Below are 113,094 nucleotides of genomic sequence, written 5' to 3' on the forward strand. Positions count from 1 at the left end.
CCACACGTGCTTCAAGCACCGCGGACTCACAGCTTGCCATCCACCCCTCTCACCCCAGAGCTTATTCCTAGATCTAGACACAAGCGGGCTTGCTCGCGAAAGCGGTGTGTCATTCAACATTAAGTTGTCTGATACACCGCTTTCGCGAGCAAGCCCGCTCCCACATTTGTTTTGTGTCGCTAGTGAGGGAGGATGTACCGCTCGATCGCCTGCGCCGCGCCATCCTCGGTGTTGGCCCCCGTCACCACGTCGGCCTGACGCTTCACCGCTTCTTCCGCCTGCCCCATGGCGATCGACAAGCCGGCGCGGTGAAACATGGCGGGGTCATTGCCGCCATCGCCCAAGGCCGCCGTCTGCTCCAGCGGCACGCCGAGGAACGCGGCCAGTGTCGCCAACGCGTCGCCCTTGTTGGCTTGCATCGCGGTCACGTCGAGGTACACCGGTTGCGATCGCGACACCTGCGCCTGGCCCTCGACCTTGGGCAGCAATTGCGCCTCCAGCTCTATCAACAGCTGCGTGTTGTTGCTCGCCGCAACGATCTTGTCGATGTGTTCCAGATAGGGCTCAAAACTTTCCACCACCACGGGCGGATACCCCAGGCCATGCTGCTCTCGAGGCACCATAGGCCCGGTCGGGTCTTTCACCAGCCAGTCCCCGCCGCTGAACACCCACACCTCGATGTCCGGCAGATCGGCAAACAGCGTCAGTGCGGTCAGCGCCGCCGTAGCCGGCAAGTAATGCGCGACCAGCAAGCTGCCATCGGGATGGACGATCGTGCCGCCATTGAAGGCCGCCGTCGGCAGATCGACGCCCAAGGCCTCGATCTGCTGCAACATGGCTTTGGGTGGCCGGCCAGTGGCGAGGCTGAACAACACGCCCGCCTCGCGCAACGAACGGACGGCTTCGATGGTGCGCTGGCTGAGGCTGTGGTCCGGCAGCAACAATGTGCCGTCCATGTCACTGAGCAGAAAACGGATGGCGTGTTGCGTGACTTCACTCATCCGAGGTCATGCCAGACGCGACCATCGCGAGTCAGCAGGTCTTCTGCCGTCGCCGGTCCATCTTCACCGGCTGCGTAAGTCTGCACGCTCGCGTCCTGCTGCCAGGCGTCGAGGAATGGTTGCACGGCGCGCCAGCCATTTTCGATGTTGTCGGCGCGCTGGAACAGCGTCTGATCGCCAGTCAGGCAATCGTAGATCAGGGTTTCGTAGCCGGTGGACGGCTGCATTTCAAAGAAATCCTTGTAGGCAAAACCCAGTTCGATATTGGCCATTTTCAACGCCGGGCCAGGCCGTTTGGCCAACAGGTCGAACCACATGCCTTCGTTGGGCTGAATCTGGATCCGCAGATAGGTCGGTTGCAGCTCATCGACCTCGGTATCACGGAACTGCGCATAAGGCGCCGGTTTGAAACAGATGACGATCTCAGTGTCGCGCACGCTCATGCGCTTGCCGGTGCGCAGGTAGAACGGCACGCCGACCCAGCGCCAGTTGTCGATCATCACTTTGAGCGCGACATAGGTTTCGGTCGTGCTGTGGGGCGATACGTTGGTTTCCTGGCGATAACCCGGCAACGGCTGGCCGTTGATTTCGCCGGCGGTGTATTGGCCGCGCACCGAATTGGCCCGCGCCTCTTCGGTGGACCAGGGACGGATCGCCCCCACCACTTTGGCTTTCTCGCCGCGAACCGCATCGGCGCCAAAGGCGGCCGGCGGTTCCATGGCCACCATCGCCAACAGCTGGAACAGGTGATTGGGCACCATGTCCCGCAGGGCGCCGGTGTGTTCATAAAAACTGCCACGGGTTTCCACGCCGACGGTTTCTGCGGCGGTGATCTGTACGTGGTCGATGTAATGGTTGTTCCAGAAGGCTTCGAACAGGCTGTTGGAAAACCGGCTGATCAGAATGTTCTGCACGGTTTCCTTGCCCAGATAGTGATCGATCCGGTAGATCTGGTTTTCCGTCATCACCTTGAGCAAGCACGCGTTCAAGGCTTCGGCGGTGTGCAGATCGGAACCGAACGGTTTTTCGATCACCACCCTTCGGAAGGCTTCCGGCGTCTCTTGCAGCAAACCGGCGGCGCCGAGACGACGCACCACTTCGCTGAAGAAACGTGGCGCCGTGGCCAGATAGAACACCGCGTTGCCGGTGCCGCTGGCGGCAATTTTCGCCGCCAGCGCCTGATACGTGCTGTCGTCCAGGAAGTCGCCCTGGACGTAGCTGATGCCTTTGGCCAGTTTGGCCCACAACTGCGGGTCAAGGACTTGATCGCCCTTGCCGACCTTGCTCGCCACTTCGGCGCGAATGAAGTCTTCGAGCTTCTGCGCAAAGGCTTCATCGGTGATGGCATTGTGGTCAACGCCGATGATCCGCAGTCCATCGCCAAGCAGGCCGTCGCGACTCAGGTTGTACAGCGCCGGCATCAGCAAGCGCTTGACCAGGTCACCGTGGGCACCGAACAGGAACAGCGTGGTCGGTGGTGCGGGGTCTGCCTTGGATTTATTGCGGATCAGCCGGGTCATTTTTTCGCAGTCTCCACATGGCCGCCGAAGCCGAAACGCTGGGCCGAGAGAATCTTGTCGCCAAAGGTGCCTTGGCCGCGCGAACGGTAGCGCGAGAACAGCGAGTTCGACAGCACCGGCACGGGCACCGATTGCTCCATCGCGGCTTCGATGGTCCAGCGACCTTCACCGCTGTCAGCCACCGAGCCGGAATAACCGTCGAGCTTCGGATCGCTGGCGAGGGCGTCAGCCGTCAGGTCGAGCAGCCAGGACGACACAACACTGCCGCGACGCCAGACTTCGGCAATGTCGGCGACGTTGAGGTCGAAGCGCTGATCTTCCGGCAGGTTGGTGCTGGCCTTGGTCTTGAGGATGTCGAAGCCTTCGGCGAAGGCCTGCATCATTCCGTATTCAATGCCGTTGTGGATCATCTTCACGAAATGGCCAGAGCCCGCGGGGCCGGCGTGGATGTAACCGCGTTCGGCGCGATCGTCGTCCGACTTGCGGTCCTTGGTGCGGGGGATATCACCCAGGCCTGGCGCCAGGCTGTCGAACAGCGGATCGAGGCGTTTAACCACCTCGGCTTCGCCGCCGATCATCATGCAGTAGCCGCGTTCCAGGCCCCAGACGCCGCCGGAGGTGCCGACGTCGACGTAGTGCAGGCCTTTTTCCGACAGGGTTTTCGCCCGGCGGATGTCGTCCTTATAAAAGGTGTTGCCGCCGTCGATGATGGTATCGCCGGGTTCGAGCAAGGTGCTCAGGGTGTCGATGGTGTCTTCGGTCGGTGCGCCGGCCGGCAGCATGACCCAGACCGCTCGTGGCTTGGCCAGGCCGGTGACCAGGGCTGGCAGGTCGATGACGCCTTTGGCGCCTTCGGCGGCCAGGGTATCGACGAAGGCGGTATTGCGGTCGTAAACAACGGTGGTGTGCCCGTTGAGCATCAGGCGCCGCGCAATATTGCCGCCCATGCGGCCCAGTCCAATAATCCCGAGTTGCATGTGCTGATGCTCCCTACTACAAATAAATGTGTGTCAAAGGTTATAGCCCAACGCGACTAATGAGGGTTAGTCCAGAGCGCTGGCGTGAAGTTTCCGGGCATTGTGCCCGATCCAGACTGATAACGTCTGGAATCGTGCCAAAGACACAACGACCTTGAAAAATAAAAAAGTTCCCTTACAGGGCAAAAGAAATCAAAATCGCTGCCGATAGTAAATAAGCACCGATGTCGGGGCGGATTTACAGTTGAGACAGCCATTTGCGAGGTGAGCAATGGGCACAGTACAAGCAGCACGGCCAGCACAAACCCTTTACGTCACGATCCGTCGCGATGAATTGCGCCAGTTGAAAGACGAGCGCGACCAGCTGAAGCAGGAAGTCGAGCAATTGCGCCTGCTGACGCAAGGCATCCAGGCTCAGCCCAAGCCCGTCACTCTGCGTGCTCCCCACGCCTGACCTCCTCGCCTGACTCGGAAGCAGCCCTGCGCTGTTTCCGTTGCGTCGTCCCGATTCGCCAGCGTTCACAGCTCACAAAACTTTCACACGCCCTTGTTGATACTCCGGCCCGATATGGCCGCCCGGTATTCGCGCGGCGCCCGTTCGTCGGCGACTGTCCAGTCCCGACGGTGGAAAGTGATTCTGGCTGGAGCGCGCAATGGCTTTGTTTCAACGCAGCAGCAATTCGTCTGCGAAGGGTTTTGATTGGGCAGGGTTTCTCTGGCTGTTCCTGTTCTTCTGGTATTTTTCCGGCATCACCCAACTACTGATCCAGTTGACCGGTACCTCCGGGTTCACCGGATTCCGCCAGGCCTTTGTGATGAGTGCCGTCTGGCTGGCGCCAATGCTGCTGTTCCCCCGGCAAACCCGAGTATTGGCCGCACTGATCGGCGTGGTGCTGTGGGCCTGCTCAATGGCGAGCCTGGGTTATTTCTTCATCTATCAGCAGGAATTTTCCCAGAGCGTCATCTTCATCATGTTCGAGTCGAACATCTCTGAAGCCGGCGAGTACATGACCCAGTATTTCGCTTGGTGGATGGTGCCGGCGTTCCTTGCCCACACCCTGTTCGCGTATTTCCTGTGGACGCGTTTGCGCCCGGTGTACATGCCCCGCGGTCGCGCGCTGGTGGCGGCGACGGCCATTCTGGTGGCCGTGGTCGGCTACCCGATGATCAAACAGACCGTGCGCACCGGCAGCTTCGCCGAAGGTTTCGAAAAACTCGAAACCCGCATCGAACCGGCAGTGCCATGGCAGATGGCCGTGGCTTATCACCGTTACCTCGACACCCTCGCCGGCATGCAGGACATGCTCGACAGTGCGAGCAAGATTCCTCCGCTGCACAACCTCAAGGATGCCATGGCCAACCAGCCGGCCACCCTGGTGCTGGTGATCGGTGAATCCACCAACCGTCAGCGCATGAGCCTCTACGGTTACCCGCGTGAAACCACGCCGGAACTGGACAAGCTCAAGGATCAACTGGCGGTTTTCGATAACGTCATCACCCCGCGCCCCTACACCATCGAGGCGCTGCAACAGGTGCTGACCTTCGCCGACGAAGAAAACCCGGACCTGTACCTGTCGACCCCGTCGCTGGTCAGCGTGATGAAACAGGCCGGCTACAAAACCTTCTGGATCACCAACCAGCAGACCATGACCAAGCGCAACACCATGCTCACGACCTTCTCCGAACAGGCCGACGAGCAGGTGTACCTGAACAACAACCGTAACCAGAACGCCGCCCAGTACGACGGCGATGTGATCGCACCGTTCAACAAGGCCCTGGCCGACGCGGCGCCACGCAAGTTGATCGTCGTGCATCTGCTCGGCACGCACATGAGCTACCAGTACCGCTATCCATCGACGTTCGACAAGTTCAAGGACCGCAACGGCGTTCCCGCCGGCGTGCGTGACGATCAACTGCCGACCTACAACAGCTATGACAACGCGGTGCTGTACAACGACTTCGTGGTCTCGAGCCTGATCAAGGACTACGCCAAGTCCGATCCGAACGGTTTCCTGCTGTACCTCTCCGACCACGGTGAAGACGTATTCGACTCTGTCGGCCACAACACACTGGGTCGCAACGAGGCCAAGCCGACGGCGCCGATGTACACCATTCCGTTTATGGCCTGGGCTTCGCCGAAGTGGCGCGAAAGCCATGACTGGAGCTTCGCCCAAGACCTCGGGCGGCCGTACAGCAGCTCGCACCTGATCCATACCTGGGCCGATCTGGCGGGTTTGAGTTTTGATGAGCTCGATCGCAGCAAGAGCCTGGTCAGCGATAGCTTCAAGCCTCGCCCACTGATGATCGGCAATCCGTATGAGCGCGCGCAGAAGGCGTTGATCGACTTCAGCCTGATCAAACCGAAGGTGAAGCCGGGGCCTGCAGACGTCGTTTTGAAGTAAACCTTTCAGGGGCCGGTTCCGGCCTCTTTTTCTTGCTCGTCCCAAGCCGCGACGCGAGGCCCCGTACGCCGTTAATTACCAATTAACGGAATCGGCAGATAATGGTCGCTCGACATTGCTTCATGGAAGAAAGGCACCCGATATCCATTGTGGGAGGCGAACCATGAAACCTACACCCTTGATCGTTGCCGGCCTGATGACGTTCGTTTCGGTCAGCGCATTTGCCGAAGGCGGCGCGGAACGTATGCGTTATTACTACGAGAGCCTGCGGCTGAGCCAACAGGAGAATCAGAGTCAGCAAACCGCTGAAGTCCGGGTTCCGGACGATCAAACGGCGCAAGTAACGGAGCACTACAAGCCTTGAACCGAGCAAGCCGGCGCCTACGAAAAACAGCGCGCGGTGCTACAGCGCCTTGGTCCAGAACAGCATCCGGCCGTGCGCCGGATCGAACATGCCGGCGCTAAAGCCGAATTTGGCGTAGGACGACTGGGCAACGGCATTGCCTTCCAACACTTCCAGGGTGATTTTGCAGCAGCCACGCTGGCGGGCGATTTCCTCGACCTTTTGCAGCATCTTCTGGCTCAGGCCCAATCCACGAAATGCCTTCATCACCGCGACGTCGTGCACGTTGACCAATGGCCGACAAGCGAACGTCGAGAAACCTTCGAAACAATTGACCAGCCCTGCCGGTTCGCCACCGACGAACGCCAGCACACTGAATGCATGGGGACGCTTGGCCAGTTCTTCCGGCAGGTGCTCCAGCACCTCGGCGGGCAAGGAATGACCGCCACCCATCGGATCTTCAGCATAATGATTCAACACAAGGCGCACAGCCTCGGCATGCACCGGGTTGGTGTAGCTGGCCTGAAGCACAAGAATTTCTGCGGATTCCATTTCCATCCTCGATCACACGTGAAATAGCACGGCGACCCTATCGCGAACACTGCGGATGGCGCAACGCGGGATCAATCGAAGGCTGCGATCTTTCGATCTCAATACCCCCAAATCAACGCCTCGGTCCACCCAAGTTCGGCAAAATCCGCAGCCCGCAGACCCGCCTCACCGGCACAGAAGAACTCGTCCAGTTGTGGCGGTGCGATCGACGTGCCGCTGAGCATTGCATGAACCTGCCCACGGTGATGAATCTGATGCTCGAACAAGTGCGACAGCAGGCGCAACCGACTCTCGTGTTGCGGCGTATCACGGGCGATGGTCACGATCTTGCCCAGGTCCGCGTCGCGCATCTGCTCGCAGTAAGCGATCAACCGGCGATCCACATGGGCCTGTTCACGCTTGAGGTCCACAGCAGCGGTGAACGGCTCGTCGTCAGTGAAAAACACGTAGCAATCCGGGTGTGGTGCATCCCCGCGCAACTCCCGTTCCAGCGCATCCACGTAAAACCAGTCGCAGGTCAGGATGTGATTGAGGGTCGCCCGCAGGCTGGGGAAGAAACTGACTCGCGGCGCCGCCAGCTCCTGCGGACTCAACTGCCCCCAGGCCTTGGCCAGTCGATGATTGGCCCAGGCGTTCTGATAGGCCATGGTCAGCAAATGATGGGACAAGGGCTGATTCATGTTCTCGGCTCCTTGGGTTCAAGCGTCGGCGAAACGCTGCAGCTGCATTTCCTGTAATCGGCTGAGAGTGCGACGGAACGGGAATTCCAGATAGCCTTCGGTATAGAGCGATTCCATCGGCACCTGCGCCTCAAGGTACAACGGTACTTTTCGGTCGTAGCATTCATCCACCAACGCGATGAAACGCCGCACACCGTCATCGTGTACCGACAATTGCGGCAATTGGCGATCGCCCGCCACCACCCGCTCGACACCGTCTTCGGTGCCTCGAGCGATGCGCCCTTCGCGCTTTTGCGCGCTGAGGTTAGGCACTTCACTCAACAGAATAGCCTTGTAGGTGTCGCACAGGGCCATGAAATCCATGGCAGCAAAGGGTTGTTCGCAGAGGTCGGCGTAACGGCTCCAGAGCACGGTTTCGCTGGCCTGCACTACATTCAGCGATCGGTAGCCGACCTTGATCGGCTCGCGGGAAACCGACTGGCCGGCGGTCAAGGCCTTGAACACATCACCCAGCGCGCCGGGCTCGCCGGGCGCGGCGACCCAATAGCGTTGCAAACCGGCGCCGGGATGCAGGCGATGGTCTTCGCCGCCATCCACCGCAATGACCTGCATATGGCACTTGATCGCCTCGATGGCCGGCACGAAGCGGTCACGGTTGAAGCCATCGGCGTACAGCTGATCTGGTGGCTGATTGGAGGTGCAGACCACCACCACGCCCTGGTCGAACATCACCTGGAACAAGCGCCCGAGGATGATTGCATCGCCGATATCGTTGACGAACAGTTCATCGAAACACAGCACGCGCACTTCTTCGCTCAATTCCCGGGCCAGCGCCTTCAGCGGGTCGGCAGTGCCGGTCAGCTGAAACGAGCGCTGATGCACCCAGCCCATGAAGTGATGAAAGTGCTGGCGTCGGGCCGGGACCTGCAAGCTTTGGTAGAACTGGTCCATCAACCAGGTCTTGCCACGCCCGACCGGGCCCCACAGGTAAACGCCCTTCACTGGCGTGCGACCTTCATGCAGCGCTTCGTAGCATTTTTGCAGCGCCCAGACAGCATGTTCCTGGGCTTCGTCCTGGACGAAGCCCTTTTGTTCGATGGCGTGTTGCCAGGCGCTTAACGGGGAGTCGACATTCATGCGCGGCAGTATGCCACCGCGGCGCGGCCTCTACACTGAAATGTCCAGTCGAGCGATCTTGCCCTGCTCGTTCAGACGAAACATGTAGCGCAATTCCAGCGGGCTGCCGGGAAACGTGCCGGACACCCGGTTATGGACCAATACCTTGCCGGTGCGCAGTTGTACGTCGAGCACCTCGACTTTTGGCTGATAACGCCGAGCGGTATCTTGCATCCATTGGGCGATGGCCTGGGCGCCGATCTGATGCCGGCCTTCATCGAACACATTGGCATCCTCAGCGAAGAAACTGGCGACCTTCGAAGTATCGCGGGCATTGGCGGCAGCCAGGTACGCGGCGATGGCAGGTGCCAGCGAAGAGGCGGGACTGGACATGTTTATAACTCCTTATTGGTTGATTCTGGAGCCATGCTAAAACATGCCTGTGTCAGTTCTTGTCAGGAGTGAAACGCCCCGCTTCATCGAGTTGCATCTGCTTGCGCCAGGTACGCAGCAGGTCACCCCGCCGCCCCGGATAACGCTCCCCCTGCTCGTTCGCCGCCGAAATCCGGTCGGTGCGAAACGTCCGATAGGCGCCGCGCAGTTCACACCAGGCGACGATGATTCGCACCTCGTTGAGAAACCCCAGCGCCAGCGGCCAGATCAGCCGCTGACTGGGCACTTGTTGGGCGTCTGCATAGTCGATGTGCAACTTGGCCTGGTTGCGGATCGCCTGACGGAACACATTCAGCGCCACGGCGTTGGGCGCAAAGCCATAACCGGGAGGGCCCGGCAATACCGTCGGATTGCGCAACGCGTCCAGCGCCTCGGGCGCGAGCACCGCAGCAATCTTGGCCAGCGCATCCGCCGCCGCCTTGCTCAACACCTCATCACCGCGCTGATCCACGTAGCGCAGCCCCAGCACGATGGCTTCGGTTTCGTCGGCGTTGAGCATCAACGGCGGCAGGAACAAACCGCTACGCAACACGTAACCGATGCCCGCCTCACCGTAGATCGGTGCGCCAAGTGCGGTGAGTTCCGCAATATCGCGGTAGAGCGTACGCTCGGAAATCTCCAGTTCGCCGGCAAGGGTCGCTGCCGTAACCGGGCGACTCTTGCCCCGCAGCACTTGCAACAGGGTCAATAAACGCGTTGTGCGAGACACGATCGGCGGGCTCTGTCCGGAAAAGAGATCGTAGCTTAGCAGAGTGCCCTGTCAGAAAATGGCAGTAGCGATGCGCCCGCTGATCAGCCCTTTTCTCACGGTTGAAAAAGCGCCTTGACGGAATACATGACAGTAATCATCTTTAATACATGTCTAGCGACATCTATGCTCGGTCACTGCGCCTTTCCTTCAGGAGTCATCCCATGCATTACAAAGTCTTCGGCCGAAAAACCGGCTTGCGTGTCTCGGAACTGGCGCTGGGCGCCGGTAACTTTGGTACGGGCTGGGGCCATGGCGCCGAGCGCGATGAAGCCAAACGCATATTTGACGGTTACCTGGAGGCCGGCGGCAATTTCATCGACACCGCCAACGGTTATCAGGGTGGGCAGTCGGAAGCCATGCTCAGCGACTTCATCGCCCCGGAACGCGATCGCCTGGTCATCGCCACCAAATACACCTTGGGGACTACGCCCGCTGCGGGCATTTCCCACACCGGCAACAACCGCAAGAACATGGTTCGCGCCGTGGAAGAAAGCCTGACACGGCTCAAGACCGATCACATCGACCTTTTCTGGGCGTACATGAGCGACGGTGTCACGCCCATGGAAGAGATCTTGCGCGGTTTCGATGATCTGGTGCGCGCCGGCAAGATTCATTACGCCGGACTGTCGAACTTCCCGGCATGGCGAATCGCCCGGGCCGACCTGCTGGCCGAAGTGCGCGGTTTTGCGCCGATTGCCGCCATTCAGGTCGAGTACAGCCTCGCCGAACGCACGGCCGAACGTGAGCAACTGCCGATGGCCGAAGCGTTGGGTCTGGCTGCGACCTTATGGTCGCCGTTGGGTGGCGGGTTCCTGACTGGCAAATACCGTTCCAGCGACGAGAACAACCGTGCCGCCAAACTGGGCATGCTGGTGCACGCCGAGAAAAGCGCCCGCGAAACCGCTCTGCTCGACACCTTGATCGCTGTCGCAACGGAGCTGGGCGCCAGCCCGACGCATGTGGCCATTGCCTGGTTGCGGGAAAAAGCCCAACGCTCGACGACCGCGCTGATTCCGATTCTGGGTTCGCGTACGCGTGAGCAGCTGGATGCGACGTTGGGGGCGTTGAATGTGCAGGTGAGTGCAGAACAGTTGGCGCGGCTGGATGGAATCAGTGACGTGCCGAAGGGTGTGCCGCATGAATCCATTGCCGGTTCTGTATCACGGTTTGGCGGCGGCGGAACCCTGGATCTGCCAATCATCCCGGTCGCCTGAAAAAGCATCGCCAGCAAGCCGGCTCCTACAGTTTTGTGGCGGTCACACCTGTTGTGTTCGGCCACACTCTGTAGGAGCCGACTTGCTGGCGATGGCGTCGGAAGCCCTACCGATCGACCTTATGTTTGGCCGCATACAAACACAGCATCTCCATCGCCAATGTCGCCGCCGCCAGTGAGGTAATGTCCGCACTGTCGTAGGCTGGCGCCACCTCCACCACGTCCATCCCCACCAGATTGATCCCGCGCAACCCGCCAAGGATCTCCAGCGCCTGTACCGTGCTCAAACCGCCGCACACCGGCGTTCCGGTGCCGGGGGCGAAGGCCGGGTCGAGGCAGTCGATGTCGAACGTCAGGTACACCGGGTTGTCGCCGACCCGTGCCCGAATGGCTTCGACAATCGCATCCACCCCACGGCGATGCACATGCCGCGCATCCAGTACCTGAAAACCTTGATGATCATCATTGGTGGTGCGCAAGCCGATCTGCACCGAGCGCGACGGGTCCACCAAACCTTCCTTGGCCGCGTGCCAGAACATCGTGCCGTGATCGACGCGCTTGCCCTCTTCGTCCGGCCAGGTGTCGCTGTGGGCGTCGAAATGGATCAGCGACAGCGCCCCGTGTTTACGGGCGTGGGCCTTGAGCAGCGGGTAGCTGATGAAATGATCGCCGCCAAACGTCAGCATCGCGCAACCGGCATTCAGAATGTGCTCGGCATGGGCTTCAATGCTTTCCGGCACCGACTGCGGCGAGCCGTAATCGAAGTCACAGTCGCCGTAGTCGATCACGGCGAGGTGATCAAACGGATCGAACGCCCACGGCCAGTGGCGTTCCCAGGCAATCCCGGTGGACGCCGCACGAATGCCACGGGGTCCGAAACGCGCGCCGGGGCGGTTGCTGGTGGCGGTATCGAACGGCACGCCGCTGACGGCCACATCAACACCACGCAAGTCGCGGCTGTAGCGCCGGCGCATGAAACTGGTGATGCCGGCGTAGGTACTTTCGGCGGCAGTCCCGTAGAGGCTGTCGCGGGTCATGGCCTGATCGTTTTGTACTGGGACGTCCATCAGTATCTCCTTGTTTTAGTTATTGGCGGCTACGGAAAGTGGTCCACAAACGGGTGCGCTGACGCATGTCCTTGAGGCTCATGCTGCGATCGGCGTACAGCCGTTCGCGCACATCGGCGAGCGGGTAAATATCCGGATCGGTGCGCACCGCCTCATCCACCAGCGGTGTGGCGGCCTGGTTGGCCGTGGCGAAGAACAACGTATTGGTCAGCGCCGCCACGGATGCGGGACGCAACATGAATTCGATGAAGGCGCGGGCCGCTTCAGGGTGCGGTGCATCCTTGGGAATCGCCAGGTAGTCCTGCCAGACCAGCGTGCCTTCCTTCGGAATCCGGTACGCCACTTCGTAGGGTTTGTTGGCCTTGCGCGCCTGATCGGCGGCCATGCTGGCGTCACCGTTGTAGGTCAACGCCAGGCAAACACTGCCATTGGCCAGGTCGTTGATTTGCCGACCGCTGGCGACGTACAGCACATTCGGCTGAAGCTGATGCAACAGCGCCTCGGCGGCTGACAGATCAGACTTGTCGGTGCTGTAGGGATCTTTACCGAGATAGTGCAGCGCCAGGCCGATCACTTCCTGCGGCGAATCAATGATCGCCACACCGCAATCTTTCAGCTTGCTGGCGTATTCGGGTTTGAACAGCAGGTCGAGGCTGTTGAGCGGCACATCCGGCAAACGCTTTTTCACCGCTTCGACATTCATCCCGAGCCCCAAAGTGCCCCAGGTATAGGGCACGCCATAGCGATTGCCGGGATCGACCGTGGCGAGTTTTTCCAGCATGTCCGGATCGAGGTTGGCGTAGCCCTTGAGGCCTTCGTGGGGAATCGCCTTCAGCGCACCGGCCGCCAACCCGCGCGCCAGCACGCTGGACGACGGCACCACCACGTCGTAACCACTGCCGCCTGTGAGCAGCTTGGTTTCCAGGACTTCCGAGGAGTCGAAGGTGTCGTAGCGCACGTGAATGCCGGTTTCGCGCTCGAAGCGCTGCAAGGTTTCCGGCGCCACGTAATCGGCCCAGCTGTAGAGATTGACGACGTTCTCCTCGGCCTGGGCCGAAACCGCCATGGAAAGGAACAGCGCGGGTAAACACAGCTTGAATGAAGGACCCATGACGAACACCTGACCAGAGGAAGTGGCTGCAGCATGCGTCGTCGGATACATTGGAAAAATACCAAGTCAATTATCCTGACTTTATTGCGGAGTAATGTTTGATGCTCGGCCAGCTTCACGATGTGGATCTGCATTTGCTGCGTCTGTTCGTCAGCGTGGTGGATTGCGGCGGTTTCAGCGCGGCCCAGGGTGAGCTGGGGCTGAGCCAATCGAGCATCAGCCAGCAAATGGCCAGGCTCGAAACCCGGCTCGGTTATCGACTGTGCAGTCGCGGCAAGGGCGGATTCAGGATCACTCCCAAAGGCGAACAACTGCTGATCGCGACGCGGGGACTGTTCGAGTCCATCGAAGCGTTCCGCCATCAATCCAATGGCGTGGCCGGCCGCTTGATCGGCGAGGTGCGTCTTGGGTTGTCCGAAGCCGTTGATCAATCGGTGATGCAACGAGTGGCCGAAGCGATCCGCCGCTTTCGCGAACGCGATGAGTCGGTGCGCATCGAGCTGATCAGCGCCATGCCCGGTGAAATGGAACGCTTGCTGCTGCAACAACGGCTGGACCTGGCCATCGGTTATTTCTCACAGGTGCAGAGCGCGTTTGACTACCGCGAACTGTTCAGCGAAACCCAACACTTGTACTGCGCCCCCGGCCATCCGCTGTTCACCAACGATGCGCCGGACGATCACGCGTTGCAGGCCTGCGACCGGGTGGATCACCCTTACCGCTTTCTGCGCAGCGATGAACCCTTCCAGGGCAAGCGGTGCTCGGCGCGCTCGGAACAGGTCGAAGGCACCCTCGCCTTCATTTTGTCCGGCAAGCATGTCGGTTATCTGCCTAGCCACTTTGCCCGCAGCTGGGAGGACAAAGGGTTGCTTCGGGCCGTGCGCCGCGGCGACATGAGTTTCGACGTGGCTTTCCATCTGGCTCGCCATCGTGCGCAGGTGCCGGGGGATGCGCAGAAAGCGTTTGAAGAGGATCTATTGAAGGCGTTTGCCTGAGGAACACCGCGACCCCTTGTGGGAGCGGGCGTGCTCGCGAATGCGGTGTGTCAGTCAACATCTCATACTGAATGACACAGCGCATTCGCGAGCAAGCCCGCTCCCACAGGGTTTTGTGTACATCGACAGATTTTCTGGCATCCTGCGCGTCCATTTTCTGACCCGGCCCGCCTTTCGGCACGCAGACCACCATGACCGCCTCTGAAAAATCCCCTGCCCCGCGCCACAGCGACTTGATTTACGGCCTCGACGACCGCCCGCATTTGACCGCCACCGTCTTCGCCGCCCTGCAACACGTACTCGCCAGTTTCGTCGGCATCATCACCCCGACCCTGATCATGGGCAGCGCCCTCGGCCTGCAAAGCGAAATCCCCTACCTGATCAGTATGGCGCTGTTCGTCTCGGGCCTGGGCACCTTCGTCCAGGCACGCCGGTTCGGCCCGATCGGCTCCGGTTTACTGTGCCTGCAAGGCACCAGTTTTTCGTTCATCAGCGTGATCCTCAGCGCCGGCTTCATGGTCAAGGCTCGCGGCGGCGGCACCGATGAAATTCTTTCGACGATCTTTGGCGTGTGTTTTTTCGCCGCGTTCATTGAAGTGGTGTTGAGCCAGTTCATCGGCAAGCTGCGGATGCTGATCACACCCGTGGTGACCGGGACGATCATCACGCTGATGGGGCTGTCGCTGATCAAAGTCGCCATGACCGATATCGCCGGCGGCTTCGGCGCGACGGATCTCGGCGCGGCCAGTCATCTGGCGTTGGCGGCATTGGTGCTGGGCACCATCGTGATATTGAACCGGGTCGACGTGCCATTCCTGCGCCTCGGGGCGATCGTGATCGGCCTGACTTTCGGTTATGTCGTCGCCTGGCTCATGGGCCACGTGGATTTCGGCAGCATGCCCGACGTGCCGCTGATGAGCGTGCCGGTGCCGTTCAAATACGGGTTCAACTTCGACTGGGTGGCGTTCGTGCCGGTGGCAGTGATTTTCCTGGTATCGCCGCTGGAGGCTGCCGGTGATCTGACCGCCAACTCGATGATTTCCCGGCAACCGGTCAAAGGTCCGATCTACATCCGCCGGATCAAGTCCGGTCTGCTCGCCGACGGTCTCAACTCGGCCATGGCAGCCGTGTTCAACAGCATGCCGATGGTGACTTTCGCGCAGAACAACGGCGTGATCCAACTGACCGGCGTGGCCAGCCGCTACGTGGCGTTTTTCATTGCCGGCCTGCTGGTGGTACTGGGGTTGTTCCCGATGATCGGCGCGGTGCTGCAACTGATGCCCAAACCGGTGCTCGGTGGCGCCGAACTGGTGATGTTCGGCACCGTGGCGGTGGCCGGCATCAAGATTCTCGCCGAAGCCGGCCTGCATCGGCGCAACATGCTGATCGTGGCGATTTCCCTCGGCATGGGCCTGGGTGTGGCGGCCGTGCCGGAGGTGCTGCGCGAGTTGCCGAAAGCGCTGCACAACATCTTCGAATCGCCGATCACCGTGGGCGCGTTGTGCGCTATCGTGCTGAATATCTTCCTGCCCGAGGAATTCATCGAGTTGGAAGAAGACGATTTCGATCCGGAAGCCTCGATACTCCAGGTCATGGAAAACCCGGACGTGCCGGCCAAAGGTGAACCCGCTACGCCTGCGGTTGTCGCACAGCTGAACCGCTAGACTCGCTCAAGGCCGAGCCACGAGGGGTTCGGCCTTTTCTTCAAGAGAGCATGTCCATGCGCAGTGTCCACGCCGTTGTCCTTTCCCTTCTTTTATTGTCCCTGAGCGCCTGCGCCCTGTTGCCCAATCGCGACCCGCTGAACATCAACGTGGTCGGTTTCGAACCGCTACAGAGTCAGGACATGGAAGTGCGTTTCGCGGTGAAAATCCGCGTACAGAATCCCAATGAAACCGCGATCCACTACAACGGCGTGGCGGTGGACCTGTCAGTCAACGGCCAGCCCCTCGCCTCCGGGGTCAGTGATCAGTCGGGCTCGATCGGGCGCTTTTCCGAGACAGTACTGACCGTGCCGGTGAGCGTTTCGGCGTTCTCGGTGCTGCGCCAGACACTGGGCCTGAGCCAGACCCAAACGCTGAACAACCTGCCTTATGTCTTGCGCGGCAAACTGGCCGGCGGCTTGTTTGGCACGATGCGGTTTACCGACAGTGGCAAGCTCAGTTTGCCGGGAGCGACGACCGGCACCTGGTAAATTCGAATCAAGGAGTTGCGCAACACATGGACGCCATCCCCACGCTGTACACCGAACGCTTGATTTTACGCCCGTTGGAATTGGCCGATGCCGACGGCATTCAACAGCAGTTCGCACACTGGAAAGTGGTGCAGTACCTGAACGCGCTCGTGCCTTGGCCCTATCCCGCTGACGGTGCCTTGACCTATTTACGCGATATTGCGTTGCCGGCGATGGCTGCGGGCAAAGAGTGGCACTGGTCGATGCGGTTGAAGTCCGCGCCGGAACAACTGATCGGCAATGTCAGCCTCATGGATGAACAGGACAACCACCGCGGATTCTGGCTGGGTCCGCCATGGCAAGGCCAGGGTCTGATGACTGAAGCCAGTGCCGCCGTGACCGAATACTGGTTCGAAACGCTCGGCCGGACGGTCCTGCGGGTGCCGAAAGCAGCGCCCAATATCGGCTCGCGCAAACTCTCGGAACGCACCGGCATGCGCTTGATCCGCACTGATGAGGGCGATTTTGTCGGCGGGCGGTTCCCCAGGGAAATCTGGGAAATCACCCGGGAAGAGTGGCTTCAGCAGCGCTGAAGATCCAGTGTGGGAGCGGCTTGCTCGCGAAGGCGGTGTGTCAGCCAACATCTTTGCTAACTGACACACCGTTTCGCGAGCAAGCCCGCTCCCACATACGTCAAGTGTTGAACCGGACACCGGGTTTGGCGCGCTCATCCACCGTCAACTCGAACACATCCGGGCGCGCATAGTGGCCGACGACGTCGAAGTCGTAACGCGCGCGGACCAGGTCGTCTGTGTCGATTTCAGCGGTGAGCAATCCGCGCGTTCCCCGCAACGGCCCGGCCAGAATATCGCCCATCGGCCCGACGATGACGCTGCCACCGGCAATCAACGGCCGGTCCGCCGGCCAGTTGGCAATCTCCACCCCGAGCGCTTGCGGCGAGTCCTGAACCTGGCAGGCGCTGACCACAAAGCAGCGGCCTTCATGGGCGATGTGGCGCATGCTGACCTGCCACATCTCCCGCTCGTCCACCGTTGGCGCGCACCACACCTCCACGCCTTTGGCGTACATCGCGGTACGCAGCAGCGGCATCATGTTTTCCCAGCACACCACCGCACCGATCCGCCCGACCTGACTGTCGATCACCGGTAACGTCGAGCCATCGCCCTTGCCCCAGATCAGCCGCTCAGTGCCGGTTGGCATCAGCTTGCGGTGCTTTGCCACCAGCCCGGCCTGCGGATCGAAATACAGCGCGGTGCAATACAACGTGTTGCCAGCGCGCTCGATCACTCCGATCACCAGTTTGGCGCCCGTACGCGCCGACAGCCCGGCCAGCGCTTCGGTTTCCGCCCCAGGCACATCGATGGCGTTGGCGAAATAACGGGCAAAGGCTTCACGCCCTTCCGGCAGGCGATACCCCAGTTGGGTGCCAAACCCCTCACCTTTCGGGTATCCGCCCAGCAACGCTTCGGGCATCACCACCAGCGCCGCGCCGGACTCAGCAATGGCGTTTTCATACGAGAGGATCTGTTCCAGCGTCTCGGCCTTACCGCCGGGCAAGGCGCCTATTTGCAGTGCAGCAACGATTGACTTGGGCATCGCGGTCACTCCGTTCATATCAGGTGTTGCTCATTCTCAGGCGCCACGGGATCATGAATAAAGACCAACCTGCTTATGAATGATATGAATCAAATGAATATCGCCACCATCGATCTCAATCTGCTCAAAGTCTTCGAAGCCTTGCATGAAGAGTCCAGCGCCAGCCGTGCGGCGTTGCGTCTGGGCGTGACGCAATCGGCGGTCAGCGCGGCATTGCGCCGGCTGCGCGAGGTGTACGGCGATCAATTGTTCGTACGCACAGGACGAGGCCTTGCGCCGACGCTCAAGGCCAATCAGTTGAAACCGGTGATCAGCGATGCCCTGAACAAATGCCGACAGAGCCTGGCGATGGTCGATCCGACCACCGATCACTACGACGGCCGCTCGGTCACGGTCGGTTTGTCAGATGATTTCGAAATCGCCTACGGGCGTCGCTTGATCGAGGAAATCGCCCGCTGCGCGCCGAAGCTACGGCTGATCTTCCGTCAGACTCACAGTCAGATCGTCGCGCAGGCGCTAATGGAACGCAGCATCGATCTGGCCATCACGGCCGGCGGATTTGCCGAACGGTTGCTCAGTCGTCAGGTGCTGGGTGAAGGCGATTATCTGTGTCTGGTCGACCCGATCAGTCTGGTCGAGGGACAGCACACCCTAGACCTTGAGGCGTTCGTCACCCGTGAACATATTCTGGTGTCATCGGGTGGCTTTATCGGGATCACCGACGAAGGGCTGGCCGCGTTGGGCCTGAGCCGGCGGGTCTGCGCTTCGACCACGCATTTCGCAGCGTTGCCGCATTTGCTCAAGGGCAGTCAGGCGGTGGCGACCATTCCGGCGCATGCCGCTCGAAGCCTTGCAGCACTCACCGGGCTGGCGCTGCTGCCCTGCCCTTTGGCGTTGCCGCGCTACCCGATCGAACTGGGCTGGCGCACCAGCACTCAGCTCGATCCGGTGGTGTTGAAAGTGCGGGAGGCGATTGTCGCGATTTTTGCGTGAGGTTCGGCCTTACTTGGCCGCCATCAACCGATTGACTTCACTGCGCACCATGTTCGCGAATTCCGGGGGCGACATGCCGTCGAGTTCGGAACGGACCCATTCGGCCCATTTGCCTTTGCGCTTGGCGCGCTCGCCGAACAACCGCGCAGCCTCGCCCTTGGCTTTGCCCAGGTTGTTTTGCCAGAGTTCGAACAGACGGGATTTCTCGTCTTCAAGCGCTGCGCGCTCGGCAAGGGGTTTGTCGGCCAGATTGAAGCTCATGGGGAATTACCTGCTGCGTAAATAGGCGACATCTTACACTGTAGGAAGAAATGTCCTGCGCTGGATTTTTCTACAGGATGGCGTTCGGGCGCAAAATCACTGCAACTTTTACCGTTGCGGCGAACTCCATTGTTCACTGCTTATTCACTTGCAAGGAGTACCTCATGGCCCGGAAAACTGCCGCACAAGTCGCCGAAGACCAAATCAAGGACCAGGCTTTCAGCGAACTTCAGTCGCTGATTGAAGAGTCGGAAAAGCTGCTCAAGAGCAGCGCGTCACTGGTCGGCGAAGAAGCCGACACGCTTCGCGGACAAATCGCCCAGAAACTCCAGCAGGCACGGGACTCGGTCACCCGCGTTCGAGACCGGACCCTTCCGGCGGTCGAAGCCACTGAAACCTACATTGGCGGGCATCCATGGCAGACCGTGGCCATTTCCGCCGGGTTTGGTCTGGTCGTCGGGTTGTTGCTGGGCCGGCGTTAAGCCCGCGATATCAAGTATTGAAATACGGTCCCTGTAGGAGCCGGCTTGCTGGCGATAGCGGACAATCAGCCGACACCTGCATCGACTGATCCGCGGCCATCGCCAGCAAGCCGGCTCCTACAGAGTCAGTGCCTCGACGCTACATTCCGGCCAACTCCCGCAAATTCGCCAGCGTCTCCGCGTCCAGCTGAATACCATTCACGCCGGACTTCGCCCGCTGATGATGGCGTCGATCACCCGGCAACCGCTTAAGTCCCACACCGTGCATCTGCCGCACCAGCTCCTGACTGCGCTCGGCAAAGTTCTGCCCGGCGGCCTTGCTCGGATCGATCACGATCAACAGTTGGCCGGTCCATGGTGTTTTCGCACCCGGGTGGTTCTTCCAGTCGAACTCGAACGAGAAGTTGCCGCCGGTCAACGCCGCCGCCAACAGCTCCACCATCATCGACAGCGCCGAACCTTTATGCCCGCCAAACGGCAGCAACGCTCCGCCTTCAAGAATCGCTTTCGGGTCCTGAGTCGGCTGACCGAGGCCATCCACGCCCATGCCCGCCGGCAAACGCTCACCCTTGCGTGCGGCGATCTGCACATCGCCGTGGGCAATGGCACTGGTGGCCAGATCGAAGACGATCGGCTCACCGTCCGCTCGCGGGGCGGCGAAGGCGATCGGGTTGGTGCCGAACAGCGGACGATCGGCGCCGTGCGGCACCACGCAGGTCATGCTATTGACCACGCTCAACGCCACCAGCCCTTCATAGGCGAACGGTTCGACATCCGGCCACAACGCCGCGAAGTGATGGGAATTACGAATCGCCAACACCGCAATCCCTGCGCTTCGAGCCTTTTCCACCAACAAGGCGCGGGCAGCGGCGAGCGCCGGTTGAGCGAAACCGTTGCCGGCGTCGACCCGGACAAAACCCGACGCCACGTCCTCGATCACCGGCACGGCCTTACCATTGACCCAGCCGCTTTTCAGCGTCGACACATAACCGGGAATACGGAACACGCCATGGCTGTGGGCACCATCGCGTTCGGCGCCGGCACAGTTGAGGGCCAGCGTCCTGGCGACATCGGCAGAGGTGCCGTGACGCAAAAAAATCTGTTCAAGCAAAACAACGAGCGCGTCGAAATCGAGAGTGTTGGCGGCCATTTCGGGTGTAGCGGTCATCTGAAGCTCCAGTTTTATTTTTGAGTACGGGCAACAGGGTGAAACGAGGTTGCAACGCAACCGAAAACAGTCGTCGATTAAGCGCTGTTTTACCGGCGTGCTGTCAAGTCTTGACCGCCTGTTCGACACAAGCAATATGTACCGCACCGAAGCCTTTCAACGACCGTACTGTTTTTCCTCAATCCAATCGCTCGCGATTCACAGCCGATCGCAGCACATCGAGGAAAAACATGAACGAACCCTCATTGCCCTATTTTTTCGACGAGGCAGAACGCGCCTCCAATGCCAGGCAGCCCGGTGATCGCGAAAAAGCGTTGACCTTCACGATGGACGACCTGAAGTGGCTGAAAAACGTGTACCTGGCCACCCACGCTGCCCGTATCGCGCAAAAAAAAGATGCCATGCACGTCTACCAGTTACTGCTGAGCGTAACGGGCAAGACGGATATCCCACTGGCCGGGGCTTTCGCCATGAGCCGCCCCGACGGCGCAGAGGTAACGCTCTATACACCGTGGAAAGGCCTGATCAAATTCGCAGACATGGCTGATCTCAAAAGCAAACTCAAGCAGTGGCTGGCGCAGGCCACTGGAAAGCGAGAACTGCTGCGCTTCCTGTCCATCGATCAACGCTGCGCTTTACCGGATCCTCTTGCGCTGGATATCTCCACCAAAGAGATTGAAGGAGCCGTGTTTCCGAATCAGGAGCAAATCCTCGGACACAACCAGGAGCAAAACATCAAGACGATGCTGAGCGAGCTGGTCAAGACGCCGACATTGCAATCGATGCTTGATCAGACGCTCCAGAACGCGTTACGCCAAGTGTTTCCCAAACTGGACCAACGACTGACTCAACTGAAGAGCTTTATCAACACGGTTTCTGCCTTCGATGACGACGATTATCTCCATACGATTTCCTCGTCATCACTGAGCGATGCGCTTATGCATTTCTACCTGACCAATCAGTGGCCCGCGGGTGTTTCCAGGGTCTTCGCCCATCCCGAACACGGCGTGAGCAGCGACGCCGACAACCATGCCTGGGAAAGCACGGTCAAAGAGGTCGCGCAGAGCTTTACGCCCCATTTGCACAGCCTGCTCGACTCATTCTGGAACACGCCCATGAGCAATGGGCTTTCACCTTTCGCGTATTTCAGCGAGAGCATGCGCGATACCTTTCACTACAAACTGTTGCTCCTGCGTCAGCAAGGCACTTTAACGACGCAGGAATACCTGCCATTGATGAGCGCCAGCTTCGCGTCTGCCGCGGCCAATCCTTTACGCATCGAAAAAGTGCGGGTTACCGCGCCCTTCAAGCATTTTGTCGAGTTGGCTTCGACCTTGATGATCGGGAGCACCGACACCCTGGGTTTCCTGTACACCCAGTCCAGAGGCATCGAGGCGACGAGCAATCTGCCCACAGTCAAAAACATCGTGCTGCAAATGATGAAAAGCGAGGGGCATGAAGACACGCTGCTCAATTTCATGTCACTGGACGAACGCGCCACCTTTCTTGCGCTGGCACCGGATGATCGCGTCATCGAGGGTCAACCGATCATCGGCTCGGTGTTTGAACAACTCATGACCGACATCCTTGGCAAGCAACGGGATAACCTTGGCCATGCCTTGAGCCGCTTCCGCGACAGCGAAGGCACACTGGACCCTCATGCGTTGATCGACAAGGCACTGGATGTCCGCGGATTGATCGATGATCGACTGCTGAGCACCGATGCCTCAGGACGCTGGAGTACACGAGTGGACCAGCGCTGGAGCGCGCAGCCGGCTACCGTGCGCGCCGAGTCGGCCAAAGCGGAGTTGGCACTGCTCGACTCTGTTGAGAAGGCTCTCGATCAAGTCCTCGAAAACCACCCCGCGATTCCCGCCACAACCGAATCTGTAGCCGATGCACAAAACCTTGTCGCGTCTTCCCTGGCGAGTCTGCAATCGAGTTTTACTCATACCTTGTCGACGGCATTACGCAGTGAACTGAAGCTGCGGGCTGTTACGCGAACCCTCGGTGCGACGGAACAAGCGATCATCAAAACCGTACTCGACTCTCCGGTGCACTTGCAGCGCGCAGCATTGAGCGGTTTTTTGCCGGACGTATTTTCCCTGGCGCTGAAGGCAAGCGACGCCACGGACCCGTTGAAGCTGGCCAGTTGTTTTGTCCTGACTGAACGAGGAGGCCTGGACCCATTGAACTCCGGCAAGGCGATTTTATGGACGCCTGCGTTGGGGTTTGAAGCCTTCAACTCGTTGAAACCGCTGCAAAGCGAACTCGATCGACGCCTCAAGGACGACAATCATCGCTCAATTCTTCTCGAGAATCTGGGGCGTAGCGAGCGCTTGGCCGGCAGGACTTACACCCTGGCACCGCTGCAACGGGTGTTCGGGTATTTTTTCGATCACTTGCAAAAACCCTTTGTCCATCTGGATCAGCCAAACGTCGCCAGCGCACTGGCGACGCCGCTCTCTGCCGGGCCGCTCGCATGGCTTTTGGACCTGGTGGCGCTACGTTCACCGTTGACGGGTCTGCGCGGCGCGAACGACATTGCCCGCTCCCTGACCACTCAGCAAAAACTGCCCGCATGGCTGGCCAGAGCGTCCATCAAAGATCTGATGCTGCATGGCGAACTGCTCCAGCAATACCTTGATAACGTCAAGGACGACCAGGACTACCTGACAGGCCTGCGCTCGTTACAGCGCACGACTCATCAGGCACTTGAAGACAAACTCAAGGCAGACGACTTCAACATCGATCCGGACAACGTCCAGGTCCAGATCAGCGCACGCCCCACCACTGCAGCCAGCACCCAGACCCTGACTGAATTTGCACTGTCGCCGATCAAGGAGGTGGATCAGAGTCTTTTCAAACTGATTTCGCTTGATACGACTGTGATTCCCGAGGGGATGGACGAGCGCTACATTAAGGACCTGATACGAGATCTCAAACCGAGCGAGCAACAACAGAAAATACTGAGCGAAGCCCTTGCAGACACGCCGGCAAACGCGGATCGCCGAAAGCGGTTTTACACGCAGTTACCCTGGCAATTGATGCACTACGCCCACACGGAAAAACTGCAGGAACGCCTGAGCGAAACCGGCTTCGATCTGGTATGCCAAGTCATGGACATGCCCGACGCCATCGCCCGTGCGGCAGTCGACGGTGCCCGCGCGATCATCCGTCCCCTTGAATTCCTGGGTGTCAGGAAGGGACAGACAGTCAAAGTCCCAGGCATCTATCTGATTGGCTCATCGGCCGAGAACACAACGCGGCAGGTGCTGGTCGCACCTCACAGTCCTCGGCACGGGATAAAAGAATACGAAAACGAAACACAGCTGCTGACAGAACTGAAGACGCACGGTGGACTGCTCGACTGGGTCCTCATGAACCTGGAGAATCCTGACCGGATAATGCTGGAGACCCGGATGGCGACGCGCACGAACCGGGTTGCGAGAGCCACGCAGGAGACCACTGACACCCCCGTGACGAAAGTTACACTGGCGTCCCATCCCATCAAGGGGCACCTGTTCGGGCAGCTTCTCAATGACAACGTCGCGTTGTTGGGCCGATTGCTCGGTTGTCAGTCCGATGACAGAAAGCAGAGCGAGTGGGCAACCATCAAGCACGTGCTGGGCGAAGACCTGCACGAGGCGTATTCGTTTTTCATGGGCAAACTCGCCTACCCCGTCACGGTATGGCGCAGTTATCGTGACATCAAGCAATCAGCCGAGGACCTGCAAACCCACAAATGGGCGGCGGCCATCAGGGAATTCATCAGCGGTATCGCACAACTTGCCTCACTGCGCGGATCGCTGGAAACACAGGCACAGCCGTCTATCGCGCCTGCTGCACCGGTACCACACACGCCTGTCGCACGCGGCAAATGGAAGGACATCGACATCACCGCGCCCGAACGTACCCGCTTGAAACGTCATGAAAATATCAATGTCGACCTGAGTTCGCTGAAACACGACTCAACAACCGGGCTCTACACGCATCCGACAACAAAACAACTCTACGGGCCGGTTGAAGGCAAAGTGTATCCAGTCGCCAGACACGGCACGCACTGGCGCATCAGCGATGAAAAAACCCGTGGTCCTCATCTGATTCTAAACACCTCGAAGCAATGGGAACTGAACAGGGAAGCATCAGCGCCCCGCTTCGGCCTCGCCAACCGTTTGCAGACCAGGCTCTCGGTCTGGGAAAGCATGAATGTCGACGCCCGTGGAATGCCGCAGATCCGTCGAGTGTTTCCGCAAAGGGCCCGACAGATAGACGAAGCGCTGGACCTGGCAACCACTTATGCCTGGAACAGTTTTCGTAACCTGCAATTGTTGAAAACTCCTGGCGGCACGGTCACTCCAGCGCATCAACTCATCATGGACTTTATCCATGTGCCTACCGTATTGCCCGAACATGTGGAAAAGCTCGAAAAAGTGGTAGGCGATATATTTGCAGCCCTGCTGGACCCTACGCTCAGAAAGCAGGACTCCAGTCGCTTGGCGATCGGCAGGGTGGTTGAGGACGAGGACAATATTTTCGCCTTCACCGTTGCAACAGACATAAAGAATAAAATCTATCTGGCAGAAAAATTCTTCTCCCCCAAGTTCGATTACTACCGTGAGCATCTTTCCGACGGGGCCTTCCCTGTTGACACCCATTCACGAGCAGCGACTCTTATTCATGAGCTGTCGCATATCTCCTGCCAGACTGCCGACATCGCCTATCTCGATTCCGGCAGGCCCTTCGTCGATCTGATAGGTACGGGCAGCCCTCGCGCCCGTGAGCTGAAAGAGGCATTGGCCGAACTTCAAGGCACCGCTCTGTCAGTCAAGACGCCCTACACTCAGCTGTTTATGAACCGGGATACCGATACAGGCGTATGGGAAGAGCTGGGGAGCACTTCTTATGAAGAAACCGACCATATCAAGGAGCGTGTCCTTGCCTTGACCGGTGCAGACAACCTCAGCGGTGCCCGTACTGTTTTCAAGAATAACTCACTGATCCGACTCGATGTGCTGCTCGCCAATGCCGACAGCGTGGCCTGGTTGATCAGTCATCTCGGACGTCAGTTACACGTCGATACCCCTTGATTACAGAAAATAAACAGGCGTTTGATGGGTAAATGCCATGACGGCTGTTCTCGCAGACTGCCCTCAAGGTTAGAATGCAGGAAATCAGGATGAGTCAATGACCGACAGCCCTTTCTCACAAGCCGACTATGACGCCGTCACCGATGCCGCTGCGCACTGGTGCATGCGTCTTCATGCCAGCGATTGCACTGCGCAAGAGCGCCAAGCCTTCGAGCAGTGGCGGGACGCGCATCCGCTGCATGCGTTCGAGTACGAGGCGATGCTGGAGATCTGGGAAGTCGCCGAAGATTTGCCGCGTCTTGAGACCGTCGTGCCCATCACTCGCGCCAAGCCTGCAACGCCTTGGCGCACCGTTGGCATTGCCGCCGCCGTTTGCGCCCTGGCGTTGCCACTGGCGGCGTACAGTGGCTGGAACCTGGGTTTGCTGCCCAATTCGTACCAGCATTTCGAGGCCGGCAACGCAATCCGCCAGATCACCCTGAGCGATGGCAGTCAGGTCGAGTTGAACCTGGGCACCGAACTGACCTTCAGCAATTACAAGGATCAGCGCCGGGTTACGCTGGAGAAGGGCGAAGCGTTTTTCAGTGTCAGCCACGACGCCACCCACCCTTTTATCGTCAAGGCGGCGGACGGCAGGATTCGGGTCACCGGGACCAAATTCAACGTCTGGATGTATGAGGATCAGGTGCGCGTGAACCTGATTGAAGGTTCGGTGCTGGTCAGCAGCAACGATGACTTGCCGGGCGATGGTTTGCGTCTGGAGCCATCCATGCAGGCGCGTTATAAACACGGCGACTTCACGCCGCAAATCAGCCAGACCTACGCCAATGACACATCGCTGGCCTGGCGCCACGGCAAACTGGTGCTCGATGACCTGGCGTTATCCGAAGCCCTGCCCCTGATCAATCGCTATCTGGAAAACCCCGTGATGGTGGCCGACAACAGCACCGGCGCGATCCGCCTCGGCGGCATCTACAACATCAAGGAACTTCACAGCCTGGTGGCGACGCTGCCCAGGGTGTTGCCGGTCTACCTGACTCGCAACAAGGACGGCAATCCGGTTCTCAACTCCATTCCGCAACAAACCCCGAAAAGCTGAAAAGGCCGCCACCCTTGCGGGGTGCGGCCTTTTTTCATCGTTCTAGCACCGTTTTACTTTTTGGCCACCTTCCCGGCTTTTTCATCCTGTTCACGGATCGTCTGCACCTGATAGTGCGGGTCCGACGTGATCTGCTGCTCGGTGAACGGCAACACGCTCAACTGTTTCTTCGAGAAAGCCAGCGTCTGGTCATTGGCATGTTTCGACGCCGGGTCGCTGGACAGCGAAAACGCCAGTAGCCCCTTGGCCTGCGGCCCCTTGTCGTCGAAGGTCACCACCTGCAAGTAGCTGGTGCCGCTGACCACCTCGCGTTTGCCATCGGTTCTCGGCACGCTCTGAATGGCGTTGTAAACGCCCAGTGTGCCTGGCCCGCCATGAATCGGCGTCTGCTGGCCGCCGCTGCTCACCACCTGGATATCGCCCCACCGACTGTCGGGCTTGAGCCCCGACTTGCTGACCCGTTCTACCGACGCCAGCATCGCCTCACGCAAGGCCTTCGCAACCTCCGGACGATCGACCGCCAGGCCCCGCGGTGTGTATTGCGGATCTTTCGGATCGAACGCGACCCGCCAGACATCCGGCGTTTCCTGCAATGATTCCATGACGTTCTGGAAATGGACAAAACCAAGGCCGCTGTCCAGATTTGCACTGCGATCCCAGGCCTTCAGGCTGGCACACAGCGGTGTGAGCGTCGGCGCATCGGCGCCCAGGTCCGCCGCGCAGAATTGCAGCAGGTCCGGCATGACTTGCGCCGCCTGATACACCTGATCGTCCATCACCATCCGTTGCAGATCCGCCGCCCCGATCGGGCCGGCCTTGTTCAACGTGCCGAGGCGATCCAGGGCAAAGCGTGAACGCAGCCCCAACGGCTGACCGTCCTGGCTGATCAACGGCGAGAAGCCGGTGAGCGGCTGCGCCGGGTTGGCCATCCATGCCGAATCGTTGGAGTGCTGCACGAAGTCCTTGCGCAGCAGTTGTGGCAATTTGTCCGATGCATAGATGCCTTTTTGCGCCGCCGCCGGGTCGATGTCCCAGGCACAGGCGCTGCTGGAACCGTCGAGCACGATCAGTTCCAGTCCGGCCCGTGGATCGCTGCATTGGGCCAGTTTGTCGGCATTGACGTTCGGCACCACCGACAGGTTCATGTACAGCGTCTGGCCCTGATCGTCCGCCGCCAGGGTGTTGACCCACGGGATGCCCTGGATTTTGTGGACCGAGGCCTGCAATTCCTTGAGGCTGACCGCGCGGTTCATCGCATACCACTGCTGCAGCACCCGGTCGTTATCGAGGTTGGCGTCGCGCAGGCTGTAGGCGAACTGGTTATCCCAATCCAGTTTTCCAGGCCATTGCACAATCGGGCCGAACTGCGAGCTGTAGACCACGTGCGAAACCGCACGGGTCTGCCCGTCAGGCTGTTTCACGTTCATGGTCACGGTCTGCTGCTTCATCGGCAACGACTTGCCGTCGAGCAGGTAGCGGGTCGGATCCTTCGGATCGAGTTGCAGGCGATACAGGGTGAAATGCTTGGACGAATCCACGGTGTGGGTCCAGGCCAGGTGTTGATTGAAGCCGATGTTGATCATCGGCAGGCCGGGTAACGCAGCGCCCATCACGTCCAGCTTGCCGGGAATGGTCAGGTGCATCTGATAGAAACGCATCCCGCCGACCCAAGGGAAATGCGGGTTGGCCAGCAACATGCCACGGCCATTGAACGAGCGCTCGCTGCCCACCGCGACGGCGTTGCTACCGCGATCGAGGGCGAAGCGCTGCCTGCGCACATCGGCGACCTGGAAAGACGCTGACCCGCCTGAGTTTCCAGCGACGGCTTTGGGCGGCGTGGCGCCGGCCAGTGCTTCGGCAAACTGCCCGACGCCGCCTTCGACCAGCAGGCGACGGGTCAACTTGACCAGGTCCTGGGCGGTGATGTCCCGCACCCACTCGCCCTGGCATTGCTGCGGCAAACCTTGTGCGCGACGTTCCGTCAGCGAACGGTTGTAACCCGCCACATACCCTTCAATGAGGTCGCGGACTTCCGGCGTTTGTGCCTGCCAAAACGCAGAGACGGCTTGCGGTGTATTCAGCCAGTTGAAGAAGACATCGCTGACCTGGTTTTCGCGTTCTTCGACCGTGAACTGCTCCGGGCCGAAGTACCGTGAACGTTCGCCGTTCACCGTGGTGATTTCGTTGGCCAACAGGCACAAATTGTCCTGAGCGTAGGCGTAGCCGATGCCATAGCCCAGACCACGCTCGTTTTCAGCGCGAATGTGCGGCACGCCGAAGCTGGTCCGGCGGATATCGGCCGTCGCCGGGTCCGGCTGGCTGCGCGCGTTTGCCGCAAGACTCAAGCCCACCAACACAGCGGCAAGGCTCAATCGGGTTAATTGCCTGGTAATAATCACACTCGCTCCTGATGCCATATGCCTATGTAGGAGCGAGCTTGCTCGCGATGGACGTAGGGGCAACGCGTTCACCCAGGCATTACGCGTCATCGTGAACGTCCATCGCGAGCAAGCTCGCTCCTACAAGGGAACGAAATTCAGGAAAAAAATTTAGGGCGCTAAAGGGCGTTTCTGCGCGGGTTTACAAGCTTCTGACGTGATGGCGACAAAATTTCTACATCTGAGCCTTCATGATTTGAGTAGCTCGTACGTCTTATTGGTAAGAGCACCCAACACATCTTTCCGGTTCAGGCTCTGAAAAGGAGTTTTTGCATGTACAACTCGCAACTGCCAACGGACGGTAGTACTGCGCCAATGGGCACTTCCCTGAGCTCGGGCCTGTTCACTCAGCGCACCGAACGTCACGGCAACGAACGGATCCGGATTCTGCTCAAGAGCTTTGGCCTGCGCACCAGCCTGATCCGCCTGAAAGTCATCGATGCCTTGCTGACCGCCGCCGACAGCGACCGCAGCCTGGGGGTGCGCGGTGTGCACAGCCACCTGCTGGAGCTGGATATTCCCCTGTCCTTTCTCAGTGTGCGCGAAGTGTTGAAGCGTTTGTGCAGCGAAGGCGTGATTACGCTGAACGCGGACAAGAGCTACAGCCTGCATCCGCAGGCTGCCGCCGTTCTACACGGCGAGTAATGGTACCGGCGGGCGTCGTTCAGGGTTTGACCTTGCGGCGCATCACGCCATTGATCACCACCACGATCACCGCCACGCCAATGGCGATGTACTGAAACAGCTTTTCGCTGATGACCCCGGCATTCTGCAAATACGAAAGGCCAAACATGATCCCCAGCACCACCAGGGAGATCAGAATCGAGTATTTCAAACGTTGCGACTGGGTCATTGCCCTTTTCCTTAAACAAAAAGCTTAAACATAAGCCTGAACGTGAACCTGGAAAATGTATCCGGTTTGTATCCGGATGCATGCCAAGCCCCTACCGTTTTTCGGGGATGCGGCGCTGCAAACGGGGTCTCATGTTACAGCCGATGAAGCCTTTTGGCTTCATAGCGGCGATAACCATGAGGATTTTGAAATGTTCCGTCGAATCACACTGCTGATTCCCCTGCTTGCCCTGCTTTCCCTGAGCGGCTGCATTATTTTTCCCCACGGCGGCTGGCACGGCGGCCACCATTACGACGGCCGTGGCGGACCCGGTTACTACCAGCATCGCTGAGGTTTTTCAGCGCGCTGACTGATCCCTGAAAAAGTCATTTCCCGGCTGCGCGCAAAGCTCGATCATCCAGTCAACGAACACCCGTACCCGCCGCGACAACTGACGGTGAGGAGGATAAAGCGCCGTCAACGGCATCCCCGGTGGCGGCAAGTCCCTCAGCACTTCGATCAAATCCCCCTCCCTGATACGCCGGGCCACGTGATAGTACGGCGCCTGCACCAACCCATATCCGGCCTCGCACGCCGCCAGATACCCATCGGCACTGTTGACCGAGACATGCCTGGGCAAATTGACCGGTTGTTGCTGGCCATCGACGACAAATTCCAGCCCGTAGCGTTTGCCGTTGCTGGCGACGTACTCCACCATTTGATGCCCCGCCAGATCGGCCAAACCGTGTGGCGTGCCGTGACGCTGCAAATAGTCGGGGCTGGCGCAGGTCACCTGGTCCAGCATCACCAGCGGCCGCGCCACCAGTGAGTCATCGAGCGCCGCGCCGCCGCGCAACACGCAATCGACACCTTCGCGAATCAGGTCGACAGGCCGGTCATTCAAACCGATTTCCACTTCGATCAAGGGATAGCGGGCGGTGAATTGCGGCAATGCCGGAATCACCACCAAACGCCCTATGCCCGCGGGCATGTCCACGCGTAACAGACCTTTGGGGTTGTGCCGCGCCGCAGAGAACACGGCTTCGGTTTCCTCAAGGTCCGCCAGCAACCGCACGCAGCGAGGGTAATAGGCAGCGCCGTCGAGGGTCAGGCTGATCTGCCGCGTGGTGCGCTGCAGCAGTTGCACCCCCAGGTGGCTTTCCAGTTGCTTGATCAGAATGGTCACCGAGGCGCGGGGAATCTGCAGGCTGTCCGCCGCTTTGGCAAAGCCGCCCAGCTCGACGATTCGGGTGAACACGCGCATGGCGTTGAAACGATCCATTGTGGTCTGCCCCGGCTAATTATTTAGAAATCATGAATAGTGATAGCAGTTTTAGCCGGTTTATCTCATTTCTGTCGAGACCGACAATGGGCTTCACATTCACAGGGAGCTGATTTCATGCAAACACGTCAACTGGGCAAGAACGGTCCACAGGTCAGTGCAATCGGTCTGGGCTGCATGGGCATGACCGATTTCTACACGACAGGCGTCGACACCCGCGAGGCCACGGCCACCCTGCACCGGGCGCTGGAACTGGGCATCAATCTGCTCGACACCGCCGACATGTACGGCCCGCATACCAATGAAGAGCTGATCGGCAAGGCCATCGTCGGCAAGCGCGATCAAGTGTTTCTGGCGAGCAAGTTCGGCATCGTGCGCGACCCGCAAGATTCAACGGCCCGCGGGGTCAACGGCCGACCGGACTACATTCGCACCTCCATCGACGGCACCCTCAAGCGCCTCGGCGTCGAGACACTGGATTTGTATTACCAGCACCGTATCGACCCGCAAGTGGCCATCGAGGAAACCATCGGCGCCATGGCCGAACTGGTAAAGGCCGGCAAGGTGCGTTACCTGGGATTGAGCGAGGCATCGGCGGCGACGCTGGAACGGGCGAACAAGGTCCATCCGATCAGCGCGCTGCAAAGCGAGTACTCGTTGTGGAGCCGTGACCAGGAAGAAAACGGCTGTCTGGCCACGTGTCAGCGGCTGGGTATCGCCTTTGTGCCTTACAGCCCGTTGGGCCGGGGGTTTCTGACCGGCGCACTGAAAAGCGCCGATGATTTTGCGGCAGATGACTACCGCCGTTTCAGCCCCCGTTTTCAGGGCGATAACTTCGCGAAAAACCTGATGCTGGTGCAGCAGGTTCAGGACCTGGCGGCAGAAAAAGGCGTGACGGCGGGCCAACTTGCGCTGGCGTGGGTCCTGGCTCAGGGTGATTACCTGATCCCGATTCCGGGGACCAAACAGCGCCGGTATCTGGAAGAGAACGTGGCGGCGCTCGAGGTCAAACTCAGCCGCGAAGAGTTGCACGCGCTGGAAGCCATCTTCCCGGCGAACGCCACCGCCGGTTTGCGTTACCCGGAAGAAGTCATGAAGTTGCTTGACCGTTGATCTGCAACTGGCCCGTTCGGTGATCTGAACGGGCCAGCCCCCTCTACCGCTCGTCACCCCGCCCCAATCTTGCACGTTCGTACCTAAAGCTCGACATCTGCAGGCCGATAGCCCTTTGAAGCGCCGAAATATTCCAATAAGAACGCTGCTAAAAAGGACCCGGCTCCATGCCCGTATTCCGCACCATTCAGGCCCGCTACACACTGTTTCTGGTCCTGTTCATTCTGCTGCTTTCCATTCTCACTGTGGTCGGGATCAGCCAGTTGGTCGCGCCGAAACTGCGCCACACCGAAGAACAAGTGGCCCTCAATCGCATCGCTGAAGTCGCCGAGCAGATCCAGGGCGAACTGAACAAGGTTCAGGCACAACAACGCAGCATCACCCAGACCATTCCTCTGCTCGACAGCGCCGCCATCGACACCGTTCTGCCGGGGCTGGTCGATCAGTACGGCGAACTGAAAGTCTTCGGCGGCGGCATCTGGCCCCTGCCCGGCCAGCGTGAAGCCGGGCGCAACAAATTCAGCACCTTCTGGCACCGCGATGCCTCGGGCAAGCTGGCGGTGAATACGTTCTGGAACAGCGACGCCGCGCCCAACTATTACGACCAGACCTGGTACAAGGGCGGCATGCAAACCCCGCGCGGACAATGCGCCTGGGCGGCGGCTTATAAAGATGACGCCAGCGCCGAGCCACGTACCAACTGCGCCATGGCCATTCAGAAAAACGGCGCAGCGTATGGCGTGTCGACCATCGACGTGACCCTGGGCTTCTTCAACGATCTGGTGGCACGCAAGGAAAAAGACCTCGGCGCCGAAATGCTGATCGTCGAAGCCGACGGCAAGATCATCAGCAACAGCTCGCGCATCAGCGGGCCGATCGTGCTGAAGAACATCAGTGAACTGGCCGGCAATTCGCCGTTCGCCGGTCAAGTGAAGGCTGGCCTGCAAAACCGCGATCAGGCTCAGCGCGTCGAATTCGACAACAACGGCGAAGGCAGCACCTTTTTCATGCGCCCGATCGAAGGTACGCCGTGGTTCCTTGCCACCGCCCTGCCGACCAGGCTGATCACCGCCCAGCGTGACGATGTGCTCAGTACCCTGAGCCTGCTGCAGATCCCGATGGTGATCCTGCTGGTGTTGCTGCAAATCTACGCGATCCGCCAGTTGGTCCAGCGCATGAAAGCCCTGAAGGCCAATATCGACGCGCTGTCTGCCGGTGACGCCGACCTGACCAAACGCATCACCATCCGCGCCGAAGATGAACTGGGTGCCATCGGCCACTCGGTCAACGCCTTCATCGCGTACCTGCAAAACATGATCGGTGAAGTCACCCAGGCCACCGGCGCCATGGCGTCCAGCCTCGACAACCTGCAACGCACGTCGGCGCACACCAGTCAGATTCTGGTACGTCACGCCTCGGAAACCGACCAGACCGTCACCGCCATCACTGAGATGAGTTCCACCGCCGAAAGCGTGGCGCAGAATGCAGCCGAAACCGCAGCTTTCACCCAACGCGCCAACGCAAACGCCGACCGTTCGCGGGTGGTCGTGGGCGAAGCCTCCAGCAGTGTGATAGCCCTGATCGACGAAGTGGCCAGCGCCACGCACAAAGTCGAAAGCATGCAGCAGGACGCGCAACGCATCACCGAGATTCTCGGGGTGATCGGTGCCATCGCCGGGCAAACCAACCTGCTGGCGCTGAACGCCGCCATCGAAGCCGCTCGCGCCGGTGAACAAGGTCGCGGTTTCGCGGTGGTGGCCGATGAGGTCCGCGCCCTCGCCGCCCGCACCCAGGCCAGCACCTCGGAAATCAACGAGATGCTCACGCGCCTGACCCAAGGCGTCAGTTCGTCGGTCAGCGCAATGGAAAACACCCAGGCCAGCTGCCAGTCGGCGGCCGATGCCACGGCGCGGGTCAACACCGGGCTGGATGAAATGGCCGGCTCCGTCAGCCACATCAACAGCCTCAGCACCCAGATCGCCACCGCCGCCGAACAGCAAAGCGCGGTGACGGAGGAGATCAACCGCAGCATGGTGCAAATCCGCCACATGGTGGATGAACTGGTGAAAAGCGGTCAGGCGAGCGAGCTCAATACCCGGCAGTTGCTTGAGGCCAACACACGCGTCAGCGCGATCATGGGACGCTTCAAAGTCCGCTGATTAGCTGAGGGCGAGCGCAAGACTTTTGTGTACACATCCATTGTTGTGGTGATGACGGCGAGTCACTGTAGGCGCCGGCTTGCTGGCGATGGCGACCGTTCAGTCGCTAGACATATCGACTGACCCGCCGCCATCGCCAGCAAGCCGGCTCCTACAGAGGGCGCGTATGCTGTTGATTTTCTCCACCCGCCAAAGCCTGTGCAACATAGAATCAGCCACAAGCTCAGCATTAATTCGAAACAATCTCGCCGCTCTTTACCGGCTAAAATAGTCAGAATGCCTCTTTTTTTGACCGCCATCCGAGTCGAGATCCCTCCATGCGAACCCATCTGCGTCTGGTCGCCCTGAGCGCCCTGTTCATTTCTTCCCTGGCCCAGGCCGCCGACCTGATCCCGATTGAAGTCCACCGTGACGCCAACTGCGGCTGCTGCAAAAAATGGATCAGCCACCTGGAGGCCAACGGTTTCAAGGTCGAGGATCACGTTGAAACCAACATGAGCGAATTCAAGCAACAGCACGGCGTGCCACCACGCCTGGCGTCCTGCCACACCGGTTTGATCAATGGCAAGTTCGTCGAAGGCCATGTCCCGGCCGATCAGGTGCTGGCCCTGAGCAAGCGCAATGATCTGTTGGGTGTGGCGGCCCCCGGCATGCCGATGGGTTCACCGGGCATGGAAATGGACGGCATGAGCGATGCTTATCAGGTCATCGGCCTGAAAAAGGACGGCACTGATGTGGTGGTGGCGGACTACCCAGCCCATTGATGTTCGGTGCGTACATCGGCCTGTTCTTCGCCGCGTTCGGTGCGGCGACCCTGTTGCCATTGCAATCCGAAGCACTGCTGGTGGGGTTGTTGCTCAGCGAGCAGTATTGGCTCTGGTCGCTGCTGGCGGTCGCGACCTTGGGCAATGTCCTCGGTTCGCTATTCAACTGGTGGCTGGGGCGCGGTATCGAGCGGTTTCGCGACCGGCGCTGGTTTCCGGTCAGCCCGCAGCATCTCGAAAAGGCCAGGGTTCATTATCAGCGCTACGGCCATTGGTCATTGTTGCTGAGTTGGGTGCCCGTTATCGGTGATCCGCTGACCCTGGTCGCCGGGGTGATGCGCGAGCCGCTCGGGCGCTTCCTTGTGATCGTGACCCTCGCCAAAGGCGCTCGCTATGGCGTACTGGCCCTGGCGACGCTGGGCTGGATGAGTTGAACGATCATTCGCCGTGATTGCCTGTGTTTAATGTCGCCCTAATCATGTCGATCCAGCATCGGCCGATTTCCTGTGGAGTTTACCCATGCCCCTCGCCCGCTCCCGTTGGCTTCCCAGCCTGCTGCTGACCGCCGCACTGCCCGTCATCGCTGCCGAAGGCCCGGAATACGGACCGGAGCTGCAAGGCTTCGAGTATCCCTACACAGTCAAGCATTTCGCCTTTGAGTCCCAGGGCAAATCCCTGCAAATGGGCTACATGGACGTCGCCGCCCATGGCAAGGCCAACGGACACAGCATTGTGCTCATGCACGGCAAGAATTTCTGCGGTGCCACCTGGGACACGTCGATCAAGGCCTTGAGCGACGCTGGTTACCGGGTCATCGCCCCCGACCAGATCGGCTTCTGCACCTCCAGCAAACCGGACAACTACCAGTACAGTTTCCAGCAACTGGCGACCAACACCCAACAACTGCTCAAAGCCCTCGGCATCCAGAAAGCGACCCTGCTCGGCCATTCCACCGGCGGCATGCTCGCGACCCGTTATGCACTGCAATATCCCGAGCAGGTTGAACAACTGGCCTTGGTCAACCCTATCGGCCTGGAAGACTGGAAAGCCCTGGGCGTGCCCTATCGCACGGTGGATCAATGGCATGAACGTGAGCTGAAACTGACCGCCGATGGCATCCGTACCTATGAACGCAACACTTACTACGGCGGTCGCTGGAAACCCGAATTCGATCGCTGGGTGGACATGCTCGCCGGCCTGAACAAAGGACCCGGACACAAGCAAGTGGCGTGGAACTCGGCGCTGATCTACGACATGATCTTCACCCAGCCGGTGTACTACGAGTTCAAGGACCTGAAGATGCCGACGCTGTTGCTGATCGGCACGTCCGATACCACGGCCATCGGCAGCGACATCGCTTCGCCCGAGGTCAAGGCGAAAATCGGTCACTACGGCGTGCTCGGCAAACAAGTCGCGAAGCTGATCCCCCGGTCGACGCTGGTCGAGTTCCCCGGCATGGGCCATGCGCCGCAAATGGAAGAACCCGAGAAATTCCACCAGGCCCTCCTCGCCTGGCTGAACAAAACCAACCCCGTTCGTTGATGAGGTAAGGCTGATGGCAGTGCAGATCGCGGTAATCGATGACTGGCAGGATGTGGCACGCAATGTCGTGGACTGGTCGGCGCTGGACGCCATTGGTCAGGTTGATTTTATCCACGATTACCCGGCTGACAACGAGACGCTGGCCGTACGCCTGGGCGAGTTCGAAGTGATCTGCGTGATGCGCGAACGCACCCGGTTCGACGAGGATTTGCTGCGCCGGCTACCGAAACTCAAACTGCTGGTCACCGGTGGCATGCGCAACGCTGCGCTCGACCTCAAAGCCGCTGCAGCCCTCGGCATTCAGGTCAGTGGCACCGACAGCTACAAACACGCCGCGCCGGAACTGACCTGGGCGTTGATCATGGCCGCGACCCGCAACCTCGTGGTGGAAGCCAATGCCCTGCGCGCAGGACTTTGGCAACAAGGTCTGGGAGGCGACCTGCACGGCAAGACCCTGGCGATTCTCGGTTTGGGCAGCATCGGCCAGCGGGTCGCGCAGTTCGGTCAGGCGTTCGGTATGCGGGTAATTGCCTGGAGTGAGAACCTGACCGCCGAACGCGCTGCCGCAGCCGGCGTGACCTATGTGAGCAAACAGGAACTGTTCGAACAGGCCGACGTGCTGTCCGTGCATCTGGTGCTCAGCGACCGCAGCCGCGGATTGGTCGACGCGCAGGCGCTGGACTGGATGAAGCCAACAGCACTGCTGGTCAACACCGCACGCGGGCCGATTGTCGATGAAGCGGCGCTGATCAAGGCACTGCAGAAAAAGCGCCTCGCCGGGGCGGCGCTGGATGTGTTCGAGCAGGAACCCTTACCGGCTCATCACCCGTTCAGAACGTTGGAAAATGTGTTGGCGACGCCGCATGTCGGGTATGTCAGCCAGCAGAATTACCATCAGTTCTTTTCGCAGATGATCGAGGATATTCAGGCCTGGTCTGCCGACAAACCGATTCGGTTGTTGGGTTGACACATCCCCCCTGTGGGAGCGGGCGTGCTCGCGAAAGCAGTGTGTCATTCAACAATGATGTTGGCTGATCCACCGCTTTCGCGAGCAAGCCCGCTCCCACACTGTTCTCCACCGATCTAACTGACTTTCACCGCCACAAACGCCGCCGTCACATACGGCACCGTCACCACATCCTTGCCCCGCAGCTCAGGCACGGCATCAATCAACGCCCGCATCTGCTCATCCACCTTCGCCCGCTCGACTGCCGGCAATGCCGAGACGAAGCTGGTGGAGCGCACGCGGTTGAAAATCACGTCTTCCGGCGAGCCCGTATGCTCATGGCTGAACTGCTGCTCCTGCAGCGGCCCGAACGCGGCATGCGGAAAAGCCCGACGCCAGGCTCCGGTGTAGAAACGCGGCGTATCGCCCTCCAGTGCATTGACGATCGCATCCAGTTTGGGCACCCAGCTCACGCGAGTGTCGCGCAGGTTCCACACCAGCCCCAGCTTGCCGCCAGGTTTGAGCACCCGGGCAATTTCAGTCAGGGCTTCGTCGCTGGCAAACCAGTGGAAGGCCTGGGCGCAGATCACCACATCCACCGACGCATCCGGCAGCGGCAGGTCCGTGGCCGTGCCGCTTACCGCCAATACATCAGGCCAGGCGTCCAATAATTTTTCGAGCATCTGCGGCACCGGTTCCACGGCAATCACCTGCGCCCCGGTCGCCACCAGCCGACCGGTGAACTTGCCAGTCCCGGCGCCCAGATCGACCACGGATTTATCCGCGTTCAAACCCAATGCGCCTGTCAGCCAGCCGGCCACTTGCGGCGGATAATCCGGACGACCACGAACGTAAGTGTCGGCAGCCGTTTTGTAACCGGCGGCCGCTGAGTGATGGACCTGTTTCATGACAGAACTCCAGAACGACTTCGAACGCTGTCGAGCATAGCGCCTCGATTTGCGCTTTCCTTGAAAAGACCGCCAGAAAGAAATGAATAATTGTTCACTCTGCGGTGTTCACCTGCCATCGCATATGAGGATTGCCCGTGAACAACCTGAACCCGGATTCGCCGAGACGTTACGACCGCCTGACCATGACCCTGCACTGGCTGACCGCCGTGCTGGTGATCGGCCTGTTCGCCAGTGCCCAGGTCTGGGAACAACTGGCCAAGGGCACGCCGCTGCGCAAGGAGTTGCAAGCGTTGCACATTTCCTGCGGCATCCTGCTCGCGGTGATCGTCATCACCCGACTGCTCTGGCGTCTGTCCCGAGGCCGGCGCTTGCCGACCGCCAATCAGGGCGTCATGAACATGACGGCCAAGACCGCGCACCTGGCGCTCTATGCATTGTTGCTGAGCCAGATCGTGCTGGGTTTCCTGTTTCGCTGGGCCCAGGCAGAACCGTTCAACTTTTTTGGCTTGTTCGACGTCCCGACCTTGATCAGCATTGATAGAAGCATGAAACCGGTGTTCGGCGGCCTGCACGAACAGGTAGCGTGGGTCATCGTGGTTCTGGCCGGACTGCATGCGCTGATGGCGTTGGTTCACCATTACGGCTTGCGTGATAACACGTTGCGCCGCATGTTGCCGGGGCGTGGTTTGAAATGAAACGAATAACCCTGTGGAGCTTCGCCATGAATAGTCGTTTTGCTGTTTTTACCGCCCCGCTGCTGCTCGCCGCTACGTTGTCCAGCGCCCTGGCATTGGCCAACGGCGATGACGAAGAACCCGCCAAGCCCAACTGCCCCAAAGGCCAGGTCTGGGACAGAAAATCGCAGAAATGCGTGATGCAGACCAGCAGCCTCGTACCGGACGCCGACCGCACCGACTACGCCTACCGCCTGGCCAGGGACGGGCGTTATGAAGAAGCCCTGGCCTTGCTCGATACGCTGAAAAACCCGAACACCGCCAAGGCGCTCAACTATCGCGGCTACGCCACGCGTAAACTGGGGCGCACCGACGAGGGCATCGGTTATTACCTGCAATCGGTCAAACTCGATCCGCAGTACGCGCAAGTCCGCGAATACCTGGGCGAAGCTTATGTGATCAAGGGTCGCCTGGACCTCGCGCAAGAGCAGTTGCAGCAGATCAAATCGATCTGCGGCAACACCTGCGAGGAATACCAGGACCTGGCCGAAGCCATCCACGATTCATTGAAAACCTGACAGGACGGAGGTCGCCATCGCCAGCGATCAGACAATACGGGCAGAGCTGGGCCAGCACCTGGCGCGTTTATGGCGCTACGGCCTGCTGCTGTCCCGGCAACGGCATGTCGCCGAAGACCTGGTGCAGGCCACCTGCGTTCGGGCGCTTGAGCGTGCTGGGCAATTTGTCCCCGGCACCCGCATGGACCGCTGGCTGCTGAGCATCCTGCATTCGATCTGGCTCAACGAAGTGCGCGCGCGGCGGGTGCGTCAGGGCCAGGGGCAGGTGGATGCCGATAGCGCCCTGTCGTTCGATGGTGAACACGCCGCACAAACCCACGTGCTCGCGACGCAGGTGATCCGGCGCGTCGATGCACTGCCCGAAGCCCAGCGCGAAACCGTGTTTCTGGCCTACGTCGAAGGTTTGTCCTATCGCGAAGTCGCCGATGTGCTGGACGTGCCCATCGGCACGGTCATGAGTCGACTGGCCGCCGCACGAGCGAAACTGGCCGAGTATCCGCCGTTGCTGCACGCCGTGCCAAACCCTACCACCGGAGAACGTCGATGAACGATCACGCAAAACCATCGGACGAGCAACTGGTGGCCTACCTGGATGACCAACTCGATGCTGATCAGCGCAGCCGCATCGACGCGGCCATCGCCGAAGATTCGGTACTCAATTTGCGTCTGCAATGGCTGGCCCGCAGCAATCTGCCATTCCGCGAGGCCTACGATGAAGTGACACAACAGGCACCGATGGACCGCTTGCACGCCATGCTCGAGACCTTGCCCTCGCCTGCCCGCCCCGCGATGAGTCGACGCTGGTTTCTTGCCGCGGCGGCCGGCCTGGTGGTGAGCGGTGTGGTAGCAGATCGCTTGTTTCTCGGCTGGCAGTCGAGTCAGCCAAAAAATAGCTGGCGCGGGCTGGTGGCGGACTATATGGCGCTGTACGTGCCACAAACCCTGGAACACCTGCCCAGTGACGAAGCCACGCAACGCGCGCAACTGCGCACCATCGACGCACGCCTGGGGTTGAGTCTGTTGCCTGCACAATTGTCCCTGCCACGCCTCGAACTCAAACGCGCGCAAATCCTCGAATACGACGGCATGCCCATCGCCCAGATAACCTATCTGGACCCCGCGCATGGTCCCGTGGCGTTATGTATCACCCGCTCCAACAGCGGCAGCCGGCACTTCGCCCACGAACGTCGACACGGGATGAACGTGGTGTACTGGGCGGACATGGAACATGCATGGATGCTGATCGGGCATAACCCGGCGGCGGAACTGGAGCAGATGGCGAAGCTGATCAAAAGCCGGCTCAGCGCGTGACCTGTAGGAGCCGGCTTACTAGCGATGGCGCCATCAGACATTGCGGTGGGTTCAACAACGCCATCGCCAGCAAGCCGGCTCCTACACGGGTTGGTGCGGTAGTCGCAGCGATCATGAGGCCGAAGTCGGTAGCCACAACCGAAACCGCGCACCGCCCAGCGGCGATGTGACCTGTAGGAGCCGGCTTGCTAGCGATGGCGCCATCAGACATTGCGGTGACTTCAACAACGCCATCGCCAGCAAGCCAGCTCCTACACGGGTGGTGCGGTAGTCGCAGCGATCATGAGGCCGAAGTCGGTAGCCACAACCGAAACCGCGCACCGCCCAGCGGTGAAGGTTCGACCGTGAGGGTACCGCCCTGCGCTTCCAGCGCCCGACGGCTGATCGCCAGTCCCAGACCAAACCCGCCTGTCGCTCGATCCCGACTGCGATCCAGCCGATAAAACGGTTCGAAAATCCGCTCACGCTCATCATCGGGAATGCCGATCCCATCGTCATCGACCCAGATCTCACACCCCTTTGCACAGACCTGCACACCAATCTGAATGCGCTTCTCGCAATACCGCATCGCGTTGCGCAGCAAGTTCTGAATCGCGCGGGCGGTCAGGCGCGGGTCGAGGCTGAAGCGTTCGAGTTGGCCGTGAAGCAGCACATCAATCACGATGTCAGGAGACTCCAACTCTTCATCGACACTGCCCAGAATGCTGTCGATGAATTCATCCAGCGACACTTCAACCTGCTCCGGTAAACGCGCGGGGTTTTGCAGGCGGCTGTAGGACAGCAGCTCCAGCACCAGCTCGTCGAGTTCACGGATGTGCGCAACCAGGCCTTGCAAACGTTCGCGGCTGGCGACCGGCAAGTCGTCGGACAGCGCCAGGGCCAGGCCAAAGTCCAGGCGCGTCAGCGGCGTGCGCAGTTCGTGGGAGACTGCGTTAAGCAAATCCCGCTGCTGGTTGAGCAGGTTTTCAATATCGCCGGCCATGGTGTCGAACACGTTGGCCAGGCTACCGATATTGGAGTTGGCGGAAATCTTCGTGCGCTCGCTCAAGTGGCCTTTACCGAAGCGTTCAGCGGTGCCTTTAAGGCGTTCCAGATCGCGCCAGTGCGGGCGCAGCCACAGCAGCAAACACGCCAGCATCGTCGCGCCGATCAGCACGTTGATGCTCCAGTACAACAAATTGACGTCCAGCGGGTCCGGCGGCACAACCATTTGCACCACCGTTTGTTGGTTCAACGGTGTCACCGCCAAGGTGCGCCAGCCCCAGTCGCCGATGCGCACCACGCTCTCGCCACGCTGCAAACGCTTCTGCTCTGCCAGGGTCAAGCCAGGATCGTCATTGCCGGTCAGAACGATGTGCAGCGGGTCGAATTCCTTATCCATCTCGCTCGCCAACGCCGGCCATTGCGCCTCGGGCACGGCATGGAACTGCTTGACGATGAGGGTTTGCAGCCCGCGGGAATAATCGAGGTTGTAGGTGACGAATCGCTCCTGGAAGACCTTGATCACCACGTCCGGCACCAGATAGATCGCCGCGCTGTAGGAGACGATGGTTACCAGATACAGGCGAAAGAGGAGTCTGAACATCGCTTCAGCATTCCCACTCGGAGCGGCTGAACAAATAACCCTTGCCCCACACGGTCTTGATCTTTCGCGCTTCGCCAGCGTGGTCGTCGAATTTGCGCCGCAACTTGGAGATCGCCACGTCCACCGAGCGGTCTGTGCCATTGAATTCGATACCGCGCAGGCGTTGCAGGATCTGGTCGCGGCTAAGCACTTCGCCAGCATGCCGGGCCAGCACCACCAGCAGGTTGTATTCGCCGCTGGACAGTTCGACCAGTTGTTCGCGCCAGGTCACGGTGCGCTCGGACAGGTCGATGCACAGATTGCCCATGAGAATGCGGTCGTTGGCGGTCTGCGGCTCACTGAGGCTGCTGCGGCGCAACAGCGTACGGACGCGGGCCAGCAACACTCGCGGTTCGCAGGGTTTGGTGACGTAGTCATCGGCGCCCATTTCCAGGCCCAGCACCTGGTCGTGGCTGTCATCGCGGGCGGTGAGCATCAGGATCGGCAGCGTCGCCGAATCCGCGCGCAGCAAGCGACAGACTTGCAGGCCGTCGAGGCCCGGCAACATCAGGTCGAGGATCACCAGGTCCGGCGGATTGACCCGCGCACGCTCGCGCACGTGGTCACCACGGCTGATCACGCTGACGGAATAGCCGTTGCGTTCCAGGTAGCTGGCAATCAGCTCGGAGAGTGCGGTGTCGTCTTCGACCAGGAGGATGTTGGGCATGGGTGTTTCCAGGGAGTTCTGTGGCGATCACGTGGGCCCCTTCGCGAGCAAGCCCGCTCCCACATTTGATTGCTGTCGAGCACAAAATTCGTGTGCACAGAAATCCAATGGGGGAGCGGGCTTGCTCGCGATGGCGGCCTCGAAGTCGCAAAAGGAATCAAGCCGTGAAGGATATACGCCCTCACCCGCCCCTGAGTAAAACCCTTACACAATTTCACACAGCACCAACAAAGCTTCACCGCTACCCTCGTCGGCTCCCCGTAGGATACGGGAGTTCATTATTGGGGTATTTACATGTCAAAGAACCTGCTTGCCAAGCTCAGCCTGCTGGCACTGGCGTTGATGCTGAGCGCTTGTGACAAGTCCTCTATCGCCGAAGAACAGGCGCCATTGGCCACCGTGCGCATCGAAACCCTCGACGCCCGGCCTCTGTCGATCACCAGCGAACTGAGCGGGCGGATAGCCGCGCCCCGGATCGCCGAAGTTCGCGCCCGTGTCGCCGGCGTCGTGTTGCAACGGGTCTTCCACGAAGGCAGCGATGTGAAAAAAGGCGACGTGCTGTTTCGCATCGACCCCGCGCCGTTCAAGGCTGATCTGGACAGCGCCGAAGCGGAACTGCGAAAAGCCGAGGCCAATGCGTTTCAGGCACGCCTGCAAGAGCAGCGTTATGCCCAGTTGATCGAAGGCAACGCCATCAGCGGTCAGGACTACGACAACGCCCGAGCCAACGTGCGGCAAACCGCCGCCCAGGTCGCCGCCAACAAGGCCGCCGTGGAGCGGGCGAAACTCAATCTCGGCTACGCCACCGTCACCGCGCCGATTTCCGGGCGTATCGGCCGTGCACTGGTCACCGAAGGTGCGCTGGTCGGGCAGAACGAAACCACACCACTGGCATTGATTCAGCAACTGAACCCGATCCATGCCGACCTCACCCAGTCGACCCGCGAACTCAACGATCTACGCCGTGCCTTCCGCTCCGGTCAGTTGAAGGAAGTCGGCCAGGGCCAGGCCAAAGCCACCCTGATCCAGGACGACGGCAGTCTCTATCCGCTGCCGGGCAAGCTGCTGTTCACCGACATCACCGTCGACCCGGGCACCGGCCAGATCATCCTGCGCAGCGAGTTCCCCAACCCGGACCTCGACTTGCTGCCCGGCAGCTTTGTGCGAGTACGCCTGGAGCAAGCTGTGAATCAGCAAGGCATCAGCGTGCCGCAACGGGCCATCCAGCGTGACAGCGCCGGTATTGCTCAGGTGCTGCTGCTCGACGCAGATCAGCGGGTCGGCCAGCAGCCGGTTGAGCTGGGCGCCGTGCAGAACAATCGCTGGATCGTCACCGCAGGTCTCAAGCCCGGCGACCGCATCGTCATCGAAGGCCTGCAACACGCCAAGCCCGGCGAGAAAGTGCAGATCGACGATTCCCCTCTTCCACTTGCCCAGGCCACTGGTCAGTAAGCAGGACGCTTTTTTATGCCGCAGTTCTTTATCGATCGCCCGGTGTTTGCCTGGGTGGTGGCCCTGTTCATCCTGCTGGCCGGCGCCCTGGCCATTCCACAGTTGCCGGTGGCGCAGTACCCCGATGTCGCGCCGCCGCAGATCGAAATCTATGCCGTGTACCCGGGCGCCTCGGCGCAAACCGTGGACGAAAGCGTGGTCAGCCTGATCGAGGAAGAGCTCAACGGCGCCGATCATCTGCTGTATTTCGAATCCCAGAGCAGCCTGGGCAGCGCCACGATCAAGGCGACTTTCCAACCGGGCACCAACCCGGAAATGGCCCAGGTGGATGTGCAGAACCGCCTGAAAGTCGTGGAGTCGCGCTTGCCGCAAGCGGTCAATCAGCAAGGCTTGCAGGTGGAGAAAGTCTCTGCCGGTTTCCTGCTGCTGATCACCCTGACCTCCACTGACGGCAAGCTCGGCGACGTGGCGCTCAGCGATTACCTGGCGCGCAACGTGATGAACGAGATCAAGCGTCTGGACGGTGTCGGCAAGGCCCAGTTGTATGGCGCCGAACGGGCGATGCGGATCTGGATCGACCCGCAGAAGCTGATCGGTTTCAACCTGACACCGGCCGACGTCAACGCGGCCATCGTCGCGCAGAACGCTCAGGTCTCGGCCGGCAGCATCGGCGATCTGCCGACCCGCACCACCCAGGAAATCACCGCGACCATTCTGGTCAAAGGCCAGCTGTCGACGCCGGAAGAATTTGCCGACATCGTGCTCAAGGCCAATCCCGACGGTTCCACGGTGCGCATCGGCGATGTGGCGCGGGTCGAGATCGGCAGCCAGGAATATCAGTTCGGCACGCGCCTGAACGGCAAGCCGTCCACCGCCGTCGGCGTGCAGTTGTCGCCCGGCGCCAACGCCCTGAGCACCGCCACGCTGGTGCGGGCAAAGATGGATGAACTGGCGCGCTACTTCCCCGCCAACGTCGAATACAAGATCCCGTACGACACGTCGCCCTTCGTCAAAGTGTCGATCACCAAAGTGGTTTACACCCTGATCGAGGCAATGGTGCTGGTGTTCGCGGTGATGTTCCTGTTCCTGCAGAACATCCGCTACACGCTGATTCCGACCCTCGTTGTACCGGTGGCGCTGATGGGCACTTTTGCGACCATGCTTGCGCTGGGGTTCTCGATCAACGTGCTGACCATGTTCGGCATGGTGCTGGCCATCGGCATTCTGGTGGACGACGCCATCGTCGTGGTGGAGAACGTCGAGCGGATCATGGTCACCGAAGGCCTGTCGCCGAAAGAGGCAACTCGCAAGGCGATGAAGCAGATCACCGGCGCCATCATCGGCATCACCCTGGTGCTGGTGGCGGTGTTCATTCCGATGGCGTTCATGCAGGGTTCGGTCGGGGTGATTTACCGGCAGTTTTCGCTGTCGATGGCCACCTCGATTCTGTTCTCGGCCTTCCTTGCGCTGACCTTGACCCCGGCGCTCTGCGCGACCTTGCTCAAGCCGATTGCCAAGGGCGACCATCACGCCAAGGGCGGTTTCTTCGGCTGGTTCAACAAGCGTTTCGAGCAACTGACCGAGCGCTATCAGGGCTGGGTCGCCTATGCACTGAAACGCAGCGGTCGTTACCTGTTGATCTATGGCGTGCTGCTGATCGGCCTGGGCCTGTGCTTCAGTCGCCTGCCCTCCTCGTTCCTGCCGGTGGAGGATCAGGGCTACACCATCACTGACATTCAGTTGCCGCCCGGCGCGAGCAAGAATCGCACGGTGCAGGTGGTCGAACAGATCGAAGCCCACAACGCCACGGAACCTGGCGTCGGCGACAGCACGGTGATCCTCGGCTTCAGCTTCTCCGGCAGCGGGCAGAACGCGGCGCTGGCGTTCACCACCTTGAAAGACTGGTCGGACCGCGGCAGCGACGACTCGGCGAGTTCGATCGCAGACCGCGCCAACATCGCGCTGAGCCAGATCAAGGACGCCATGGCGTTCTCGGTCCTGCCGCCGCCGGTGGACGGCCTCGGCACCTCCAGCGGTTTCGAGTTCCGTTTGCAGGACCGTGGTGGCCTCGGCCATGCCACGCTGATGCAGGCGCGCACCGAGTTGCTGGCAGCTGCCGAGAAAAGCCCGATCCTGATGAACGTGCGCGAAAGCGCGCTGGCCGAAGCGCCGCAGGTGCAACTGATCGTGGACCGCAAACAGGCGAATGCGCTGGGTGTTTCCTTCGCCGACATCGGCAGTGTGCTGTCCACCGCCGTCGGTTCAGCCTACATCAACGACTTCCCCAATCAGGGGCGGATGCAGCGGGTGGTGGTCCAGGCTGAGGGCGATCAACGCAGTCAGGTCGCCGATCTGCTGAAGATCCATGTGCGTAACAGCAACGGGAAAATGGTGCCGCTCTCCGCCTTTGTCCAGGCCAAATGGACCCAGGGACCAGCGCAGTTGACCCGTTACAACGGCTACCCGGCGATCAGTATTTCCGGTGAACCGACGCCGGGTCACAGCACCGGTGAAGCCATGGCGGAAATCGAGCGACTGGTCGCGCAAGGGCCGGCGGGGTTGGGTCAGGAATGGACGGGGCTGTCGTTGCAGGAACGACTGTCCGGCAGTCAGGCGCCGATTTTGCTCGGTTTGTCGCTGCTGATCGTGTTCCTGTGCCTGGCGGCGTTGTATGAGAGCTGGTCGATTCCGACTTCGGTGCTGCTGGTGGTGCCGCTCGGCGTGCTCGGCGCGGTACTGGCCGTGACGCTGCGCGGGATGCCCAACGACGTGTTCTTCAAGGTCGGGCTGATCACCATCATCGGCCTGTCGGCGAAGAACGCGATCCTGATCATCGAGTTCGCCAAGAGCCTGTACGACGAAGGCCACGACCTGATCGACGCCACGCTGCAAGCCGCGCGCCTGCGTCTGCGGCCGATCGTCATGACGTCCCTGGCGTTCATCCTCGGCGTCGTGCCGCTGGCTATCGCCACCGGGGCGAGTTCCGCGAGCCAGCAAGCCATCGGCACCGGGGTGATTGGCGGGATGATCACCGCGACCTTGGCGGTGGTATTTGTGCCGGTGTTTTTTGTGGTGGTGATGAAACTCATCCACAAGCGCCACAAAACGACCTGACCGCACATTCCCTTTGTAGGAGCCGGCTTGCTGGCGATAGCGGTGGGTCAGTCAACCGGTTGACCGACTCGATGGACGCCATCGCCAGCAAGCCGGCTCCTACAGGGATCTCGCGTTGTGCCACTGGCGTCAACCGGAATGATCACCGCGACACTGGCCGTGGTGTGGGTGCCGGTGTTTTTTGTGGTGGCGATGAAGCTCGTCCACAAGCGCCACAAAACGACCTGACCGCACATTCCCCTTGTAGGAGCCGGCTTGCTGGCGATAGCGGTGGGTCAGCCAACCGGTTGACCGACTCGATGGACGCCATCGCCAGCAAGCCGGCTCCTACAGGGATCTCGCGTTGTGCCACTGGCGTCAACCGGAATGATCAGCGCGACACTGGCCGTGGTGTGGGTGCCGGTGTTTTTTGTGGTGGTGATGAAACTCGTCCGCAAGCGCCACAAAACGACCTGACCGCACATTCCCCTTGTAGGAGCCGGCTTGCTGGCGATAGCGGTGGGTCAGTCAACCGGTTGACCGACTCGATGGACGCCATCGCCAGCAAGCCAGATCCTGCAGGGATCGTCGTTGGTCAGAAGGGGGCGCGCTGGGCTATGGTGTTTGCATACCCTGGCCCATCGAGCTCACATGCCCTTCCTCGCCCGCACACACCCTCGCCTGTCCGCCGCTGCCACGCTCGGCGTTGCGGTGGCTATTCTGGCTCCGGCCGATTCGATCATCAGCAAAATCCTCTTCGGCTGGAACGCCGGGGTATGGGCTTACCTCATCCTGATGCTCTGGCTCACCGCACGCGCCAAGGCGCCGGACGTGAAGCGCATCGCCGAAGTCGAAGACGAAAACGCCGGGCTGGTGCTGTTCGTGGTGTGCATCGCCGCCATTGCGAGCCTGGCGACCATCGGCTTTGAACTCGCCGGCAGCCGGGAGCTGGAAACCACCCGCAAGCTGCTGCACTACGGTTTCACCGCGCTGACCGTGATCGGTTCATGGCTGCTGATCGGGGTGATTTTCAGCGTGCATTACGCTCGTCTGTTCTACACCTGGGACGGCAAAGACCCGGCGCTGCGTTTCGCCGAAGGCCTGACCACTCCCAATTACTGGGACTTCCTGTATTTCTCGTTCACCATCAGCGCTGCGGTACAGACTTCCGATGTCGGCGTGGCGACCCGGGATTTGCGCAAGATCGTGCTGGCGCAATCGCTGATCGGTTTTCTGTTCAACACAGCGATCCTCGGGTTTTCGATCAACATTGCCGCCAGCCTGTTCAACTGAGCCGTGCACAAACGTTCTAGGCATCGCCCTCGCCACGGGCGTTAAATAACCCGGCAATCCGTCTCACAGGTGCAGCATGACAAGCCACAACTGGATCGATCTGGCCCAGGACGCCGACACCGGCATCGAGACGCTGCGCGCGCATTTCGAGGGCCACGCCTACGACCCGCACTGGCATGACAGCTATCTGGTGGGCGTCACCGAGCAAGGGGTGCAGCAATTCAACTGCAGGCGGGCCCGGCACCAGAGCACGCCGGGCAAGGTGTTTTTGCTCGAACCGGGTGACATTCACGACGGCGAAGCACCGACGGTCGACGGTTTTACCTACCGCATGCTGTACCTCGATCCGCAGTGGTTGAAGCGCGAACTCAGTGCCGTGTTCGACAACGCGCCGGACAACAGTCAACTGAGCTTCGCCAATACCTTGGCCACCGACGTGCGCCTGGCCCACGCCACCAGCCTGGCGTTTCAGGCGCTGCACAACGGCGAGCTGAAAATCGTCCGCCAGACGGCCCTCGACGGTTTGCTCGAACGCCTCACCACTCACCTGCACTGGCGCGCCCGTTATGGCGAAGACCCGCGATTGCCGTTGGTGGCGCAGAAGGCTCGGGAGTATCTGCATGCCCATGCCCACGAGGACATCGGCCTCGACCAACTCGCAGCCGCAACGGGCGTCGATCGCTTTCGCCTGACCCGTGCGTTCAAGGCTGCTTACGGCATCGCCCCGCACGCCTATCTGGTGCAATTGCGCCTGGCCACGGCCCGCAGAATGCTGGCCCGAGGTGAACAACCGGCCACGGTGGCCATGACGTTGGGGTTCGCCGACCAGAGTCATCTGGGCCGCTGGTTCGTGCGGGCCTACGGCCTGACGCCCGCGCTGTATCGCAAGCGCTGCTCAAATCTTCCAGACAGTTGACCGTGGGATTGTGAAGATCGACTTCAAAGATCTTCACCGGAGTTTGCCCGCGATGCTATCCACTTTCCCGACGTTACTGCCCTTCCTGTTGTTTGCGTTCGTGGCGTCGATCACGCCCGGCCCGACCAACATTCTGGTGTTGAGCAACAGTGCCCGATACGGCTTGGTGGGCGCCGTGCCGATCATCTTCGGCGCCTGTGCCAGCGCCGCGACAATTGTGTTGTTGGTCGGCAGCGGTGCAGGAGCGTCGTTGACCGCTTGGCCCGGCGTGCAAACCGCGATGCAGTGGATCGGCGTGGCGTGGCTGAGTTACCTGTCCTGGCAGATCTTCAGCGCCCCGGCCGAAGCCGTCACCGCGCGGGACGCCGATGCCCGACTCGGGTTGGTGGGCGCCGCCGGCCTGCAATTGATCAACCCGAAAACCTGGATGATGGCGCTGGCTGTGGTCGGTGTCTTTGCCGGGGGCGGCGAACAGCGTCTGGTTCACGTGATGTATTTGTCGCTGGCGTTTTTCCTGATATCCCTGCCGTGCCTGGGGGTCTGGGCATTGCTCGGCGCAGGGTCGACGCGGTGGTTGCGCTCGCCCCGGGCCATGCAACGCTTCAATCGCTGCATGGCCCTGTTGCTGTTGGGTTCGGCCTGGTTGAGTCTTTGGGCCTGAATCCCGTTCGTCGGCCATTGTCGGACAATCGACGCTGCGGGACTTGACAGCGAATTGGATTTTGCGGTCTTCTGAAACCGGTTTCAGTGCTATCCCAAACGCATGAACCTTATAAATCCAATAAGAAGGTTTCAGCCCGTGAATGATTTCTCCGCCGCCCAGCGCAGCCGCGTCACCATGCTTGATGTCGCCGAACACGCCAAAGTCTCCAAGGCCAGTGTGTCGCGTTTCATCGGCGATGATCGCGCCTTGCTGTCCGATGCGACGGCCCTGCGCATCGAGCAGGCGATTGCCGAACTGGGCTATCGGCCAAACCAGATGGCACGCGGTCTGAAACGCGGGAAAACCCGCCTGATCGGTATGCTGGTCGCCGACATCCGCAACCCTTATTCAATTGCCGTGATGCACGGGGTGGAAACCGCCTGCCGTCAGCACGGTTACAGCCTGGTGGTGTGCAACACCGACCGCGATGACGAGCAGGAATGCCAGCACCTCGCCCTGCTGCGCTCCTACAACATCGAAGGGCTGATCGTGAACACCCTCGGCCACCACCGCGACGCCTTGCGGGAACTGCATCGGGAAATGCCCCTGGTGCTGGTGGACCGCAAGGTCGAGCACCTTGAAAGCGACATGGTGGGGCTGGACAACCCGCAAGCGGTCGAGATCGCCATCGCTCACCTTGAAGATCGCGGTTATCGCGATGTGCTGATGGTGACCGAACCGTATGACGGCACCAGTTCGCGAATCGAGCGCACCAGCAGCTTCAAGGCGCAGATCGCTCAGCGTTCGACGCTGCGCGGGACGCTGATTGAAACCGGCAGTGAGCTCACGGCACACCTCAGAACTTTTATCGACACACCCGGCCCCGGCCCGAAGGCGCTGTTCTGCGCGAACGGGATTGCGGCGCTGGCCGCTACCCATGCGTTGCGTGAGTTGAAATGCAACCTGTTTGAAGGGATCGGTCTGATAGCCCTCGATGACCTGGATTGGTATCCGCTGGTGGGCAGTGGCATTACCGCCCTCGCTCAACCGACAGCCGAGATTGGCGCGAGCGCGTTTGAATGCTTGCTCAAGCGCTTGCGAGGGGATGACGGGCCGGTGCGGACCCTGGATTTTTCGGCGCGGTTGATTGTGCGGGGGTCGACGCTTGGAAACTTTCGGTGAATGTTATGGCCCCTTCGCGGGCGAGCCTCGCTCCTGCGGGTTATGCGATCACCTGTAGGAGCGAGGCTTGCCCGCGTAGAGGCCCGACAGATCACCACGACTCTTCATGCCATTTTTTTTGAACAAAAATGAAACCGGTTTCAGAGGTGCAGAATAATGCATAAACCACCTGTATCCATCAGCCTCTCCAGCTACGGCGCCGACCTTGTACGCCAACGCGGACAAGGCAGTTTCGTCGATATCCTTCACGCCGCCGGTGCCCATTGCATCGAATGGCGCGAAGAGTTGCTGACGATCGAAGACCCCGCCCAATTGGCCGATGCCACCCAGGCCAAGGGCCTCGAAAGCGTGTATTCCTCGCCGATCGAACTGTGGTTGGCCGGGCAGTCCAAACCCAATCCCGAACTGATCACCGTCCTGCAACGCGCCCAGGCTTTCGGTGCCAAATGGCTGAAGGTGCCCCTTGGATACTTCACCGACACCAGCGACCTGCAGACCCTCGCCCGGACCCTGGGCAAAAGCGCCGTGCAGTTGCTGGTGGAAAACGATCAGACCTTGCACGGCGGACGCATCGAACCGTTCCAGCGCTTTTTCGCTGCGGTCGAGCAGCACGATCTGCCGATCAAAATGACCTTCGACATCGGCAACTGGCACTGGCAAGACCAGTCCGCCAGCAGCGCCGCCCGCCTGCTCGGTCGCCATGTCGGCTACGTGCACTGCAAGGCCGTCTCACGGCGGGCCGACGGCAAACTGATTGCCATACCGCCTGCCGCCAGTGACTTGCATCTGTGGGAACAACTGCTGCGGCACATGGCCCAAGGCGTCATGCGGGCCGCGGAATATCCGCTGCAAGGCGACGATCTGGTACAGCTCACCACCGAGCATGTCGCCGCCCTCGCACGCCTCGGCAACACACGCCTGGAGAGCGCTCATGTCTGAGATCGATATTCTGTCGTTCGGCGAAACCATGGCGATGTTCGTGGCCGATCACAATGGTGACCTGGCCAACGTCGACCACTTCCACAAGCGCATTGCCGGCGCCGACAGCAACGTCGCCATCGGGTTGTCGCGACTGGGATTCAACGTGGCGTGGCTGAGTCGGGTGGGTGACGATTCGCTGGGGCGGTTCGTGATCGACACCCTGAAAAAGGAAGGCATCGATTGCCGTAACGTTGCCATCGACGCCGCCCACCCGACCGGGTTTCAACTCAAGTCGCGCACCGATGATGGTGACGATCCCATGGTCGAGTACTTCCGGCGCGGATCGGCGGCGAGTCATTTATCGCCGCAATCGATCGTCCCCGAGCTGCTCAGGGCGCGGCACTTGCACGCCACCGGCATTCCTGCGGCGCTATCGGAAACGGCGCGGCAGATGTCGTTGGAACTGATGACACGCATGCGCGAGGCCGGGCGCAGTGTGTCCTTCGATCCGAACCTGCGCCCGAGCCTGTGGGCCAACACGCAACAGATGATTACCGAAATCAACCGCCTCGCCGCCCTCGCCGACTGGGTGCTGCCGGGTTTGAGCGAAGGTCGCTTGCTGACCGGCTTCGAAGACCCCGCTGATATCGCGGCGTTTTACCTCGACCAGGGCGCCGAAGCCGTGGCGATCAAGCTCGGCCCCCACGGCGCGTATTACCGCACGCATCTGGATGAAGGTTTTGTGGCGGGCGTGCCCGTGGAAACCGTGATCGACACCGTCGGTGCCGGCGATGGTTTTGCTGTCGGCGTGATCAGCGCGCTGCTGGAAAACCTTAGCGTTGCCGACGCCGTAAAACGCGCCAACTGGATTGGTAGCCGGGCGGTGCAGAGTCGAGGGGATATGGAGGGGTTGCCGACCCGTTCCGAAATGTCCGCCGAATTCGAGACCGCCTTTCGCGAGCAAGCCCGCGCCCACATTCGACCGGGTTCGTCCCCGCATTTTGTGTCCGACACAGATCCAAATGTGGGAGCGGGCTTGCTCGCGAAGGGGCCCGCACAATCACTAAACATCTAAACCCGTTACCTGCTGCGACAAAAACAACAAGCTCAGGAGCACCATCATGAAAACCGCAACGCTCGCCGCCCGCCGCTGGTGGTACATCATGCCCATCGTATTCATCACCTACAGCCTGGCGTACCTGGACCGCGCCAACTATGGCTTCGCCGCCGCCTCCGGGATGGCCGCCGACCTGATGATCACGCCCGGCCTGTCGTCGATGCTCGGCGCGCTGTTCTTCCTCGGCTACTTTTTCTTCCAGGTGCCGGGGGCGATCTACGCACAAAAGCACAGCGTGAAGAAGCTGATCTTCGTCAGCCTGATCCTCTGGGGCAGCCTGGCCACCTTGACCGGGATCGTCTCCAACGCCTACTGGCTGATCGTTATTCGCTTCATGCTCGGCGTGGTCGAAGCCGCCGTGATGCCGGCGATGCTGATTTACCTGTGCCACTGGTTCACCCGCGCCGAACGCTCCCGGGCCAACACCTTCCTGATCCTCGGCAACCCGGTGACCATGCTCTGGATGTCGGTGGTGTCGGGTTATCTGGTGCAGCATTACAGCTGGCGCTGGATGTTCATCATCGAAGGCTTGCCGGCAGTGCTTTGGGCGTTTATCTGGTGGCGTCTGGCGGATGATCGTCCGGCCCAGGCCAAGTGGCTCAGCGACCAGGAAAAGCACGATCTGGAAAGCGCCCTCGCCGCCGAACAGGTCGGCATCAAAGCCGTGAAGAACTATGCCGAAGCCTTTCGCTCGCCGAAAGTGATCATCCTGGCCCTGCAGTTTTTCTGCTGGAGCATCGGCGTCTATGGTTTTGTGCTGTGGCTGCCGTCGATCCTCAAGGCCGGCGCGCAAATGGACATGGTCGAAGCCGGCTGGCTCTCCGCGCTGCCGTATCTGGCGGCAGTGATCGGCATGCTGTTGGTGTCCTGGGGTTCGGACAAACTGCAAAAACGTAAACGCTTTGTCTGGCCGCCGCTGTTGATCGCTTCGATTGCGTTCTACGGCTCATACGCGCTGGGCGCCGAACATTTCTGGTGGTCGTACACCCTGCTGGTGATTGCCGGCGCCTGCATGTACGCACCCTACGGACCGTTCTTCGCGATCATTCCGGAAATTCTTCCGGCCAACGTCGCCGGTGGCGCCATGGCGTTGATCAACAGCATGGGCGCACTGGGATCGTTTGGCGGTTCCTATCTGGTCGGCTATCTGAACAGTTCGACCGGTTCGCCCGGCGCGTCATACCTGCTGATGAGCGGTGCGCTGATGCTGTCGGTGGTGCTGACGATTTTCCTCAAGCCCGGCGCAAGTGACCGGGAGCGTCCTTCGGTTGCGGTAACGCGCCCAACCGCCGCCCATCCTTGAATTGATGCAGAGATGAATACGATGAAAAAGCAGGTTGTACTGTACAAGAAACTCTCGCCGCTGCTGATGGCCCGTCTGCATGAGCAGACCGAGGTGACGCTGATCGACAGCCTCGACGCCGACGGGCTCGCGCAGTTGCGTAAAGCCCTGCCCTGCGCCCAGGGCCTGCTCGGCGCCAGCCTGAAACTGGACGCTGGGTTGCTCGACCTCGCGCCCAATCTGCAAGCCATTGCCAGCGTGTCCGTGGGCGTCGACAACTACGACATCGACTACCTGACCGAGCGGCGCATCCTGCTCAGCAACACCCCGGACGTGCTCACCGAAACCACCGCCGACACCGGTTTTGCGCTGATCCTGGCGACGGCCCGGCGCGTGGTGGAACTGGCGAACATGGTTTGCACCGGTCAGTGGAAACGCAACATCGGCCCTGCGCAGTTTGGCACTGATGTGCACGGTAAAACCCTGGGCATCATCGGCATGGGGCGGATTGGCGAAGCGCTGGCCCAGCGTGGGCATTTCGGTTTCGGCATGCCGGTGATCTACCACAGTCACTCGCCGAAACCGGCGGTGGAGCAGCGCTTCGATGCGCAATACCGCAGCTTGCCAGAGCTGTTGCAACAGGCTGATTTCGTTTGCCTGACGTTGCCACTGACCGCTGAAACCGAAGGATTGATCGGCGCAGAGCAATTTGCGCTGATGGGTCCGCAAACCATCTTCATCAATATTTCACGGGGCAAAGTCGTGGACGAAGCAGCGCTGATCGAGGCCTTGCGTTCGGGGCAGATTCGCGCGGCGGGGCTGGATGTGTTCGAGCGTGAACCGTTGAATCCAGACTCACCGCTGTTGCAGTTGAACAATGTGGTGGCAACGCCGCACATTGGCTCGGCGACCCATGAGACGCGGGAAGCGATGGCCACCTGTGCAGTGGACAATCTGCTGGCGGCGCTGGCGGGAGAGCGGCCGAAGAATCTGGTGAATGTGCGGGCGTGGAAGGCCTGAGAAATTTGGCGCCTGAAAGTCCGTCTTCGCGAGCAAGCCCGCTCCCACATTGGTTTTGTGAACGCCACAGATCTAATGTGGGAGCGGGCTTGCTCGCGATGAGGCCGGCACAGACAACGCAAAGCCCTCAGGCCCGCCGAGCCTCAAGAAGATCACCCGCACACAACGCAATCCGCCGACACGCATCCGCCAGTTTCTGTCGGTCGACCACCAGCCCGATCCGGATATGCCCCGCCGCGCTGGGCCCGAACGCTTCGCCGGCCAATACCGACACGCCATAGCCCTCCAGCAATCGCTCGGCGAAGTGCTGGGCCGAGAGCCCGGTCTGACGTACATCGACCATCACGAACATCCCGCCATCCGGCCGCACCGCCCGCAATCCCGGACATGCGTTCAGGCTCGCACACACCAGGTCGCGACGCTGACGATATTCCTCGCGCATCATCGCCACTTCCGGCAGATTCCCGTCCAGCGCAACTTGCGCCGCGTTCTGCACAAAATCCGGAATGCCGAACAGCATGCACAGCGACAGATGTTCCAGATGATCGATCAAGGTTTTCGGCCCGATCACCCAGCCCACTCGCCAGCCGCTCATGGCGTGGGATTTGGACAGGCTGTCGATCGTCGCGGTGCGCTCGGCCATGCCCGGCAGGCTGGCCGGACTGATGTGCTCGCCTTCGTACAACAAATCGCTGTAAACCTCGTCACTGATCAGCCACAGGTTGTGCCGGACACAGAGCGACGCCAGTTCCTGCCAGATCATCAGCGGCAAACTGACGCCGGAAGGATTGTTGGGACTGTTGAGCAAAATGGCGCGGGTTTTCGGCGTAATCAGCGCCGCGACGTCCGCCGGATCGACCCGAAAGCCGTTCTCCGAGCGCACCGCCACCGGCACCACCCTGGCGCCGCAAGCGCCAAACACGCCTTCATAGGTCACGTACATGGGTTCGGCGACGATCACTTCATCGCCAGGATCGAGCAGGCATTGCACGACCGAGTACACCCCGCATTGCGCACCGGGCATCACGATCACTTCATCGACACCCACCGTCTGCCCGCTGCGCCGCCGATGACGACTGGCGATGCTGTCGCGCAGCCCACGACTGCCGCGCACTTCTGCGTAATGGGTATCGCCGGCCAACAGGCTGTCGATGCACGCCTGAACGATGGGCCGCGGCGTATCAAAGTCCGGATCGCCCACTGACAGCAGCAACACATCGACGCCTTGCTCTCGTAATTCCAATGCTCGGTAATGAATTTGCCAGGCCGCAGCGCCGTCGCCGGCGATTCGTTGGGTCAAGGCTGAATAGCGCATGTATTTCTCCAGTCGCGCGTGTTCCTAGCCTCAACCCTATCTCAAATCACGAAACGCGCCACCATCGCATTCAAATCAACGGCCAGGCGCGACAGTTCATGACTGGCGGCGCTGGTCTGATTGGCACCCGCGGCGGACTGGGTGGCCAGGTCGCGAATGTTCACCAGGTTGCGGTCGACTTCACGGGACACCTGCGCCTGTTCTTCGGACGCGCTGGCAATGACCAGGTTGCGTTCGTTGATCAGATGGATCGACTGGGTGATCTGCTCCAGCGCAATGCCAGCGGCACGGGCCATTTCGAGGGTACTTTGGGTGCGCTGATTGCTTTGCTGCATCGATGACACCGCCTCGCCCGTGCCGTTCTGAATGCCGGCAACCATCTTCTCGATTTCCTGAGTCGATTGCGCAGTGCGATGCGCCAACGCCCGCACCTCGTCCGCCACCACCGCAAAACCACGCCCTGCTTCACCGGCGCGAGCCGCTTCGATCGCCGCGTTCAGGGCCAGCAGGTTGGTCTGTTCGGCGATGGCACGGATCACGTCCAGTACCTTGCCGATGTCGCGCCCCTGAGTTGCCAGGCCTTCGATCATCAGCGAGGTGTTTTGCACGTCATGGGTCATGGTCTGGATCGCGTCGACGGTTTCCACCACGCGGTCGCGACCTTCTCGAGCGGCCTGGGTCGACTGGTTCGAAGCTTCTGAAGTCGATACCGCATTGCGCGCCACTTCTTCCACAGCCGCGGTCATTTCGTTGACGGCGGTGGCGGCCTGTTCGATTTCGTTGTTTTGCTGTTGCAGGCCGCGGGACGCTTCTTCGGTCACGGCGCTGAGTTCTTCGGCGGCGGCGCCCAGTTGCGTGGCGGAACCGGCGATCTGCTCGATGGTTTTGCGCAGGTTGCCTTGCATGGTGGACAAGGCGCCGAGCAACCGGGCCGGTTCGTCCTTGCCATCGACTTCAATGGCTTTGGTCAGGTTACCGCCGGCGATGGTTTCCGCTGCCTGCACCGCACGGTTCAACGGCGTAACGATGCTGCGGGTCAGCAGCCAGGCCAGCAGTACGGTCATGAGCGCCGCTACCACTGACACCCCGATGATTCCGTTCACGGCTGTGTTGTAGTTATCTTCGGCGACGTGCCCTGCTGCTTTGGCGCCCTCAATGTTGTGGGCCACCAGTCGATTGAGCTGTTCGCCCATCTGGTCGGTGCCGTCCTTGATCCGCGTGTTGATCAGGGTGCGCATCTCGTCAATTTTATTCTGGCGCGACAGGTCCAACATTTCGCGCTGGGCTTGCATGTAATTGTCCAGGGTCGCGCTGAACACTTTATACAGTGCCGCTTCGTCCGGGCCCGCCGGCAATGCGGCGTAGGCGGCCTGGGCCTTGCGTGCCTTGTCGTTAAGCACGCCGATACGGGTTTCAGCTTCCTGCAAACTGGCCGGCTCGCGGTTGACCAGAATGCGGAACGACAGAATGCGCATGCGCAGGATATTTTCGGTGACATTGCCCAGGAAGCCGACGCTGGGCAGTTGGGTGCTGCCCATGTCGATCGAGGACTGGCGGATGATCGACATGCGGTTGACCGCAAACACACCCAGCACAATCACCAGCAAGGCGATGAAGGCGAAACCCAGGAAAGCTCGAGGCGCGATATTCAGATTACGCAAGGACATAGGAAGTTACTCGGGTGATAGAAGCTTCGAGCGTCCTTGCCGTAATCACTGGCGGGCGGGCGTTGAGGCGCACCGTTCAGGTTGGCGCCACTGTTGTAATAGGTTTGTGTGCGCCTGATATCTGTATCGGCTGGGGTTGAGGATTTTTGCGGGGATTTGCGAAATATTTTTCATGGGGTTACGAGTGTTTCACCCGTGAAACACTCTGAAAAGTCCGCGATCACCCAAACGCTGTAGGAGCCGGCTTGCTGGCGATAGCGGTGGGTCAGCCAACCTGTTTATTGACTGGACGGACGCTATCGCCAGCAAGCCGGCGCCTACAAGGATTGTGGGGTATCAGGTTTTACGCGCGGCGATACGCCAGACCCGCGCAATATCGCTCGCTCGCTCACTGAGCAACCGTGGAGCCTCGGTGCACGCCTGTTCCAGTGTCATCGGCCCGCTCACCACGGCAAACGCTGCATCGATGCCATGCTCGTACAAAGCCTGATAGCCCTCGCCCAAGGTGCCGGCGATGACGACGACCGGTACGTCGTTTTGCCTGGCAATCCGTGCAACGCCAAACGGTGTCTTGCCGCGCAAGGTCTGCGCATCGAAACGGCCTTCGCCGGTGATCACCAGGTCGGCGCCCTTCACCGCTTCGGCCAGGCCAACCAGTTCGGCGACCACTTCAACTCCGGCCTTGAACTGCGCCCCGAGAAACGCCTTGGCGGCAAACCCCAGACCACCCGCTGCGCCGCTACCGGGTTCGTCGCGTACGTCTTTGTTGAGGACTTGAGTGCACAGCTCGGCAAAGTGCCCGAGTGCGTGATCCAGGTGCTCGACCTGCGCAGGCGTCGCGCCTTTCTGTGGGCCGAAAATCGCAGAGGCACCGTGGGGGCCGCACAGCGGATTGTTGACGTCGGCGGCGATATCGAAGCGCACCCGAGCCAGACGCGGATCGATGTCACTCAGGTCGATGCGGGCCAGTTGCGCCAGCGCCAGACCGCCCGGCGCCAGGGGTTCGCCCTGGGCATCCAGCAGCTGCACGCCCAAGGCTTGCATCGCCCCGGCACCGCCGTCGTTGGTGGCGCTGCCGCCAATCGCGAGGATCACTCGTTGCGCCCCGGCATCGAGTGCGGCGCGGATCAGCTCGCCGGTGCCGAACGTGCTGCTGATGCAGGCATCACGCTGCCCCGGCGGTACGAGTTGCAAACCACTGGCTTCCGCCATTTCGATGATGGCGGTCAGGCTCTGTGGCAGCCAGCCCCACGCGGCGTCGACCGTTGTGCCCAGCGGGCCTCGGACGTTGGTACGACGCAGTTGACCTTCGCATGCCGCCAGAATCGATTCGACCGTGCCTTCTCCGCCATCGGCCATCGGGCATTTGATCAACTGCGCATCGGGCCAGACTTGCGCCAGCCCGAGGGCAATGGCATCAGCCACACCCTGGGCACTCAGGCTGTCCTTGAACGAATCGGGGGCGATGACGATCTTCATGCGAATTCTCCAGTTCCAAGGCCCTCATGCTGCCAGCAGGCCTGAACAATAACGCCGGTCCGCTGCACAAGCGGCATGGAGGATTATTGTTCATTTCTACAAAACCGGAGACTTGCGCATGCCTCTGCAGGAGCCGGCTTGCTGGCGATCGAGTTAACGCGGTGTTCCTGATCCACCGCGTCGTACGCAATCGCCAGCAAGCCGGCTCCTACAGGGGTGGTGTCGTTCATGGGAGGGTGTCGATCTGTGGGAGCAGTTGTACGCCGAGATACAGGGCGAGCATGCCATCGAGCCTCAACGGATCGACGCCACTCAGCTCGGCAATCCGCTCCATGCGATAACGCAAACTGTTGCGATGAATGCCCAACGCATCGGCACAGGCCTGGCTTTGGCCATCGTGTTCGCACCAACTGCGCAAAGTCGCCAGCAGTTGACCGTTGCCATCCTTGACGATGACTTTGCGCAGTGGTTTGAGCAGCTCGTCCAGCGCATCGTCGTTGCGGTGCCGCCAGAGCATCACCGGCAGGCGATAACGGGTCAGCGTCAACAAGCGCGAATGCGGCAGGACATCACGCCCATAGGCCAGCAAGTCACCGACCCGGCGATAGCAACGGCGCAAGCCCGACAAGCCATCCGCCTGCCCGCCCACGGCGATGCGCAAGATATTCCAGCCAAGGCCGTCGAGCTTTTCCAGCAGCCGGTCGTTCTCGATGGCCTGGCTCGCCGGTCGGCACCACAGCAACGAAGACTTGGCGGAACTCACGCACCAACTGTCCGGGTAACGCGAGGTCAGCCAGGCGCTGAGCGCGTCGACGGTTTGCCCTGGCCCGTGTTCCATCCCAAGTTCGAACAGATACGGCACCCGTGTCATCTGCGGTTTTAGCCCAAGCTGCTGAGCTTCATCGATCAGCCGCGGCGAATCCCCCGCCTCACTCAGCAGCAGCGCGAGCAAGTCATCGCAACGCTGGCGCCGCCATTGCTGCTCAGCCTGCTGGTTGCGCTGGCCCACCAGCATCTCGGCGGTCATGCGCACCAACTCGGCATAAGTGCGCAATTGCTCGGGCTCACCGGTGATGCCCAACACGCCGATCAAACGCTGATCGAGCAACAGCGGCAGGTTGATCCCCGGCTGCACGCCTTTGAGATGGATCGCCGTTTGCGCATCGATTTCCACCACGCGCCCGTTGGCCAGCACCAGTTGTGCGCCTTCGTGCCGGGTATTGACCCGCTCCGGTTCACCGCTGCCGAGAATCAACCCCTGGCTGTCCATGACGTTGACGTTGTACGGCAGGATGGCCATTGCCCGGTCGACGATGTCCTGGGCCAGGTCGTGATCGAGTTCGAACATAGCGGTAATCCTTGCAAGCGTGATGGATCGGGGGTTGTTCACCCGCACAGGACCGGGTGACAAACCCTGTGCTCAGGCACAAAGACAGCAGCCATGAGGGTGGCTGAGACTCTCAGGGCGATCAACGTTACCCTTTGCATCGCAAAAAATCATAATAAAGAGAGAACCCGCCATGTCACAGAGCGCCGCCGCTACCCAGGCCATCGTTGACGAAAAAAATGCCGTCTACAAACGCATTACCCTGCGTTTGATCCCCTTCATTTTCATCTGCTACCTGTTCAACTACCTCGACCGGGTGAACGTTGGATTTGCCAAGCTGCAGATGCTCGACGCACTGAAATTCAGCGAAACCGTGTACGGCCTCGGGGCCGGGATCTTCTTTATCGGCTACGTGCTGTGCGGCGTGCCAAGCAACCTGGCGCTGACCAGATTCGGCCCGCGCCGCTGGATCGCGCTGATGATGATCGTCTGGGGCACGCTATCGACCTGCCTGCTGTTCGTTACCACCCCGACCGAGTTCTACACCTTGCGCCTGTTCACCGGTGCGGCCGAAGCCGGGTTCTTCCCGGGCGTGGTGCTCTACCTCTCGCAATGGTTCCCGACCTTCCGCCGCGGCCGCATCATGGCGCTGTTCATGTCGGCGATCCCGGTGTCCGGCCTGCTTGGCAGCCCGTTTTCCGGCTGGATCCTCAACCACTTCGCCGCGGGCCAGGGCGGTTTGGCCGGCTGGCAGTGGATGTTCCTGCTGCAAGGCATTCCGACCGTGATCCTCGGCGCCCTCGCCTACTTCCTGCTCAGCGACAGCTATGCCAATGCCAAGTGGCTCACGCCGTTCGAGCGCTCGGTGCTGGAAGCCGACCACGCCGAAGACCTGGCCAACAAACCGAAAACCACCACCGACTCATTGCTGGCGGTATTCAAGAACCCGGCGATCTGGGCGTTCGGCCTGATCTATTTCTGCATCCAGAGCGGCGTTTACGCGATCAACTTCTGGCTGCCGTCGATCATCAAGAACCTGGGCTTCAGCGATAACCTGGTGATCGGCTGGTTGAGTGCCATTCCGTACCTGCTGGCGGCCGTGTTCATGTTGATGGTCGGCCGCTCGGCGGATTTGCGCAAAGAACGTCGCTGGCATTTGGTGGTGCCGATGCTGATGGGCGCTGTCGGCCTGCTGATCGCCGTGAACTTCGCCACCACACCAGCCATAGCGATTCTCGGCCTGACCATCGCCACCATGGGCGCCCTCACCGGCCTGCCGATGTTCTGGCCGGTGCCAACGGCGCTGCTCAGTGCCGGCGCTGCGGCGGGTGGTCTGGCGTTGATCAACTCCATGGGCCAGATGGCGGGCTTCCTCAGTCCGTACCTGGTAGGTTGGGTCAAGGACAGCACCGGCTCGACCGACGCCGCGCTGTACCTGCTGGCGGGCGTGATTGTCTGCGGTAGTTTGCTGGCGTTGCGTATGACCCGCACCCTGCGCGTCTGATAGACGCAGATCCAGTGTGGGAGCGGGCTTGCTCGCGAAGGCGTCGTATCAGGCAACTCAATAGTGACTGACACACCGCCTTCGCGAGCAAGCCCGCTCCCACATTTTTGATTCGGGGATGTTCGATAAATCACTTTGATCCGCGCGGTTGTTCTGGTATTTGATTGAGCCTTTCCCTCCGGTAAAAGGAATTCGTCATGAGCTACCGCACGCTGGGTCATTCGGGTTTGCAGGTCTCCACCCTGACCTTGGGCACCATGATGTTCGGCGAACAGACCAGCACCGAAGATTCCCTGCGGATCATCGACAAGGCCTGGGACCAGGGCATCAACTTCATCGACACCGCCGACGTCTACACCGGCGGCCGCTCCGAGGAAATCGTCGGCGAAGCGATTGCCGGTAACCGCCATGAATGGGTGCTCGCCACCAAGGTCGGTTTCGGCCCCGTGGACGGCGTGCCGAACCGCAGTGGCCTGAGCCGCAAGCACATATTCAATGGCATCGATGCCAGCCTGACGCGCCTCGGCACAGACTACCTCGACATTTATTACCTGCACCGCGAAGACCACAACACGCCGCTTGAAGTCACGGTATCGGCCATCGGCGACCTGATTCGCCAGGGCAAAATCCGCTATTGGGGGTTGTCGAACTACCGCGGCTGGCGAATCGCCGAGGTGATCCGCATCGCTGACAAACTGGGGGTTGACCGCCCTGTCATCAGCCAGCCGTTGTACAACATCGTCAACCGCCAGGCCGAAACCGAACAGATCACCGCCGCGCAAACCTATGGCCTGGGCGTGGTGCCTTACAGCCCGCTGGCCCGTGGCGTGCTAAGCGGCAAATACGCGCCGGATGTGAAACCGGACGCCAACAGCCGCGCCGGTCGCGCCGACAAACGCATTCTGGAAACGGAATGGCGGGTGGAATCCCTGCGCATTGCCCAGCAGATCCAGCAATACACACAAGGTCGTGGCGTGGGAATCGTCGAGTTCGCGATTGCCTGGGTGCTGAACAACAGCGCCGTCACTTCCGCCATTGTCGGGCCGCGTACCGAAGAACAATGGGACGCCTACACTAAGGCGCAGGCGGTGAAGATCACGGCTGAGGATGAAGCGTTTATCGACTCGCTGGTGACACCGGGGCATGCGTCGACGCCGGGGTTCAATGATGTGAGCCATTTCGTATCCGGCCGTAAACCCCGCAACACCTGAGAAAATACAAGACCACTGCAGGAGCGAGCTTGTATCAGCTACATCAGTGTCAGCTGATACACCATCGCGAGTAAGCTCGCTCCTACAGTGGGTCGGAGTTGATCAGTAGGTCAATATTCGGCTCGAAAACCACGTATCCTCCGCCCCCCGTTTCACCTTCAACTTCGCGAGGACAGTTTGTCTAAAGGTATCGCTCTATCGGTTTCGGCCTCGGTGCTGTTTGCCGTCATGTATTACTACACCTCACTGCTCACCCCGTTGAGCGGTGTGGAAATTTTCGGCTGGCGCATGCTGCTGACAGTTCCGTGCATGACCGTGTTCATGGTGGTGTCCGGGGAATGGAAGCGCGTGGTCGAGATTGTCCGGCGAGCTACCGCCCAGCCGAAACTGATCGCCGGCCTGATCGCCTCTTCTGCCCTGCTCAGCGTGCAGCTCTGGCTGTTCATGTGGGCACCGCTCAACGGCTACAGCCTCGATGTGTCGCTGGGCTATTTCCTGTTGCCGTTGACCATGGTTTTGACCGGGCGACTGGCCTACGGTGAGCGCCTGTCCTATCTGCAAAAAGTCGCGGTGTTTTTCGCCTGCCTCGGGGTGATCAACGAGGTGTATCAGGTCGGTGGTTTTTCCTGGGCGACCTTGTTGGTGTGCATCGGCTACCCAACCTATTTCATCCTGCGCAAGCGTCTCGCAGCAGACAACCTGGGCGGCTTATGGCTGGACATGGCACTCACGCTGCCCGTGGCCTTCTGGTTCGTGCAGACGGGCGAACAAGGTTTCAGTGTGTTTGACCAGCATCCGTGGCTGTCGCTGTTGATCCCGATTCTCGGTGTGATCAGTGCCTCGGCACTGGTGATCTACATCATCGCCAGCCGACTGCTGCCGTTCAGCCTGTTCGGGTTGTTGAGCTACGTCGAGCCGGTGCTGTTGCTGGGTGTGGCGTTGCTGCTCGGAGAAAGCATCAAGGCGGGGGAATGGCTGACCTACATTCCAATCTGGATGGCGGTGCTGGTGTTGATGTTCGAAGGGTTCAAGCACCTGGTCCGGCAGCGCAAACCTTAAATACACTCAAAACAAATGTGGGAGCGGGCTTGCTCGCGAATGCGGGGTGTCAGTCAACATCATTGCTGAATGACACTCCGCATTCGCGAGCAAGCCCGCTCCCACAGTTTTATCGCGGTAACGGCTTAGTCGGTGGAAAGTACGCCACGACGAACCTGATCGCGCTCGATCGATTCGAACAACGCCTTGAAGTTGCCTTCGCCGAAGCCATCGTCGCCTTTACGCTGGATGAACTCGAAGAACACCGGGCCCATCAGGGTTTCCGAGAAGATCTGCAGCAGCAGACGCTTGTCGCCCGACTCTGACGAACCATCCAATAGAATGCCCCGCGCCTGCAGTTGATCCACTGGCTCGCCGTGGTTCGGCAAACGGCCTTCGAGCATTTCGTAATAGGTTTCCGGAGGCGCGGTCATGAAGCGCATGCCGATGCTTTTCAGGTGATCCCAGGTCTTGATCAGATCATCGCTGAGGAACGCGACGTGCTGGATGCCTTCGCCGTTGAACTGCATCAGGAACTCTTCGATCTGACCGGCACCCTTGGACGACTCTTCGTTCAACGGGATGCGGATCATGCCGTCCGGCGCGGTCATCGCCTTGGAGGTCAGGCCGGTGTATTCGCCCTTGATGTCGAAGTAGCGGATTTCACGGAAGTTGAACAGCTTCTCGTAGAAGTTCGCCCAGTACGCCATGCGACCGCGATACACGTTGTGGGTCAGGTGGTCGATGATCTTCAGGCCGGCGCCAACCGGGTTGCGATCAACGCCTTCGATGAACACGAAGTCGATGTCGTAGATCGAGCTGCCTTCACCAAAACGGTCGATCAGGTACAGCGGCGCGCCGCCGATGCCTTTGATCGCCGGCAGGTGCAGTTCCATCGGGCCGGTTTCGATATGGATCGGCTGCGCGCCGAGTTCCAGTGCGCGTTTGTAGGCCTTTTGCGAATCCTTGACCCGGAACGCCATGCCGCACACCGACGGGCCGTGCTCGGCCGCAAAGTACGAAGCGACGCTGTGGGGTTCGTTATTGAGGATCAGGTTGATCGCGCCCTGGCGATACAGGTGCACGTCTTTGGAACGGTGGGTCGCCACCTTGGTGAAGCCCATGATCTTGAAGATCGGCTCCAGCGTGTTCGGGGTTGGCGATGCGAGTTCGATGAATTCAAAGCCCATCAGGCCCATTGGGTTTTCGTATAAATCTGCCATTTTGGCGCCTCATCATTTTTTAGAATTAACGTAACGTTAGTTTCAAGAAATGCTGAAGCCGGCGGGTGGCGCGCAGGAGATGCCCCGCACGCTGCGGGCGAGGAAGTCACCGTAGATCAATTGAAACCCGAAACTTTTCATTGTCGACCCAAGGCTGATACGGGCGAGGCTTCTGCTGGCAGAAGACGATTATTCTTATATGCGTAACCGGATTCTACACAGCGTAAACAGATTTGTCCGTCTTCTGTATCAAATCCCCTTTTTCCCTGCTCGCGCAAGGGGTTTGTTGCACAGGAAAATCCCCACCAGAATCAACCCGCCGCCCAGACACATCGCCAGGGTCAATTGCTCGCCCAACAACAACGCGCCGAAGATGACCGCGGTCAGCGGGTTCAGAGCGATGAACACGCCTGAACGGGTCGCGCCGATTTTGCGGATGCCATCGTAATAACCAATGTAGGCCAGTGCCGATCCCAAAACGCCCAGGTACATCAGGCTCAACCATTGCTGCGCTCCCAGGCTGGCCAACGCAGCAATGCTCACCTCGCCCCTGACGGCACTGACAACCCAGAGCATCACCGTGCCGAGCAAGATCGAATACGTCACGGTTTGCATCGGCCCCAGGGTCTGGTTCAAGTCTCTGGAGCACAGCGAATAACCCCCCCAGCTCAGAACGCAGCCAAAAATCAGCAGATCGCCGATCCACGAGTCGGCATTGCCGGCCAGCAATTGGGGGTTGCGACTGACAATCACCAGGCTCGCCCCGACGATGCAGATCGCGATACCCACGACCTTTACCCGACTCAAGCGCTCCTTGAACAGCAGCCACGAGGCCAGTCCGATAACCGCCGGGTTAAGGGCCACGATCAACGACGCCCGGGACGCATTGATGTAATGCAGGCCATAAAAGAAGCACAGGTTATAGAAGAAGATGCCGAAGAACCCCAGCAGCGACAGTTGCAGCCATTGCCTGGGGCTGGGGCGCGCCAGCGGCACGCGGGCCACCAGTAAAAACAGCAACAGCGCCCCGCTCGCCAGCAGGAATCGCAGGCTGGCAGCGAACAGCGGGCTGAGGCTGTCCGCCAGAAAACGCCCGGCGACAAAGGTGCCGCCCCAGATCATCGTGACGGCGGCGAGTTTGAAGTACACCGCCACGTCGGAGCGTTCCGACACCCTGTGTTCATATGCGGTCATAAGTCCCCGGATTAAGAAGTCGAACAGATGACGTATCATTTCGCTAATACTTGATCATCGTAAAATGAGTAAACACTCATGACACTCACACAACTGGAGATTTTCTCGCTGGTGGCCGAGCTTCACGGCTTTACGGCGGCGGCCCATCGTCTGGGCATTTCGCAATCCGCGGTGTCTCACGCCCTCAAGTCGCTGGAACAGGAGCTGGGCGTCGAACTGTTGAATCGGCATCAATCCCGGGTCGAACTCAGCGACATCGGCCAACAGCTGTTGCTGCGTGCTCGGGCAATGCTCGGGCTGGCCAACACCTTGCGCCAGGAAGCGGCCGATGCCCGCGGCATGAAACGCGGCACGCTGCGCATCGGATCGTTCGGTCCGACCTCGTCGATCAAGTTGTTACCGATGATCCTGCAGCAGTACCGGGCCGCTCACCCTGGTATCGAGGTCCATATCGATGAAGGTCCGGACCGACAGGTGATCCAGTGGCTGGAAGAGCGGCGCATCGACATCGGCTTTGTGGTGTTGCCGCAGGAGCGATTCGACACCGTCGCACTGATCGAGGACCAAATGGTCGCGTTGCTGCCCGTCGATCATCCGCTGGCAGTTCGCGACAGCGTGAGCCTGGGGGATTTGTGCGACGACCCCTTCGTGCTGACCGAGGCCGGCTCCTCGGAGCTGGTTTCGCGGATGTTCAGCGCGGCGCACCTGATGCCCAACATTCGTTACCGCTGCTCGCAACTGCTGAGCACGCTGGTCACCGTTGGCCGGGGCGATGCCTTGACGGTGGTCGCCGAAGGTTCACTGCCCAACGACTGCGACGACCGCTACGTGAAAAAACCGCTGTCGCCAGTGGTCGTGCGCCAGGTCGGCCTGGCGGTGCTGGACCGGCGTCAGTCTTCACCGGCAACGCTGGCCTTTATCAAACTGGCTGCCAGTCTGGACTTGCGTTGAACGGCACACGCCTTGAAGGCCAACTATCATGGCCTCTGACCGAACTCTTTATGGGAGGCGTGCCGTTGTCCTGCCAGCATTTGAGAGCCCTATTTCATCGTTACAGGTTTCGCGAATGCCACTGACTTTCAAAACCCGCCGAAAACGCAGCACCCGGATTGTAGTGACAGTATTGAGCGGTTTGCTCCCGATACTTCTGGGGTTCTCCATTCTTTACTGGCAGGCCGGACGTGCACTTTCGCAAAGCACCCAACTGACCGCCGAAGAAGCCATCCGCCAATTCGACCTGATGCTCGACAACACCGCCGAGGCCGCACGCGAGTTAGTGCCGTTGGCCGGTCAATCCTGCAACGACGTCAAGCTGGCCTTGCGCGAACAAGTCACCCGCCGTCCGTTCGTGCGCTCGACGAATCTGGTGTGGGACGACAACCTCTATTGCAGTTCGTTGTTTGGTGACTATCAGGAAAAAATCAACGCCGGAGACTACACCCAAGGCACGTTATGGCTCATGAACGGCAACCCGGTCACGCCCAATACCGCGCTGCTGGTGTACCGGCTCAGCGAAGGAAAACAGGGTGCATTGACGACACTGGACGGTTATCACTTGAGTAACGTGCTGCGCCTGATTGGTCGCAAGACAGTACTGTTACTCCAAGTCGGCCCAAGCTGGTTGTCGGCTGACGGCAAGGTTCACAAAGATGCCCTGCCCCTCCTGCCCGTCGCCGAAAGCAAACGTCCATCCTCGCGATATGCCTTCACCGTCGCGGCGGGTTTCCCCGCTGGCGAGACCTGGCGTTACATGCGTAGCGAGTATCCGCCGCTGTTCAGTTTGCTGATCTTTTTTGGCGTCGTGTCCGGCCTGATTGGGCATGTTTTGCAAAAGCGCTCGTCGTCACCCAGTCATGAACTACAGCGCGCGCTGGAGGCGGCGGAGTTCGTTCCGTATTTTCAGCCGGTGGTGCATGGCACGAACAAGAAGTGGTCCGGCACCGAAGTGTTGATGCGCTGGAATCATCCGAAGGAAGGCCTGGTGCGCCCTGACCTGTTTATCCCGTTTGCCGAGCACTCCGGCCTGATCGTGCCGATGACGCGCTCACTCATGCAGCAAACTGCGCAACTGCTGGCGCCTGTCTCCTCCTCGTTCGAAGAGCCGTTTCACATCGGCATCAACATCACCGCCAGCCACTGCAAGGACCTGGAACTGGTCGAGGATTGCCGGGAATTTCTCAGTGCCTTTGCGCCGGGCTCCATCCATCTTGTGCTGGAGTTGACCGAGCGCGAACTGATCGAGCCCACTGCCATCACGTTGCAGTTGTTCGAGCAACTTCACGCGCTGGGCGTGATGATCGCCATCGACGACTTTGGCACTGGCCACTCAAGCCTGGGTTACTTGCGCCAATTCAACGTCGACTTCCTTAAAATCGACCAGAGCTTTGTCGCCATGATCGGCGCCGACGCCCTCTCCCGGCACATTCTGGACAGCATCATCGAACTCTCGGCCAAGCTCGATCTGGGCATCGTTGCAGAAGGTGTGGAAACCGAGGAGCAAAGTGCCTATCTCACCGCTCATGGTGTGAACTTCCTGCAAGGTTATCTCTTCGGCAGGCCGATCCCCGGTGCAGACTTCATTGATGCATTAAGTCACCATTAACTGGCGCCTTTATGCGACAAAACAACGAGGCCCGTGCACCAATTCGAATCAAAAGACCACTCTTGTTACATGAAGAAAAAGTCAGGATTTACTCTTCGCCCATTAACTACTACAATTTTTCATACCTGCGCTAAATTGGCAGGCGAGCCATCTATCACCGAGTCGCTTCAAGGCTCTTGGCTTATAGCTTTGTTTGCGGTTGGTATCAGCCAAACACACTATTGGAGTAAAGATATTGTCCAGACTCGCTGAATTTCGTGCAGCTGAAAAGGCCCTTCAAGAGCAGCTCAAGCAGCTGGAGTCCCTGAAGAATGATGCCGGGCTCAAGAAAGAAATCGAATTCGAAGAAAAGCTCCAGGGGCTGATGAAAACCTACGGCAAGAGCCTGCGCGACATCATCGCCATTCTCGATCCGAACCCGGCCAAATCCGGCCTGCAACAGGCCGCTGCGCCGAAAACCCGCCGCGCTCGCGTGGTCAAGGTTTATCAGAACCCGCACACTGGCGAACTGATTGAAACCAAGGGCGGCAACCACCGCGGCCTGAAAGCCTGGAAGGAACAATACGGTGCTGCCACCGTTGATTCCTGGCTGCGCGGCTAAGCACTCGCGGTGACAAAAAAAGCCCTGTCTTACGCAGGGCTTTTTTCATGCATACCTTCTAAATGCAACGATTGGAATCGATCACTCGCTACTTGCAGATTAACTTTGTGCTTAGTCCCTTTGGGTATCTAAAGATTGCGAAATGCACGATTGCGCAAACCTTTAACTAAAGTTTCAAGCTGTTACGAACAGTTTCTATTTCATCCAGGCTTGCCTTATAAGCCTCGGCCTGCCCCGCGTACGAAAAAACATAGGCTTTATCGGCATCCACCGCCGCGACCAATGTTTGCGACAACACGTGTCGGCCGTTTTGGGTAATCGTGCAGGTAGTTTCCAATGCCGACAGCCGGCTCAAGGTCGCCGGATGAATTTTGTTGCAGACGCTTTGATAGCCGCCCTGGAAAAAATCCTTCTGCACTGACTTGCGCATCTCCAGCAATACGCCTTGCAAATTCACCTGATGACCGCTTTCCACTGGCGTCATGGTTAACTCCATCACCATCACCGGCGTGCCGCCCTGATCATTCTTCACTGCGCGCTGACGGGACACCTCAGGTTTGGCATCATCCTGCGGGATCGCTTCTACTTCCCAGCCAACCGGCCAAGTCACTATCGGCGTGTCTGCATGAGCGCAAGTCATGCCTGACAGCAGGCCAATCAGAACGAACAGCGATTTACAGAATCGGGTCATTGCAATGAATACTCACGGGCTGAACCGCAAAGTCTGAGCCTCGTCCGGCTGTCAGGCAATAGCCGACGGTTTGGGTTTGGTGATGCCTGCGCCCTTGCGTATCATTGTCACCATTCACTTGCCCCACTTATTGTCCGGAGGGCCCATGAGCCTGCACGAATTGAACACCTTCCCGGGTGTTACCGCCCAACCTGATACCGCCACCCAGAAGTTCGTCTTCAACCACACCATGCTGCGGGTCAAGGACATCACCAAGTCCCTGGATTTCTACACACGCATCCTAGGTTTTTCGCTGGTGGAAAAACGCGACTTTCCGGAAGCCGAATTCAGCCTGTATTTCCTGGCGCTGGTCGATAAAGACCAGATCCCGGCCGATGCCGCCGCCCGTACCGAGTGGATGAAATCGATCCCCGGCATCCTCGAACTGACCCACAACCACGGCACTGAAAACGACGCGGATTTTGCCTACCACAATGGCAACACCGACCCACGCGGCTTCGGGCACATCTGCATCTCAGTGCCAGACATCGTCGCTGCGTGCGAGCGTTTCGAAGCGTTGGGCTGCGATTTCCAGAAGCGCCTGAACGATGGCCGCATGAAGAGCCTGGCGTTCATCAAGGACCCGGACGCCTACTGGGTCGAGATCATCCAGCCTGCGCCGTTGTAACCCTCACAGAAAATCCCCTGTAGGAGCCGGCTTGCTGGCGATAGCGGTGTGACATTCAAAGTAATGCTTGCTGACACACCGCAATCGCCAGCAAGCCGGCTCCTACAAATATCTGCGGCGGCACAAACACAAAACCCCATGATCACTCATGGGGTTTTGTGTTTTCAGCGTCCGGTTTCAGGCCGGCGCAGAAGTCCGGATGAGGTGATCGAAGGCGCTCAGGGAAGCCTTGGCGCCCTCGCCCACCGCAATCACGATCTGCTTGTACGGCACGGTCGTCACGTCACCGGCAGCGAACACACCTGGCAACGATGTCTCGCCACGCGCATCGACGATGATCTCGCCACGGGGCGACAATTCGACGGTGCCTTTGAGCCAGTCGGTGTTCGGCAGCAAACCGATCTGCACGAAGATGCCTTCGAGATTGACCGTGTTGAACTCGCCCGAATCGCGATCCTTGTAGACCAGACCGGTCACTTTCTGGCCGTCGCCTTTCACTTCACTGGTCAGTGCGCTGGTAATCACATTGACGTTCGGGAGGCTGAACAACTTGCGTTGCAGCACGGCATCGGCGCGCAGCTTGCTGTCAAACTCGAGCAGCGTGACGTGGCTGACAATACCGGCCAGATCGATCGCGGCTTCAACGCCGGAGTTACCGCCGCCGATCACCGCTACGCGCTTGCCTTTGAACAGCGGGCCATCGCAGTGCGGGCAGAAACACACGCCTTTGGCTTTATATTCCTGCTCGCCCGGTACGCCCATTTCACGCCAGCGCGCGCCAGTGGCAAGGATCAGCGCCTTGGTTTTCAGGGTGGCGCCGCTGTCGAAGCGAACTTCGTGCAACTCGCCAGGGTTCTTCGCCGGAATCAGCGCGGTGGCCCGTTGCAGGTTCATGATGTCGACGTCGTATTGCTTGACATGCTCTTCGAGCGCGCTGGCCAGTTTCGGCCCTTCGGTTTCCTGTACGGAGATGAAGTTCTCGATGGCCATGGTATCGAGCACCTGCCCGCCAAAACGTTCAGCCGCCACACCAGTGCGAATGCCTTTACGGGCGGCGTAGATCGCTGCCGCAGCACCGGCGGGACCACCACCGACAACCAGCACGTCAAAGGCTTCCTTGGCGCTGATTTTCTCGGCTTGGCGTTCGGCGCCGCTGGTGTCGATCTTGGCGAGGATTTCTTCCAGGCCCATACGGCCCTGGCCGAAAATCGCGCCGTTCAGGTAAATGCTTGGCACGGCCATGATCTTGCGATCATCGACTTCGGCCTGGAACAACGCACCATCGATAGCGACGTGGCGAATGTTCGGGTTCAGTACTGCCATCAGGTTCAGCGCCTGGACCACGTCCGGGCAGTTCTGGCAGGACAGCGAGAAGTAAGTCTCGAAGCTGAACTCGCCTTTGAGCGAGCGGATCTGTTCTATCACTTCCGCGCTGGCTTTCGAAGGGTGACCGCCGACTTGCAGCAAGGCCAGCACCAGCGAGGTGAATTCGTGGCCCATCGGAATACCGGCAAAACGCAGGCTGATATCGGCACCGGGGCGGTTGATCGAGAACGATGGCTTGCGTGCGTCGTCACCGTTATCGAGCAAGGTAATTTGGCTGGAAAGACTGGCAACGTCTTTCAGCAGCTCGAGCATTTCCTGGGATTTCGCACCGTCGTCGAGGGATGCAACGATCTCGATCGGCTGGGTGACCCGTTCCAGGTACGATTTCAACTGGGCTTTAAGATTGGCGTCCAACATACGGGCGATTTCCTTTTTTGCGAGACATAAAAAAACGCCCGAGCGAATCTCGCCCAGGCGTTTTTATTGGGCGGTTGCAGCTTACTTAGGTGCGGAAACCCGCCCTGATGATGCTTTCACAGACTTAGATCTTGCCGACCAGGTCCAGGGACGGAGCCAGAGTGGCCTCGCCTTCTTTCCACTTGGCTGGGCAAACCTGGCCTGGGTGAGCAGCGACGTACTGGGCAGCCTTGATTTTGCGCAGTAGTTCGGAAGCGTCACGGCCAACGCCGCCATCGTTCAGTTCAACGATTTTGATCTGGCCTTCAGGGTTGATCACGAAAGTGCCGCGGTCAGCCAGACCGGCTTCTTCGATCAGCACGTCGAAGTTGCGGGAGATGGCGTGGGTCGGGTCGCCGATCATGGTGTACTGGATTTTGCCGATGGCTGGCGAAGTGTTGTGCCAGGCCGCGTGGGCAAAATGGGTGTCAGTGGAAACGCTGTAGATTTCGACGCCCAGCTTCTGGAAAGCGTCGTAGTTGTCAGCCAGGTCTTCCAGTTCGGTCGGGCAAACGAAGGTGAAGTCGGCTGGGTAGAAGAACACGACAGACCATTTGCCTTTCAGGTCAGCGTCCGACACTTGTACGAAGTCGCCGTTTTTGTAGGCGGTAGCTTTGAACGGTTTAACTTGGCTGTTGATGATAGGCATCGTTGACTCTCCGTCAGGGGTTAAGAAGTTGATGGAGTGAACTCTACCCACTCGATGGACGGATGGCTCATTGGCAAACTTGATGCTGCTGATGGGTTTTCGCTATTAGCCAGCTGTATTAATAGAAGAAAACGATATCTACGGCGTCAACGGCTTTTCAGAAATCCGGGCCATCCCGAGGAACGGATTAGCTTCCACGTAACGCATCGCCGACTTCATGTCCTTCCAGCCCACGTAACTCATCAACGACTTCAAGTCCCAACCACTTTGGTGCGCCCAAGTGGCGAAGCCGCGTCGCAGGGAGTGGCTGGTGTACTGCTCGGCCGGGATACCTGCGCGCTCCAGCGCCTGGCGCAATAACGGAATGACGCTGTTGGCGTGCAGCCCCTCCTCGCTCAGGTGCCCCCAACGGTCGATGCCACGGAATACCGGCCCGCGCACCAGCGCCGCCTCGGTGATCCAGGCGATGTACGCCTGCACCGGACACAGACGCTGCAATGCCGGCGTCTGGTAGGTCTTGCCGAGGTTTTCGCGGTCGCTCTTGCTCCGCGGCAAATACAGGGTAATGCCGGAACCCGCGCTGGCCTGCACGTGTTCGATCTGGACGCGGCACAACTCGTCGCTGCGGAAACCGCGCCAGAAGCCCAACAGAATCAGTGCCCTATCGCGCCGGGCTCGTAACAGGGCCGGTTGATCATGTTGCGATTTCGCGGTGTGTGCTTCCTGCTCCAGCCAGGTAACCACTTGCTCCAGATGCTGAAGCTGCAAGGGCTCGGCCTGTTTCTCCTGAGCCGGGTGCAGCGCGCGAATGCCTTTGAACACCTTGCGCACAACGGGCGCCTTGGTGGGATCGGCAAACCCCTGGCTGTTGTGCCACTGCGCGAGCGCCGACAGGCGCAGCTTCAACGTGTTGATCGACAACTCCCCGGCGTACGCCACCAGATAGCGCGCGACGCTGTCGGCAGTGGCCGGCAGGAAACCGCCCCAACTCACTTCGAAATGCTCGATGGCCGCTCGATAACTACGGCGGGTGTTGTCACGCGTGGCGGCTTGCAGGTATCGATCCAGATCACTCATGGCGTTGACTACTGTAGGAGCGAGCTTGCTCGCGATGGACGTAAACGATGACGCTAACGGCTTGAGTGCTCGCGGTGTCTGGAGGTTTTTCGCCAGCAAACCGGCTCCTGAGGACGTTTGTGTACGGAAATGGAGCTGCGAACAATTCAATATCGTTGTCACATGGGGTAATACCAGTATATCCCGCATCAGTAATATGCACTTATTCCATTTTATGAACGCGTGGTACACTGTGTACTTTAGTGGCATGTACCACAGTACGAAATCGTAGGAGAACACATGGCTCGTGGCGGCATCAACAAAGCAGTGGTTCAAACGGCGCGCCTGGCTATCCTCGCCCGCGGCGAACACCCGAGCATCGACGCTGTACGTATAGAGATGGGAAACACTGGCTCCAAAACCACCATTCACCGGTATTTGAAGGAGCTGGACGATGGTGTAGAACCGGCCGCGCCCCCCCCTGAACCCATTGATGACGAGCTGACAGGGTTGGTCTCGCGCCTTGCGCAACGGCTCAAAGAGCAAGCACAGGAGCCCATCGATCAGGCTCGCGCTCAGTTCGAACAGCAACGAAAAGACCTGGAAAGTCAGCTGGCAGACGCTCAGGAAGCCAACAGCGAATTGCAGCAGCAGTACGAGATTCAAACCCTGGCGCTGACCCAGGAATCCGACACCCTGCAAAACACGCTCTCCATGCTGCAGACCGAGCAAACCCGCAACGCCGGGCTGAACCAGGCGTTGGCCGACTTCGAGTTGCGCTTGCAGGACAAGGACGAGCAGATCCGCTCTCTTGAGGAAAAACACCTGCACGCCCGCGATGCACTGGAACACTATCGCGATGCCGTCAAAGAGCAGCGCGAACAGGAGCAACGACGCCACGAAGGTCAGGTGCAGCAGATTCAGATGGAGTTGCGTCAGGCCCAGCAAAGCGCCCTTGTACGCCAGGACGAAATCACCCAGCTTCACCGTGACAACGAACGCTTGCTGACTGAAAACCGTGGCACGCTGCGGGAACTGAGCCTGCTGCAAGAACAGCTCAAGCAGACCCATACCCGCCAGGATCAACTGCTGGAACAGGTCAACCGCATCGACAGCGAACGCACCCTCCTCCAGGAACGCTTGCGGGCAGCCCTGTTGGAAAGTCAATCGCTGAAGCAGAGCGTCGAGGAGCAGTCGCAGCTGAATAAGGCGCTAGAGGTCAATCTTGCCAAGACCCAGGCAGAACTTGAAGCAAGCAGTGCAGGAGCGAACTTGCACGCCATGGACGCGAACGATAACGCGTAAAATCAAATGGCCAGCGGTGCGCTTGAGTTTTTCGCGAGCAAGCTCGCTCCTACAAAAACAAGCGTCTGGCGGCTGCCGTTGCGACAGCGCCAGACGCAGCCGGGGCCGATTAACCGGCGACCGGTGTACGCATGGTGACGAACTCTTCGGCGGCCGTCGGGTGCACGCCGATGGTTTCGTCGAAGTCGCGTTTGGTGGCGCCCGCCTTCAAGGCGATTGCCAGCCCCTGCACGATTTCGCCGGCATCCGGCCCGACCATGTGACAGCCAAGCACCTTGTCGGTCTTGCCATCCACCACGAGCTTCATCAGCGTGCGCTCCTGGGATTCAGTCAGGGTCAGCTTCATCGGGCGGAAACGGCTTTCGTAGATCACCACGTCGTGGCCGGCTTCGCGCGCCTCTTCTTCGGTCAGGCCAACGGTGCCGATGTTCGGCAAGCTGAACACCGCGGTCGGGATCATCTTGTAATCCACCGGACGATACTGCTCAGGCTTGAACAAGCGTCGCGCTACGGCCATGCCTTCGGCCAGAGCAACCGGGGTGAGCTGGACCCGACCGATCACATCGCCAAGGGCCAGGATCGACGGCTCGGCGGTCTGGTATTGCTCGTCGACTTCGATGAAACCTTTCTTGTCGAGTTTGACGCCAGTGTTTTCCAGCCCGAGGTTGTCCAGCATCGGTCGGCGGCCGGTGGCGTAAAACACGCAATCGGCTTCCAACTGACGACCGTCCTTGAGTGTCACTTTCAGACTGCCATCGGTCAGTTTTTCAATGCGCTCGATGTCGGCATTGAATTGCAGGTCCATGCCACGTTTGGTCAGTTCTTCCTGCAAGTGCTTGCGCACCGCGCCATCGAAGCCGCGAAGGAACAGTTCACCGCGATACAGCAACGTGGTTTCGGCGCCCAGCCCGTGGAAGATCCCGGCGAACTCGACGGCGATGTAGCCACCACCCACGACCAGTACGCGTTTTGGCAACTCTTTGAGGAAGAACGCCTGGTTGGAACTGATCGCATGCTCGTGCCCCGGAATCTCCGGGATCTGCGGCCAGCCGCCGGTAGCAATCAGAATGTTCTTGGCGGTGAAGCGTTCGCCATTGATCTCGACGGTATTGGGGTCGACGATTTTGGCGTGGCCTTCATGCAGGGTCACACCGCTGTTCACCAGCAGGTTGCGATAGATGCCGTTCAGGCGATTGATCTCGCGATCCTTGTTGGCGATCAGCGTTGCCCAATCGAACTTTGCCTCGCCCGGGGTCCAGCCAAAACCCGAAGACTGCTCGAAGTCTTCGGCGAAGTGCGCACCGTAGACCAGCAGTTTCTTCGGCACGCAGCCGACGTTCACACAGGTACCCCCCAGGTAGCGGCTCTCGGCCACGGCCACTTTCGCGCCAAACCCGGCCGCAAAACGCGCAGCCCGCACACCGCCGGAACCGGCACCAATCACATAAAGGTCAAAATCGTAGGCCATTTTCAATCTCCTCGGCAGGCAGACAGCATACCCGCAGACGTCCGTTGGGCAAGCGCTGCAAACGATATGGGGCCGGAAAATGAAAAAGCCACCCGAAGGTGGCTTTTCAATACAAGCAGGTCAGACGCTATCAGTAAGCCTTGCCAGTCTTGTAGAAGTTCTCGAAGCAGAAGTTGGTTGCTTCGATGTAGCCTTCAGCACCACCGCAGTCGAAACGCTGGCCCTTGAACTTGTAGGCAATCACGCAACCGTTCTTCGCCTGCTTCATCAGGGCGTCGGTGATCTGGATCTCACCACCTTTGCCTGGCTCGGTTTGCTTGATCAGCTCGAAAATGTCCGGAGTCAGGATGTAACGACCGATGATCGCCAGGTTCGACGGAGCGTCTTCCGGTGCCGGTTTCTCGACCATGTTACGAACGCGGTACAGGTCATCGGCAATCAACTCGCCAGCGATCACGCCGTACTTGTTGGTTTCCTGCGGATCCACTTCCTGGATCGCGACGATGGTGCAGCGATACTGCTCGTACAGCTTGACCATCTGGGTCAGTACACCGTCGCCTTCGAGGTTGACGCACAGGTCGTCCGCCAGCACCACGGCGAACGGCTCGTCACCGATCAGCGGACGGCCAGTCAGGATTGCGTGGCCAAGGCCTTTCATTTCGGTTTGACGGGTGTAGGAGAACGAGCACTCGTCCAGCAGCTTGCGGATGCCGACCAGGTATTTCTCCTTGTCGGTGCCCTTGATCTGGTTTTCCAGCTCATAGCTGATGTCGAAGTGGTCTTCCAGGGCGCGTTTGCCGCGGCCGGTGACGATGGATATTTCGGTCAAACCGGCGTCCAGTGCTTCTTCGACGCCGTACTGGATCAGTGGCTTGTTTACCACCGGCAGCATTTCTTTGGGCATGGCTTTAGTCGCTGGCAGGAAGCGAGTACCGTAACCGGCTGCTGGGAACAAGCATTTCTTGATCATATAAGTCCTTGAAAGGGCTGTGTGTTCGAGTTTCGGCGCAGTCTAATCAGGCGGCGTGCACCTTACAATGCCCCGCACTGGCTAACCGATGCCATCATAGAGAAATATTCTCGCGGATAGTTCCGCAGTTCGCTCCAGCGCCTTTTATTGATAGCAGAAATTCCGAGCGACGCTGACGAATCTGTCACCTACAGATTCGCACTACCATACGCCCATCAGCACCCGTCAAGTGCAATTGGCGCTATCATTGCGCAATTGAACCAGCCAACGAGGCAGATAGATGTCGGTAGCAAAAAGTGTCAACGGGTTCCTGATCAATCAGGCGAAAGACGGCCAGTGGTGGGTAGACAGCGTCGGCGGCGAGAATATCGCCGGACCATTCCCGACCGAAGCGTTGGCGATTGAAGTGGCATCCGTACTGGAGCTTGAACACCCGGCCCCGAAACGTCGCGGCAAGGACAAGTCCTGATCTGAAGCGAATTTGCCTGACCAAGCCCTGCCTCGCGCAGGGCTTTTTTTGCGATCGCCGGCAAAGAAGTGGCCTTTCGCTATAACCTTTTGATTCCGGCGCTGTCACAGGCTTAGCCCTATTATCCTGACGACGACCACACCATGACTAAATTCTTGCCCCTGATTGCGGTACTGGCCCTGAGCGGCTGCGCAACGTCCGAAACCACCTACCTGAACAACGGCGAGCAAGGCCTGAGCATCGACTGCTCGGGGGAAGCCAATTCCTGGGCCACCTGCTATGAAAAAGCCGACGCTTCCTGCGCCGGAACCGGCTATCGGATCGTCGGCACTGACGGCACACCTTCAACCAAGGAAAGTGACAAGACCCTGGGCGTCGATGTCGGCAATTACAAAAACCGCAGCGTGGTGGTGGTCTGCAAGTAAGGCGTTTGTGCCCTACATGTGAATTTCAGCGAATTTGATCCCGAGACCGCGCACGGTCTCGATCAGGTCGTCAAGGCGACCGAAGGATTCGACTTCATCGTTGTCATCCACCAGAAAATAACTTCGCCCGGCGCTTTTCTTGAAAAACACGATCCATTCCCCCGGGTTCGCCGGATTCTGAATCACATGGGTAGCAGAGATGTGACCCTCTGCGTGCCTTTCCCGTACTTGCTCTCGCTTCATGCTCGACTCCAGAAATGACAATGCCGCCAAAGCCTTGCTTTGACGGCATCGGTGCTGACTGTCGCTAGTTTATCAGCCGGAGATACACGCGGTGGCAGCATTGCGCACATCCATCGGGCGCAATGGCACATTGGAAATGCGCTCATGCAGCTTGATGCTGCTGCCGCTGGAACGCTCTTCAATATCGAATACGGCCGCCGGCCCCGAGGAGAACTTCTGCGGCACGATGACCCGCACGCCCTCTTTCTCCTGCGGTTCGACTTGCAGGGCACCGCGACTGCTGGCCAGTTTCTCGGTCAGGCATTGCGCGTATTCATTGGGCTTCTTGCCGGAAATCACGCTCATGGTGGGCAGCGACTCGTTGATTTCCGAGACACTCGCACAACCACTTATCGCCAATGCAAACGGCAAGACCCACGCACCCCACTTCATACTAAACCTCCAATAAAGACCCTCCGACAGCACAAATGCTGGTTTTCTCCGAGGCTCACTGCTTTTATCGCTCATGGAATTCCGAATAACTGTTTTTAATTGTCAAAGCGGACCCCGACGACCGGATAATAACCTGTTCGGGCTGATAAACTGCGCCAATCGCCCATGCTATCGTTTTGATTTTGTAGAAAAAGCCCTTCTGGAGGCGCCTCATGAAATTTATCCACCAGCGCGAGCACCTCAATGAAGACGACATCGTCGTCATCCAGTGCTCCCAAATGTGCAACATCCGCTTGATGAACGACGCCAATTTCCGCAGTTTCAAGAATGGCGGCCGTCACACTTACCATGGCGGTGCGTTCGACACCTTCCCGGCCCGCATTACTGCACCGAGTACCGGTTTCTGGAACATCACCATCGATACCGTGAACCGTCGGCCGATCAGCGTGACCCGCAAACCGACCCTGACTCACTCAATCAAGATCATCCGCCGCTCCACCTCGAAACTGAGCTGAGCGCCGCCCGACACGAATATAAGCAGGTATGACAGTGGCCCAAACGACCAAGTACGTCATCAAATACAAACTCAACGGCGAACGCCGCTTCGAATTTGCCCAGCTTGAAAACGGCACCGAAGCCGAAGCCAGAGCCGCGCTGGACGCCATTCATGGCCAGAGCGAAGACGTCATCAGCGAGATCAGCGTCAGCAAAGCGCTGTAACGGGATTAGGAGCGACAACGTGGATGTCTGCTCCATCCGTTGAATTCGACCGCAAGCCCCGGAGTGTTCACGAAGGCAGCGCTCCCTAGACTGGCCACCTCAACCTTTGGTTAAGGAGTCAGAACATGTCTGCATCCCCGATTCGTTTCATCAGCGGCACTTCCAGCCTTGGCACCTTGCTGCTGGCCTCCAGCGCGCAAGGTCTTTGCGCATTGCTGCTTGGCGATAACCTGGCGACGCTGGAGCGCGACCTTGCGCGGCGGTTCCCCGGCCAGCCAATCCCCCAACGTGACGAAGGCTTGATGCCGGCACTGGAACAAACCCTTCGCTATCTCGACAATCCTCTGACAGCGCTCGATTTGCCACTGGATCCGGTGGGGAGCGCTTTCCAGCAGCGCGTCTGGGAAGCTTTGCGCCAGATCCCGCTCGGCAAAACTGTCAGTTATCAGGAAATCGCCCGGCAACTGGGGCAACCCAAAGCCTTCCGGGCCGTGGCCAATGCCTGCGGCGCGAACCCGCTGGCAGTCATCGTGCCCTGCCATCGGGTACTGCGCCAGGACGGCAGCCTCGGCGGTTATCGTTGGGGCCTGGAGCGTAAGCGGCAACTGCTGGAGCGCGAGGCGCAGCAATGATCGAGCACTTTCTGGAGGCACTCGACTGGGCAACGCTGGAGCAACAACTGGATCAGGACGGTTGCGCGATCATCCCTTCGCTGATCAGCAGCGAAACGTGCGATGACGTCAGCGCGCTGTACGCGCGATCCGAACCGTTCCGCTCGCAAGTGATGATGGCTCGTCACGGCTTTGGCCGTGGCGAGTACAAATACTTTCGATATCCGTTGCCAGAGATCGTCGCCACTTTGCGCAAAGCGCTCTACCCTCGGCTGGTGCCGATCGCCAATCGCTGGTACGAGCAGATGGACTTGCCGGTCCGTTTCCCTGATACGCATGCGGCGTTCCTCGAACGCTGTCACGCCGCCGATCAGGTGCGTCCAACGCCGCTGTTGCTGCAATATGGGCCACAGGACTACAACTGCCTGCATCAGGATCTGTACGGCGAACACGTTTTTCCGCTGCAAGTGGCGATTCTTCTGTCAGAGCCGGGCGAAGATTTCACCGGCGGCGAGTTTGTCCTGACCGAACAACGCCCTCGGATGCAGTCGCGCCCCCAAGTCATTGGATTGAAAAAGGGTGACGCCGTGATCTTTGCCGTCAACCAGCGACCGCTGAAAGGCGTTCGTGGCTATTACCGGGTCACCCTGCGCCACGGTGTTAGCCGCCTGCACAGCGGAAAACGGCATACCCTTGGCATCATCTTTCACGACGTGTTATGACCTTATGAACCCGACTACTCTCGATCTGTTTGCCGACTCAGAGCCCGAGCAACAACCTCGGCGCGAGCAAATTGGCGAACAGTCCTACGTCTTGAGGGGCTTTGCCCTGCCTTGGCTGGAGCGTTTACTGCCCGCACTCGAGGCGGTTCTGGCCACCGCGCCGTTTCGGCACATGGTCACGCCTGGCGGCTTTACCATGTCCGCGGCCATGAGCAGTTGCGGCACTTGGGGCTGGACTACCGACCGCAGCGGTTATCGCTATTCCCGTCATGATCCGCAAACCCTCACCCCCTGGCCGGACATGCCGTCGGTATTTTTTGAGCTCGCACAAGCGGCGGCGCTGGAAGCCGGCTTTGCCACTTTCGTGCCCGATTCCTGTCTGATCAACCGCTATATCCCCGGCGCGAAGATGTCATTGCACCAGGACAAGGACGAAGCGTCCTACGCAGCGCCGATCGTTTCGGTGTCGCTGGGCCTGCCGGCGGTGTTCCTGTTCGGTGGTTTTGAACGCAGCGACAAAAGCCAGCGGGTGCCAGTGTTCCATGGCGATATCGTGGTCTGGGGTGGCGTCGATCGCCTGCGTTATCACGGAGTTTTGCCGATCAAGGAGGGGCAGCATCCACAGATGGGCGAGCAACGGATCAACTTTACGTTTCGTACCGCACAATGAGCCCACGAATTTGACCGCAAGACCCGGAGTGCAACGACCCTGCCGGCTGGTTACTCTGAATCAAACGGGTCAACGGACATGAAGCCATGACAACCACCGAGAACGATCCGCGCTGGGCCGCTGTCGTCGCCCGGGATCCCCGCGCTGACGGGCAGTTCGTGTATGCGGTGAAAACCACTGGCATTTACTGCCGTCCCAGCAGTCTGGCGCGTTTGCCGAAGCCGCAAAATGTCGAATTCTTTGACACGGCCGAGCAGGCCCAGGCAGCGGGTTACCGCCCGAGCAAACGAGCGGCGAAGGATCAAAGTGACGTCGCCGCGCAACATGCTGCGACGGTCGCCGCGGCTTGTCGCCAGATCGAGACCGCCGAGCATCTGCCAGCGCTGAGTGAACTGGCCGACGTCGCCGGCCTGAGCAGTTTTCACTTTCACCGTGTGTTTAAAGCCGTTACCGGGCTGACACCCAAGGGCTACGCCACGGCCCACCGTTCCCGCAAGGTTCGCCAACGGCTGAGCGTTGGAGGTTCGGTGACCGAGGCTTTGTATGACGCCGGTTTCAACTCCAACAGCCGTTTTTATGAGGCGGCGGATCAGTTGCTCGGCATGAAACCCGGTGACTACCGCGCCGAAGGTCAGAACAACGACATTCGCTTTGCCGTCGGCCAGTGTTCGTTGGGCGCGATTCTGGTGGCCCAGAGCGTACGTGGTGTTTGCGCGATTCTGCTGGGTGATGATCCGCACCAGCTGGTGTGCGACCTGCAAGACAAGTTTCGGCGGGCCAACCTGATTGGCGCTGATCATGAGTTCGAGCAACTGATCGCCAAGGTCGTCGGTTTTATCGAAGCCCCGGCCATCGGCCTGGATTTGCCGCTGGACGTTCAAGGCACGGCATTTCAGGAGCGCGTCTGGCAGGCGTTGCGGGAGATTCCTGCCGGCAGCACCGCCAGTTACGCGGATATCGCCCAGCGCATCGGCGCACCGAAAGCGGTACGCGCTGTGGCTCAGGCCTGCGGCGCGAACAGTCTGGCAGTGGCGATCCCCTGCCACCGCGTAGTGCGCAGCGATGGCAACCTGTCGGGCTATCGCTGGGGAGTGGAGCGCAAACGGCAGTTGCTGGAACGTGAAGGCCAATAGATCAAAAGATCAAAAGATCAAAAGATCGCAGCCTGCGGCAGCTCCTGCATTGGATTGGTGTACATCCTGTAGGCGCTGCCGCAGGCTGCGATCTTTGCTTTTAGCGATTCACATCCACCACCACTCGACCGCGCAGCTGACCGGCAAGCAAGCGCGGTGCAGCTTCGATCGCTTCACTCAAACCGATTTCATGGCTGATCAGCGGCAGCAAAGCGAAGTCCAGATCCTTGGCCAGGCGATTCCAGGCGAGCACTCGCTTGGCTTTGGGCTGGGTCACGCTATTGATCCCGGCGAGTGTCACGCCGCGCAAAATGAACGGTGCGACGGAGGCTGGAAAATCCATGCCTTGCGCCAGGCCACAGGCGGCGACAGTGCCGTTGGCCTTCGTGCTGGCACAGGCGTTGGCCAGGGTGTGACTGCCGACCGAGTCGATCACGGCCGCCCAACGCTCCTTGGCCAGCGGCTTGCCGGGTTCGGACAGCGTAGCGCGGTCGATGATTTCGCTGGCGCCCAACTGTTTGAGGTAGTCGTGCTCGGAAGTCCGACCAGTGGACGCAACCACCCGGTAACCGAGCTTGTTCAGCAACGCGATGGCGAAACTGCCTACACCACCGTTGGCGCCCGTGACCAGGAATTCACCCTGCTCTGGCGTCACGCCGTTATGCTCCAGCGCCAGAATGCTCAGCATCGCCGTGTAACCGGCCGTGCCAATGGCCATTGCCTGGGCAGCCGTGAATTCCGGGGGCAATGGAATCAGCCAGTCACCATTCAGGCGCGCTTTCTGCGCCAATCCGCCCCAATGCCCTTCGCCCACACCCCAGCCATTGAGTACGACCTGATCACCAACCTTGTAGTCCGGATGCTCGCTGACTTCTACAGTTCCTGCCAGATCGATACCCGGCACCATCGGGAATTTTCGCACCACCGGGCTGCTGCCGGTGATCGCCAGGCCGTCCTTGAAATTCAGTGTGCTGTACGCCACTCGCACGGTCACATTGCCCTCGGGCAACTGATCGTCATCGATCGCTTGCAGTGTGGCCCGATAACCGCTGTCGTCTTTGTCGATCAAAATGCCTTGGAACATCATCGTCTCCCAATCGAATCACTCAGTCGTGGTGCAGTTGAAATATCACACTGCAACATTTTGTCGTACCCGACTTTAAGCCAATCCAGGCGTCTCCATCACCGGCGATCGCGCCCCCATGCAAAAATCGATTGGTCCTGCGCCCGCCATTACTGGTACAAAACCCGTTCCTGTTGTGACGCCGGAGAACCTTGCAATGAGCCAATGGCCAGACACCCGAATTCTTGATCTGCTGGGGATCGAACTGCCCATCATCCAGGCCCCGATGGCTGGCGCCACCGGTTCGGCCATGGTGATTGCGGCGAGCAATGCCGGTGGCCTGGGCTCGATGCCTGCGGCGCTGCTCAGCACCGAGCAGTTGCGCGAAGAATTGAAGACGATCCGCCAACACACTCAGCGCCCGTTCAACGTCAATTTCTTCTGTCACCAGCCGCCGGCAGCCGATGAGCAACGGGCTCGGGACTGGAAGAATCTGCTGGAGCCCTACTACCGGGAACTGGGCGTGGATTTCGACGCGCCGACACCGGTGTCCAATCGCGCGCCGTTCGATAACGCGACCTGCGAAGTGATCGAAGAATGTCGCCCCGAAGTGGTGAGCTTTCACTTTGGCCTGCCGGAAAAATCATTGCTGGATCGGGTCAAGGCCACCGGCGCAAAAGTGCTGTCTTCGGCAACGACCGTCGAAGAAGCTATCTGGCTTGAGCAACACGGGTGCGACGCAATCATCGCCATGGGTTACGAAGCCGGAGGCCATCGGGGCATGTTCCTCAGCGACGATCTGAGCAGCCAGGTGGGGCTCTTCGCGCTGGTGCCGCAAATCGTCGACGCAGTGAAAGTACCGGTGATCGCTGCCGGCGGCATTGCCGATGCACGCGGCGTCGCGGCGGCATTTCTGTTGGGCGCTTCAGCGGTGCAAGTGGGTACGGCGTATCTCTTCACGCCGCAGGCCAAGGTCAGCGCCTCCCATCACAAGGCATTGCACACGGCCAAGGAAAGCGAGACCGCAGTCACTAATATTTTCACCGGCCGCCCGGCGCGGGGAATTCTGAATCGGGTCATGCGTGAACTCGGGCCGATGAGCGACAAGGCGCCGGCCTTCCCATTGGCGGGTGGAGCGTTGATGCCGTTGCGGACGAAGGCGGAAGCGGATTTCAGCAACCTTTGGGCCGGCCAGGCGTTTACGTTGGGGGTTGAGATGACGACGGCGGAGTTGACGCGGCGTTTGGCGGAGGAAGGGTTGGCTAAACTGCTGCGTCGTTAGGCACACAACCTGTGGCGAGGGGATTTATCGGAAGGCCGCACCACCCCGCTCGGCTGCAGCAGCCGCCAAGCGGTTGGAGGCAGGGCGAAAATGCGGGGCCGCTGCGCGACCCAACGGGGATAAATCCCCTCGCCACAACAAGCTTCATCTCCACACAAATCCTGGCATCAGATGCAATCCAGTTCCCACACATTCCGTTTGCAGGCATTTCGCTATATATTTATTTATATAGTGTTTACACCCCTCGCCGTACTTGCCTACCACGGAGCCGCTTCATGAACATTCGTGCCTCACGTTTTGCCCCAGCCTGCCTGGCGAGCCTGCTCGCGGTGTTCGCCATCGGCGCTGCCCAGGCCGATGAAGTCCAGGTCGCTGTCGCGGCCAATTTCACCGCGCCGATCCAGGCCATCGCTGCCGATTTCGAGAAAGACACCGGGCATAAACTGGTCACCTCCTTTGGTGCAACCGGCCAGTTCTACACGCAAATCAAGAATGGCGCGCCGTTCGAGGTGCTCCTCTCGGCGGACGACACCACCCCGCAAAAACTCGAAACCGAAGGCGACACCGTCAAAGGCTCGCGCTTCACCTACGCCGTCGGCACCCTCGCGCTCTGGTCGGCCAAAGAAGGCTACGTCGATGCCAAAGGCAACGTGTTGAGCGACAACCAGTACCGGCATCTGTCGATCGCCAACCCGAAAGCCGCACCTTATGGCCTCGCCGCCACCCAGGTACTGGCCAAGCTGGGCCTGACCGACAAGGTCAAGGATAAAATCGTTGAAGGCCAGAACATCACTCAGGCTTACCAGTTCGTATCCACCGGCAACGCAGAACTGGGCTTCGTCGCCTTGTCGCAGATCTACAAAGACGGCAAAGTGACCAGCGGTTCGGCGTGGATCGTTCCAGCCGACCTGCACGACCCGATCAAACAAGATGCGGTGATCCTCAACAAAGGCAAGGACAACCCGGCCGCCAAGGCACTGGTTGACTTCCTCAAGGGGCCGAAAGCCGCCGCTGTCATCAAGTCCTACGGTTACCAACTCTAAAATGACTCTATCGAGCGCCGACTTTTCCGCGATCTGGCTGACCCTAAAACTCGCGTCCCTGACGACGGTTATCCTGCTGATCATCGGCACTCCGATTGCGTTATGGCTGTCGCGCACCCAGTCCTGGTTGCGCGGCCCGGTCGGGGCGATCGTCGCCCTGCCCTTGGTGTTGCCGCCTACGGTGATTGGCTTTTATCTGTTGCTCGCGCTCGGCCCTAATGGCTTTGTCGGCCACTTCACCCAGTCATTGGGGCTCGGCACCCTGACCTTCAGTTTTGCGGGGTTGGTGATCGGTTCGGTGCTCTATTCGATGCCGTTCGTGGTCCAGCCGCTGCAGAACGCTTTTTCTGCCATCGGCACCCGCCCGCTGGAAGTGGCCGCGACCTTGCGCGCCAATCCCTGGGACACTTTTTTCAGTGTGATCCTGCCGCTGGCCCGACCGGGTTTCATCACCGCTGCGATTCTCGGTTTCGCCCACACCGTCGGCGAGTTCGGTGTGGTGTTGATGATCGGCGGCAATATTCCCGACAAGACCCGCGTGGTCTCGGTACAAATCTACGATCACGTCGAAGCCATGGAATATACCCAGGCCCATTGGCTGTCCGGGGCGATGCTGGTGTTCTCGTTTGCCGTGTTGCTGGCGCTCTACTCCAGCCGCAAAACCAAAGCGGGCTGGAGCTGATCGATGATTCATACCCGTCTGAAACTGAACTACCCGGGGTTCGCCCTGGATGTGGATTTGCAACTGCCGGGCCGTGGCGTCACCGCGCTTTACGGCCACTCCGGCTCGGGCAAGACCACCTGCCTGCGCTGCATCGCGGGCCTTGAACGAGCGGAAAACGGATTTATCCAGGTCAACGATGAAGTCTGGCAGGACAGCGACAGGAAGATTTTCGTCGCGCCGCACAAACGCGCGCTCGGTTATGTCTTTCAGGAAGCCAGTCTGTTTCCACATCTGTCGGTACTGGCGAATCTGCAATTCGGTCTCAGGCGAATCCCGAAACAACAACGCCGGGTCGACATGGCTCACGCGACTGAACTGCTGGGCATCGGCCATCTGCTGGATCGTCACCCACAAAACCTTTCCGGCGGCGAACGGCAGCGCATCGGCATCGCCCGAGCCCTGCTGACCAGCCCGAAGCTGTTACTGATGGACGAACCGCTGGCCGCACTGGATTCGCAACGCAAAAGCGAAATCCTGCCGTACCTGCAACGGTTGCACGACGACCTGGACATTCCGGTGTTGTACGTCAGTCATTCCCAGGATGAAGTGGCTCGACTGGCCGACCACATCGTCCTGCTCAGCCACGGCAAGGCACTGGCCAGCGGCTCTATCGGTGAAACCCTGGCCCGCCTCGACTTGCCATTGGCGCTGGGCGATGACGCTGGCGTCGTGATCGAGGGCCATGTCAGTACTTATGACGCGGACTATCAATTACTGACCCTGCAATTACCCGGCACCGCACTGAACATTCGCGTGGCACACACCCCGATGGACGCCGGCCAGGCGCTTCGCTGCAAGGTTCAGGCGCGTGATGTCAGCCTGAGCCTGCAAAGCGTCGAACACAGCAGCATCCTCAACCGTCTGCCGGTGACGGTGGTCAGTGAAATGGGCGCGGACAATGCCGCCCACGTGCTGATTCGACTGGACGCGGCCGGTACGCCGCTGCTGGCACGGATCACCCGCTACTCCCGGGATCAATTGAACGTGCACCCCGGCCAGCAACTCTGGGCGCAGATCAAAGCGGTGGCGGTGCTGGCGTAAATCCGCCGGCACGTCTGCAAAGGCGTGCGGTCAATGGCTGTAACGGCCCCTGATTCGTTGCCAAGGATTACCGCCATGCCCGATTCCGCATTGCCTGACGTGCTGCCGCCCGACCTGCACTACGTCGACGATACCCAGCCCGGCATCACTCGCAAGAAACTGCGCGGCAAGTTTTGCTACTTCGAACCCACGGGTCAGCGCATCACCGACCCGGATGAAATCAAGCGCATCAACGCCCTCGCCGTGCCCCCGGCCTACACCGACGTATGGATCTGCGCCGACCCGCGTGGGCACCTGCAAGCCACCGGCCGCGATGCCCGGGGGCGCAAACAATACCGTTATCACCCGCGCTGGCGCGAAGTGCGTGATGCCGATAAATACTCGCGCCTGCGGGACTTCGGGCAGGCCCTGCCGAAGCTGCGCAAACAGCTTGAGACGCTGTTGGAGGCGCCGGGTTTCAGCCGCGAGAAAGTCATGGCCACAGTCATTACCCTGCTGGATGCGACGCTGATCCGGGTCGGCAATACGCAGTACGCGCGGGACAACCGTTCCTATGGGTTGACCACCCTGCGCAACCGTCACGTCGAGGTCAACGGCAGTGCGATCCGGTTCCAGTTCCGTGGCAAGAGCGGTGTCGAACACCAGATCACCGTGAAAGACCGGCGCCTGGCGCGGATCATCAAACGCTGCCAGGAAATTCCCGGGCAAAATCTGTTTCAGTACCTGGATGAGAACGGTGAACGGCACACCGTCAGCTCCTCCGACGTGAATGCCTACCTGCAAACCCTGACCGGCGCTGATTTCACCGCCAAGGATTACCGTACCTGGGCCGGCAGCGCACTGGCGTTGGCGGTGCTGCGCGAATTGCAGTGGGAACCGGAGTCGGATGCCAAGCGTCATGTGGTGGAGATGGTCAAGAACGTTGCCAGGCAACTGGGCAACACCCCGGCAGTCTGTCGCAAATGCTACATCCACCCGGCAGTGCTCGAAGGTTTTCTACTGGGGGCATTGGCCGAGTTGCCGCGCCCGAGACCCCGCAAAGGTCTCAGGGCCGAAGAAGTCGGGCTGGCGATGTACCTGGAACGGATGATCGAAGCGTCTCAACCGACGAACTGACCTGTCCATTTTTTGCACGATCGCGAATGGCTTCTATAGTTGATGTGACAGAAATTAGCTTCGGTGACGCCATGGAAGACATTTTCGTTGTGCAGCGCTGCAACAAGATCATCATTCATGGTCGCCGAGCCGGGGAAGCCGGTCATCCACCACCCGACGCTAAAGTCTGGTATCGCATCGCCGATACCCGCACCCGTGGTTTCATCGGCGACGGCTATGAAGCTGAAGAAGATGCCCAACGCGTCTGCCGTCAACTCAACGCCCGATCGCAGGTGACGGCCCGACAAGGCTGAAGTCCGGGTCTATACTGAAATGGCTGAGGGACCAGCGACCCCATCGGCAGAAAGCTCGCTCCCAGCGGGCTTTTTGTTACCAATTACCAGGTTTCTTGAACGGAGGTGTTTGCCATGTCCGAAAAAGAGTCCATCACCACCCTGCTCACCCTGCTTGATTCCCGCCAGGCTCGTTTGGCCGCGGCGTGCAAGGAAATCGCCGACTGGGTCGATCATCAAGGCGGCCACCCGACCGCCCTCAGAATTCGTGATCGCCTGAACGACATCGAGAAGGATGCGCCACTGATTCGCAGCACGTTGTCCTCGCTCAAGCCTGTCGACCCGCCGCTGCCAAGGTTCAGATGAGATTCGATCTGGACCCGGATACGCGAACACGGTCTGATGGGCGCATGAACGGCGACGCTTTCGTCACCGTGCGCGTACTTGCCTGATCATTACTGCTGAAACCCACCCGACCTGGCGTCGGGATTTTTTTGCCCGGCCATTTCACACAGCGTTCACAAATCAAGCCGTACAGTGAACCCACTCCTTTTGATGAACCCCTTGGCCCGCCCGCATGCGGGCCATTTTTTTGCCCGCCGAACGTCACTGCTTGCGGAGGGTCCAACGATTACACGTCACCAAGGAGGCGTCTGATGGTTACTCACTTCAAAGTTGGCGGGCATCTGGCCTGCGGTCACAAAGGAAGCAAGCTCACCTCAACCACTGAACTGACCCGGGTGAAATGCAGAAGCTGCCGTAACACCGATGCGTTCAAGGATGCGCGCAAAGACCAGCGAAACGCTGCACGCCGCGCCGCACGCAAAGCCAAAGTCACTCACACTGCCAATGACTGGCGCGCTGCGTGGGTCCAGCGGCTGACCGCGATGCACGGGCTGCAACGATTGCCCCGTGGCTTTACCGGTCAACCTTTCGTTTAACGCACAGGCCTGGCGGTTGCGACGCCCTTCGTCCCAGCCGCCAACCCCGCTATTTCGCGCAAAGACATTCGCTTGAACGCCTCGACCAGTGCGCGTCCTTCTTCGGGTGCACAAGAAATGGCCAGGCGCACGGTCGCTTCGCCCAGGTGCCAGATCAAAAATGCCGAGGCCTGAACCTGCCCCGCGTCACTGCCTGGATACACCCGCAGAATCACGTCAGCCAATAGCCCGCCGGCAATCCGGCTTTCCTGCAGCTCCAGCGCCATGAGTTGTTTGTCTGCCTGCATGCCCGACCAGATGTCGCGCATTGCCGGTGTCACCCGCACGATCTCGTAATACTCGTCCAGCAACGCTGAAAAGGCCGCCTGCAGCCCTTGCGCGTCTTCAACCGCCACCAGCGCGGCTTCGATACAGCGACGGCTTTCGGCGTTGTAGCGCTCTGCCAGGGTCTGTATGACCGAACTTTTGTCGGGAAAGTACTGATAGAGCGAGCCGATCGAAATACCGCAGCACTCTGCGATTTCACTCATTTTTAGCTGATCGCTGCCTTTGCTCGCAGTCAATTGCGTCGCCGCCGTCAGGATTCGCTCCTGACGCTCGCGACTGCGCTGCTGTGTGGGATTGCGCCGGGCCGGCTCGGAGACAGACAGTTCGACGACTTCGGTGGTTTTTTTGGGCACTTGACGCGCTCTCCCAATCAATAACATGACATAGGCTCACCTTAGCACTGCCCGTACGTCAGTTTCATCGATTCTGCCGGTTGACGTTAAAACATGAGGGTTTATCATATTTAAAACATGAGCATTACTCACATCAAGTCAATGGAGATGAACACGATGAAAACCACCCAGGAAACCATCCTGATTCTCGGCGCAACGGGCAAAACCGGCAGGCGAATTGCTCAGCGATTGCAAGCGAACGGAGTGCCTGTGCGTCTGGGCTCTCGAGGAGCAAATCCGGCTTTCGACTGGGAGGATCGAAGCACGTGGGCAGCCGCGCTCGATGGCGTTCGCGCTGCCTACATCTCGTTTCAGCCAGACCTCGCAGTACCCGGCGCCGTTGAGACCGTGCAGGCATTCACCGATCAGGCGGTCAAGAGTGGCGTCCGCAAACTGGTGCTACTGTCGGGGCGCGGCGAAGTTGAAGCGGAACAAGCCGAACGCGTCGTTCAGAACAGCGGGGCCGACTGGACCATCCTGCGGGCCAGCTGGTTCTTCCAGAACTTCAGCGAGGCCCACTTTCTCGAACCGATTCTGCTGGGTGAACTCGCCCTCCCCGTCGGCAACATCGCCGAACCCTTTGTCGACGTGGAAGACATTGCCGAGATCGCGGTTGAAGCGCTGACCAAACCGGGACACGCAGGCCAACTGTATGAACTGACGGGGCCGCGAGCATTGACCTTCGCGGAGGCCGTCGCTGAAATTGCCCGTGAGACGCAAAGGGACATTGCGTTCGTTGCAGTACCGCCGGACGCCTATCGTCAGGCGCTGGAACAGGCACAGCTACCCGCCGAATTGACCGACTTGGTGCTTTACCTTTTCAGCACCTTACTCGACGGCCGCAATACGCCGGTGGCCGATGGCGTACAACGTGCTCTGGGTCGCCCGGCGCGGGACTTCAGCGACTATGTTCGACGCACTGCCGCCACGGGTGTATGGGCACGCGAAGATTAATATTGAAGCGCACTGAGCAGTCATGAAGCCATTCGGTGTGCATCAGCCTTCACTCAACTGATGCACACTGGATTCGTCAGTGACAAGCGGACGCCGAGCTTTAAGACGACATAGGTCTTTTTGGCGACAAACCGATTCCTCGACTAGGATTTCTAACGCACCGGAAACGCGCCAAACCTTAGTTTGGAGACTGATCAAGGAGAGATGAATGTCAGCGATTCGTATGGCGGAGAAAACCTACCGCACCTATTCCAGCCCGATCTTGCTGGAGCTTAAGGAGAGAGAGCATCAGCTGGAGCCGACAGATCGCCAGGCACTGCAAAATATTCTGGTGGAGAGACGGCTCGTTGACATCGGCAGCCCTACCGGCGTCGAACGGCGCGGAAAATAGAAAGCGATCAGCCTTGGAACAAGGGAGAGCTTGTAGGGCAACAATGATCGGCAGCGTCAAAAACCATGGAATTCCAACGTAGCGCACAATCCCTTCGAGGTGCGATTTTCTAACCGAATCTGTCCTCCCAGGCGAGCAGCGATCGCCTGGACGATGTTCAAACCCAAACCCGCGCCCTGATCATTGCCACGGCTGTAGAAACGCTCGAAAAGCCGATCACGGTCCCCCTCGTTAATCCCCGGTCCTTCGTCCTCGACAGACAGTTCGTAGTGATCGGCTTTTTTACTCAGCCTTACCGTGATCAAGCCGTTCTTCGGAGAAAAAGTTGCTGCGTTGGTCACCAGATTGTTCAAGGCGATATCGATGGCTGCGGAATCGACTTTGACAGGGCCGATATCGTCGCTGACATCGAAAGCCAGCTCGAGCCCCTTGTTCAACAACCAGGGTGTCAACTGAACCAGGCTAGCGCGCACGGAGGCAACCAGATCGATGGTGGGGGGCGTATGCATCGCTGATTGCGGTTCAAGTCGAGCCATGGTCAGCAATTGGTTGACCAATCGGCTGGCACGGTCGACGCCAGCGATCAAATGTTCGAGGGACTCGCGGCGATCGTCTTCACTTCCCGCCTCCATCAGATTCTGTGCATGGACCCTGAGCACCGCTAATGGCGTACGCATTTCATGGGCGGCGTCAGCGATAAAGCGCCGCTCACGTCCCATCACTTCCTGAATCTGCGCGAGCATGCGGTTGAGGGCCGCTTGCATGGGCTCAAGCTCAGTGGGCAACGGCGTCAGTTGCAAGGGTTCGAGTGAACCTGGATGCCGAGCCCGCAATGTCGCGGCCATATCGACCAACGGTTTCAAACCCCAGCCGATCGCCAGCCAGATCATGCACGCCAACAACAAACTGCCCAGGATATTGGGCCCCAGCGTATGGCGTACGATGCGGTCCACCAGGTCCGAACGCACGTCGTCTCGCTCGCCAACCCAGATGCGCAGGCCATTCTGTTTGTCTTCGAGCATGAACGCACGCCAATGACGGTTGTTCAGATCCACCACATCGCTGAATCCAGGCGTCCCCGGGGGCGTGCCGAAAGACGGCGCGCTGGCTGTATGCACCAGCACTTCACCCTTGGGACTCCAAACCTGGAAGGCAATCTTGGTTTCATAGGGGTGACCGTCGACTCTCGGCTCCGCTTCACTCAAGGCCTTGTTGAAGGCCTGATACAGATCGGCGTGTTCCTTGCTGGCCATGGGCATACGCATGACGCCCTGCAGCAATCGAGCGTTCTGAGCCAGCTGAGCATCATAGACTTCGGCGATTTCGTGATTGCTGTCGTGCAGGTTGAGCACGCTCATCATCGCAATACCGGCGAGCAACAGGCCGATGATCAGCGTCAGGGTGCGACGCCTGATCGAAGTCATCGGCGCTCCTCTACCAGATAGCCGACTCCACGGATGGTGCGAATCAAGTCGGTGGAGAATTTCTTGCGCAAGTGATGGATATGCACTTCCAGGGTATTGCTCTCGGCCTCCTCGCTCCAGCCATAGAGCAATTGCATCAAGTGATCGCGGGTCATGACTCGCCCCGGTGGCGAGAGCAATTCATGGAGCAACTGATACTCCTTGGGCGTCAGCGCCACCGGCTCCCCCCGATAGCTGACTTGCTGAGTACCGGGATTAAGGCTGATGCCGGCGTGTTCGATCAACACCTGGGCGCGCCCGGCGCTGCGCCGCAGCAACGCTCGCAGGCGAGCCTTGAGCTCAGCCAGATCGAAGGGTTTGATCAGGTAATCGTCAGCGCCGGCATCCAGTCCGGCGATACGGTCTTCGGTGGCATCCCGCGCGGTGAGGATCAGCACCGGCACGTTCGAGCCGCTGTCACGCAAACGCCGCAGCACCTCAAGGCCGTCCATGCGCGGTAAACCAAGGTCGAGCACCGCAAGATCGAAGTTTTCACTGAGCAGCGAGTGCAAGGCACTGCTGCCGTCTTCCACCCAGTCAACGGTGTAACCTTCTCGACCCAGGGCCTGATGGATGCCTTCACCCAAAGCCACGTCATCCTCGATCAGTAATAAGCGCACACGAACTCCTGTCAGTCGAGTTTCTTGTTCACGTCCACCAGCAACGCTTCGATCTCTTTGCGGCGACCGGCATCGGCGGTTTCCCGGCCAGGTCTGGGTGCCGCTTGCAGGGCTTTTTGCAAGGCCACCTTCGCGTCACCATAGCGCTTTTGACGGTAAAGGTGATCACCCCAGAAGTACAGGCTATCGATGCCATTGGGGTTCATTTGCAAGGCGACCTTGAGCAGTTGCTCTGCCTTGTCCGAGTCGCCGAAACCGATCGGCCAGCCCGGCACACGATCATACAATGCTCCCAGACTGGTGTAGGCCGAGCCTTGCAGGGCCTTGGGGTCCAGGGCCATGGCTTTCTCCAGATCAGCTTTTGCATCCTTGACCTTGCTCAACGCACCGAGCCCGCCCTGCGCTCCGGCCCAACTGCTGGTGACGATACCGGACCAGATCCAGGCTTCAGCCACCGACTGACGTTCGTGCGTGAACGCCGAGGCCTGGGCAGCAAGCTTTTCAAACGCCGCGGTGCGTTGGTCCTCAGGCACTTCGTATTGTATGTGAGCCCAGCTTTGCTGGATGCCAGCGAGACGTTGTTGATCGGCGGCGTCCAGCGCCCAGACACTTTGGCTCAAGGCACCGAAGAACAAGCAGGCAAATAGTTTTTTCATGGTTTGAGGTTCTCGTTTTCAGGCTTCTGACTCAGGCGACGGATCAGTGGCAACTGCTTGCGCAGACCGCGATCCACCAGGTTTGGCAACAGGCTGTTCAAACGCACGAAAAAGCGTTCCGGCCAGCCCAGGTACAAGTCGCGGCGGTCACCGGCAATGGCGTGAATCACCGCCGAAGCGACTTGTTGCGGGTCGTCGACACGGGATTTGAGGACGTCATTCAAGGCCTGCGCTGCCGGGCTGTTCATGTTGGTGCGGGTGGCACGGGGCGCGACGTACAACACGCCGACCCGGGTGTCGGCCAGTTCCCGACGCAGGGCTTCGGAAAAACCCCGCAGGGCAAACTTGGTGGCGCAATAGCTGGCGTAACCGGGGTAGCCGATGGAGCCGTAGGTCGAACCGACGTTCACCACCATCGCGCTTTGAGCTTGCTTGAGCAGCGGCAGCAATAACTTGGTCAGGCAGATCGGCGCGTCGATATTCACCGCCAGCATCGCGTGGATATCGCTGTCCTCCAGTTGTTCGAGCATGGCGAAGTGATTGACCCCGGCGGCGTTGATCAGCAGATTGATGCCGCCAATGGCTTCCGCCGCGGTTAGCACCTTGCGCCGCTCGGACAGAACGGTCAGGTCTGCGCCAACCCAGCACAGGTGTTGCGGATAGCGTTCAAGCAACGGCATCAGGGGTTGCTGATGCCGAGCCACCGCGAGCACCCGGGCGCCACTGGCACACAGGGCGCTGGCGATCGCCAGACCGATGCCACCGCTGGCACCCGTCAATACCACGCGAGCCTCAGACAGGCGCATGCAGGTTCTCCCCGTCACGCGGCAAGCCGCGGAACATGTCGGTGTACAGCGCGTACACCACTTTGGAGGCGTGAATCACGGCAGCCTGATCGGCCGGATCGTCGAGGGTATTCATCAGTCGGCGATAGGTCTGCATGTGTTCGATGTCCAGAGAACCATGGGAACTGAGGTAGCTGAAGGCGCTTTCCGGCAAGTCCAGTCGCTGGCGAATGCTGCCGGCAGCGTGGGTGGCCAGGGCGATACTGGTGCCTTCCAGCACGTTGACCATGCCGAACAGGCCGACCGGGTTGTCGCGAGCAATCAGGTCGTAAAGAAAGCTGACCATCAGTTCGATAGGCAATGACGGACGACCATCGCGTACCGCGTTCCTGTCACCGCCGCAGGCTTCGATATCGTCCAAGACCCATTGTTCATGACCGTATTCGTCTTCGATGTACTCGCACACCGCTTTACGCAGCCACTCCAGGCGCGTCGGCAGACGAGCGCCGCAGGCCATCATCAACGGCACTGTGTGGCGCACGTGGTAATAGGCTTGCGCGAGGAACGCCCGGTAACTTTCCAGGCTGACCTTGCCCTCAAGGGCATCGTGGATGATCGGCAGATTGAACAACGTTTGGCGTTCTTGTTGCGTGGCTTCTTGCAGCGTGTCGAAAAAACTCATGATGCGGATACCTCGGGAAATGCTGATTCAGTAAGTTGCGCCCGGTAACGCTCGACAATGGCGTCACGGCGCGGTCGGCCGTTGGCGGTGAGAAGGCCATTGGCGGGCGTGAAGGGTTGATCCAGACGGCTCCAGTGATGGACCTGGGCGTAATCGGGCAAGGCCTCGTTAGCCTGTGCGACGGCGGCGGCCAGCTCTTCGTCGGTGCAATCCGGGCGATGGGGCCAGAGCAACGCATGGTTGCCTGGCATGGCTTCGCCGTAGACGAAGGCCTGGGCGATATGGCGGCGCTGGGTCAATTCGGCCTCGACCCATTCAGGGTTGACGTTGCGCCCGAAACTGGTGACGAACTGATGTTTCTTGCGCCCTTTCAAGTAGAGAAAACCCTCAGGGTCGAATTCGCCGAGATCGCCGGTCGGCCACCATTCATCGGTGTGCGGCGCCTCCCCCAGATAACCGAGCAGGGTCGTGCCCTTGACCAGCACTTCGCCGTCCTGGGCGAGGCGAACCTCTACGTGGGGAAGTGGCTGGCCGACACTGCCGGGGCGCCGGGCTTCGGGGCGATTGAGGCAGACCACCGAGGCGCACTCCGACAATCCGTAGCCTTCGTACACCGGCAGACCGATCCGTTGCGCACGGTGCAGCAAGTCTTCGCTGACTCGCGCGCCACCCACCGCGGCAAAACGCAGCGTATAGGGGGAGAAGGCTTTCTGTTCGGCGGCGCTGACCAGCATCAACAGCAGTTGCGGCACCAGGATCAGACTTTCGGGGGCACGGGTGGCCAGGCAACCGAGCAGGCGTGGTACATCAACACCGCTGGCGCCCTGAATGCCCAAGGTTTTCTGGCTCGGCACGCTCAAGGTGGCACCGGCATACAACGCGGCATAGCAACCGAGGTTTTCCAGGAGGATCGCCAAGGGCAACAGGGCCATGTGATGTTGCGGGTCAGTGGGTTTGCTGGCCTGATCCAGTTGGCGTGCGACCGTTAAAAGGCTCTCGGCGCTGAGGCACACGCCTTTGGGTGTGCCGGTGGTGCCGGAGGTGAACGTCAGTTTGGCGGTGCCTTCCGGCATCCGGTTCGGGCCGCTGAAAGTGCGGCGCCAGAACTCCCCGTTTTTTTCATACCCGGCGCTTTGCAGTTCGTCCTCAAGCTCCGGCTCGGCAATCACCAGCCCGGCCTGGCTCTGTTCCAGGCAATGGAGGCGTTGCGCCGGACTGAAAAAAGGCGGCAACGTCAGGCAGGTCAAGCCTTCGAACAGGGCGGCCAGATCCCAGAGCATGGCTTCGACGCCATTGTCCAGCGCCAGGGCCACTACCTTGATTTTTTCATCGCGCAAGCGCTGCTGGCGGTACACCACTTCGGCGTACAGCGTGGCGTAATCCACTTTCAGCTGATCGCCCCACAAGGCGATGGCGCTGGTCTTGCGCTCGGCATGGCTGCGCAGGGTCTGTTTGAACCGCTGCAGTTCAAGCGACATGGCTGGATTCCTCGATGGACAACGGCAACCCCAGGCGATTGAACATGCCGATGTTGCGCAAATGGATGAAGCCCGCGCGAATGTTGCCGACGTGCACCCAGGGTTTGCTCTCGTAGTAACTGCCCCAGCTGTGGCGATCATCGCCCAGCCGCGAGGGATCGGCAGCGCAGAGGGTTACAGGCTTCAGGCCAAGGCGATGAAAGCTGTTCACCAGGCCGATATTGCCGGTGAACGCCACCCATTCCAGGCCCCCCATGGCCAGCAGGTAAGTTATGGCGATGATGCTCATTCGCGCACTGCCGGTGTCGCTGGCGGCCAGGTTGCCGACTTCGACGATGCCGCAGCGATCCACGGGACGGTCTGCAGCGGCACTGATCAGCGGCTCGATCGACTCGTCCAGATAACGTTCAAGAAACAACGACTCGTCGTTGGCCAGGCGCACACCGGCCACCGCACAGAGCGTGCCTTTTGCATCGCTCATGCCGAACAGCTCCGGCATGAAATGGCGTATATCGGCGCCGTGGGCCTTACGAAAGCGTTGCTGAATAAAGGCTTCGAAGATGGGGCGTTCGATGGTGTCCGGCAACGCTCTGGACAGGCTCATCGACGGTGTTTCGGCGTGGCCGAAGCGCAGGGGTAGAGGAATATTCCATTCAAAATCAGGCATTGGAAGACGCCTCCCGAGTAAGTGTGGGAGGAGTATCCAAGGGAATTCTTAACGGAGTCTGAAGGTGGGACTGAGTCAGAGTGCCGACGCTGTCTTCAGATTGCCTTAAGACTGGGAAGGCAGAGTTTGCGCCACTCGGCTCTACCGCCATGACACCCCGCAAGAGGCCCCCTATGACAAGTCACTCAGTACCACAGCGGTACGCAGCACTTTCGATCACCTTGCATTGGCTGATGCTCGCGCTGTTTGTGGGCGTCTATGGCTGTATCGAGCTCAAAGGCTGGCTCCCCCGCCAGCATCCATTGAAGGGCCCATTGCTGGGCACCCATGCACTGTTCGGACTGGCGATTTTCACCCTGGTGTGGGTCCGGTTACTCAGTCGCTTACAAAAACGTCCGCCCATCTCGCCCCGCCCTCCTGCCTGGCAGACCGCGTTGGCTCACCTGACTCATTTATCGCTTTATGCGCTGATGATCCTGACACCCCTGCTCGGCTGGCTGATGCTCAGTGCTGCCGGTAAACCGATACCGTATTTTGCTTTCACACTGCCCTCGCCAATCGCAATCGATCCCGATATGGCGAAGCAACTGAAATACTGGCATGAATGGCTGGGCACCGCCGGGTACTGGCTGATTGGCTTGCACGCCTGCGCGGGCGTTTTCCATCACTACTGGATGCGCGACAACACCCTTACGCGAATGCTGCCGGAACGCTTCCTGACCTGGCGTCAGGCCACAGAATCCCGCCAAGGACCTGCAAACCGTCACCAGCCTTAGACGAACGACATTCGCCCCCATCTTTCGCCTCTCTTCTGATTTAAATCAAACACGGACAGCCAGTTTCCACCGAAATTAGGAAACAGCGGACGCTACGGTCCACTGACATTTGTCAGGTTCTTGTTCCGTCGTGGCGGGCCTTCATGGATGACGCTCCGGTCCGGCCCGACTAACCAAGAGGAGATATGAAAATGGCCAACTCTGTGAAAAAGATGCCCGCTCGCAATGACGACAAAGCCAGTCAACATCCTGCGACGACAGATCCCTGGAAGCCCCTGGAAAGACTGCGGCAACAGGTCGATCACCTGTTCGAAGATTTCAATCGTGGATCGGGACTCTCACCCTTCGGCCGAGGGCTGTTTGATATCGAGCCATTCTGGCGGCGGGAGTTGATAGGGCAAGGCATGCCTGCCGTGGACATTACCGAAAAGGATAAAAGCTACGAAATCACGGCTGAACTGCCCGGTATGGACCAGAAGAACATCGAGCTCAAACTGTCCAACGGCAGCCTGATCATCAGGGGAGAAAAGAAAGAGGACAAGGAAGAAAAAAGAAAGGGCTCTTACCTTAGTGAGCGTCACTATGGTTCCTTCGAACGGGTGTTCAACCTGCCCAAAGGGGTCGATGCCGACAAGATTGAAGCGAACTTCAGCAAAGGCGTCCTGAGTATCTCGTTGCCGAAAAAACCCGAAGCCATGAAGGCCGACAAAACTGTGCCGATCAAGGCTGATTGACGCCCGGTTGTACAATGCCCCGGCCGTGAAAGCGGCCGGGGTTTTTTATTTGTCGCACCCTTTCACCCGGACCGGTTTATGGCGTGAGTTCAACGCTGTCACGATACTCCGGCACTGAAACCGACCACCCCAGTTCCAGACTGATACGCCGGCGCAGCACATCCGAGGCATTGGGTTCTCCGTGCACGACATAGGTGTGCCTGGGCGGCCGTTTGAACCCGCGCAGCCACTGCATGATTTCATCGGCGTCAGCATGCGCGGACAGGGTTTGCATCGGCACTACCTCGGCCCTGATCGGCACGTCCTTGCCGTGAATGCGCACCGAAGGAGCACCCGCGACAATTTGCGCGCCACGGGTACCGCCGGCCTGGAAACCCGGCATCAGCAGCGTGTTGATCGGATTGGAGGCCAGCGCCTTGAGGTGGTGGATCACCCGCCCCCCCGTGGCCATGCCGCTGGCAGCAATAATCACCGCCGGGGTGCGCTGGCGATCCAGCTCGATCGAGTCTTTGGTACTGCGCACGAACTTCGCGACGCGACACATACCTTCGCACTCCTCGAGCGATAACCGGTGTTCGCTGCGAAAACGCTGGTACAAACGCGTGACGTCCGTGGCCATCGGGCTGTTGAGATAGATCGGCACATCGGGAATAGCGTGTTGCTGTTTCAGACGATACAGGTGGTACATCAGCAGCTGGGCACGCCCTACTGCGAACGATGGCACCAAGGTGATGTCATGACGCAGCGTGGTGCGGGTGATGACGTCGGCCAATTGTGCCTGCGGCGACTCAGCCGGATGCTTGCGGTCACCGTAGGTCGATTCCACCAGCAGGTAATCCGCCTGCTCGACCGTTTCGGGAGCGAACATCAATGGGTCATCTGGCCGCCCCAGATCCCCTGAACAGACTAGCGTGATGCCATCGGCGATCACCTCCACCGTAGCCGCGCCCAATATATGCCCGGCGCAACGAAACTGGATGGTCATGCCCGGGGCAATGTAGACCCGATGATGCAACTCCACGGGGTGTAACAATTTCAGTGCCCGCTCGGCATCGTGCTCGGTATACAGCGGCAACGCCGGGTTATGCCGGGAGAAACCATGCCGATTGGCAAACTCGGCGGCCTCCTCCTGTAATCGGCCGCTGTCCAACAGCAGGATCCTCACCAGTTCACAGGTGGCGGGCGTGGCATACACCGGCCCGCGATAACCGCTGCGCACCAGTACTGGAAGGTAGCCGCTGTGATCCACGTGGGCATGGGTAAGAACGATGGCGCCGAGGTCACCAACCGGAAGCTGGAACGGGTCCCAATTGTGCAATCGCAGCTGTTTGTAACCCTGGAACAGGCCGCAATCGATCAGTACGCGTTGGTCGCGATGCTCCAGCAGGTATTTGCTACCGGTGACCGTGCCAGCCGCACCGAGAAATGTCATTCGCATGGCCGTCTCCATGAGCACTCAGGGGAGTTCGATTGATCGCTCTTTATGGCTCAGGTGCAGCTGATTTTTATCAACTGAGAGCGTTACCGGTCCTGATTCAATGGAGCCAGGGCAAGGGTTTGACGATGGTCAAACTGCAGGGCGCACGGTTCAGCACGCTCTCGGCGGTACTGCCGATGAACCTGTCGATGCCGTGTTGATAGACCGTGCCCAGCACCACCATGTCAAAAGCATTCTGCCGGGCGAACTGCGTAATGACTTTATGCGGGATACCCGTTAATAGATGTCGGCGTGCTTTTTGAATGCCATAACGCTCGGCAAGCGTCTCAAAAGCCTCTTGCTGGGCATCGCTGACCGCATCTCTCAAGCTGGCAGCCAGCGTCACGGTCGGCACGCTCATCGCAGAATCACCCACTACAGACCAACTGTTAACGCTCAACAGGGACAAAGTGGCCCCGCAGGAGGTCGCCAGCGTCGAGGCAAGATCGAGGACCCGGTCGTTCAGCCCTTGAGTCATATCTTCCAAATGAGACAGATCGACAGCGCAAAGTATTTTGAGCGGCTTGGGGTTCCTGGCATCAGTCACCAGGTGCAAGTGGGCCGGGCAATCGCGCAGCAACCGCCAGTCAAGCGGCTGGTGAAAAGCCCGGTCGAGTGCTGGCACATACTGGGTGTCCTTGATCACCAGGTCCGCATGGAAATCATTTACGTACTCAAGCAGGTGCGCCAGGCTCGATCTCGCCCAGACCACTTCCGTTGTCACCTGCAACCCCGCGCACCGTTGAAACCTGGCTTGCTGCTCCAGCCAGTGTCGATGCACTTGCAAATACCCCTCACGCGCCTGCGCCATCGCATCGTGGTCAAACAGCCCGGCCACCGCGAGCGCCTGAACATAGTCGAATGCGACAATATGCAATAACGCACCAGTGGCACAGGCCAGTGCCCGCGCTCGCTCAAACGCCGGAGTGCGGGTCATTTCGGCTGGGGCAATCAACAGGATACGTTTGAGTTTCAACATGACCGACCTCACCCTGATAATGCTTACAGGCCTCGATGCAGCCTGACGTCCTGTCAGCGCTTCGTGCAATTGCCACTCACTGGCCGGGCACCTTTGCGCCCATCCGACGGATACGCACATTCGCCTCATCAGCAGTGCGTTGCGCCTGGCTGGCTAGCTCGACAGCCATTTGTGCCTTCAAGTACGCCTCATCGGCCCTGAGCCGCGCCGACGCTGCATTGTTTTCGGCGGACTCCAATCGGGCATCGATCTCCTGCGTGTACTTATGACTGCAACCGGCAGTCGTGACCAACAGGATGCTCAACAACGCCAAGGACAAACACTTGTTCATGATTTCGCCCTCAATCTATCGCGGCTGGAAAAGCTTCAGATAGCTAGCCCAAGTATCTGACGCCGACAGCTGCACCCTCTGATTTTTATCAATTAATAGCCCGCCGGCGATTGGCAGAGCGCCTCATTGAAGACTTGTTGATTTAGCTCAATGTCCTGGCGCCTCTGCGGCGTAGAAAGAGCGAACCAGGCGCTCGCGGCCCGTCAACGGAGGCTCACTGTCATGAGCGACTTGAGTCTGTGTAATTCATTGTGGAAGTTGCCCAAGTGATCTTGACTTCACTCTAAGGAGCACGTCTTTTCGACACATCTTATTGCGGGTCGACAGGTATCCGCTATCGTCGCAGGTGCGCCATGCTTGGTGTCACGTTGATCAATACACTGGTGGTCATCGTCGTCGTGGTAATCCACTACGAATGCCTGTTGCGCCTGAATGACTGGCTGCCACGGCTCAAGCTTTGGAGCCGCTTCAGGATTGTCGTCGGGGTATTCGGAGCGTTGATAGCCCATGCGCTGGAAGTCTGGTGCTTCGCTATCGTCTATTACCTGATGGTGCGCTCCGGTGACTGGGGCAACTTGACCGGCAATTTCGATGGCTCGCTGCTGGACTGTGTCTACTTTTCCTTTACCACCTACACGACCATCGGCTTCGGCGATATTTCACCCGTGGGAAATCTCAAGTACCTGACCGGCCTGCAGGCATTGACCGGCCTGGTCCTCATTACCTGGACAGCGTCCTTTCTGTTTCTGGAAATGCAGAAGTATTGGAAGCGCAAGTAAACCACCTCCTTTACCACCGCTCGCAGCCCGCTATACCGCCAGAATGCAGCAAGGTACCTGATACAGAATGTGTTCGGTCGTACTGCCCAACAGCTTGTCCAGTCGACGTGACTGAACCTTTCCCATCACGATGACATCGACGTTTTGCTCCTTGGCGAACTCGCTAAGAACCGAAACGGGGTGGCCCATAATGAAATGTCGATGATCGGCGGACACCCCATACCGGCCCGCCAGCGTGAGGAAGTTTTTTTCCAGGTCTTTGCGCAACTCTTTGGTGAGGTCAGCCAGCGTCAGACCATCCATGGCCGCCAGGTAACCGGCCGAAATATCGCAGGCAAACAGCAAATGCAAGTCGGCCCCACACTGCATGGCCAGACCGGTCGCTTGCTGAATAATCCGCTCGTTGAGTTCGTTGTCGGGAGACTCGGTCTCTGGCACTTCGACCGCTGCCACAATCTTGCGCGGCAAGACGAAGCCACTGCCGCCCACCAGATACACCGGTATCGGGCAGTGCCGCAGCAGATACCAGTCCAGTGGGGTGAAAAAGGCACGTTTAAGCACTGATTCATGCTGAATTTCTTTTATCAGCAGGTCGGGCTGCATTTCCATGACATGAGCGAGGATGTCTTGCTCCACATCGTCGGCCCATGCCACTTCGGTAGTCACCGCGAGTCCACGCCCCCGCAGATTGCTCGCCTGGGCCTTGAGCCAGTCGCGGTGATCCTGCAGATAACTTTGCCGCGCCTGTTCCCGATCTCCCTGTTCAAGAAACGATAAAAGGTCCAGCGACTTTATCAGCGCCGCGATATGCAAACTTGCGCCGCTCGCCTTCGCTAGCGCGGCCGCATGATTGATTGCGGGGGAATCGCGCAAGGTCGGGTTGATGATCAGTAACAACCTTTGATACTGGCTCATGATCTACCTCTACTCGGGTGAGTGTTCGATTGCAGCGGCTGCCCAGGGCCGAGGGCGCCGTATTCAGTGAGCTACCACGGCGTCCATTGCCAGTTCAGCACTTCGGGCATGTCCTGCCCATGTTCGATGAGATAGAGCTTGTGTTTCTCCATGGTCGACCAGTAGCGCGATCGCGCGGTTTGCACTTGATCCTGCAGCCGGGGTACCCGCTCGATGACATCCAGCGCCAACTGATAACGATCCAGATTGTTGAGCACCGCCATGTCGAACGGTGTCGTGGTCGCGCCCTCCTCCTTGTAACCGCGCACGTGGAAATTCTGATGATTGGTGCGCTTGTACAGCAGACGGTGGATCAGCGCCGGGTAGCCGTGAAAGGCAAAAATCACCGGTTTGTCCACCGTAAACAACTCATTGAACGCGGTGTCCGGCAAACCGTGGGGGTGCTGATTCGATGGCTGCAATACCATCAAGTCCACGACGTTGACCACCCTGACCCGCACATCCGGTACGTATTCGCGTAACAAGGTCACCGCCGCCAGGGTTTCCAGGGTTGGCACGTCGCCGGCGCAGGCCATCACCACCTCCGGATCCCCCTCATCGCGACACGCCCAGTCCCATCGACCGATACCCGCCAGGCAATGCCGGATGGCCGCATCGATATCCAGCCACTGCCATTCCGGTTGCTTGCCGGCGACGATGACGTTGATGTAGTCGCGACTTCTCAGGCAATGGTCAGTCACCGACAGCAGGCAATTGGCATCGGGCGGGAGATAGATCCGCACCACGTCCGACTTTTTATTGGCCACCAAATCGATAAACCCCGGGTCCTGATGAGAGAAACCGTTATGGTCCTGGCGCCAGACGTGGGAAGTGAGCAGGTAATTGAGCGAAGCAACGGGCTTGCGCCACGGCACCTCGGCGGCGGTTTTCAGCCATTTGGCGTGTTGATTGACCATTGAGTCGACGATATGGATAAACGCCTCGTAACAGGACAGCAAACCATGACGCCCTGTCAGCAGATAACCTTCGAGCCAGCCTTCGCACACCTGCTCACTGAGGATCTCCATCACTCGACCGTCGGCCGCCAGGTTCACATCGTCTGGCTCCAGCGGGTCCAGCCACGTTTTTGCACTGACTTCATACACCGCATCCAGTCGGTTCGAGGCGGTTTCATCGGGGCCGAACAGGCGGAAGTTGTTGGCGGCCAGACTGTTTTTCATCACATCACGCAAAAACGTACCCAGCACCCGCGTCGCTTCGGCACGCAGGCTGCCGGGCCCTTCGAATTTCACCGCGTAATCGGCAAATCGTGGCAGGTCCAGCGCGCGCAACAACACCCCGCCGTTGGCGTGAAGATTGGCACTCATGCGTCGATGCCCGGTGGGTGCCAGCGCAGCAATCTCGGGCAACAAGGCGCCCGTTGCATCGAACAGTTCGTCCGGACGGTAGCTGTTGAGCCATTCCTCCAGTTGGCGCAGATGAACAGGCTGCCGAAAATCGGCCAGGGGTACCTGATGCGCGCGCCAGGTGCCTTCGACCCGATGACCATCGACGAATTTCGGGCCCGTCCAGCCTTTGGGCGTGCGTAATACCAGCATGGGCCACAGCTGACGTTCAGGGACGCCGAGGGGCGGCGAATGGCGTGCCACACGCTGAATTTCGCGAATGTTCAGCACTATCGTGTCCAGCGTCCGGGCCAGCGCCTGATGCACCTGCACCGGGTCATCGCCTTCCACGAAGTACGGATCGTAGCCGTAGCCATAGAACAGTGCTGACAGTTCATCCTCACTGATTCTGGACAGCACCGTGGGGTTGGCGATTTTGTAGCCGTTGAGGTGCAGGATCGGCAATACAGCCCCGTCACGTGCAGGATTGAGAAACTTGTTGGAGTGCCAACTGGCCGCCAGCGTACCGGTTTCGGCCTCGCCGTCACCGATGACGCAGGCGACGATCAGGTCTGGATTGTCAAACGCGGCGCCGTAGGCATGAGCCAGGCTGTAGCCCAGTTCGCCGCCTTCGTGGATCGATCCAGGAATCTGTGCCGACACATGGCTGGAGATGCCATACGGCCAGGAAAACTGCCGAAACAGGTGAGCCAGACCGTTGCTATTGCGCTCCACTAATGGATAGCACTCGGTGTAAGTACCTTCCAGGTAGGTTTGAGCCACCACCGCAGGACCGCCATGGCCGGGACCGGCGACAAATATCATGTTCAGGTCATACTGATTGATCAGTCGATTGAGATGCGTATAGATCAGGTTCAACCCCGGCGTCGTGCCCCAATGCCCCAACAGGCGCGGCTTGATGTGCGCCAGGGTCAGGGGCTGCCTGAGTAGCGGGTTGTCCTTGAGGTAAATCTGCCCGACGGCCAGATAATTGGATGCGCGCCAATAGGCGTCCAGTCCCTCCAGTTGTTCAGCATTCAGGAAGTCGCTCATGAACCCTCCCGTCACAGGCTCAGCCTATCGATAGACTTTCGTCTATTGTGAGAGTCTGAACGGCTGATGATTTGATATACATCAAGTCTCGCAGATGGCATTCAAACCGGACGGCTCAGTTTTTGACGGCGGACCGAGCACGCCCCGTTCGTCTATTAGATCCTCGGTAATTTGAATCAAGTGTTTGTCCGCCGATGTGGGAACTAAGCTTACAAAACCCTTTGCGAGGCATTCGGATCATGTCTGAAACCAGGCCGTTGGAAAGTCATCACCTCAAGTCTGCCTGTTCCAACTGCAGCGTTTTGGAGTTGTGTCTGCCGCTTGGGCTGTCCGATCAGGAAATCGAGCGCCTGGACACTCTGATCGTGCAACGCGTCAAGGTTAAAAAAGGCGCGGCCCTCTATCGCACCGACGATCCGCTTCGTTCGCTGTACGCCGTGCGCATCGGTTCATTCAAGACCAGTGTGCTGTCGATCGATGGTCGCGAGCAGGTCACGGGGTTCCAGATGCCCGGTGAAATGCTCGGCCTGGACGCTATCAGCAGCGACCTGCATACGTGTAATGCATTTGCCCTGGAGGACAGCGAAGTCTGCCCCATTCATTACGCGCACCTGGAAAAACTCTCCCGGGAGCTGCCCTCGCTGCAACATAACCTGAACAAAATCCTCAGCCGGGAAATCGTGCGCGATCACGACATGCTGATGCTGCTGGGCAATATGAATTCGGATGAGCGCCTGGCAGCCTTTTTGCTCAACCTGTCGCAGCGTTTGAGTATGCGCGGGTATTCGTCCAAAAATTTCGTTCTGAAAATGCGCCGCGAGGAAATCGGCTCCTACCTGGGGTTGCGGCTGGAAACCGTTTGCCGAGGTATTGCGCACCTGCGGGATCAGGAACTGGTCGAAATAACAGGGCGTGACGTGAGAATCCGCAACATGGAAGGACTCAAGCAGTTGATTTCAGGCTGTCATCGTCCTCCTCTGTGCTAATCCGCCGGTTGACTGGAATTGCATCATGCGTGCCATGGTCCTGCACACGCCCAACCAGCCACTGCAAAGGGAAGAGCGTCCAATCCCGACGCCCGGACGCCACCAACTCTTGCTTAAAGTCCTGGCCTGCGGTGTGTGCCGCACCGACCTGCATCTGGTGGACGGCGAGTTGCCACAAGCGGTGCTGCCGCGAGTACCGGGGCATGAAATCGTCGGCGAAGTCATAGCGGCAGGCGCCGATGTCGGCCCCGACTGGATTGGCCGGCGAGTGGGCGTCCCATGGTTGGGCTGGACATGCGGTCAATGCGGGTTTTGCCGCTCGGGCCGGGAGAATCTTTGCGATCAGGCGCAGTTCACCGGTTGTCATCTGGACGGTGGTTACGCGGAATACACCGTGGCCGACCCGCGCTTCTGCTTTCACATTCCGCAGGCACTGTCGGACCTGCAAGCGGCACCGCTGCTGTGTGCCGGGCTGATCGGCTTCCGGGCCTTGCAAATGGTCAAGGATGCACGCCACCTCGGACTCTATGGCTTCGGCGCTGCCGCCCATTTGGCCATTCAGGTGGCGCAGGGCCGAGGTCAGCAGGTGTACGCCTTCACCCGACCGGATGATCAGGCAAGCCAAACCTATGCACGATCCCTGGGCGCCAGATGGGCCGGTCCTTCGGACCAGGCACCGCCGCATCTGCTCGATGCCAGTCTGATCTTCGCTCCCGTCGGTGCGCTGGTTCCGGCGGCGCTGGCGGTTACCGTCAAAGGTGGCTGTGTGGTGTGCGCCGGTATTCACATGAGTGACATTCCGGCGTTTCCCTATCGGCTGCTGTGGGGCGAGCGCAGCGTCCGCTCGGTGGCCAACCTGACACGGGAAGACGGCATCGCGTTTTTCGCAGAATTGCAACACACGCCGATGCAGTGCGACGTCACCCGATTCGCCCTCGACGACGCCAATGAAGCCCTGGCGTGTTTAAGGGCGGGCCAGTTCAACGGAGCAATCGTCCTCACGCCCTGACGCCCTGCCCCACGGCCAGAATGCTCCCTGGCACCGAGTACAGTGCCCACTCGGTGTTGCTGCCGATCATCCGGTCAATGCCCACCCGGTGCACCGTCCCCATCACCACCACGTCTACCAGGTATTGCTCGACGAATTCACTGATCACCGGCACCGGCAGCCCCATGATGAAATGCCGACGCTCGGGCGGCACGCCGTAGCGATCCGCCAGGGTGACAAAGGCCAGGTGCAACGATTCACGCAGATCTTCGAGGTAGTCCACGCCCCAGCCGCCGGCCAGCGGCGCGTCGCCATTGAAGGCTGGCGACAAATCATAGGCATAAAGCAGGTGCAGCGGCGCGTCGCATTGCAAGGCTAATGCGTTGGCGGTCTGGATGATGGTGTCGTTGAGGCCGTTGATCTGGGTTGAGGGATCGGACGGGTCTACCGCCGCCACGATACGGTGCGGCAAGCTGTATCGTGCCTGGTTGACCAAATGCACCGGGACCGGGCATTCGCGCAACAAGTGGCAATCGAGCGGGGTTATAAACACGCGCTTGAGCAGCGGTTCAAGGGTGACGTCCTTGATCAGCAGGTCGGGTTTGAGGTCTTCGACCGTCTTCAGAATGTCCAGCAGCGAATGGGTGGTGAACACCACTTCGACAGTCGCCTCAACCCCTGCCTCATTGAGCCGGTCCGTCTCATCGGCAGCCCAGCGACGATAGCGGCGCAAATAGCCCTGGTACCTCGCGTCATCGACTTTCTCCTCCCACAAATGCACCACCGGTGCCGGTTC

Annotated in this window: 113 protein-coding genes (1 of these 113 only partly in view); 65 read left to right on the forward strand and 48 right to left on the reverse strand. The window is 59.6% G+C overall.

What is annotated here, in order from left to right:
- Positions 1-179 precede the first annotated feature (179 nt).
- From FBY04_RS02455 to gnd, 3 genes are read right to left on the reverse strand one after another with little or no spacing between them, the layout of a single operon-like run.
- Positions 180-1,001, reverse strand: coding sequence for an HAD family hydrolase (locus tag FBY04_RS02455; RefSeq protein ID WP_145314407.1), 822 nt, complete (start codon positions 999-1,001; stop codon positions 180-182).
- Complete coding sequence (gene zwf, locus FBY04_RS02460) at positions 998-2,521, reverse strand: glucose-6-phosphate dehydrogenase (protein ID WP_145314408.1); 1,524 nt, start codon at positions 2,519-2,521, stop codon at positions 998-1,000. Before zwf ends, FBY04_RS02455 begins: the two co-directional genes overlap by 4 nt.
- Complete coding sequence (gene gnd, locus FBY04_RS02465; protein ID WP_084321588.1) at positions 2,518-3,498, reverse strand: phosphogluconate dehydrogenase (NAD(+)-dependent, decarboxylating); 981 nt, start codon at positions 3,496-3,498, stop codon at positions 2,518-2,520. The genes zwf and gnd overlap by 4 nt, the downstream gene beginning before the upstream one ends.
- Positions 3,499-3,769: 271 nt before the next feature.
- Between gnd and FBY04_RS02470 the strand changes: the two genes are divergently transcribed.
- The 3 genes from FBY04_RS02470 to FBY04_RS02480 all read left to right on the forward strand — a co-directional run bounded on the left by FBY04_RS02470 (position 3,770) and on the right by FBY04_RS02480 (position 6,264).
- Positions 3,770-3,952 carry a DUF6026 family protein gene (locus tag FBY04_RS02470; RefSeq protein ID WP_017338676.1) on the forward strand — a complete coding sequence of 61 codons (183 nt, stop codon included), beginning with the start codon at positions 3,770-3,772 and terminating at the stop codon, positions 3,950-3,952.
- A gap of 199 nt (positions 3,953-4,151) precedes the next feature.
- Positions 4,152-5,900, forward strand: a complete 1,749-nt coding sequence (locus tag FBY04_RS02475; RefSeq protein WP_084321587.1) for a phosphoethanolamine transferase CptA — start codon at positions 4,152-4,154, stop codon at positions 5,898-5,900.
- A 163-nt stretch (positions 5,901-6,063) separates the two neighbouring features.
- A complete protein-coding gene (locus FBY04_RS02480; RefSeq protein ID WP_145314409.1) occupies positions 6,064-6,264 on the forward strand; it encodes a hypothetical protein in 201 nt (66 codons plus the stop codon).
- A 39-nt stretch (positions 6,265-6,303) separates the two neighbouring features.
- On the opposite strand, the gene FBY04_RS02485 is transcribed toward FBY04_RS02480, so the two are convergent.
- The 5 genes from FBY04_RS02485 to FBY04_RS02505 form a co-directional block, all read right to left on the reverse strand.
- On the reverse strand, positions 6,304-6,795 hold the full coding sequence (locus FBY04_RS02485; RefSeq protein ID WP_084321585.1) for a GNAT family N-acetyltransferase: 492 nt from the start codon (positions 6,793-6,795) through the stop codon (positions 6,304-6,306).
- A 98-nt stretch (positions 6,796-6,893) separates the two neighbouring features.
- Positions 6,894-7,475 carry a DinB family protein gene (locus FBY04_RS02490; protein WP_084321584.1) on the reverse strand — a complete coding sequence of 194 codons (582 nt, stop codon included), beginning with the start codon at positions 7,473-7,475 and terminating at the stop codon, positions 6,894-6,896.
- 18 nt (positions 7,476-7,493) lie between these two features.
- A complete protein-coding gene (gene zapE, locus FBY04_RS02495) occupies positions 7,494-8,612 on the reverse strand; it encodes a cell division protein ZapE (RefSeq protein ID WP_145314410.1) in 1,119 nt (372 codons plus the stop codon).
- A 30-nt stretch (positions 8,613-8,642) separates the two neighbouring features.
- Positions 8,643-8,984 carry a nuclear transport factor 2 family protein gene (locus tag FBY04_RS02500; RefSeq protein ID WP_145314411.1) on the reverse strand — a complete coding sequence of 114 codons (342 nt, stop codon included), beginning with the start codon at positions 8,982-8,984 and terminating at the stop codon, positions 8,643-8,645.
- A 52-nt stretch (positions 8,985-9,036) separates the two neighbouring features.
- A complete protein-coding gene (locus FBY04_RS02505; protein WP_145314412.1) occupies positions 9,037-9,753 on the reverse strand; it encodes a YafY family protein in 717 nt (238 codons plus the stop codon).
- A gap of 203 nt (positions 9,754-9,956) precedes the next feature.
- Between FBY04_RS02505 and FBY04_RS02510 the strand changes: the two genes are divergently transcribed.
- Complete coding sequence (locus FBY04_RS02510; protein WP_145314413.1) at positions 9,957-11,009, forward strand: aldo/keto reductase; 1,053 nt, start codon at positions 9,957-9,959, stop codon at positions 11,007-11,009.
- Between the two features lie 106 nt (positions 11,010-11,115).
- Here the strand turns inward: FBY04_RS02510 and speB are convergent, their stop codons facing one another.
- Both speB and FBY04_RS02520 read right to left on the reverse strand, forming a co-directional pair.
- Positions 11,116-12,075, reverse strand: coding sequence for an agmatinase (gene speB, locus FBY04_RS02515; protein ID WP_084321579.1), 960 nt, complete (start codon positions 12,073-12,075; stop codon positions 11,116-11,118).
- 19 nt (positions 12,076-12,094) lie between these two features.
- Positions 12,095-13,186, reverse strand: a complete 1,092-nt coding sequence (locus FBY04_RS02520) for a polyamine ABC transporter substrate-binding protein (RefSeq protein WP_145314414.1) — start codon at positions 13,184-13,186, stop codon at positions 12,095-12,097.
- A gap of 101 nt (positions 13,187-13,287) precedes the next feature.
- Here FBY04_RS02520 and FBY04_RS02525 point away from each other — a divergent pair, with 101 nt between their 5' ends.
- The 4 genes from FBY04_RS02525 to FBY04_RS02540 all read left to right on the forward strand — a co-directional run bounded on the left by FBY04_RS02525 (position 13,288) and on the right by FBY04_RS02540 (position 16,947).
- Positions 13,288-14,181 carry a LysR family transcriptional regulator gene (locus FBY04_RS02525; RefSeq protein ID WP_145314415.1) on the forward strand — a complete coding sequence of 298 codons (894 nt, stop codon included), beginning with the start codon at positions 13,288-13,290 and terminating at the stop codon, positions 14,179-14,181.
- Positions 14,182-14,372: 191 nt separating this feature from the next.
- Complete coding sequence (locus FBY04_RS02530; RefSeq protein WP_145314416.1) at positions 14,373-15,845, forward strand: nucleobase:cation symporter-2 family protein; 1,473 nt, start codon at positions 14,373-14,375, stop codon at positions 15,843-15,845.
- 56 nt (positions 15,846-15,901) lie between these two features.
- Positions 15,902-16,375, forward strand: a complete 474-nt coding sequence (locus FBY04_RS02535) for an LEA type 2 family protein (protein ID WP_084321576.1) — start codon at positions 15,902-15,904, stop codon at positions 16,373-16,375.
- A gap of 26 nt (positions 16,376-16,401) precedes the next feature.
- The gene (locus tag FBY04_RS02540) at positions 16,402-16,947 is read left to right on the forward strand and encodes a GNAT family N-acetyltransferase (protein ID WP_145314417.1); all 546 of its coding nucleotides are present in this window, start codon (positions 16,402-16,404) and stop codon (positions 16,945-16,947) included.
- A 100-nt stretch (positions 16,948-17,047) separates the two neighbouring features.
- Here the strand turns inward: FBY04_RS02540 and FBY04_RS02545 are convergent, their stop codons facing one another.
- Entirely contained in the window at positions 17,048-17,971 is a 924-nt protein-coding gene (locus FBY04_RS02545; RefSeq protein ID WP_145314418.1) for a carbon-nitrogen hydrolase family protein, read from the reverse strand.
- Positions 17,972-18,055: 84 nt separating this feature from the next.
- Between FBY04_RS02545 and FBY04_RS02550 the strand changes: the two genes are divergently transcribed.
- Positions 18,056-18,964: a LysR family transcriptional regulator gene (locus FBY04_RS02550; protein WP_145314670.1), complete on the forward strand. Its 909-nt coding sequence runs from the start codon at positions 18,056-18,058 to the stop codon at positions 18,962-18,964.
- 9 nt (positions 18,965-18,973) lie between these two features.
- Here the strand turns inward: FBY04_RS02550 and FBY04_RS02555 are convergent, their stop codons facing one another.
- Complete coding sequence (locus tag FBY04_RS02555) at positions 18,974-19,225, reverse strand: hypothetical protein (RefSeq protein WP_007937833.1); 252 nt, start codon at positions 19,223-19,225, stop codon at positions 18,974-18,976.
- Positions 19,226-19,389: 164 nt separating this feature from the next.
- Between FBY04_RS02555 and FBY04_RS02560 the strand changes: the two genes are divergently transcribed.
- The gene (locus tag FBY04_RS02560) at positions 19,390-19,707 is read left to right on the forward strand and encodes a YqjD family protein (protein WP_084321573.1); all 318 of its coding nucleotides are present in this window, start codon (positions 19,390-19,392) and stop codon (positions 19,705-19,707) included.
- 139 nt (positions 19,708-19,846) lie between these two features.
- Here the strand turns inward: FBY04_RS02560 and FBY04_RS02565 are convergent, their stop codons facing one another.
- Positions 19,847-20,875, reverse strand: a complete 1,029-nt coding sequence (locus FBY04_RS02565) for an Ldh family oxidoreductase (protein WP_084321572.1) — start codon at positions 20,873-20,875, stop codon at positions 19,847-19,849.
- Positions 20,876-21,105: 230 nt separating this feature from the next.
- On the opposite strand from FBY04_RS02565, the gene FBY04_RS02570 reads away from it, so the two are divergent.
- Together FBY04_RS02570 and FBY04_RS02575 are read left to right on the forward strand one after the other, a co-directional pair.
- Positions 21,106-25,965, forward strand: coding sequence for a dermonecrotic toxin domain-containing protein (locus FBY04_RS02570; RefSeq protein ID WP_145314419.1), 4,860 nt, complete (start codon positions 21,106-21,108; stop codon positions 25,963-25,965).
- Between the two features lie 97 nt (positions 25,966-26,062).
- A complete protein-coding gene (locus tag FBY04_RS02575; protein WP_145314420.1) occupies positions 26,063-27,064 on the forward strand; it encodes a FecR family protein in 1,002 nt (333 codons plus the stop codon).
- Positions 27,065-27,117: 53 nt separating this feature from the next.
- Here the strand turns inward: FBY04_RS02575 and FBY04_RS02580 are convergent, their stop codons facing one another.
- Positions 27,118-29,463 carry an acylase gene (locus FBY04_RS02580; protein WP_145314421.1) on the reverse strand — a complete coding sequence of 782 codons (2,346 nt, stop codon included), beginning with the start codon at positions 29,461-29,463 and terminating at the stop codon, positions 27,118-27,120.
- A gap of 312 nt (positions 29,464-29,775) precedes the next feature.
- Here FBY04_RS02580 and FBY04_RS02585 point away from each other — a divergent pair, with 312 nt between their 5' ends.
- Positions 29,776-30,147, forward strand: a complete 372-nt coding sequence (locus FBY04_RS02585; RefSeq protein WP_145314422.1) for a fe2+ zn2+ uptake regulation protein — start codon at positions 29,776-29,778, stop codon at positions 30,145-30,147.
- Positions 30,148-30,166: 19 nt separating this feature from the next.
- On the opposite strand, the gene FBY04_RS02590 is transcribed toward FBY04_RS02585, so the two are convergent.
- Entirely contained in the window at positions 30,167-30,355 is a 189-nt protein-coding gene (locus tag FBY04_RS02590; protein WP_008024801.1) for a hypothetical protein, read from the reverse strand.
- 190 nt (positions 30,356-30,545) lie between these two features.
- Between FBY04_RS02590 and FBY04_RS32285 the strand changes: the two genes are divergently transcribed.
- Entirely contained in the window at positions 30,546-30,686 is a 141-nt protein-coding gene (locus FBY04_RS32285) for a hypothetical protein (RefSeq protein ID WP_017338653.1), read from the forward strand.
- 6 nt (positions 30,687-30,692) lie between these two features.
- Here the strand turns inward: FBY04_RS32285 and FBY04_RS02595 are convergent, their stop codons facing one another.
- Positions 30,693-31,616 carry a LysR family transcriptional regulator gene (locus FBY04_RS02595; RefSeq protein ID WP_145314423.1) on the reverse strand — a complete coding sequence of 308 codons (924 nt, stop codon included), beginning with the start codon at positions 31,614-31,616 and terminating at the stop codon, positions 30,693-30,695.
- A 117-nt stretch (positions 31,617-31,733) separates the two neighbouring features.
- On the opposite strand from FBY04_RS02595, the gene FBY04_RS02600 reads away from it, so the two are divergent.
- The 6 genes from FBY04_RS02600 (at position 31,734) to FBY04_RS02625 (ending at position 38,161) form a co-directional block, all read left to right on the forward strand.
- Positions 31,734-32,729, forward strand: coding sequence for an aldo/keto reductase (locus FBY04_RS02600; protein ID WP_145314424.1), 996 nt, complete (start codon positions 31,734-31,736; stop codon positions 32,727-32,729).
- 167 nt (positions 32,730-32,896) lie between these two features.
- Positions 32,897-34,888: a methyl-accepting chemotaxis protein gene (locus FBY04_RS02605; protein WP_084321565.1), complete on the forward strand. Its 1,992-nt coding sequence runs from the start codon at positions 32,897-32,899 to the stop codon at positions 34,886-34,888.
- Between the two features lie 317 nt (positions 34,889-35,205).
- A complete protein-coding gene (locus FBY04_RS02610; protein WP_084321564.1) occupies positions 35,206-35,652 on the forward strand; it encodes a DUF411 domain-containing protein in 447 nt (148 codons plus the stop codon).
- Positions 35,652-36,086 (forward strand): YqaA family protein, encoded by a 435-nt coding sequence (locus FBY04_RS02615; RefSeq protein ID WP_145314425.1) that lies wholly within the window; start codon positions 35,652-35,654, stop codon positions 36,084-36,086. Before FBY04_RS02610 ends, FBY04_RS02615 begins: the two co-directional genes overlap by 1 nt.
- Before the next feature lie 85 nt (positions 36,087-36,171).
- Entirely contained in the window at positions 36,172-37,194 is a 1,023-nt protein-coding gene (locus tag FBY04_RS02620; protein WP_145314426.1) for an alpha/beta fold hydrolase, read from the forward strand.
- Positions 37,195-37,207: 13 nt separating this feature from the next.
- Complete coding sequence (locus FBY04_RS02625) at positions 37,208-38,161, forward strand: D-2-hydroxyacid dehydrogenase family protein (RefSeq protein ID WP_145314427.1); 954 nt, start codon at positions 37,208-37,210, stop codon at positions 38,159-38,161.
- Positions 38,162-38,277: 116 nt separating this feature from the next.
- Here FBY04_RS02625 and FBY04_RS02635 read toward each other — a convergent pair whose 3' ends face one another.
- Positions 38,278-39,048: a class I SAM-dependent methyltransferase gene (locus FBY04_RS02635; RefSeq protein WP_145314428.1), complete on the reverse strand. Its 771-nt coding sequence runs from the start codon at positions 39,046-39,048 to the stop codon at positions 38,278-38,280.
- A 137-nt stretch (positions 39,049-39,185) separates the two neighbouring features.
- Between FBY04_RS02635 and FBY04_RS02640 the strand changes: the two genes are divergently transcribed.
- Genes FBY04_RS02640 through FBY04_RS02655 form a run of 4 tightly spaced genes read left to right on the forward strand, consistent with a single transcriptional unit; the run spans position 39,186 to position 41,614 of the window.
- Entirely contained in the window at positions 39,186-39,746 is a 561-nt protein-coding gene (locus FBY04_RS02640) for a cytochrome b (protein ID WP_084321559.1), read from the forward strand.
- A gap of 26 nt (positions 39,747-39,772) precedes the next feature.
- Entirely contained in the window at positions 39,773-40,303 is a 531-nt protein-coding gene (locus FBY04_RS02645) for a tetratricopeptide repeat protein (protein ID WP_145314429.1), read from the forward strand.
- A gap of 46 nt (positions 40,304-40,349) precedes the next feature.
- The gene (locus FBY04_RS02650; protein WP_208603353.1) at positions 40,350-40,850 is read left to right on the forward strand and encodes an RNA polymerase sigma factor; all 501 of its coding nucleotides are present in this window, start codon (positions 40,350-40,352) and stop codon (positions 40,848-40,850) included.
- Positions 40,847-41,614: an anti-sigma factor gene (locus FBY04_RS02655; RefSeq protein ID WP_145314430.1), complete on the forward strand. Its 768-nt coding sequence runs from the start codon at positions 40,847-40,849 to the stop codon at positions 41,612-41,614. Before FBY04_RS02650 ends, FBY04_RS02655 begins: the two co-directional genes overlap by 4 nt.
- A gap of 280 nt (positions 41,615-41,894) precedes the next feature.
- Here the strand turns inward: FBY04_RS02655 and FBY04_RS02660 are convergent, their stop codons facing one another.
- Both FBY04_RS02660 and FBY04_RS02665 read right to left on the reverse strand, forming a co-directional pair.
- The gene (locus FBY04_RS02660; RefSeq protein WP_145314431.1) at positions 41,895-43,199 is read right to left on the reverse strand and encodes an ATP-binding protein; all 1,305 of its coding nucleotides are present in this window, start codon (positions 43,197-43,199) and stop codon (positions 41,895-41,897) included.
- Positions 43,200-43,203: 4 nt separating this feature from the next.
- Positions 43,204-43,905 (reverse strand): response regulator transcription factor, encoded by a 702-nt coding sequence (locus FBY04_RS02665; RefSeq protein WP_084321554.1) that lies wholly within the window; start codon positions 43,903-43,905, stop codon positions 43,204-43,206.
- 294 nt (positions 43,906-44,199) lie between these two features.
- On the opposite strand from FBY04_RS02665, the gene FBY04_RS02670 reads away from it, so the two are divergent.
- From FBY04_RS02670 to FBY04_RS02715, 10 genes are all read left to right on the forward strand, one after another.
- Entirely contained in the window at positions 44,200-45,357 is a 1,158-nt protein-coding gene (locus FBY04_RS02670) for an efflux RND transporter periplasmic adaptor subunit (protein WP_145314432.1), read from the forward strand.
- 15 nt (positions 45,358-45,372) lie between these two features.
- Positions 45,373-48,471: an efflux RND transporter permease subunit gene (locus FBY04_RS02675; RefSeq protein ID WP_145314433.1), complete on the forward strand. Its 3,099-nt coding sequence runs from the start codon at positions 45,373-45,375 to the stop codon at positions 48,469-48,471.
- Positions 48,472-49,101: 630 nt separating this feature from the next.
- Positions 49,102-49,743, forward strand: coding sequence for a DUF1345 domain-containing protein (locus FBY04_RS02680; RefSeq protein ID WP_145314434.1), 642 nt, complete (start codon positions 49,102-49,104; stop codon positions 49,741-49,743).
- Positions 49,744-49,819: 76 nt separating this feature from the next.
- On the forward strand, positions 49,820-50,659 hold the full coding sequence (locus tag FBY04_RS02685) for an AraC family transcriptional regulator (RefSeq protein ID WP_145314435.1): 840 nt from the start codon (positions 49,820-49,822) through the stop codon (positions 50,657-50,659).
- Between the two features lie 52 nt (positions 50,660-50,711).
- Entirely contained in the window at positions 50,712-51,320 is a 609-nt protein-coding gene (locus FBY04_RS02690) for a LysE family translocator (RefSeq protein ID WP_145314436.1), read from the forward strand.
- A 138-nt stretch (positions 51,321-51,458) separates the two neighbouring features.
- Positions 51,459-52,484 carry a LacI family DNA-binding transcriptional regulator gene (locus FBY04_RS02695; RefSeq protein WP_145314437.1) on the forward strand — a complete coding sequence of 342 codons (1,026 nt, stop codon included), beginning with the start codon at positions 51,459-51,461 and terminating at the stop codon, positions 52,482-52,484.
- 156 nt (positions 52,485-52,640) lie between these two features.
- Complete coding sequence (locus tag FBY04_RS02700) at positions 52,641-53,423, forward strand: sugar phosphate isomerase/epimerase (RefSeq protein WP_145314438.1); 783 nt, start codon at positions 52,641-52,643, stop codon at positions 53,421-53,423.
- Positions 53,416-54,480: a sugar kinase gene (locus FBY04_RS02705; protein ID WP_145314439.1), complete on the forward strand. Its 1,065-nt coding sequence runs from the start codon at positions 53,416-53,418 to the stop codon at positions 54,478-54,480. The genes FBY04_RS02700 and FBY04_RS02705 overlap by 8 nt, the downstream gene beginning before the upstream one ends.
- A gap of 46 nt (positions 54,481-54,526) precedes the next feature.
- The gene (locus tag FBY04_RS02710) at positions 54,527-55,825 is read left to right on the forward strand and encodes an MFS transporter (RefSeq protein WP_084323316.1); all 1,299 of its coding nucleotides are present in this window, start codon (positions 54,527-54,529) and stop codon (positions 55,823-55,825) included.
- A gap of 21 nt (positions 55,826-55,846) precedes the next feature.
- Positions 55,847-56,824 (forward strand): D-glycerate dehydrogenase, encoded by a 978-nt coding sequence (locus tag FBY04_RS02715; RefSeq protein ID WP_145314671.1) that lies wholly within the window; start codon positions 55,847-55,849, stop codon positions 56,822-56,824.
- Between the two features lie 127 nt (positions 56,825-56,951).
- Here FBY04_RS02715 and FBY04_RS02720 read toward each other — a convergent pair whose 3' ends face one another.
- The 4 genes from FBY04_RS02720 to FBY04_RS02735 all read right to left on the reverse strand — a co-directional run bounded on the left by FBY04_RS02720 (position 56,952) and on the right by FBY04_RS02735 (position 62,633).
- The gene (locus FBY04_RS02720; RefSeq protein ID WP_145314440.1) at positions 56,952-58,139 is read right to left on the reverse strand and encodes a pyridoxal phosphate-dependent aminotransferase; all 1,188 of its coding nucleotides are present in this window, start codon (positions 58,137-58,139) and stop codon (positions 56,952-56,954) included.
- 41 nt (positions 58,140-58,180) lie between these two features.
- Positions 58,181-59,806: a methyl-accepting chemotaxis protein gene (locus FBY04_RS02725; RefSeq protein ID WP_145314441.1), complete on the reverse strand. Its 1,626-nt coding sequence runs from the start codon at positions 59,804-59,806 to the stop codon at positions 58,181-58,183.
- Positions 59,807-60,142: 336 nt separating this feature from the next.
- Positions 60,143-61,285, reverse strand: a complete 1,143-nt coding sequence (locus tag FBY04_RS02730; protein ID WP_145314442.1) for a glycerate kinase — start codon at positions 61,283-61,285, stop codon at positions 60,143-60,145.
- Positions 61,286-61,511: 226 nt separating this feature from the next.
- The gene (locus FBY04_RS02735) at positions 61,512-62,633 is read right to left on the reverse strand and encodes a sugar diacid recognition domain-containing protein (protein WP_145314443.1); all 1,122 of its coding nucleotides are present in this window, start codon (positions 62,631-62,633) and stop codon (positions 61,512-61,514) included.
- Between the two features lie 172 nt (positions 62,634-62,805).
- Between FBY04_RS02735 and FBY04_RS02740 the strand changes: the two genes are divergently transcribed.
- The 3 genes from FBY04_RS02740 (at position 62,806) to rarD (ending at position 66,386) form a co-directional block, all read left to right on the forward strand.
- Entirely contained in the window at positions 62,806-64,116 is a 1,311-nt protein-coding gene (locus tag FBY04_RS02740) for an MFS transporter (protein WP_084323321.1), read from the forward strand.
- A 197-nt stretch (positions 64,117-64,313) separates the two neighbouring features.
- The gene (locus FBY04_RS02745; protein WP_145314444.1) at positions 64,314-65,327 is read left to right on the forward strand and encodes an aldo/keto reductase; all 1,014 of its coding nucleotides are present in this window, start codon (positions 64,314-64,316) and stop codon (positions 65,325-65,327) included.
- Between the two features lie 177 nt (positions 65,328-65,504).
- On the forward strand, positions 65,505-66,386 hold the full coding sequence (gene rarD / locus FBY04_RS02750) for an EamA family transporter RarD (RefSeq protein WP_145314445.1): 882 nt from the start codon (positions 65,505-65,507) through the stop codon (positions 66,384-66,386).
- A 125-nt stretch (positions 66,387-66,511) separates the two neighbouring features.
- Here rarD and hppD read toward each other — a convergent pair whose 3' ends face one another.
- Entirely contained in the window at positions 66,512-67,588 is a 1,077-nt protein-coding gene (gene hppD / locus FBY04_RS02755; RefSeq protein ID WP_145314446.1) for a 4-hydroxyphenylpyruvate dioxygenase, read from the reverse strand.
- A gap of 249 nt (positions 67,589-67,837) precedes the next feature.
- Complete coding sequence (locus FBY04_RS02760; protein ID WP_145314447.1) at positions 67,838-68,782, reverse strand: DMT family transporter; 945 nt, start codon at positions 68,780-68,782, stop codon at positions 67,838-67,840.
- A gap of 78 nt (positions 68,783-68,860) precedes the next feature.
- Here FBY04_RS02760 and FBY04_RS02765 point away from each other — a divergent pair, with 78 nt between their 5' ends.
- The 3 genes from FBY04_RS02765 (at position 68,861) to FBY04_RS02775 (ending at position 71,985) form a co-directional block, all read left to right on the forward strand.
- Positions 68,861-69,733, forward strand: a complete 873-nt coding sequence (locus tag FBY04_RS02765; protein WP_145314448.1) for a LysR family transcriptional regulator — start codon at positions 68,861-68,863, stop codon at positions 69,731-69,733.
- Between the two features lie 115 nt (positions 69,734-69,848).
- A complete protein-coding gene (locus FBY04_RS02770; RefSeq protein WP_145314449.1) occupies positions 69,849-71,384 on the forward strand; it encodes an EAL domain-containing protein in 1,536 nt (511 codons plus the stop codon).
- 235 nt (positions 71,385-71,619) lie between these two features.
- Positions 71,620-71,985 (forward strand): histone-like nucleoid-structuring protein, MvaT/MvaU family, encoded by a 366-nt coding sequence (locus tag FBY04_RS02775; RefSeq protein ID WP_008075430.1) that lies wholly within the window; start codon positions 71,620-71,622, stop codon positions 71,983-71,985.
- Positions 71,986-72,151: 166 nt separating this feature from the next.
- Here the strand turns inward: FBY04_RS02775 and FBY04_RS02780 are convergent, their stop codons facing one another.
- Positions 72,152-72,676 carry a DUF4946 domain-containing protein gene (locus FBY04_RS02780; protein WP_145314450.1) on the reverse strand — a complete coding sequence of 175 codons (525 nt, stop codon included), beginning with the start codon at positions 72,674-72,676 and terminating at the stop codon, positions 72,152-72,154.
- Between the two features lie 145 nt (positions 72,677-72,821).
- Between FBY04_RS02780 and gloA the strand changes: the two genes are divergently transcribed.
- The gene (gloA, locus tag FBY04_RS02785) at positions 72,822-73,343 is read left to right on the forward strand and encodes a lactoylglutathione lyase (protein WP_084323329.1); all 522 of its coding nucleotides are present in this window, start codon (positions 72,822-72,824) and stop codon (positions 73,341-73,343) included.
- 177 nt (positions 73,344-73,520) lie between these two features.
- Here gloA and ahpF read toward each other — a convergent pair whose 3' ends face one another.
- The 3 genes from ahpF to FBY04_RS02800 form a co-directional block, all read right to left on the reverse strand.
- Positions 73,521-75,086, reverse strand: coding sequence for an alkyl hydroperoxide reductase subunit F (gene ahpF / locus FBY04_RS02790; protein ID WP_145314451.1), 1,566 nt, complete (start codon positions 75,084-75,086; stop codon positions 73,521-73,523).
- Positions 75,087-75,210: 124 nt separating this feature from the next.
- A complete protein-coding gene (gene ahpC, locus FBY04_RS02795; RefSeq protein ID WP_008155117.1) occupies positions 75,211-75,774 on the reverse strand; it encodes an alkyl hydroperoxide reductase subunit C in 564 nt (187 codons plus the stop codon).
- A 138-nt stretch (positions 75,775-75,912) separates the two neighbouring features.
- On the reverse strand, positions 75,913-76,851 hold the full coding sequence (locus FBY04_RS02800) for a site-specific integrase (RefSeq protein ID WP_145314452.1): 939 nt from the start codon (positions 76,849-76,851) through the stop codon (positions 75,913-75,915).
- A 279-nt stretch (positions 76,852-77,130) separates the two neighbouring features.
- On the opposite strand from FBY04_RS02800, the gene FBY04_RS02810 reads away from it, so the two are divergent.
- Positions 77,131-78,135 (forward strand): DNA-binding protein, encoded by a 1,005-nt coding sequence (locus tag FBY04_RS02810; protein ID WP_145314454.1) that lies wholly within the window; start codon positions 77,131-77,133, stop codon positions 78,133-78,135.
- A 109-nt stretch (positions 78,136-78,244) separates the two neighbouring features.
- On the opposite strand, the gene gorA is transcribed toward FBY04_RS02810, so the two are convergent.
- Positions 78,245-79,603, reverse strand: a complete 1,359-nt coding sequence (gene gorA, locus FBY04_RS02815) for a glutathione-disulfide reductase (protein WP_145314455.1) — start codon at positions 79,601-79,603, stop codon at positions 78,245-78,247.
- A gap of 130 nt (positions 79,604-79,733) precedes the next feature.
- Entirely contained in the window at positions 79,734-80,573 is an 840-nt protein-coding gene (galU, locus tag FBY04_RS02820; protein WP_056739849.1) for a UTP--glucose-1-phosphate uridylyltransferase GalU, read from the reverse strand.
- Between the two features lie 280 nt (positions 80,574-80,853).
- Here galU and FBY04_RS02825 point away from each other — a divergent pair, with 280 nt between their 5' ends.
- Complete coding sequence (locus FBY04_RS02825; protein WP_084323334.1) at positions 80,854-81,042, forward strand: hypothetical protein; 189 nt, start codon at positions 80,854-80,856, stop codon at positions 81,040-81,042.
- Positions 81,043-81,185: 143 nt separating this feature from the next.
- Positions 81,186-81,467: a hypothetical protein gene (locus FBY04_RS02830; RefSeq protein ID WP_084323335.1), complete on the forward strand. Its 282-nt coding sequence runs from the start codon at positions 81,186-81,188 to the stop codon at positions 81,465-81,467.
- Positions 81,468-81,479: 12 nt separating this feature from the next.
- Here FBY04_RS02830 and FBY04_RS02835 read toward each other — a convergent pair whose 3' ends face one another.
- On the reverse strand, positions 81,480-81,710 hold the full coding sequence (locus FBY04_RS02835; protein WP_084323336.1) for a hypothetical protein: 231 nt from the start codon (positions 81,708-81,710) through the stop codon (positions 81,480-81,482).
- 72 nt (positions 81,711-81,782) lie between these two features.
- Positions 81,783-82,142, reverse strand: a complete 360-nt coding sequence (locus FBY04_RS02840; RefSeq protein ID WP_084323337.1) for a hypothetical protein — start codon at positions 82,140-82,142, stop codon at positions 81,783-81,785.
- Between the two features lie 212 nt (positions 82,143-82,354).
- Here FBY04_RS02840 and FBY04_RS02845 point away from each other — a divergent pair, with 212 nt between their 5' ends.
- The 6 genes from FBY04_RS02845 (at position 82,355) to ada (ending at position 85,998) form a co-directional block, all read left to right on the forward strand.
- On the forward strand, positions 82,355-82,657 hold the full coding sequence (locus tag FBY04_RS02845) for a DUF1883 domain-containing protein (RefSeq protein ID WP_017338604.1): 303 nt from the start codon (positions 82,355-82,357) through the stop codon (positions 82,655-82,657).
- A gap of 28 nt (positions 82,658-82,685) precedes the next feature.
- Positions 82,686-82,862: a hypothetical protein gene (locus FBY04_RS32290; RefSeq protein ID WP_017338603.1), complete on the forward strand. Its 177-nt coding sequence runs from the start codon at positions 82,686-82,688 to the stop codon at positions 82,860-82,862.
- Between the two features lie 125 nt (positions 82,863-82,987).
- Positions 82,988-83,494, forward strand: a complete 507-nt coding sequence (locus tag FBY04_RS02850; protein WP_145314456.1) for a methylated-DNA--[protein]-cysteine S-methyltransferase — start codon at positions 82,988-82,990, stop codon at positions 83,492-83,494.
- The gene (locus FBY04_RS02855) at positions 83,491-84,195 is read left to right on the forward strand and encodes a 2OG-Fe(II) oxygenase (RefSeq protein WP_145314457.1); all 705 of its coding nucleotides are present in this window, start codon (positions 83,491-83,493) and stop codon (positions 84,193-84,195) included. Before FBY04_RS02850 ends, FBY04_RS02855 begins: the two co-directional genes overlap by 4 nt.
- 4 nt (positions 84,196-84,199) lie before the next feature.
- Positions 84,200-84,865 carry a DNA oxidative demethylase AlkB gene (alkB, locus tag FBY04_RS02860; protein WP_145314458.1) on the forward strand — a complete coding sequence of 222 codons (666 nt, stop codon included), beginning with the start codon at positions 84,200-84,202 and terminating at the stop codon, positions 84,863-84,865.
- An 86-nt stretch (positions 84,866-84,951) separates the two neighbouring features.
- On the forward strand, positions 84,952-85,998 hold the full coding sequence (gene ada / locus FBY04_RS02865; RefSeq protein WP_084323341.1) for a bifunctional DNA-binding transcriptional regulator/O6-methylguanine-DNA methyltransferase Ada: 1,047 nt from the start codon (positions 84,952-84,954) through the stop codon (positions 85,996-85,998).
- Between the two features lie 100 nt (positions 85,999-86,098).
- Here the strand turns inward: ada and FBY04_RS02870 are convergent, their stop codons facing one another.
- Entirely contained in the window at positions 86,099-87,082 is a 984-nt protein-coding gene (locus FBY04_RS02870) for an MDR family oxidoreductase (RefSeq protein ID WP_145314459.1), read from the reverse strand.
- Between the two features lie 196 nt (positions 87,083-87,278).
- Here FBY04_RS02870 and FBY04_RS02875 point away from each other — a divergent pair, with 196 nt between their 5' ends.
- From FBY04_RS02875 to FBY04_RS02910, 8 genes are all read left to right on the forward strand, one after another.
- Positions 87,279-88,343: a nitronate monooxygenase family protein gene (locus FBY04_RS02875; protein WP_145314460.1), complete on the forward strand. Its 1,065-nt coding sequence runs from the start codon at positions 87,279-87,281 to the stop codon at positions 88,341-88,343.
- A gap of 275 nt (positions 88,344-88,618) precedes the next feature.
- Positions 88,619-89,386, forward strand: coding sequence for a molybdate ABC transporter substrate-binding protein (modA, locus tag FBY04_RS02880; protein WP_145314461.1), 768 nt, complete (start codon positions 88,619-88,621; stop codon positions 89,384-89,386).
- Between the two features lies 1 nt (position 89,387).
- Complete coding sequence (gene modB, locus FBY04_RS02885; protein WP_145314462.1) at positions 89,388-90,068, forward strand: molybdate ABC transporter permease subunit; 681 nt, start codon at positions 89,388-89,390, stop codon at positions 90,066-90,068.
- 3 nt (positions 90,069-90,071) lie between these two features.
- Positions 90,072-91,151, forward strand: a complete 1,080-nt coding sequence (gene modC, locus FBY04_RS02890; RefSeq protein ID WP_145314463.1) for a molybdenum ABC transporter ATP-binding protein — start codon at positions 90,072-90,074, stop codon at positions 91,149-91,151.
- Between the two features lie 75 nt (positions 91,152-91,226).
- A complete protein-coding gene (locus FBY04_RS02895) occupies positions 91,227-92,267 on the forward strand; it encodes a DNA topoisomerase IB (protein WP_145314464.1) in 1,041 nt (346 codons plus the stop codon).
- Positions 92,268-92,338: 71 nt separating this feature from the next.
- Positions 92,339-92,560, forward strand: coding sequence for a hypothetical protein (locus FBY04_RS02900; RefSeq protein WP_084319983.1), 222 nt, complete (start codon positions 92,339-92,341; stop codon positions 92,558-92,560).
- 114 nt (positions 92,561-92,674) lie between these two features.
- A complete protein-coding gene (locus FBY04_RS02905) occupies positions 92,675-92,905 on the forward strand; it encodes a hypothetical protein (RefSeq protein ID WP_084319985.1) in 231 nt (76 codons plus the stop codon).
- 290 nt (positions 92,906-93,195) lie between these two features.
- Positions 93,196-93,480, forward strand: a complete 285-nt coding sequence (locus FBY04_RS02910) for a hypothetical protein (RefSeq protein WP_084319987.1) — start codon at positions 93,196-93,198, stop codon at positions 93,478-93,480.
- On the opposite strand, the gene FBY04_RS02915 is transcribed toward FBY04_RS02910, so the two are convergent.
- Entirely contained in the window at positions 93,477-94,160 is a 684-nt protein-coding gene (locus FBY04_RS02915; protein WP_371927688.1) for a TetR/AcrR family transcriptional regulator, read from the reverse strand. The two genes, FBY04_RS02910 and FBY04_RS02915, sit on opposite strands and share 4 nt — an antisense overlap.
- Before the next feature lie 156 nt (positions 94,161-94,316).
- Here FBY04_RS02915 and FBY04_RS02920 point away from each other — a divergent pair, with 156 nt between their 5' ends.
- Positions 94,317-95,153, forward strand: a complete 837-nt coding sequence (locus FBY04_RS02920) for an NAD(P)H-binding protein (RefSeq protein ID WP_084319991.1) — start codon at positions 94,317-94,319, stop codon at positions 95,151-95,153.
- A gap of 208 nt (positions 95,154-95,361) precedes the next feature.
- The gene (locus FBY04_RS02925; protein ID WP_084319992.1) at positions 95,362-95,544 is read left to right on the forward strand and encodes a hypothetical protein; all 183 of its coding nucleotides are present in this window, start codon (positions 95,362-95,364) and stop codon (positions 95,542-95,544) included.
- Positions 95,545-95,600: 56 nt separating this feature from the next.
- Here FBY04_RS02925 and FBY04_RS02930 read toward each other — a convergent pair whose 3' ends face one another.
- The 7 genes from FBY04_RS02930 to FBY04_RS02960 are packed head-to-tail and all read right to left on the reverse strand — an operon-like array spanning position 95,601 to position 101,895.
- Positions 95,601-96,968: a sensor histidine kinase gene (locus FBY04_RS02930; RefSeq protein ID WP_145314466.1), complete on the reverse strand. Its 1,368-nt coding sequence runs from the start codon at positions 96,966-96,968 to the stop codon at positions 95,601-95,603.
- Positions 96,965-97,627: a response regulator gene (locus FBY04_RS02935; protein WP_084319995.1), complete on the reverse strand. Its 663-nt coding sequence runs from the start codon at positions 97,625-97,627 to the stop codon at positions 96,965-96,967. Before FBY04_RS02935 ends, FBY04_RS02930 begins: the two co-directional genes overlap by 4 nt.
- Positions 97,628-97,638: 11 nt before the next feature.
- On the reverse strand, positions 97,639-98,283 hold the full coding sequence (locus FBY04_RS02940) for a hypothetical protein (RefSeq protein WP_145314467.1): 645 nt from the start codon (positions 98,281-98,283) through the stop codon (positions 97,639-97,641).
- Positions 98,280-99,089 carry an SDR family oxidoreductase gene (locus tag FBY04_RS02945; RefSeq protein WP_145314468.1) on the reverse strand — a complete coding sequence of 270 codons (810 nt, stop codon included), beginning with the start codon at positions 99,087-99,089 and terminating at the stop codon, positions 98,280-98,282. Before FBY04_RS02945 ends, FBY04_RS02940 begins: the two co-directional genes overlap by 4 nt.
- Complete coding sequence (locus FBY04_RS02950; RefSeq protein WP_145314469.1) at positions 99,076-99,750, reverse strand: TenA family transcriptional regulator; 675 nt, start codon at positions 99,748-99,750, stop codon at positions 99,076-99,078. The genes FBY04_RS02945 and FBY04_RS02950 overlap by 14 nt, the downstream gene beginning before the upstream one ends.
- Complete coding sequence (locus tag FBY04_RS02955) at positions 99,747-101,228, reverse strand: AMP-binding protein (protein ID WP_084320003.1); 1,482 nt, start codon at positions 101,226-101,228, stop codon at positions 99,747-99,749. Before FBY04_RS02955 ends, FBY04_RS02950 begins: the two co-directional genes overlap by 4 nt.
- A complete protein-coding gene (locus FBY04_RS02960; protein ID WP_084320005.1) occupies positions 101,218-101,895 on the reverse strand; it encodes a thermostable hemolysin in 678 nt (225 codons plus the stop codon). The genes FBY04_RS02955 and FBY04_RS02960 overlap by 11 nt, the downstream gene beginning before the upstream one ends.
- A 173-nt stretch (positions 101,896-102,068) precedes the next feature.
- Here FBY04_RS02960 and FBY04_RS02965 point away from each other — a divergent pair, with 173 nt between their 5' ends.
- Together FBY04_RS02965 and FBY04_RS02970 are read left to right on the forward strand one after the other, a co-directional pair.
- Entirely contained in the window at positions 102,069-102,671 is a 603-nt protein-coding gene (locus FBY04_RS02965; protein ID WP_084320007.1) for a cytochrome b, read from the forward strand.
- 191 nt (positions 102,672-102,862) lie between these two features.
- Positions 102,863-103,405, forward strand: coding sequence for an Hsp20/alpha crystallin family protein (locus tag FBY04_RS02970; RefSeq protein ID WP_145314672.1), 543 nt, complete (start codon positions 102,863-102,865; stop codon positions 103,403-103,405).
- Positions 103,406-103,481: 76 nt separating this feature from the next.
- Here the strand turns inward: FBY04_RS02970 and FBY04_RS02975 are convergent, their stop codons facing one another.
- The 3 genes from FBY04_RS02975 to FBY04_RS02985 form a co-directional block, all read right to left on the reverse strand.
- Positions 103,482-104,843 carry an MBL fold metallo-hydrolase RNA specificity domain-containing protein gene (locus FBY04_RS02975; protein WP_145314470.1) on the reverse strand — a complete coding sequence of 454 codons (1,362 nt, stop codon included), beginning with the start codon at positions 104,841-104,843 and terminating at the stop codon, positions 103,482-103,484.
- Between the two features lie 97 nt (positions 104,844-104,940).
- Entirely contained in the window at positions 104,941-105,861 is a 921-nt protein-coding gene (locus tag FBY04_RS02980; protein WP_084320012.1) for a universal stress protein, read from the reverse strand.
- Positions 105,862-105,937: 76 nt separating this feature from the next.
- Positions 105,938-106,192 (reverse strand): Lpp/OprI family alanine-zipper lipoprotein, encoded by a 255-nt coding sequence (locus FBY04_RS02985; RefSeq protein WP_145314471.1) that lies wholly within the window; start codon positions 106,190-106,192, stop codon positions 105,938-105,940.
- Between the two features lie 353 nt (positions 106,193-106,545).
- Between FBY04_RS02985 and FBY04_RS02990 the strand changes: the two genes are divergently transcribed.
- Positions 106,546-106,971: a potassium channel family protein gene (locus tag FBY04_RS02990; RefSeq protein ID WP_084320016.1), complete on the forward strand. Its 426-nt coding sequence runs from the start codon at positions 106,546-106,548 to the stop codon at positions 106,969-106,971.
- A gap of 30 nt (positions 106,972-107,001) precedes the next feature.
- Here the strand turns inward: FBY04_RS02990 and FBY04_RS02995 are convergent, their stop codons facing one another.
- Together FBY04_RS02995 and FBY04_RS03000 are read right to left on the reverse strand one after the other, a co-directional pair.
- A complete protein-coding gene (locus FBY04_RS02995) occupies positions 107,002-107,886 on the reverse strand; it encodes a universal stress protein (RefSeq protein WP_084320018.1) in 885 nt (294 codons plus the stop codon).
- A gap of 71 nt (positions 107,887-107,957) precedes the next feature.
- Positions 107,958-110,324, reverse strand: coding sequence for a phosphoketolase (locus FBY04_RS03000; RefSeq protein WP_145314472.1), 2,367 nt, complete (start codon positions 110,322-110,324; stop codon positions 107,958-107,960).
- Positions 110,325-110,563: 239 nt separating this feature from the next.
- Between FBY04_RS03000 and fnr the strand changes: the two genes are divergently transcribed.
- Together fnr and FBY04_RS03010 are read left to right on the forward strand one after the other, a co-directional pair.
- Positions 110,564-111,310 carry a fumarate/nitrate reduction transcriptional regulator Fnr gene (gene fnr, locus FBY04_RS03005; RefSeq protein WP_145314473.1) on the forward strand — a complete coding sequence of 249 codons (747 nt, stop codon included), beginning with the start codon at positions 110,564-110,566 and terminating at the stop codon, positions 111,308-111,310.
- Between the two features lie 25 nt (positions 111,311-111,335).
- A complete protein-coding gene (locus tag FBY04_RS03010) occupies positions 111,336-112,319 on the forward strand; it encodes a zinc-dependent alcohol dehydrogenase family protein (RefSeq protein WP_084320024.1) in 984 nt (327 codons plus the stop codon).
- On the opposite strand, the gene FBY04_RS03015 is transcribed toward FBY04_RS03010, so the two are convergent.
- On the reverse strand, positions 112,309-113,094 hold the 3' portion of the coding sequence (locus FBY04_RS03015) for a universal stress protein (protein ID WP_145314474.1). 123 nt of this gene lie beyond the right edge of the window; the window shows 786 of its 909 coding nt (coding positions 124-909); the start codon falls outside the window, past its right edge; it ends in the stop codon at positions 112,309-112,311. The genes FBY04_RS03010 and FBY04_RS03015 overlap by 11 nt on opposite strands.

It is taken from the genome of Pseudomonas sp. SJZ080 (genome assembly GCF_007828295.1).
Taxonomy (GTDB): domain Bacteria; phylum Pseudomonadota; class Gammaproteobacteria; order Pseudomonadales; family Pseudomonadaceae; genus Aquipseudomonas; species Aquipseudomonas migulae_A.

Coding starts and splice junctions, on each gene's coding strand:
- FBY04_RS02875 (WP_145314460.1), top strand. CDS start 87,279: ATGAGCCAATGGCCAGACACCCGAATTCTTGATCTGCTGGGGATCGAA.
- FBY04_RS02770 (WP_145314449.1), top strand. CDS start 69,849: ATGCCACTGACTTTCAAAACCCGCCGAAAACGCAGCACCCGGATTGTA.
- FBY04_RS02595 (WP_145314423.1), bottom strand. CDS start 31,616: ATGGATCGTTTCAACGCCATGCGCGTGTTCACCCGAATCGTCGAGCTG.
- alkB (WP_145314458.1), top strand. CDS start 84,200: ATGAACCCGACTACTCTCGATCTGTTTGCCGACTCAGAGCCCGAGCAA.
- FBY04_RS02575 (WP_145314420.1), top strand. CDS start 26,063: ATGACCGACAGCCCTTTCTCACAAGCCGACTATGACGCCGTCACCGAT.
- FBY04_RS02590 (WP_008024801.1), bottom strand. CDS start 30,355: ATGACCCAGTCGCAACGTTTGAAATACTCGATTCTGATCTCCCTGGTG.
- modA (WP_145314461.1), top strand. CDS start 88,619: ATGAACATTCGTGCCTCACGTTTTGCCCCAGCCTGCCTGGCGAGCCTG.
- FBY04_RS02995 (WP_084320018.1), bottom strand. CDS start 107,886: ATGAGCCAGTATCAAAGGTTGTTACTGATCATCAACCCGACCTTGCGC.
- FBY04_RS02700 (WP_145314438.1), top strand. CDS start 52,641: ATGCATAAACCACCTGTATCCATCAGCCTCTCCAGCTACGGCGCCGAC.
- FBY04_RS02780 (WP_145314450.1), bottom strand. CDS start 72,676: ATGACCCGATTCTGTAAATCGCTGTTCGTTCTGATTGGCCTGCTGTCA.
- FBY04_RS02455 (WP_145314407.1), bottom strand. CDS start 1,001: ATGAGTGAAGTCACGCAACACGCCATCCGTTTTCTGCTCAGTGACATG.
- FBY04_RS02715 (WP_145314671.1), top strand. CDS start 55,847: ATGAAAAAGCAGGTTGTACTGTACAAGAAACTCTCGCCGCTGCTGATG.
- modC (WP_145314463.1), top strand. CDS start 90,072: ATGATTCATACCCGTCTGAAACTGAACTACCCGGGGTTCGCCCTGGAT.
- FBY04_RS02690 (WP_145314436.1), top strand. CDS start 50,712: ATGCTATCCACTTTCCCGACGTTACTGCCCTTCCTGTTGTTTGCGTTC.
- FBY04_RS02845 (WP_017338604.1), top strand. CDS start 82,355: ATGAAATTTATCCACCAGCGCGAGCACCTCAATGAAGACGACATCGTC.
- FBY04_RS02480 (WP_145314409.1), top strand. CDS start 6,064: ATGAAACCTACACCCTTGATCGTTGCCGGCCTGATGACGTTCGTTTCG.
- FBY04_RS02530 (WP_145314416.1), top strand. CDS start 14,373: ATGACCGCCTCTGAAAAATCCCCTGCCCCGCGCCACAGCGACTTGATT.
- FBY04_RS02545 (WP_145314418.1), bottom strand. CDS start 17,971: ATGCCCAAGTCAATCGTTGCTGCACTGCAAATAGGCGCCTTGCCCGGC.
- FBY04_RS02510 (WP_145314413.1), top strand. CDS start 9,957: ATGCATTACAAAGTCTTCGGCCGAAAAACCGGCTTGCGTGTCTCGGAA.
- FBY04_RS02980 (WP_084320012.1), bottom strand. CDS start 105,861: ATGTTGAAACTCAAACGTATCCTGTTGATTGCCCCAGCCGAAATGACC.
- FBY04_RS02565 (WP_084321572.1), bottom strand. CDS start 20,875: ATGACCGCTACACCCGAAATGGCCGCCAACACTCTCGATTTCGACGCG.
- FBY04_RS02475 (WP_084321587.1), top strand. CDS start 4,152: ATGGCTTTGTTTCAACGCAGCAGCAATTCGTCTGCGAAGGGTTTTGAT.
- FBY04_RS02685 (WP_145314435.1), top strand. CDS start 49,820: ATGACAAGCCACAACTGGATCGATCTGGCCCAGGACGCCGACACCGGC.
- FBY04_RS02540 (WP_145314417.1), top strand. CDS start 16,402: ATGGACGCCATCCCCACGCTGTACACCGAACGCTTGATTTTACGCCCG.
- FBY04_RS02955 (WP_084320003.1), bottom strand. CDS start 101,228: ATGTCGCTTGAACTGCAGCGGTTCAAACAGACCCTGCGCAGCCATGCC.
- FBY04_RS02520 (WP_145314414.1), bottom strand. CDS start 13,186: ATGGGTCCTTCATTCAAGCTGTGTTTACCCGCGCTGTTCCTTTCCATG.
- FBY04_RS03000 (WP_145314472.1), bottom strand. CDS start 110,324: ATGAGCGACTTCCTGAATGCTGAACAACTGGAGGGACTGGACGCCTAT.
- FBY04_RS02990 (WP_084320016.1), top strand. CDS start 106,546: ATGCTTGGTGTCACGTTGATCAATACACTGGTGGTCATCGTCGTCGTG.
- FBY04_RS32290 (WP_017338603.1), top strand. CDS start 82,686: ATGACAGTGGCCCAAACGACCAAGTACGTCATCAAATACAAACTCAAC.
- FBY04_RS02555 (WP_007937833.1), bottom strand. CDS start 19,225: ATGAGCTTCAATCTGGCCGACAAACCCCTTGCCGAGCGCGCAGCGCTT.
- FBY04_RS02730 (WP_145314442.1), bottom strand. CDS start 61,285: ATGAAGATCGTCATCGCCCCCGATTCGTTCAAGGACAGCCTGAGTGCC.
- FBY04_RS02840 (WP_084323337.1), bottom strand. CDS start 82,142: ATGAAGTGGGGTGCGTGGGTCTTGCCGTTTGCATTGGCGATAAGTGGT.
- FBY04_RS02740 (WP_084323321.1), top strand. CDS start 62,806: ATGTCACAGAGCGCCGCCGCTACCCAGGCCATCGTTGACGAAAAAAAT.
- FBY04_RS02920 (WP_084319991.1), top strand. CDS start 94,317: ATGAAAACCACCCAGGAAACCATCCTGATTCTCGGCGCAACGGGCAAA.
- FBY04_RS02900 (WP_084319983.1), top strand. CDS start 92,339: ATGGAAGACATTTTCGTTGTGCAGCGCTGCAACAAGATCATCATTCAT.
- FBY04_RS02670 (WP_145314432.1), top strand. CDS start 44,200: ATGTCAAAGAACCTGCTTGCCAAGCTCAGCCTGCTGGCACTGGCGTTG.
- FBY04_RS02745 (WP_145314444.1), top strand. CDS start 64,314: ATGAGCTACCGCACGCTGGGTCATTCGGGTTTGCAGGTCTCCACCCTG.
- FBY04_RS02930 (WP_145314466.1), bottom strand. CDS start 96,968: ATGACTTCGATCAGGCGTCGCACCCTGACGCTGATCATCGGCCTGTTG.
- FBY04_RS02485 (WP_084321585.1), bottom strand. CDS start 6,795: ATGGAATCCGCAGAAATTCTTGTGCTTCAGGCCAGCTACACCAACCCG.
- gloA (WP_084323329.1), top strand. CDS start 72,822: ATGAGCCTGCACGAATTGAACACCTTCCCGGGTGTTACCGCCCAACCT.
- modB (WP_145314462.1), top strand. CDS start 89,388: ATGACTCTATCGAGCGCCGACTTTTCCGCGATCTGGCTGACCCTAAAA.
- FBY04_RS02550 (WP_145314670.1), top strand. CDS start 18,056: ATGAATCAAATGAATATCGCCACCATCGATCTCAATCTGCTCAAAGTC.
- FBY04_RS02800 (WP_145314452.1), bottom strand. CDS start 76,851: ATGAGTGATCTGGATCGATACCTGCAAGCCGCCACGCGTGACAACACC.
- FBY04_RS02620 (WP_145314426.1), top strand. CDS start 36,172: ATGCCCCTCGCCCGCTCCCGTTGGCTTCCCAGCCTGCTGCTGACCGCC.
- FBY04_RS32285 (WP_017338653.1), top strand. CDS start 30,546: ATGTTCCGTCGAATCACACTGCTGATTCCCCTGCTTGCCCTGCTTTCC.
- FBY04_RS02760 (WP_145314447.1), bottom strand. CDS start 68,782: ATGACCGCATATGAACACAGGGTGTCGGAACGCTCCGACGTGGCGGTG.
- FBY04_RS02850 (WP_145314456.1), top strand. CDS start 82,988: ATGTCTGCATCCCCGATTCGTTTCATCAGCGGCACTTCCAGCCTTGGC.
- FBY04_RS02660 (WP_145314431.1), bottom strand. CDS start 43,199: ATGTTCAGACTCCTCTTTCGCCTGTATCTGGTAACCATCGTCTCCTAC.
- FBY04_RS02615 (WP_145314425.1), top strand. CDS start 35,652: ATGTTCGGTGCGTACATCGGCCTGTTCTTCGCCGCGTTCGGTGCGGCG.
- FBY04_RS02810 (WP_145314454.1), top strand. CDS start 77,131: ATGGCTCGTGGCGGCATCAACAAAGCAGTGGTTCAAACGGCGCGCCTG.
- FBY04_RS02500 (WP_145314411.1), bottom strand. CDS start 8,984: ATGTCCAGTCCCGCCTCTTCGCTGGCACCTGCCATCGCCGCGTACCTG.
- hppD (WP_145314446.1), bottom strand. CDS start 67,588: ATGGCAGATTTATACGAAAACCCAATGGGCCTGATGGGCTTTGAATTC.
- FBY04_RS02975 (WP_145314470.1), bottom strand. CDS start 104,843: ATGCGAATGACATTTCTCGGTGCGGCTGGCACGGTCACCGGTAGCAAA.
- FBY04_RS02765 (WP_145314448.1), top strand. CDS start 68,861: ATGACACTCACACAACTGGAGATTTTCTCGCTGGTGGCCGAGCTTCAC.
- FBY04_RS02625 (WP_145314427.1), top strand. CDS start 37,208: ATGGCAGTGCAGATCGCGGTAATCGATGACTGGCAGGATGTGGCACGC.
- FBY04_RS02525 (WP_145314415.1), top strand. CDS start 13,288: ATGCTCGGCCAGCTTCACGATGTGGATCTGCATTTGCTGCGTCTGTTC.
- FBY04_RS02560 (WP_084321573.1), top strand. CDS start 19,390: ATGGCCCGGAAAACTGCCGCACAAGTCGCCGAAGACCAAATCAAGGAC.
- FBY04_RS02970 (WP_145314672.1), top strand. CDS start 102,863: ATGGCCAACTCTGTGAAAAAGATGCCCGCTCGCAATGACGACAAAGCC.
- FBY04_RS02910 (WP_084319987.1), top strand. CDS start 93,196: ATGGTTACTCACTTCAAAGTTGGCGGGCATCTGGCCTGCGGTCACAAA.
- FBY04_RS02655 (WP_145314430.1), top strand. CDS start 40,847: ATGAACGATCACGCAAAACCATCGGACGAGCAACTGGTGGCCTACCTG.
- FBY04_RS02950 (WP_145314469.1), bottom strand. CDS start 99,750: ATGAGTTTTTTCGACACGCTGCAAGAAGCCACGCAACAAGAACGCCAA.
- FBY04_RS02720 (WP_145314440.1), bottom strand. CDS start 58,139: ATGCGCTATTCAGCCTTGACCCAACGAATCGCCGGCGACGGCGCTGCG.
- FBY04_RS03010 (WP_084320024.1), top strand. CDS start 111,336: ATGCGTGCCATGGTCCTGCACACGCCCAACCAGCCACTGCAAAGGGAA.
- FBY04_RS02735 (WP_145314443.1), bottom strand. CDS start 62,633: ATGTTCGAACTCGATCACGACCTGGCCCAGGACATCGTCGACCGGGCA.
- FBY04_RS02605 (WP_084321565.1), top strand. CDS start 32,897: ATGCCCGTATTCCGCACCATTCAGGCCCGCTACACACTGTTTCTGGTC.
- FBY04_RS02490 (WP_084321584.1), bottom strand. CDS start 7,475: ATGAATCAGCCCTTGTCCCATCATTTGCTGACCATGGCCTATCAGAAC.
- FBY04_RS02535 (WP_084321576.1), top strand. CDS start 15,902: ATGCGCAGTGTCCACGCCGTTGTCCTTTCCCTTCTTTTATTGTCCCTG.
- FBY04_RS02470 (WP_017338676.1), top strand. CDS start 3,770: ATGGGCACAGTACAAGCAGCACGGCCAGCACAAACCCTTTACGTCACG.
- FBY04_RS02870 (WP_145314459.1), bottom strand. CDS start 87,082: ATGTTCCAAGGCATTTTGATCGACAAAGACGACAGCGGTTATCGGGCC.
- FBY04_RS02960 (WP_084320005.1), bottom strand. CDS start 101,895: ATGCCTGATTTTGAATGGAATATTCCTCTACCCCTGCGCTTCGGCCAC.
- FBY04_RS02570 (WP_145314419.1), top strand. CDS start 21,106: ATGAACGAACCCTCATTGCCCTATTTTTTCGACGAGGCAGAACGCGCC.
- FBY04_RS02855 (WP_145314457.1), top strand. CDS start 83,491: ATGATCGAGCACTTTCTGGAGGCACTCGACTGGGCAACGCTGGAGCAA.
- FBY04_RS02945 (WP_145314468.1), bottom strand. CDS start 99,089: ATGCGCCTGTCTGAGGCTCGCGTGGTATTGACGGGTGCCAGCGGTGGC.
- FBY04_RS02680 (WP_145314434.1), top strand. CDS start 49,102: ATGCCCTTCCTCGCCCGCACACACCCTCGCCTGTCCGCCGCTGCCACG.
- FBY04_RS02610 (WP_084321564.1), top strand. CDS start 35,206: ATGCGAACCCATCTGCGTCTGGTCGCCCTGAGCGCCCTGTTCATTTCT.
- FBY04_RS02675 (WP_145314433.1), top strand. CDS start 45,373: ATGCCGCAGTTCTTTATCGATCGCCCGGTGTTTGCCTGGGTGGTGGCC.
- FBY04_RS02705 (WP_145314439.1), top strand. CDS start 53,416: ATGTCTGAGATCGATATTCTGTCGTTCGGCGAAACCATGGCGATGTTC.
- FBY04_RS02645 (WP_145314429.1), top strand. CDS start 39,773: ATGAATAGTCGTTTTGCTGTTTTTACCGCCCCGCTGCTGCTCGCCGCT.
- speB (WP_084321579.1), bottom strand. CDS start 12,075: ATGGACGTCCCAGTACAAAACGATCAGGCCATGACCCGCGACAGCCTC.
- fnr (WP_145314473.1), top strand. CDS start 110,564: ATGTCTGAAACCAGGCCGTTGGAAAGTCATCACCTCAAGTCTGCCTGT.
- zwf (WP_145314408.1), bottom strand. CDS start 2,521: ATGACCCGGCTGATCCGCAATAAATCCAAGGCAGACCCCGCACCACCG.
- galU (WP_056739849.1), bottom strand. CDS start 80,573: ATGATCAAGAAATGCTTGTTCCCAGCAGCCGGTTACGGTACTCGCTTC.
- FBY04_RS02825 (WP_084323334.1), top strand. CDS start 80,854: ATGTCGGTAGCAAAAAGTGTCAACGGGTTCCTGATCAATCAGGCGAAA.
- FBY04_RS02830 (WP_084323335.1), top strand. CDS start 81,186: ATGACTAAATTCTTGCCCCTGATTGCGGTACTGGCCCTGAGCGGCTGC.
- zapE (WP_145314410.1), bottom strand. CDS start 8,612: ATGAATGTCGACTCCCCGTTAAGCGCCTGGCAACACGCCATCGAACAA.
- ahpC (WP_008155117.1), bottom strand. CDS start 75,774: ATGCCTATCATCAACAGCCAAGTTAAACCGTTCAAAGCTACCGCCTAC.
- ada (WP_084323341.1), top strand. CDS start 84,952: ATGACAACCACCGAGAACGATCCGCGCTGGGCCGCTGTCGTCGCCCGG.
- FBY04_RS02710 (WP_084323316.1), top strand. CDS start 54,527: ATGAAAACCGCAACGCTCGCCGCCCGCCGCTGGTGGTACATCATGCCC.
- FBY04_RS02665 (WP_084321554.1), bottom strand. CDS start 43,905: ATGCCCAACATCCTCCTGGTCGAAGACGACACCGCACTCTCCGAGCTG.
- gnd (WP_084321588.1), bottom strand. CDS start 3,498: ATGCAACTCGGGATTATTGGACTGGGCCGCATGGGCGGCAATATTGCG.
- FBY04_RS02895 (WP_145314464.1), top strand. CDS start 91,227: ATGCCCGATTCCGCATTGCCTGACGTGCTGCCGCCCGACCTGCACTAC.
- FBY04_RS02635 (WP_145314428.1), bottom strand. CDS start 39,048: ATGAAACAGGTCCATCACTCAGCGGCCGCCGGTTACAAAACGGCTGCC.
- FBY04_RS02585 (WP_145314422.1), top strand. CDS start 29,776: ATGTACAACTCGCAACTGCCAACGGACGGTAGTACTGCGCCAATGGGC.
- FBY04_RS02940 (WP_145314467.1), bottom strand. CDS start 98,283: ATGAAAAAACTATTTGCCTGCTTGTTCTTCGGTGCCTTGAGCCAAAGT.
- FBY04_RS02985 (WP_145314471.1), bottom strand. CDS start 106,192: ATGAACAAGTGTTTGTCCTTGGCGTTGTTGAGCATCCTGTTGGTCACG.
- FBY04_RS02600 (WP_145314424.1), top strand. CDS start 31,734: ATGCAAACACGTCAACTGGGCAAGAACGGTCCACAGGTCAGTGCAATC.
- FBY04_RS02905 (WP_084319985.1), top strand. CDS start 92,675: ATGTCCGAAAAAGAGTCCATCACCACCCTGCTCACCCTGCTTGATTCC.
- FBY04_RS02725 (WP_145314441.1), bottom strand. CDS start 59,806: ATGTCCTTGCGTAATCTGAATATCGCGCCTCGAGCTTTCCTGGGTTTC.
- FBY04_RS02965 (WP_084320007.1), top strand. CDS start 102,069: ATGACAAGTCACTCAGTACCACAGCGGTACGCAGCACTTTCGATCACC.
- FBY04_RS02925 (WP_084319992.1), top strand. CDS start 95,362: ATGTCAGCGATTCGTATGGCGGAGAAAACCTACCGCACCTATTCCAGC.
- FBY04_RS02835 (WP_084323336.1), bottom strand. CDS start 81,710: ATGAAGCGAGAGCAAGTACGGGAAAGGCACGCAGAGGGTCACATCTCT.
- ahpF (WP_145314451.1), bottom strand. CDS start 75,086: ATGTTGGACGCCAATCTTAAAGCCCAGTTGAAATCGTACCTGGAACGG.
- gorA (WP_145314455.1), bottom strand. CDS start 79,603: ATGGCCTACGATTTTGACCTTTATGTGATTGGTGCCGGTTCCGGCGGT.